The sequence below is a fragment of the Psychrobacter sp. Pi2-51 genome (genome assembly GCF_904846665.1).
Taxonomy (GTDB): Bacteria; Pseudomonadota; Gammaproteobacteria; order Pseudomonadales; family Moraxellaceae; genus Psychrobacter; species Psychrobacter glaciei.
Window position 1 is genome coordinate 1 of sequence record NZ_CAJHBP010000002.1, and the last position, 115,343, is coordinate 115,343.

The window sequence follows — 115,343 nt, forward strand, 5'->3', positions numbered from 1 at the left end:
CTTTATTATCTAATTCTTTAATTGATTTTTTAACAATAAAAACAATGTCTTTATTTTCTAACATTGAGGACTTTACGCGAAACTGCTCACGTATTTGACGTTTTATTAAATTTCGAGCGACCGCAGTAGGTACTTTACGCTTGGTAATCGCCATACCGACTCGCGGCTGCTCATGCGTATTGGTGCGTACAAAAGCCATGAGATGGCTTTGGTGTAGCTTACGCTCAGGAGCGTCAAATACTTCACGGAAAGCCGCAGGCGTTAGCAGGCGTTGCGCTTTGGTGAAGCGGGCAGTCGATGTAGCTGGGACAGTAGTGGACATAGTACAACCTAGTATAAGAGCTGGTGACAATATCAGAAATAACCATAAAATATAGAGACAAAAAAAGCGCCTATTTGGGCGCTTTTGATATACGGCTACGTGTCAGTTGTGATGATTGACTATCGCAATCTATAAACAATAGGAACACAACAAGCACTAGTAGCCATGCTTATCGTTATCTAGTGATTATACAGTAAGACGATGACGTCCTTTAGCGCGGCGACGAGCTAAGACCTGACGGCCTTTTTTAGTTGCCATACGAGCACGGAAACCGTGAGTACGTTTACGCTTGATCACGCTTGGTTGGAATGTACGTTTCATAACTCACCTATCAAAATAATGGACTAAATTCGTAATAACGGAGGATTATACCATTGCATTGTATTTTGGTCAATAAACTAATTTTTTGTTGTCAACGTAATGATTAAATTCTTTCAACTGACTGCAGAATTCCATTAATTTATTAGTTACTGACTGGCTGATCTCAGTTTTAATTTCATAAAGTTATCCACAGAAATCTTCGTGCTCTATAATAATTAATGATTAATATATATAAGTATTGTTGTTATTGGGAGCACGATTATCTGGGGTTAAGTCTTATTTATCCTTTATTATCAAAATACTAGACTATGGGTAAACCTGTGGATAACCTGTGGGTGAAATATGGATAACTTGGGTTATTGACTTATCCACAAAACTATCCACAGTCTTATCCACAAAAAACAGGATGTTATCCACAGGGTATTTGTGTTAGATTAGCCCCCTGCTTGATATATGATTTTGGCGTATTCTCTAATGGTTTCTTTGAGATAGTACTCAGCGACAATATCGGATGCTGGTCGACCAATTATGCCGTTTAGGCACCTTTATTATTTCGGATTATGGGGTTATTGTTTTTCATGATAGATACAGCAACTATTTGGGATAAATGTCTAAACGACCTACGTTATAACGTCAAAGATAATGTATTTACTATGTGGTTAAGACCTTTGTCAGCTCATCAAGAAGCACAAACGCTGATCATTCTTGCGCCTAACGATTATTTTGTGACGTATATCAAAAAAAACCATCTGCAAGATATCCAGCAACTGGTGGCTAAGCACAGTCAAGGTGTTATCGAAGAAGTGATCGTGCGGGTCGACAATGCGGGTCGAGAGTCAGACGAAAATAATCAGTCACAATCAGGTTCGCTATTTGAAGAGGACAAACCCTCCCCTACCCCTGCCGAACACAAATTTGAATCTATACATCAGAATAATGCGCGTGCAGATATCGATGCCAACATGCGTCATGCTGCCTTAGTAGACTCTGCTGATGCCAAATCTTTGAGCTATCTAAACCCTGACTTTACCTTTGAGACTTTTGTTACTGGTAAGTCTAATAATCTGGCGTATAAAGCTTGTTATGAGCTTGGTAAACGCCAGTCAAAAAACCGTCATAATCCTTTATTTATATATGGCCCTTCAGGATTGGGGAAAACGCATTTAATGCATTCGGTAGCACATCGCTATTTAAAAAATAATCAAAGTTTTTATTATTTCACTTCTGAAAAATTTATTAATCAATTGGTTTATTCATTAAGAAATAATAAAATAGAAGATTTTAAAAAGAAAATAAAAAAAGTAGATTTATTGATTGTAGATGATATTCATGTCTTAGCAGGAAAGACTAAAAGTAGTAATGAGTTTTTAACGTTATTTGCAGATTTTACCAGTGGTGACAAGCAACTGATTTTGGCATCAGATCGTCATCCCTCGCAAATGACTGAGTTTGATGAACGTTTTAGATCCCGTTTTTCTTGGGGTTTGACGGTGGCTGTTGATCCGCCTGAGATTGATACACGAGTACAAATATTGCAGAAAAAAGCGGCATCACATGGCATGACATTGCCAAAAGAATGCGCATTATTCATCGCTCAAAATGTGGTTTCAAATGTTCGCCGTTTAGAAGGTGCTCTAAATCAAGTATTTGCCAATGCTAATTTGACAGGCGCACAGATTACTCTCGAAATGGTGCAATATGCGTTGAAAGATATCGTCGCAATGCGTGTCCAAGCCGTGAATATGGATAATATTCGTAAAGTGGTCGCTGAGTACTATGATGTGACTATCAAAGATATGATGGGGCGTAAGCGCACGCGTAGTATTGCTAGACCACGCCAAATAGCCATGGCATTATCACGTGAATTGACCAGCGATAGCTTTCCAGAGATTGGACAGTCTTTTGGAGGCCGGGATCATACGACGGTGATGCATGCTTGTGATAAAGTTAATGAGCTGCGCGCCGCCGATCCTGCGTTCGATAAGGATTACAAGACACTTGCGCTGATGTTACAAGCAGGTTAAAGGCGTATGCAGTCGCTAAATTTAGGGTGTGGCTGCACTATTTTTGGGCTGTGGTTACACTATATTTTAGTCGGCTGATATGGTTTATAATATTGCGAGTGTCAACAGACAGATACCTTATGGATTATCGTCAGTAGACAAGGTATTATTGAGTCATTATTTTACATTTATATAAAAAGAATCATTCAAATAAGAGTAACCAAGCATGCAATTATCGATTAATCGAGAGTCGTTACTAAAAGCTATTAACCTGATCGCCAAAGCCGCTGACAAACGCCACAATATGGTTATCTTGGGTAATATCAAGCTACAGTTGTCTGAGTCAGCGCTTATTTTGACCGCTTCTGATTTAGAGGTAGAGCTGACATCGACGTTGAAATTGCCTGCTGGTGCTTGCGTGGAAGCAGGTACAACCACTTTACCTGCGACCAAGCTGAGAGATATCTGCAAATCTTTACCCGCACAAGCACAAGTCAGTCTTGCCACGCAAGAGAACGAGCGCTGTTTGCTGACCAGTGGTAAGAGCCGTTTTACCTTGGGTACATTGCCTAGCGAAGATTATCCAAGCTTGGGTAATCCTGAAAATATCACGCCGTTGACCATCAGCCGTAGCCGTCTTACTGATTTGATTCATAAAACTCAGTTTGCCATGGCGATTCAAGATGTGCGCTATTATTTAACTGGTATGCTGTTCGATGTTTCACAGCAGCAGCTAACCACCGTTGCGACTGACGGACATAGACTGGCATTGGCACGTAGTGTTATTGATGTGAGTGCAGATCTGAACATGCAAGCCATCCTGCCGCGCAAAGCGGTGATCGAGCTTGAGCGTTTGGCCTCTGAGCTTGGTAAAATGCTAGGTGATCAAGATAACGCAGTAACGTTAAGTTTCGGTCGCGAGTTTTTGCAAGTAAGCCTGCCATTTGGTGAGGTGGATAGTGCAGGGCAGGTGAGTGATAATCTAATGGTTACCTTTACCGCGCGTCTGATCGACGGTAAGTTCCCTGACTATCGCCGTGTCATGCCAAGCAATACCGATAAATTGGCTTTGTTTAATCAAGAGAAGATGACGGATGTGCTACGCCGTGTCGCGATTTTGAGTAACGAAAAATCACGTGGCGTGGTGTTTAATTTCGCCAGCGACGGTATGGTAGAAGTACGCGCTAATAACGCTGAGCAAGATGAAGCAGTTGAGATGATACAAGCTAAGTATCAAGGGGAGCCGATGGAGCTGTCCTTTAATGCCGCCTATTTGCAAGATGTGCTAGGTGTCATCCAAGGTGATTTGCAAATGCATATGAGCCAATCTAACGCCTCAGTGCTAGTAAATCAGCTGAATGATGAATTCCATCAATATGTCATTATGCCAATGCGTATATAGTGTTTTTAGTTTTTTCGGAAGACTGTTGGTTAGACCGTGGCACTTGTCCTGTTAGACGGTGTCGCTATCTTTATAGCGTTGTTTTAAAGACCGTTTTTATATTCAAAACTAACATCTGCAACCTCAAAAAATCTTTAACTAATTAAACTTTTGCCTGCTAAAATGTAGGTGGCGAAAATAGGCGGCTGTCGACATTATGATTGAACGTCTACAAATCTCACACCTACGTAACCTCAGCCAAGTCAATCTACCTGCCACTGCTTGCAACGTCATTATCGGCGCGAATGGTAGTGGCAAAACCTCGCTATTAGAAGCGATATTCTTATTATCAAGAGGTAAAAGCTTTCGTCATCACCAGCCCAAACGCTATATTCAGCATCATCAAGACAACGCGACGGTACATGCTAAGCTCAGTGACAGCAGTACTTTAGCGATTCAAAAGCAAGCCGATGCGACGACGATACTACGTCTTAATCAAACCACGGTCTACAATCAAAGCATCTTAACCGAGCAGCTCCCCACACTATTGATAGATCCCTCTACGATGGACATGTTAGAGCAGGGCAGTGCCAGTCGTCGGCAGCTGTTGGATTGGTTGGTGTTTCACATGAAACAAGGCTTTCATCCGCAGTGGGTGGCTTATCAACGCCTGTTAAGACAGCGCAATAGTTTGCTAAAAAAATCGCGTCATTTGACCCAAGTTCAACTCGCTGAGCTAAAAGCATGGGACAAAGGTCTGAGCAATCATGCAGCGCTTATCCATCACTATCGAGAACGAATATTTAGCGAATGGCAGCCTTATTTTGCTCAAAGCATTGCTCAGTTATTGCCTACTTATGCGGAGCAATTAAGCTTGAGCTATAGCGCCGGTTACGACACCAATGTTGCGCTCGATGTGCAGCTTAATGAGCGTTTAGAGCAGGATTTGCAGCTGGGCTATACCCGCATCGGTAACCACCGTGCTGATATCCATGTCCATTGGCGCTCTAGCGAGCCGCTAGCCATGCATGAAGGGCAGCTAACTAAAAGCACGAAAGTAGAAGGCGATGTGCACACGAAATTACCCGTTTTAAAAGAGCAGGCCGCTAATGTATTGTCGCGTGGTGAAAAGAAACTATTGATCACCGCATTGCGCTTATCACAGTTGCCGCTGCTACTTAATACTGAAAAAGGTACTGATAACTCTAACAATGATTTTAAATCACGAGTGACACCCGTGGTACTGTTAGATGATATCACCGCAGAGCTGGATGATAGGGCGATTGAGATTTTATTGTCAACGCTAGCACAGCTGCCTTGTCAGGTATTTATGACCAGTTTAACCGAGGATATCGTGCCGCTAGTCAATAAATTCTGGTCAGAACCTAATATGTTTCATGTGAAACAAGGTCAAATCTCATCTGCCCAATAGCAATTATTTTTGATATTATTGCCTCCTTATTGCCTCCTTGCTTTGTCGTCAACTCTGCATTTGATCTATAAATTCCACCCTTATTCCAACATAATTTTCACTATCCTAAAATACTTGACGAATAGTGATAAAACTGCCAGTAAACAGTGACTTAGAAGGGAAAAAATGCTAAAATGGGGCTTTATTTTTGTCCTATTCTCAGCAAGTTATCTTATGGCGTGATATAGAGTTTTTTTATTATCTATAAAATTCTAAGTGGCTGATAAACATGCGTTTTATTTATTTTGCTTGGCTTCAATAATGTTCAAAAAAACAGAAGCTAGTATTAAAAAAATGAGCGCTAATTTTATGTCTTTAAAGACCCGCCACAAAGTTGTAGCTAACGCTATTTAGCTACTAATACGCATGAAAGACTTTGACCATAAAACGTTAAGTCTAAGATAACATCGTGAGGCGTCACCGTAATGGTGCGCCCGTGATGGGCTGATGATGGCTAGATTAAGGAATGCACATGAGTGATTCATTACCTACCGATTACGAGCAATTGACAGCCGATACGACAGTTTCAGATGCTACAGTGTCAGATACTGTCGTTGACACGATTGTCCCTGCCGCCGTTCCTGAGAGTTTACCTTCTGATTATAGCTCCAAAGATATCCGTGTCTTACGCGGTTTAGAAGCCGTGCGCGTGCGTCCTGGGATGTATATCGGTGATACCGATGACGGCACTGGCTTGCATCATATGGTCTTTGAGGTAGTGGATAACTCTATCGATGAAGCGTTGGCCGGTCATTGTGATCAGATCGATATCGTCATTCACGAAGATGAATCGGTCAGTGTCATGGATAATGGTCGCGGTGTCCCTGTCGATATCCATCCAGAAGAGGGTGTGTCAGCAGCGCAGGTTATTATGACTGTCCTGCATGCAGGCGGTAAGTTCGATGATAACAGCTATAAAGTCTCAGGCGGTCTGCATGGTGTCGGCGTTTCGGTCGTTAACGCCTTATCTAAAAAGCTGGAAATGAATATCTGGCGTGAAGGCTATCACTATCATCAGACGTATACCGATGGCGTGCCTGATGCTGACATTCAGCAAATGGAAGCGACGGATAAAACCGGTACTCAAATCCGCTTTTACCCTAGTAACGACGTATTTACTGGCACTATCTTCGAATATGATATTTTAGCCAAGCGTTTACGTGAGCTGTCGTTTTTGAACTCAGGTGTACGCATCGTCTTGACTGATGAGCGTATCGATAAGCGTCATGAGTTTGAACATAAAGGCGGATTGTCAGAGTTTGTCAGCTATATCAATGCGGGCAAAGATGGCGTCAACGAAGTCTTCCATTTTGATAGTGAGCAAGACGACGGCATCAGTGTCGAAGTGGCCCTGCAATGGACAGATACTTATAACGAAAAGGTACTGTGCTTTACCAACAACATCCCGCAGCGCGATGGTGGTACGCATTTATCAGGCTTTCGTTCGGCATTGACCCGCTGTCTCAATAGTTATATGGATCGTGAAAACTTATTTAAAAAAGAGAAAGTGACCGCGACGGGCGACGATGCGCGTGAAGGTCTGACCGCAATTGTCTCGGTTAAAGTGCCGGATCCAAAATTCTCTAGTCAAACCAAAGATAAGCTGGTCTCAAGCGAAGTAAAGTCTGCTGTTGAATCGGCGATGCATGATAAATTCAACGACTTTTTGTTAGAGAATCCAACGGCTAGTAAAGCCATTGCAAATAAAATCATCGATGCAGCACGAGCGCGTGACGCAGCTCGTAAAGCGCGTGAAATGACGCGTCGTAAGACTACTTTGGATATCGCAGGTTTGCCTGGTAAGTTGGCCGATTGCCAAGAAAAAGATCCAGCGCTTTCAGAACTTTATATCGTGGAGGGTGACTCTGCAGGTGGTTCAGCGAAGCAAGGTCGTAGCCGTAAGACCCAAGCGATTTTGCCATTAAAAGGTAAAATTCTAAACGTTGAGCGTGCGCGTTTTGACAAAATGCTATCGTCTGCGGAAGTGGGTAACCTAATTACTGCGCTTGGCTGTGGTATCGGCCCTGATGAATATAATCCTGATAAAGTACGCTATCATAAAATCATCATCATGACCGATGCCGACGTTGACGGCTCGCACATTCGTACCTTGCTGTTGACCTTCTTCTTCCGTCAAACGCCAGAGCTGATCGAGCGTGGTTATATTTATATCGCTCAGCCACCACTATATAAAGTGAAAAAAGGTCGTCAAGAGCTGTATCTAAAAGATGATGAAGCGCTTAAAGCGTATCTACTGTCATCTACGATTGATAATACCAAGCTACATATCAGTGAGGATGCACCTGCGATTACTGGGCAAGCGTTAGAAACACTATTGAACGACTATAACCAAACGCAACTGATTAAAGCCCGTTTGCAAATTCGTTTTCCAGCGGTGATTTTGGATGCTTTAACGCATACGCCGAAGCTTAGCACCGACATGACTTACGATAAGTCTGCTATGCAAGGGTGGCAAGAAACTATGCAAACTCAGCTTGAGCACTTCGGTAGTGATCTGAGCCCTGAGATTGAATTGATTAATATTCATGCGCCGCAACCGAAAAATATGGATGCAGCCGCTGCAGATTTATTGGGTATGAAACCTGCCGTAGCAGCTGAAGATGGCGACACTTCTGACGGTGAAGCGTTATCGGCTAAAGCACAATGGTTACCTCGCATCACGGTTTATGTGCATCAATTGGCTCATCATTATCTGCTAGATGCAAGCTTTATCAATTCAGGCGAATATACCAAGTTGTTACGCTTATCGGCGGAATGGAACACTTTGCTTGAGGATAGCGCGTTTATCCGCCGCGAGAATACTACAGGTGCTAGCAAAGACATCCCAGTCCGTGACTTTGATTATCTCTGGCAGCAGATGATGCTTGATGCGCGTCGTGGTCTAGCCATCCAGCGCTACAAAGGGCTAGGGGAGATGAACGCCGATCAGCTGTGGGATACGACGATGGACCCTGAAAACCGTCGTATGCTACGTGTTACTATCGAAGATGCCATCGCGGCGGATCATATGTTTACCTGCCTAATGGGCGATCATGTCGAGCCACGTCGTATCTTTATTGAAGAGAATGCGTTAACAGTCTCTAACTTAGATATTTAAATAGCATAATATTGTGACTCACTAAAAAAACCACCGCTTTGGTAATCAAGGCGGTGGTTTTTTAATGTTAAGGTTGTTTCACGTGAAACTTAATCAAAAATAATATCCTGCTGATATAAAATTTTCTCGCTTGCTGTGCGCTGCGCACTCTAGAGGCTTCGAAAAATTTATTTCAGCAGCATTGTAGTCTTTTTAAATTGAAACGACTATAAACCTTCATTAAACTGTCTCAGTTATAAATTATTAGCATAAGTGAAAAAATAAAATGATTGAAGTCGTGCTACTTGCTGTTGCTCTAGCCATGGATGCATTTGCCGTCGCGATTGGGCTGGGTGCTAAGTCGCAAAAACAGAGCAAGCAATATTTGCTGCGTTTAGCTGTCTATGCGGGCTTATATTTTGGTATTGCGCAGGGTATTATGCCGCTTATTGGCTATTTGTTAGGCGCGGCACTTTTAGGTTGGCTGGCTGCTGCTGCACCTTGGATCGGCGGCATTATACTGATCGGTCTCGGTGGTAAAATGCTGTATGAGGTGTTTACTAGCGATGGGGAAGATGCAGTAGACAGTGCGCTTCATCTAAAAGCCCATGATATTGATACGGCTGGTGACGAAGTGGCAGTCATTCATACTGCAAACAACCATATCAATCATCGCACTATGCTTACGCTCGCTATTGCTACTAGTATTGATGCCATGGCGGCAGGGTTTACGCTTAATTTATTGGCGTTGAATGCTTGGTTGGCTTGTTTAATTATCGCTGTAGTAACGGCTGTATTTGGGCTGTTCGGTGTTTATTTAGGCTGGCGCTCTGGCACATGGTTAGAGGATAAAGCCGAAGCACTGGGTGGTTTAGTGCTTATTTTAATTGGTGTAAAAATCATGTTTTTTGGCTAAATAACTATAGTGAGTGAAAAGTAGTATCGATACATCACGCACTGTTGATATCAATTTTTCTTGCTTGCTGTGCCTACGCAGACAGAGGCTACAAAAAATTGATATCAGCAATACCGACGCGCTTTTAGGATGTTTTGACTATATTTCATTCCAACCTATTTTCTCAATAAAAAGTACCGCTCTGGGTTCCAGAGCGGTACTTTTTTGTTTCACGTGAAACTTTAAGAATTAAAAACGGTAGCTGCTACTCTTCATCAGTGTTAAAACGCCATGCCAATATACGGGTGTTTTTCTGCCCTTGGCTCATCTCAATAATGCGCATCTGTGTGACATCGAGCTGCTTTAGCAATAGCTGTAAAGGCTTAACATTTTCAGATTTTGAGACCAAGCTAGTAAACCAGCCAACATGCTCAGCAAAGTCTTGGCTCTCTTTTATCATTTTGGTTAAAAAGGTAATCTCGCCGCCTTCACTCCATAGCTCTTTATGCTGACCGCCGAAGTTTAGGTTTTGTGCGGCATTGCCAGATTTCGTTGAGCTACGGCTTACTTGCTCGCTTTCGTTCTTACCACGATGTCTTTGCAAATTATGCTGCTTGCGAGTATTGGATTCCATCGCTTCTTCTAATGAAGCGTGGAACGGAGGGTTACAAACGACCACATCGAAGTAATCTTGACGACCGATGATGCCTGCAAAAAACTTTTTGGGGTTGGGTTGTATTTTAACTTTCACCGCGCCTTTTAGCTTCGGATTGGCATCACAAATCAATGCTGCGGTATTGACCGAAATAGGGTCGATATCGCTCGCGGTAAAGCGCCAACCATAGCTTTGACTACCGATAATCGGATAAATGGCGCTGGCACCCGTACCGATATCTAAAGCGTGAATTTCTTTGCCCGTTGGCGGGAGGTTATCGTTATTTGTATGACTGGTTTGCGCAAGTAAGTCGGCAACATAGTGAATGTAATCTGCGCGTCCCGGAATTGGTGGACACAGATAACCTTCAGGAATGTCCCAAAACTTGACGCCATAATAATGGGCCAATAGCGCCTGATTAAGCACTCTTACCGCTTGATGGTCAGAGAAGTTGATCGTTGGCTCGCCATTAGGGTTGGTAATCGTATGCTTGGCAAGCTCTGGCAAGGCACGGGTCAATACCGCAAAGTCATAGCGACCTTGGTGCGGATTGCGCGGATGTAGCTGACCGAGTTTTTTAGCAGTCTCAGGCGATCTGTTTCTGTGATTGTTGGCGGTCGGGCGACGGTTCATAGGCTTACTGGTCATAGTATCGGGCTTTGATGTTTGAATATAATGCACCATTTTAGCAGATTTCACGAGTCACGAAGGTCTTATCGGCTACGTAAGATAAGATTTAATCCTAATACAATCATCGCTGTACCCAAGACGCGGTCTATCCAATGCTCAAAGCATTGAAAGCGGCGATGAATCGCAGGGATAGAAAGTAACATCACCACCGTGCTAAACCATGCCATCTGCAAGACCATCATCCATATGCCATAGATTGCTAACTGCCAAAGCGGGATATCTGGTGACAATACGAGGGTAAATATGGCGACAAAATACACCGGCGCTTTTGGGTTAAATACATTGCAAAAAAAGCCACGACGCAACGTAGCAAAGGTGGATTCGCTATTGCTTGGTAACTTTTGGGTAGAGATATTTTTAGCTTGGGGTATGGTTTGGCTAGTAAGCGCATCCTGTGAAACGTGAGCGCTTGAACTTACTTCTGAGTCTGCTGCAGTTGTTAAGTTGGCTAAATCTGATGGTTTTTTAGGTTTGGCTTGGATGCCTTGCCAACCGAGATAAATCAGATAACCACCACCCAACCATTTGATAGCAGTCAATAGCGGCTGCGAATGTGCAATGACCGTCGCCAGTCCCAACACCGAATATATAATATGTACGGCAAGCCCCATAGTAATACCGAGACTACAGATCAAACCAGTGCGTCGACCTTTTGCCAATGTCTGCTGTGATACCAAGACAAAATCAGGCCCTGGAGAGGCAGCAGCGAGTAGATGGACGCTAGTGATCAGCAAAAAACCGTGCCAAAATTCCATAAAATACTCTGAGTCATGTCTTAGTTTTAATAATAGTTGCACTTATCGCAAATCAGGTCAACTAATATTGATGTCAGCTATTCATCAACGCGAAAACGGTGCTTGCGTTGCAGAGGGCGTATGTCTATATTAAAAGTAAGTCGAATAAATCTTTAGCAATATTGATTTGGCATAGGGTGAACCCTGCAAACTAGCATTCTAAAAAGGATAAGACCATGACTATGGAAAATAATAGCCGCACAGACAATCGCATCACTCAAGAAACAGACGGCCATATCTGCCTGATCGGGCTAAATCGTGCCGATAAACGCAACGCCTTTGACAGTCATATGATTGCACAGTTATCTGAAGCGCTCACTCGCTATGAAGAAGATGACAATTTACGCTGTGCGCTGATATTTGCTCATGGAGATCATTTTACCGCAGGTCTGGATTTGGTAGAGCTGCAAGACAAGCTAAACGACGGTGTGTTTGAGTTTGACGATAACCAAATCGACCCGTGGGGCATTAGCGGAAAATTGCGTACCAAGCCCGTAGTAGTGGCAGTAAAAGGTACGTGCTTTACTGTGGCTATCGAGCTGATGCTAAATAGTGATGTGGTCATCGCTAGTGATAACTGCAACTTTGCCCAAATGGAAGTGCAGCGCGGCATCATGCCATTTGGTGGCGCGACGGTACGCTTTGTCGCAGCAGCAGGCTGGCAAAAAGCCATGCCGTATCTACTCACGGGTAAGGCATTCGATGCGCAGACGGCTGATAGACTGAATTTGGTCAGTGAAGTGGTGGCAAATGGGTCTGAATATGAGCGAGCATTGACGCTGGCACAAGAAATCTGCAAAGCCGCACCGCTAGGTGTGAGAGGTGCATTGTCATCAGCGCAAGATGCCAGTCGAAATGGCGCTGCAACTGCATTGGCGAATATTCATAGCTATCTGCCGCCGCTGTTTCATTCAGAAGATGCAAAAGAAGGCGTGATGGCGATGGTTGAGAGACGTGAGGCTGAGTTTAAGGGGCGTTAAATTCATTGTATTATGCAAACGGACAGACCGTTTGCATAGATAGTCCCATGATTTGCTAAGATAGTTCAGCTATGAAACATAATGATTCCACCTTTAAATTAAAAATATTAATTTAAAGGTGGAATTCTAGTACTACCTTCGGCGTTCCTTGGCCTAGCACTTTTTAAAAGATAACAAAATTTATCATCATCTGAAATAGCGATAAATTTTGATTTCGAATTATCAAGCAGTAATGTATTTTTAATAAGTATTAATTTCCACTGTGGAAAGCTCTCAAGTGGAGAAAAATTGTTAATAATATCTATTAAGTCTTGGCTTTCAAGACTAAGTATGAGTTTTTTAAAATATTCACGATGATCTGAGTGAAGAATATATTCAATTTCTCTGTACTTAGACACGAGTTTTCTCTTTATCATATCTTTTTCAAGGTGATACCAATAAGAATGCCAATAGTCATAGAACTTAAATTCATTATCAACTTCAATAGTAAGTAGTGCTCTTCTGAGGTTGTTGGTTAAACAACTTTCGTTACCTAAGTTTTGAATAAAAGTTTTAGCAACTATTTTAAACTTATTGTCATTAAAAGAGCTGTCTGTAATTAAGTCAAAGTTTGGATTAAAATCTATACAGTAAAAAATAAACTCCAATCTTCCTCTTAATATATCTGTGCTTTCTAATTCTAATATAGTCTTTTCCCTATTAGGATCAGATAATATTAGATAAGCTTTAACTCTTTCCTCTTCAACTTGAGTTCTGGAAAAAGCCGAACTTATTTTGTTACTATTATCAGCTAAATATTCGTAAATATTATTACTACCATTAGATATTTCAGAAATAAGATTTAAGACTCCAGGAAAAGCCTGATGGGTACGAATTATATCGGGCCTTTTGCCGTTTTGATCTACATCTCCAAGAGCAATTATATTTCTTATAACTCTCATCCAGTTATTATAAAAATTACTATTAAAGTCAGATAAGTCATTAAGATTCAAGAAATATTGAATTTGAGCAAATAGTAAGACTTTTTGAGTATAAGATACTTCATTTGTATTTGTAAGCATTTCATGTAGGAAGTTTTTATCGGGACTATGTCTAAAAAAATCCAAATGAAGTTCATTGTCAACAATTATTGGGTATGCCCTATTAAGAATATTCAAATAGCTGACTAATCTTTTAAAAGCATCCTTTGTAAGTAATTCAATAGAAATATTATGAGAATTATCTTGAAGCTGTCTAACTATCTCATTCCTATCGTCTGTGTTAAGATTTTTACTAAAAGTTGAATCAACCATGAAAACAAATGCGAAGAATCTAACGAATGCTTCATCAATAGATGTTCCAACTTTAAAGTTATTCCAAAAGAGATCGGTCCATTGTCCATCAATTTTAATATTAAATGTATCTTTAATGTCTATATCTTTTTCCCATATAGATTCACTCAGTTTCTTTTCTATACTAGCTTTAAAGTTTTCAAAAGTTGTCAAGAGTCTACCACGAGCATTCATCTTAATATATAGGTCGTCAGTTAGGCCCAAGTGCTCTAGTTCTATATAATAAAACTGAATTATTTTTTCCTGAGTTAATTTTCTCCAAAGGTTTTTAATATTAGAAAACATATGATGAATATCGTTAAGAGTAGTAAGCATCGCATCTATCGTTGGATCATTTCTCCAAGAAAGAAAAAACCAAGAAGAATCAGTAATTACACTACCAAGTTCGAATACTTCAGAGTTAGCTTGTTTATTAATATTTATTTGTGAAAGGTTACCTAAATTGTCAACTAATTTTTTACAAAAGTCTCTTGAGGTCATACGGGTTTCATAGGAAAATCTTTTTAGAATTTCTGTTTCTTGATTTGAGACTTCACAAATTATAGAGCCATAACAGTGAAGCAGAAATAAGGTTGTGAGTCTCTGCTGACCGTCTAAAGGCTGGAATTTTTCTTCATCTAGACTTCCATATATGAAATCTAACATGAGTGGCTCTTCATTATTTAGGCTTTTATATAAAGCTTTTAAGAAGCTCTCTCTTACTTTTGACTGAGATTTTCTACCTTGAGCATAATCTCTTTGAATTATAGGTACTTCCACAGGGTATTTTTCTAAAAGTTCGAAAAAAGTAAGTAAATCCCCTTTGTAGTCAGAATCAGAATGCATGTTTAGCTCTCAATATATTTAGATAAGGTATTAGTTAGATCGTTTTCATAATTCTTTCTATCTTCTTGAGTCCAAAAAGATATTTTAGGTGGGTAATTACTAAAGTACTTTAGAAAAACATTTTTAGTACATATTGGAATGAATGCGCCTTCTTTATCTCTATCAATAATAGTTTTTCTTTTCAATGGAAATATAGCGTTTTTATAACTCCTGTTAGTAGCTGAGTCTAAAAGTGCTAAGTTGGAGAGATTATTTATATCATCTTCTGAGTCTATATAATGATTGAAATGGTTGTTTATTTTCTCGAATAAAATAGAAAATCCTGTATCATCCGCATCCTGCCAATCATCGATAAGTGTTACTAAGTCCTCTTGCTTTTCTTCTTTTAATAGATTTTTATCGATAAATATTTTGGCATCCTCTAACCATTGTCTTCTAAACTGTTCCTCAGGCTCTTTGTTTCTAATAGATGTAATATGTTCAATATCCCACTTCTGTTTTTCATACAAGTCAAAAGGAAAATAAGAGTTGTCTTGTTCACTTGATAACATTGTTAATATGTTATAAAGAAGAAAAACTTGCTTAACATAAGAGTTGTCACTGTATTGTAAATCTAAAATATTGATATTTTTCAAGCTATTTTTTATTTTAGTATCTAAGTATTCATCAAATTCTGATTTCTTTTTTGTGGTTGACGCTAAGTATAGTTCATTGATGCTTGTAGATTTAACTGAAACTAAATAACCAATTTTGTGATATAAATTTCTATCTTTATACCATTCGTAAAACCTACTATAGTAATCTTTAATTTCTTCCCAGTTATCTGCTAAAATTTTATTACTTGGTTTTTTAAATTTTTTACTAAAGAACCTGAAAGTGGTAAGTTTATCATTAGGGTCTGGGTTTTCGTTCATTAAATCAAATATAAACTCAATACGATTAGTAAGACCTTTTTCTTTATTTAAAAAATACCAAAATTTATCATCTTGTAATGAGTTTTCAATTCTATCCCATTCATTAGCAATTTCTAATTGACGTAACCTTAGCTTATTATTCTGTTCATTAAAGTTTGAACTATTTAAGAATAAAGCCTTTATTAGCTCTGAATTAGTTAACGGTATTTTCCCAATATTAATGCGTGTAAAAATAGAAATAGGGTCATCTTCCATACTTTCATACCAAATAACTCTTGAATGGAATTTAAACTTCGATAAAAAATTAGATTTATCGAAAAAATGATCTTCTGACTTTCTATCGAACCACGAGTTAATAGTCTTATAAGCTTGAGAGATGTAGTAGAAATCTATATTATCTTCATTAATACCTTCAAGACGCTCTAAGCCCTCTAAAAATTTCCCAGAATCTTGTCTAGTATCGTAGTCTAACTTGAATAGTTTATCTCTCTTTTCTACTACATAATCTCGATTTAAGCAGAATAATATTAGATGAATAGTCGTTAGTCGCTGTTGTCCATCAATCACCTCAAAATGTCCATTCCGATCTTTTTTTACTACTATTGGTTGCAAACAATACCAAGTACTATCATCAGGGTCAGACTCAATTGCACGAGGTTTGAAGTTATCAATATCATTTAATAGTTCTGATATTTCAATTTCAGTCCATCTATAACCTCTTTGATATGATGGAATAATAAACTGATAGTCGCGTAATTCACTTATAGTTTTAAGTTCTAGTGTATTTTTCATAGTTTCCAGTTTACTTAGAGTTAGTTGTTATGTTCACTTTGCAACACAAATGTTTAACATTACTTTTAACAAACTATGAGGTGATATACAAGCTTTTTAGTCAGATAAGTTTAGTTTTAAGTTGAGGATAATTATTTAATTATTATATTCAGATTTTATTACTTTTAGTAAAAGATGTGATTGAAATTTAGTGTGGTTGAGTTGAAGCATTTAGTTTAACTTTCTGCTTTTTCCTCTGTAAGAAAGTTGTCCTGCCTTAATAAAACCACGCCCCTCAACTAAATTTCGATTTATTTATAGAGGTTGCCCTAAAAAGCGTTTTAGCCCTGACAGTAGCGGCTATCCTGCTTGAATAGGCGTGTTGCGAAGGCTAGGTTTTGGGGCAGTCTCGTGACCAAACAGGAATGCCCCAAACCGTGGCCGCGCCACGCCTAGATAAGCAGATAATAGCGAATGGCAGGATTGGCTCCAGCTTCATAATAACTTTGATAACTACAGAATCTAGCGCAGCACTTCAAACCTCTATCATACGAACTAACCATACCACCCAAAAAAACCTCGCAATCGCGAGGTTTTTTGTTGTAGCTAGTATGACTGACTACAACAGCGTCAGTGTTGACCACTCAACTATAATTAGCGAGCTTTTTGGTAGTAATCAACCATCATAGTGCCTAACGTGCCATTGTCATCGATAGTGACGATTCTGACCGTACCTGACTGTGCTGCGGTACTCGACTGTACTTGTCCGGCATTACCTAAGACGACTTGGTTGGTTTTGGCTGCCATTGCTCCGTTACCGATAGCGATGCTATTCATGCCGCCTGCCATAGATTTATTGCCTAGCGCGACCGAGTTTGCACCTTGTGCGGCTGCCGCTTCTCCGACTGCGGTAGAGCGTACGCCACTAGCATTGGCGATATGACCAAACGCTTGCGCGCGTTCAGCGGTGGCTTTTGATTGCCAACCGATAGAGGTAGAGCCTAAACCTGCGGCATTGGCTTCGCCGCCGACAGCGGTTGCTGAGTTCAGACCTGCATTGGCTTTATTACCGACAGCGACGGTGTCATTGGTTCCACCAGCCATAGCGGCTTCACCAACTGCGGTAGAGCGAACACCGCTAGCATTGGCGAGATGACCAAAGGCTTGCGCGCGTTCGGCGGTGGCTTTTGATTGCCAACCGATAGACGTTGAGCCTAGACCTGCGGCATTGGCTTGACCACCGACAGCGGTTGCTGAGTTCAGACCTGCATTGGCCATATTACCGATAGCAACTGTGTCGTTAGTGCCGCTAGACATAGCACTATTGCCTAAAGTAATGGCAGTAGAGTTAGCGTTTGCCATCATTTGAGCGTTTGCAGTAACGGGCTGAGCCTCAGCGCCTGTTGCCATAGCAGTGCATGCAGAGGTGGCAGCAATGGCGAGAGTAAGAGCACTAATTTTCAGCGTTGATTGTAGTAGAAAGTCCATTTTCATGAGTAAATCCTTTTTAAAAGCCCAAAAGGCTGGTTGGTTTGATTAGAGAGTAGGTGCGGTAATAAGTAAAATAGACATACCGCAAGAAACCCCGCAATCGCGAGGTTTTATTGAGTTAAATAGCGATTGGTTGAGTCGATACTTTTGCGCCATTTACCAAGCGAAGGTTACCCCGCCACGTGCTCCGACTTTTCCAGTATCAAGACCAAATCCTGCACCCGCTGAGATCGTCATGCTGTCATTCACGCGTCCAGCAAACGAGGTACTCAGTGCTGAGCCACTATTGTAATAGCCTGTGCCAATGGTCATGGCGTAGCGTTTGCCTGAAGGAATGACTGGTGTCTCGAGCGCTAGCGCCATTGCGATACCGTCTTCCGCTTCATCTAAGCGATCTTCTTGACGGTTGTACTCGTTGCGCAAATCGTTAATTTGTCTCGCATTGCTAACTGAGGCTGTGCCTAAGTTGGCGACTTGAGCATCCGTGTTGGCTAGCTGGTTTGCGGTAGCCAAAGAGTTGACAGAGACGCTAGCGCCTAACGTGCCATTGGCATCGGTAGTGACTATGTTGGTTGCGCCTGACTGTGATCCTGTACTGGCCTGTAATTGACCGGCATTACCTAAGACGATTTGGTTGTCGCTTGCCGCTGTTGCACCATTACCGATAGCGATAGCATTTGCGCCGCTAGCACTAGATTTATTACCTACCGCTACAGAAGAATCACCTTGCGCTGCTGCCGCTTCGCCTACTGCCGTAGAGCGTACCCCTGTTGCTGATGCTAAGTGACCGAAAGCTTGTGCGCGTTCGGCGCTTGCAGTTGATTGCCAACCTACTGCGGTAGACCCTGCTTGAGTGGCTTGAGCTTGCGCACCGACGGCGGTTGAAGAAGTGCCAGAAGCAGTCGTCTGACGAACACCACTTCTATCGCCGCCAATGGCCACGCCATCAAGACCCGAAGCGACTGAGTTGTTACCGATAGCGATGGCGTTGTCTGACTCAGCGCTGGCCGCTTCACCAACCGCAGTTGAACGCAGGCCAGTTGCAGAGGCTAAGTGACCAAATGCTTGCGCGCGTTCGGCCGTGGCTTTTGACTGCCAACCGATAGAGGTGGAGCCCAATCCTGCTGCATTGGCTTGACCACCGACTGCGGTGGCTGAGTTCATGCCTGCGTTTGCCGCGTTACCGATGGCGACAGTATCATTAGCACCAGCTGCGGTAGCTGCTTCACCGACAGCAGTAGAGCGTACACCGCTGGCATTGGCTAAGTGACCGAATGCTTGCGCGCGTTCGGCAGTTGCTTTTGACTGCCAACCGATAGAGGTAGAGCCTAATCCTGCAGCATTGGCTTGACCGCCAACTGCAGTGGCTGAGTTCATACCTGCGTTTGCCGCGTTACCGATGGCGACGGTATCGTTGGTGCCACCTGCCACGGATTTATTACCTAACGCTACCGACGCTTCGCCTTGAGCAGCGGCTGCCTCACCAACTGCTGTAGAGCGTACACCGCTTGCATTGGCTAAATGACCGAATGCTTGCGCACGTTCGGCACTAGCGGTTGATTGCCAACCCACAGCAGTAGTACCCGCTTGAGTGGCTTGCGCCTGCGCACCGACAGCAGTAGAAGAAGTACCCGAAGCAGTTGTCTGGCGTAAACCACTTCTGTCACCGCCGATCGCCACGCCGTCAAGGCCTGAGGCTACTGACTTGTTACCGATAGCGATAGCATTATCTGAACTAGCAGCGGCTGCTTCACCGACTGCCGTAGAGCGTACACCGCTTGCATTGGCTAAATGACCGAATGCTTGAGCGCGCTCGGCACTAGCGGTTGATTGCCAACCCACAGCAGTAGTACCCGCTTGAGTGGCCTGCGCTTGCGCACCGACAGCCGTTGAAGAAGTACCCGAAGCAGTCGTCTGACGTACACCACTTCTGTCACCGCCGATCGCCACGCCGTCATCGCCTGAAGCAACGGCAGTGTTGCCTATCGCAACCGCATTAGTACCTGAAGCCACGGCATCTTCAGCGCCAGCAAAACTTTGGTCGCCTGATGCGGTAGTTTGATGACCGACTGCGGTAGCCATATCCCCAGAAGCTTCTGCCTGCCAACCCAAAGCGGTTGCGCCTGGGGTGTTCGCTAAGCTTTCGCCACCAATGGCAGTTGTCGAGTTGCCTAATGCCTGAGCACCTGCGCGCGAGCCATTTTCAGATACACCACCGCCAAGTGCTACGGCGTCGACACCGTTAGCTTGTGAGTTCGCACCAATAGCGGTAGCATTTTCAAAAGAGGCGAAGGCAGTGTTACCGATCGCCACAGCGTTTTCATCCGACGCAAACGCATTTTGACCCACTGCGGTGGCGTTGTCGGCAAAGGCGCTGGTGTTCGGGCCACAAGCTAGGGCATCTGTCCCCAAGCTGGTTGCGCCTCCTGTGTCTCCACTGCCTAATTGACATTCAGCCGCCATCACAGCGGAAGTACTCAAAGAAGCAGCGGCAATGGCTAGGGTAAGCGCACTAATTTTTAGTGCTGAGCATGGTAGAAAATCCGTTTTCATAATGCTATATCCTTTTTTAAAAGCCCTCGGGGCTAATTGGTTGGTAGAGGTCAATGTCTATCTTAACGCTCGTCATATCAGCGTACTCTGACGTAAACGACTAGGGCGTGTCATCATTTAGATTGTGAGGCTTAAACTGAGGAAAATTGCAGCCAAACAAGAAAGAAATTGCCGTAAATATGAACATATTGACAAGGTTTCTGACGATGTTTGGCAAAATTTAGCCATTTTAAGACCACTAAATGTATCCATGTGTTAATTGATCATACGCCCTAGATACTATTCAGAATTCGCAATATAAATGTAACATTAATATTTGATAAAAATTTAATTATTGTTAGCATTATTTACTCAAAGGTCGTTTAAGCCGATGAATAGATAATTACGTTTGAAAGAGACTAACACTACTAGGGTGTGTCCTAATCATTCAAACAGTAAGGACAACGCTATTATCTAGACTATAATAAGCGACCACCATCTGTTAGGAGAATGTCAGTGCTATATAACTTTGATGAGATAATTGATAGGCGTGATACGGGGTCAGTCAAATGGCACTATACCGATGACACGATTCCACTATGGGTGGCAGATATGGATTTTAAGGCCGCCCAGCCGATATTAGACGCGATTGAGAAAATTGCGCAGCATGGCATATTGGGCTATACCAAACCTACTGCGGCTTTGTATAAATCGATTATTGGCTGGCATGGTAGTCGTTATGATTTGTGGTTGGATGAGCAGCATATTTTGTTCTCACCCGGTGTCGTGCCAAGCTTGGCGCTGATGATGAGCGTATTTACTGAAGTAGGGGATGCGGTACTGGTCAATGATCCCATTTACACCCCTTTTATGACTAAGGTGGAGCAAAACGGTCGCAAGCTAGTGACCTCTGCATTAAAAGAAATTGAGGGTAAATATCAACTTGATTTGGCCGATATCGAAGCCAAAATAGTTGAGCATAAGGTTAAGCTTTATCTCCTTTGTAATCCGCACAATCCTGGCGGGCGCGTGTGGGCGAGAGAGGAGCTAGCAGCACTGCTTGCGGTTTGCAAAAAGCACAATGTAGCGATTGTCAGCGATGAGATTCATCAGGATTTAACCTTACAAGGTTACACATTCACGCCTTTTTTGACGCTAGCAAAAGATTATGAGCACAACGTAGTAAGCCTTACTTCTATGACCAAAACTTTTAATATCGCTGGTATCAAAGGCTCACTGATATTTGCTAAAGATGAGTCATTAATCAAAAAAATCAGCCAACGGCAGCAATTAAATGACGAGTATGAGCTGAATTTATTTGCTTATGCAGCTATGCGTAGTGCTTATGAACAGGGCGATGAGTGGCTTGAGCAGGCGCTTGGTTATATTGAAAAAAATATCGAATTAACGATTCACTTTTTAGAAGAGCATTTACCTAAAATTAAGGTGATGCGCCCAGAAGCGTCGTATTTAATCTGGCTCGATTGCTCGGCATATGGCGAGGATGATCAGACGCTTTATGACACGCTTAGAGACGCTAAAGTTGAGCTAAATTCTGGTATCAAATATGGTAATGAGGGACACCTTAAAATGCGTATTAACGTGGCCTGTCCTCAAGCGGTGTTGGTAGAAGGCTTGAACCGTATTTATACAGCCTTAAATAGTGATGACAAGTAAACAGCAACGCAAGCCATCACTCCTAATCAATATTAAGGTTAGGCTGACGCAGACGTTTTATCTTATTTGGCAGGGTAGCCGGTGATGTCTTGAATACTATGATACAAGGGCTGTAAGCGCTCGTACATCTTTAGATAGACTTCATTATACAAGCGCTTGTAGAGCTGGACATTGGCATCAATGGGTAAGAATTCATCGCCCAAATGGGTCATCGCTTGTGTCGCGGTTAAATGGTCAGGATAAACGCCAAGACCCACCGCACAGTTGATGGCAGCGCCTAAGCCTGAGGCTTCATAAGTATGCGGTCGGTAGGCGGGCATGCCAAAAATATCTGCTGTGAGCTGCATGGCTGAGTCACTTTGGGAGCCGCCGCCAGAGACGCGCAAGTGTTTGATGGGCTTGCCCGTGCGCTTCTCAATGGTATCAAAACCAAGCTTAAGCTCGTAGGCCAACCCTTCTAAGATAGCGCGGTAAACGTGCGCTCGCGTGTGCACGTCACCGAAGCCAATGAGCGCGCCTTTGCCCTCAAGCCCCGGATGACGAACACCGGGCGACCAATATGGCTGCATCATCAGACCCATAGACCCTGCCGGAATGTCTTTGACCGCTTGATCGAGGAGTTTTTCGGTATCGATACCTTGAGTCTGCGCCAGCTGCTCCTCGTAGTGAGCAAACTGCTCTTTAAACCAGCTGACCATCCAAAAGCCACGATAGATCATATACTCATGGTTGTAATAGTTTGGCGCGGCGGCGGTGTAGGCGGGCATGTGCTTGAGGACTTCGACGTAATCGGTAGAGATGGTGTTAATAGTGGCAGTGGTACCAAAGCTTAAGCAGGCCGTATCAGTAGCGAGACCCGCTGCCCCTAGAGCTTCGCAAGCTTTATCGCTGGCGGCAGCAATCATCGGTGTGCCCTCAAGGATACCTGTGGCCTCGGCGGCTTGAAGACTAATTTGACCGAGCTTTTGACCGGGCGAGATAATTTTGGGCATTTGATCGGGGGTACAGCTGAATAAGCGCCATTTGAGATCTGTGGGTTTTAGCCACTTTTGTGCTTTAAAGTTGTAAGGCAGGTAGCCAACCGAATGGCCTGTCGAATCAGCGAGTTCGCCTGTGAGCTGGTAGGTGAGGTAGGCGGAGAGATTGACATAGTGCGCAGTCTTCGCCCAGATTTCAGGCTCGTTTTGCGCGAGCCAATTACAGCGGGCTTTTTGCTGCGCCTCGGAGACTAGCTCGCCCATGCCGATGATTTTGGTCAATGGATTTAGGAAACCAATATCATTGGTCTCAGCGCGGCGCAAATCCATCCAGACGATAGCAGGGCGCAGCGGCTGTTTATCCTTATCCAAACAAATCATCGTATAGCGCTGGGTCGCGAGACTGACACCGGCGATTTGTGCTGGGGTGACATCGCAGCTTTGCCATAACTGCTGACATGCCTCGCTGAGCTTTTGCCAATAGTAGTCGGCATGTTGCTCGGCATAGTTGGGCTGCTTAGAGAAATACGGCTCGATAGGCACACGGGCTTTGGCGATCTCAGTGCCGAATTGATCAAAGATAAGCGCTCTAACGCTTTGGGTGCCGTTATCGATAGCTAAGAAATAAATCGGGTCATCAGGAGTGGTCATAGTTGTCCTTAACTATGTGGTGATAATCGTAAATGTCAAAACGTGCTACTGAAATAAACTTTCCTTGCGTGCTGTGTCTTATCTGCTTTGGCGCTGACAGAGGCTGCGTAACTTTTGTTTTAAAAGCAGGTATTCCAGTAGCACTGACTTCGAATGTTAAGTTAATTGAGAATATTAAGCCGCAGGCAGATGATAATAACGCTGCCATAATTGTTGATAACGCTCTGCTTCTTGCTGCCACCTTTGCTCATCCCATCCCAGCTCCTCTTGGCAGATTTGCTTCAATCTGGCGCTAATCAATGGCGTCATCGCGCCGTGCGGTAGTATCAAACCTAAGCGCGTACGCCGCAATAGTAAGTCATCTAAATGAATCACTTGCTCATAATACGCGGCAAATCGAATCTCCGCCCAAATGGTATTGCTATCGGTGACGTAAGCTAAATCTTCGTCGTGGGCGAGTTCAAGCAAGCTGTCAAGTTGCCTGCCATAGAACCCTTGTAAGCGCTGTTGTAAAGGTTTTGGTAAAGCCGCAAATTTAGGATTGGTTGGGATTTGATTACTAAAAACTTGATCGCTGTCTAGGTTGTTGTTTTGAATAACTGATTCATCAAGGGCGAGCACTTCTTGACACTTTTTAAGGACATCAAGCGCAATGAGGCGAAAGGTCGTGAGCTTACCACCGCTGACGGTCACTAGGTTGTTATCTAGCCACACGCTATGGTCGCGTTTTTCTTTGCTCGGACTGACGCGCTTACCATCGCCGCCTTCTGATATCAGCGGACGCACGCCTGCCCAAGTGCTGATCACATCCTCTTGGTTTAGGTTGACGTCATCAAAGAGATCGTTGGTCGCGGTCAACAGATAATCCACCTCTTCGCTGGTGATGCCGACCTCTTCATCGCCTAATGGCGGATGATCTAAATCGGTGGTGCCAAGGACGGTGCGGTTCTCCCAAGGAAAGACAAACACTGCTCTTTTATCGACAGGGTGCAAAAAGGTATAGGCTTGCGTAAGCGGTAAACGCTCTTGGCTAACCACCAAGTGACTGCCGCGAGACGGACGAATTTGCTTATTAAAGGTTTGCTCGGTTTGTTGGCTGGCTTGCATCCGTAAGTTATCCGCCCAAGCGCCCGTCGCACTGACCACGACTTTGGCATGAACGTTATAAGTCTGAGCGTTGTTAGCAGTTATAGAATCTGAATCAGCGGTATCTTTTAGCGCTGCACCTATTACTAAGCCCTGCTCATTAGTGAGTAACGTCTCAGCTTTTAAATAGTTAATCGCCTGTGCACCGTCATGTATGGCTTCGTCTAGCACGCGCATCACGAGCCGCGAGTCATCGGTCACCGCATCACTAAACTGACTGGCACCCAAAAAATTCGTTTGCTTGATATGAGGATTCAGACGCAAAAAAGCGTCCTTTTTAAAGTAGGTAAAATAGCGCTTGCCTGCTAGCTTATCGTAGACACGAAGCAAAGTATTAAATATCCATGGCGGTGGAAACTTGCCTTTATAATGCGGCATAACGAAATGCATCTCGTTGACCAAGCCGCCAGCCTCACTCAGCATGCGCTCACGTTCACGCACGCTAAGCAAAGTCGTTTTATAGTCGCCCGAGGCAATATAGCGCAGCCCACCATGTACCATTTTACTAGAGCGGCTGGACGTGCCCCAAGCAAAGTCTTTTTGCTCGATGAGTAATACCGCCAAGCCGCGCCGCGCTGCTTCGCGGGCAATCCCAGCACCAGTAATACCGCCGCCAATAATGAGCATATCCCAAATCTGTGATCGAGATAGGGGCGCTAGGGCTTGCTCACGTTGTGTGGTTTGGTTCATAGATGATTCATCTTAGTTATCCATTGATATGACATAGGCAGTTTTAAACAAAAAAGCGTCATGATTACGGTGTGCTACAGCAATAGTTTTTTCTTGCATGCTGTGCGCTTCGCCAGATAGAGGCTGCGTAAAAAATATTGCTATAGCACTTATCGTTCCTCTTTTTAAGCAATCACTTTTCAAGTAAAACGCCCGGATTCATACGTTGTTCAGGATCTAAGCTTTTAATCATATCACTGGTGACTTGTAGGCCAAGCGCGCCTTTTTCAGCGCCAAGATAAGGGGCGTGATCACGACCAACGCCATGCTGATGCGATATCGTGGCTGTACCATTAGCCAAACTAACACTGGCGGCATGTTTGATTTTTTGCCAGCGTTTTAAGGTAGCAGCGTGATCTTTTGCCGCTCTAAAGAAGTAAGTGGTATAAAGACTGGCACCTTGTTTATAAACGTGCGAGATATGAGTAAAGGCCATCACTTCTTCGCCTTCATCTGCTAATGAAGTTTTCACCGCATCCTGCATCTGCGCCATTTGCTCATCGATATTAATCCAGTTGGTCGCGGTCTCAAAGGTATCGACCATGATGCCTTTTTCCCACAACGTACCACGGAGATAAGGAAATTTAAAACGCCCGTGTGCCCAGATATTGCCCATGATATCGGTCAGCTTACCAGTGACACTACCGTGCTGCTTTAGTAGTTTTTTAAACTGGGTAAGTGCCAATTTATTCTGTGCTTTGTCACCTGAGACGCCATAAGTCAGCATGACTTTATCTGAGCTGAGTCCGCGCGCTTTTAGATAAGTGCTAATAGCCAAGAATTGACTAGGTGTAGTGCCCAGATGCAAGTGCGCATCGGTCTCGACCGCATTACTTAGACGTAGCATAGACAGGCGAATATTACTTTGCACCGCTTGTTTTAATACGGCTTTACCTGCTGCCCAATTGGGTAAAAAAGCAACTTTGAATAGCTCTTCTTCTGGTTGTGACTGTACGCGCATTTTGACTGTCGTAAAGATGCCAACACGACCTTCGGTGCCCATCATCATCTCACGCAAATCAGGCCCTGCCGATGACGCTGGTATATCAGCGATATTTAGCACACCTTGTGGGGTAACTAGCGTACCGCCCGCAAACATCTGCTCGATACGCCCGTAGCCCAACGACTGCTGACCACTAGAGCGCGCGGCGATCCAACCGCCAAGGGTTGACAGCTCCCAAGACTGAGGATAATGTCCTAAACGGTAACCGTGCTCGTCCAATTGTGCCTCAACCGCAGGCCCTTGCGTACCCGCACCAAAAGTCGCGATTTGACTCTCGGTATCTAAGTCAATCAGCTGATCCATCTTGCTCATGGCGATAGTTAATACGGCACGCGAGCCTTTTTGTGGATTGATATGACCGACGACTGAAGTACCGCCGCCAAACGGAATGACGATAAGGTCGTGCTCGCTGGCAAGCTTTAATAAGGTTTCGACATCATCAGTCGATTCAGGGAAAGCGACACCATCAGGAAATACTTCAAAGTCGCCACCATGCATAGCGATCCAATCGGGGAAGCTTTGCCCACGCGCGTGTCTGAGCCTGACTTCTTGATCGACCGACACCGTATCAAGATCGGTAAGGGCAGTAGGCAAGCGCGATTTGGGCACAGTTTTGAGCACTTGTTGCAAGCTCACAGATTTTAGCTTGTTGGTTTTGCCGATGTGTGATTTGATCAATTTTGCGCCATGTGGCGAGACTTTTTTATTGATACTGACATTGCCCCAACCATTCCATCGCGTTTGCTCGATGGGGGTATTTAAGGAGGTATTATCTTTTGAGACACTATCTACACTGATGTTATCGATATTTTTATTATCAGAATTTACGGCGATAGGCTCAGACTGGTCAGATTCAGGACTTTTACGGATAAGGGATTTGATTTTGCTCATAGAGAGTTAGCCTTTCGATTTATTATATAGTCAAATCCTATATAAATCGGATGCGAGGTCAGGCGCGCTCAGTCTACTATCCTGTAGACACTTCACTCGTCTTCCTTGTATCCAAATTATCTTGAACCGACTATCACTTTTATTTAGGTTTGCTGTTAATTATTAGAGCCAATTTAGCGACCGCTCAATGTCTGGTAATGAGCGTGAGCTAACGATACTAAATCTATCGTATTAAAGCCAAATTGCTTATCATTCGAGCATATCACAATATAAACAAAAATTTTATAAGTACTCGTCATTTGTATAATAAAAAATTATCGTCTTTCGCGAATAATCATCAATATTCACTAATAATTATCGATAACCATCAATAATCGCGAACAATTACGCATCTAATAGCCAATAGAGAGCGTAAACTTGTTAAAATAGGCCACCAATTTATTTATTGATGGACATCGATTTATGACCACTGCCGCTGCCACTTCTGCAATACCGACTATCAAGCAAGACCGCATTCTTATCCTCGATTTTGGCTCGCAGTACAGCCAGCTTATCGCCCGCCGTGTGCGCGATTCTGGGGTGTTTTGTGAGATGCTACCCTTTGATATCGACACTCAGCGCATTACTGATTTTGGTGCCAAAGGCGTTATCTTGTCAGGCGGCCCTGAGAGCGTACACGCAGAGAATAGCCCACGTATCAACGATGCGGTGTTTGACTTGGGCGTACCAGTACTGGGTATTTGCTACGGTATGCAAGCGATGGCAGATCGTTTTGGCGGGCAGGTTCATGCCAGTGATATCCATGAGTTTGGCGCAGCGACGATCAACATTAATGGCACTTCTACCTTGACCGATGGTATCGAAGATGCGGCTGGCACGCTCAATGTTTGGATGAGTCATGGCGATAAAGTAATTGAAGCACCACAAGGCTTTGACATCGTCGCGAGTACGCCAAGCTGTCCGATTGCGATTATGTCCAATGATGACAAGCAATATTATGGTCTACAGTTTCATCCAGAAGTGACCCATACCTTGCAAGGTCAAGCGTTGCTTGGTCGTTTCGTTCATCAAATCTGCGACTGTGCAGGCGATTGGACGCCAGACAATATCGCTGATATGCGTATCGCCCAGTTAAAAGAGCAAATCGGTGACAAGCAAGTATTGCTAGGTCTATCAGGCGGTGTCGATAGCTCAGTGGTCGCAGCGTTATTGCATAAAGCGATCGGCGATCAGCTTACCTGTGTATTTGTAGACAACGGCTTGCTGCGTCTGAACGAAGGCGACCAAGTCATGCAAATCTTTGCAGAAAACATGGGCGTTAAAGTGATTCGTGTTGATGCAGAAGATTTGTTCTTAAATGCATTGGCAGGCGAGTCTGATCCAGAGAAGAAACGCAAAATCATTGGTAAAACGTTCATCGACGTATTCGCTGAGAGCGCGCGTCAAGTGAGTGAGCAGAGCGATGGTAAAGTCGTTGAGTTCTTGGCGCAGGGTACGATTTATCCTGACGTTATCGAATCAGCTAAATCACATCAAGGCAAAGCACACGTGATTAAGAGCCATCATAACGTTGGCGGTTTGCCAGATGACTTGGCATTTAAGCTGATTGAGCCATTACGTGATTTGTTCAAAGATGAAGTCCGCAAACTCGGTGTTACTTTGGGTCTACCAGCCAAAATGGTCTATCGCCATCCTTTCCCAGGTCCAGGTTTGGGCGTGCGTATCCTTGGTGAAGTGACCAAAGAATATGCGGATATCTTGCGTCAAGCTGATGCGATATTCATGGCAGAGCTAGAAAAATCAGGCTGGTACGACAAGACTGCACAAGCATTTGCGGTATTCCAACCCATTAAATCGGTCGGTGTGGTCGGTGATGGCCGCCGCTATGCGTGGGTAATCGCGCTACGTGCAGTTGAGACTGTAGACTTTATGACGGCTCGCTTTGCGCATCTGCCGTATGATTTGATTGAGACCGTATCGAACCGCATTATGAATGAAATCGCTGAAGTATCACGTGTGACTTACGATGTTTCGAGTAAGCCACCTGCGACGATTGAATGGGAATAACATCAAACTAAAAATCTGATTAGCGTCGTCAAACTCGTTCAGCCTACTTGATGTAGTGCTATTACTTGTTTTCCTCGCTACTCAAATTTTTTGAATTGATATACAGCTTGTCGTAAATGAAAAAACACTCAACTTGGTTGGGTGTTTTTTTGGTTTGAAAATCTACTTTCAAGATTAAATAAGTTCAATATTTTTTCTGTGCATGGAATCCTGTATATATCTAAATATAGTATACATTGCATTAACTGTAGCAGTTGCTTCTGGCACATCTAAAAGTTCATTCACATGGGAAAGACTAGCTTTGTTTCTTAAGGTAGAAAAAGCATCAATTGAATTAGCAAAAGACTGTAAGACTCTAGTAATTTCCTCAGACCTGTTGCCAGAAGCTTGTAACGCAGGATGAAAGCTTCTAAGCTCTTTAAAAGCTTTAGATACTGTCGGATCATCTGGCAGATTGATACTGTTGTCTATACAAAGTTGTACTAAGTAACCATGAAGCGCTGTATGAGCGCGATCAATTGCGCTAGATGAATCTACAGTTCCTGTCAAAGCCTTTGCATCACCTAAAGCTCTCATTACCGTAGTTGATACGGACTGACTAAATTCTGGAGTAGACACATTCCCTGTATTTTGGATTAATTGATCACCAATAATTTCATACTGAGCATTGTTGTTTTTCAAAATCTGATTAATATGTTGTACTTTCGGTACAGCAGCATTTTTACGTTCTAGTTCTTCTAAAGCCTCATATATAGCTGCTATAAAGTTAGGTGCGTCTTTAGCTGCATCATATGCTTGAGTAATCATGTCAGATTCTGCCCAATCTAGAGAAGAGCTGCGTGCATAGTAACTTCCCGACGCTTTACAAAAATATTGTTTTAATACTTCAACTATCTGGTATCGACTTGTAGGCCCTGAAATTCTCCCAAGTAGTACCATAAAATCATTTACAGCATTATCACTTAAAGCTGTTGTTGCGCCCATTGGAAATCTAAGCTCGCTAGCCATTTGAAGTGGCATCAAATACTCCGTGTTTTATAAATTTAAGTTGAATTTTAAACTACGATTAGTAATACTCAAATAAATATCAAATATACTATTTCTTATTTTAAGTATATATAGGACTATCTCAAATGGATAACGAAGAGAATAAACCGTTTAACTATGATCTAGTCGTACCAAAAGGTGGAAAAATAGATGGTCTAATATTTGAGAATGACTATGTCAACATTCCTATGACACTATTTTATAGTATAGAAGTTGAGCTAGACACGTTTGAAATTGATAATGAAGTTATTGATACTTCTTTGATTTTAGATTTCATAAGTTTTGACATCAATGATCTAAAGGAGCTCGAAAATCGAGCTTTTGATTTTCCGATTTATCCTGAGAAAAATTATATCGATGCTTCAGTTTATATATTATGGACACATCATCCTGTATCTGTATCAAAGCTAACTTTTGGAAAGGTAGAGAATGGTTATATATCAGTGACCATTGATTATAATATTGAGTATTTGCATTCGAATGTTCAAGACTCAGTGGTTAGAACATTGAGTACCACCCTTAAATTAGACAAACTATCTATTTACTCTGAAATACTAGAGCCGACTGAAGATAATTTTGCTAGTGCAATAAAGCTAATGTCCAATTTCTATAATATTGAAGGATTAGAGACGCCAAGAATTAACTGTAACGAATTTGACGTTAAAAACATTGTATTCGATATCAAACAATAATCTTTTAAAAAATAAAAAAAGCAGCACCTCAAAAGAGATGCTGCCTTTTATGTATAAAACTAGCTCTTAAAAACCTAACCCTTCACATTCACTACATAACGCCCAACCGTCTTGCTCGCCATAAAGCGATCTAAGTATTCAGGTGTTTGTTCAAGCGTAATCTCTTCGCCATAGCTCTCTAAATTAAGTAGTTTCATATCAGTCGCGACACGCTGCCAAATGGCTTCTTTGTCAGCCAGTGGAATATATACCGAATCGATACCCAATAATGACACCGCACGGGTGATAAAAGGTATCACAGACATCGAAAACTCAGCGCCGCCCGCCAAACCACAACTGGTTACCGCGCCGCCCGCCTTGGTTTGCTTGAGCAAGTTTGCTAAGTAATCGCCGCCTATGGTATCAATGGCATTTGCCCATAGCTCACGGCCGACAGGCTTGTTACCGATTTCATTGATGGTATCGCGATGACGTACTTCGCTTGCGCCCAATGCCTTTAAGTGCTCGCTTTGCTCAGGCTTACCTGAGAATGCAATGACCTCATAGCCGAGCTGCTTCAATATCGCGATACTGATGCTGCCCACGCCACCCGTTGCACCCGTGACAGCGACTGGGCCATCGCTTGGTTTTGCGCCCATTTTTTCTAACTTTTGCACACTTAATGCCGCGGTTAGACCGCCCGTACCGTAAATCATCGCTTCTTTTAATGTCAGCGACGACGGGCAGGGAAGCGCCCAATCGGCAGGGATAGAAATCATTTGCCCCAAGCCACCATCGGTATTCATGCCGAGATCATAGCCAAAGACCACGACTTCTTGCCCCTCTTTAAACGTGCCAGATTTATCACTGACCACGACGCCTGCCGCATCGATACCAGGAGTGTGTGGATACTCTCTAGTGATTCTCTTATTGCCCGATGCTGACATTGCATCTTTGAAATTCAACGATGAGTAATGTACTTCGATGAGTAAGTCGTTTTCTGGCAAGTCACTGACATTGCGCTCTTGAATACTTTTTTTAAATTCACCGTCGCTGGTTTCTTGGACGACTAAGGCTTTAAAGGTTTTATTATTAGACATGATACTATTCCTATTTTATTGCTTTTGTATTGAATGTATTTTCAACGAATCTCTTAAACCAGCAGCTTAAGGCTTAATCAATACTTTGCCTTTTTTGCCTGATTGTACCTTACCAGATACCGCTTCGTTAATATTGTCCAGCGTATAAATGCCGCCTGTTGGTAGCTTTAACTTACCGCTAGCGGCGCGCTCGATAAGCTCTTTTATTAAACGGCTTTTATTATCTGCATCCATCTTTTGCATCAATGCACCGCCCCAAAATCCTTTGAGTGTCGCTTGCTTAAAGATGAGATGAGTCGGATTGAGCGCGAGTGGCTGACCAGACATCGCACCCACTGCTGCTATGATGCCGCCATGACCGAGCAAGCTTAGTAAGTCACCACCAGACTGACCGCCGACAGAGTCGACCGCACCGCTTATTTTTGCATCGCCGATAAGTTGACGGACTTGATCTTTCCAGTCATCATCGCTCACCACGTTGTTTTCGGTGATACCAATCTCGGTCAGCTCGTTTGCTGACTCTTTACTACGCACGACGTTGATGGTATTGATACCGCGCTCAGCTGCCAACATCGCAAGCGATTCACCAACTGCGCCATTGGCGGCGTTTTGAATGACCCATTGACCTTTTTCTAGTTCTAAAAACTCAATGAGCATCAAGGCGCTCATCGGCATGGCAATAAGCTGCGCGGCCATTTCATCATCGATGGCGTCCGGTATAGGGATGACGCTGCTGGCAGGCGCGGTGAAGTACTCGGCCCATGTGCCTTCGACACCGGTGACCACCACACGTTGACCCGCTTGCATACCTTTGACGCTAGTGCCGATAGCATCAATAGTACCCACGGCTTCGCTACCAGCAAGAGCGGGCAGTTTTGGCTTGGTGCCATATTGGCCTTGGATAGTGATGAGGTCGTGGTTATGGATGGAGGATAAAATAGTCTTGATACGGACTTCGTTTTCTTTTGGCTCTGGCATTGGGCTGTCAGTGATCGTTAGTACGTCTGACGGTTTGCCAAATTCGTTGTAGGTTACGCTGCGCATACTTATATCCTTTTTTATTGTTAGATAGCTATCGTTAATTATTAATCTTTAAATGATGGTGATTAATCACTCATCAACCTTAGCAAGTAGGGCTTGATACCCGCAACCTGACTTTGGTAAATGAACGTTGCCCGCTGTTTATCAATATACTACTAGGTAAGTTATAAGCGGTAAGCTATAAAAAACTGCTCATAAAAAATGACAGCGCTCTCACTGTAAAGAACGCTGCCATTATCAATAAAAGTAAGGCTGGCTAAATGACAAGTTAACGACAGTTTAAGGCTTTAGCAGTACTTTACCTTTTTTACCCGACTGCAATTCGCCATCGACCGCTTTGGTGATATCTGCCAAATCAAAAGTAGCTTCAACAGGTAGCTTTAATTTGCCATCGACCGCCCGTTCAATGAGCTCATTTACTAGACGCTGCTTATGCTTCACGCTCATCTCTTGGCTGAGCTTGCTGCCCCAAAAGCCTTTCATTATGGCTTGTTTAAAAATCATATCAGTAGGATTGATGGCCATGGGCTTACCTGACATCAGACCAAAAGAGGCCAAAGTACCATAATGGCCCAGCAAGGATAATAGCTCGCCACTGTTCTCACCGCCGACGGAATCAACCGCTGCACTGATGGCCTCATCACCGACGATATGACGGACTTGATCCTGCCAGTCTTCATCTGAGGTGTTGATATTGTTTTTGATCCCCAACGCTTCCAATTCTTTTATTGCGTCACTGCTGCGCACCACGTTAATGGTTTTGATACCGCGCGCCGCTGCCAGCATCGCAAGCGACTTGCCGACTGCGCCATTAGCAGCGTTATGGATGACCCATTGACCCGGTTGTAATTCTAGGAATTCAATCATCATCAGAGCGCTGAGCGGCATCGCGATAAGTTGCGCAGCCATCTCATCGTTCAGACTGTCGGGTACAGGAAATATCATATCGGCTGACGCTACGAAGTATTCCGCCCACGTCGCTTGTACGCTCGCTGCTGCCACACGCTGTCCGACTTTTAAGCCTTTGACTTCACTGCCAACCGCATCGATGACACCAACTGCTTCAGAGCCACCAATCGCTGGCAGTTCTGGCTTGAAGCCGTATTGACCGCGAATAGTGAGCAGGTCATGGTTGTGAATAGAGGCGAGGGTGGTTTTGACGCGTACCTCATTGGCTTTGGGTTCTGGAGTAGGACTGTCGCCTAAACTGAGGACTTCCGTGGGTTTGCCAAAGTTGCTATAAGTTGCACTACGCATAAGGTATTCCTTTATTTATTTTTGAGTGTAGTCAATCCTATATAAGTCAGATACAGCGTCAGGCTCGCTTAGTCTACTACTTGTAGTACTTTCACTCGCCTTTCTTGTATCCAAATTATGTTGAATCAACGATATTTTTTTGATTATGTATAGGGATTGGTCATGGCTGCTAGGGCATGTCCTCATATTAAAAATGAGGATGCGCCCTAGTCATAAGCCAAGATCTACAGTAACAAGGGATGCTTAAGTACCTCAATATTACTTTGGTTAAGTGATGTTGTTGCTTACTCTTATTTGAATGTTCAACAGACCCTAACCTTGAGGATTATTTTGTATTGCCTCATTTTCAACACTCTTAACTTCAGGCTCAATCACTTTAAACACTCCATCAACCATATCTGTGAGTAGCGGCTCGCCCTTATCATTCACGCGAAACAATCCATACTCTGCCATCTCAAACGCTTCAGCATGACCTTCTTGGAAGAAGAAAGCGTTGGTCGCCAGCTTCAATTTGTTATTGCGCACGCGGTAGTGAAGCGCTATTTCATTCGATGCTACATTGTCCGGCTTAGCATCGACTAAACGGCTGAATGTACCGACGTTATTTTCATCTAAAGTGACGATGACATAGCCTTCACTAGCTTTAATATAGTATTCGTTTTCTGGAAGTCTCTCGTTTAATTGGTCAAACACATCACGCTCTAACGCATAGCTTAAGGTCATATAATCGCCTTGCATAAAGCCGCGCGGATCAATGGGCGCAAGCTCTAATAGCACGGTATCACCAGTAGCCAAATGGGTCTCAAACTTTGCGACATTAATGGTCATTATGGCTAATATTATAATCAAACCCAGTAGCGCAACGCTGATGGTGAATGTACGCTTTTGCCACCATGGTAGCGGCTTGGCTACAGACTTTTGCCCTAGCAATGAATCATTTTTTTTATTCATGACAAGCGCTCCTTCTCGTTAGCCACCAATGCTTCACCACCCCCTTTTCTAATCCCTTTTCTAATCCCTTTGCTAATCCCTTTGCTAATCCCTTTGCTAATCCCTTTGCTAATCCCAAAATAACGTTTAATCAGCAGCCAGCGCATCAGTAATAAGCCGATACCAATGGTGAGCATCGAAGCGGACTTCAATAGCAAGGACGTATCAAGCTGATAATAATACCAAAAGACATAGCTCACCAACGCCACTATGCCAAGCCCTAATAGCACCCGCTGGCTATTGGCAATCGCGATGACGATGATAAGGCTGGTCGCGAGTAATCCTGAGACATAGATTGACATAGCACCTAATATAACGATGGCAAAAGTGATGATGACTCCTGCCGCTGACAGCCGTTTGACTGAATAGCGCTTAAGGATAAGCAAAGCAGCATAAAGGCTGGCAAGCGTCAGTAAACCTTGTGCGAGGTAGTAATTATAGCTAAAGGTGTCGCCATAATTATCAAGGCTGCCAAAGCTAGCAGGGCTACCTCCATATTCAGCCGCGATAAAGTAGACCGAAACGCTGAGCAACACTAAAGCGCTGGCATAGGAGAGCGCTTTGCTAATATCAAAGGCCACCGATCGCCATTTAACAGAAATGCGCTGTAATATTGAATAGCGTTGTAAGTTGGCAACGACAGTCATAAGCGCCAGTAGCCCTAAGCTTAACTCGGGCAGGTGATAGAAGTTGAGTAGATAGATTACACAGCCCAGCGCTACCATAGCGCTTAATAGGCGGTAAATAAAATTGGGCATGACGATTGTCATAAACAGCTGTATAAGTAATAGGATGATTACATTTACGGGCTGTTCAATCTCATTAGTCAATAAGGCAAAGGCGATATAACCTTGACCAGCGATAGTAATCGCAAAGGCTAAGCTGTTCCAGAATGGGCTATGACGTAAATGGGCATTATAAAATAAAGACCAGCCAATAGCGCTCAATATGCCGCCAGTAACCAATACTCCAATGATACTGTCAAAAATCTCAGTCTCAAATAATATTAACGTCAAAAATCCAATGAATAATAAACTGGCAAATATCCCACTAAGACCAAAAAGGATGTTGATAAACCAAGGAGTATGCTCTTCAGATTCAGTTTGGTTTAACAAGCTATCGTTCCTATTTTGCTCGTTAATAAATCCGTGCTGTTGTAATAGCAAAAGGCTACGACGTTGCTCATCGTTCATATCATTAGTCATAATTGCTCCCTTTTAACGGTGGTATGGGGCAAATTGTTCTCGTTTTTAAGACGCGCAACTTTGCGTAGCCAGACGACGGCATAGGAGCTCATACCGATCAGTACCAGCCCTAACAATAAGAAACCGCCAGCGTCAAAATCACTCAGCAGTGCTTTGCCTAAAATAAAGACAACAACCGCAATCACTGAGCCTGACAGGTAAGTCAACATCAGCAAATCAGTCGTACGCTTGCGGAACCGCCAATGCATAAACACACACCAACTTAGCCATAAAGAAATCGCGACTAAGAACAGCAGAATATTTTTATTATCAAAAAAAGTGCTTATCGTTAGATAAGTGATGGTATACGTACTGAGTAGACCGACGACATAGGTACTCCAATGTAGGCTGGATTTGGCGGCAGTATGGAGAGTAGTTGAAGAATTGAATTTGCTATTGATAGCAATATCAGTAGTAACGCTAGAAAGGCTCAAGTCAGAAAGGCTTAAATTAGAAAGCCCTGAATCACGTTTGTCTTCAAAGCAGATCAGCCATAAATAAAAAGCGATAACATTAATAACTGTGATTAAGGTGAATTGCCAAAAGTCTTGGTAATAGTAATCTATGCCAAAAAACAATGACGTATCGATATAAAACAAAGTGACAGTATTAATCAGCCCAAGCCACAGCAGCCAAAGTGCAGGGAAACGGGCGATAATGACCCAAGGTATGATTAATACTGCCCAACCAAAGAATAGCTGCCATGTATCCGCACCAGTCTGATACACCTGCCCAAATAGCGCCAATAAACTACCCGTAATAATACTAGCGATGAGCAATAACAACTGCCGAATAAAGGCAAAGCGCTGACGAAAAGACAGCGCTACATAAAGCGCGATAGTAATGGCCAAAGCGCCTTCGACTAAGGCGAACTTGGCTAATTTACCCATGTATAGCCAGTTATAGGCGATAAAGAAAACCAGCGAAAGTACCAACGCTACTCCACCGACAATCAAAAGCGCTTTATCAAAAAATTGCAGCCAAGTGCGCTTGCTGGGATAAACGTCTAAAAGTAGGGCTGAGGTATCTGCCTTTTCTGTAGGAAGTGTACCTTGGTTGAGCAACTGCTCGATTGTACGCCTTGATTGAGTCATAGCGCCCTCTATATAAAAACGGTGTGGCTTATCTTAGCTGTTTTTATATGGTAGGGGTGGACTTAAGTTTAAAATTTATCTGGCTCGTTTAACTCAATAAAACTCAATTCTACTCAACACATGCTCCTGCACTAGGTAGGCGCAGATATAAGCGCTGGGCCACGCAAAAACAAAGGCCAGTCCCCATGAGTGCAGTAGCTCCATAAAGAAACCATCTATAAAGCCTACCTTGACCAATATCAATGCCGTCGAGATAATGAGCGACATCATCATCGCCATCAAACCCGTAAAAATAAGTCGGTAGTACTTACGGCGCGTGCGTATTCTAATAGTGGGAAAGTTGGCCATAGTATTCGGTTGTCCTACATGGTTATCGCGATGTTCAGCCTATGATGCTGGCATATATTATGTATATAATTTTTAGATGATCAATGATCATAACTGACAAAGCAGTTGGCTATCAGCGTTTATCATACTCTGTGAAATCGAGCAGGTAAAATCGTTATTACTCATCTCAAAGTTCGCCATATCTTAACGACCCTAATGTTTATCTTAAGAAAGCATTTTTTCAAAAATTAGCAGGCTTTAGTATGCTATTTTTGCTAAGATAAAATCGATCACCACAAATAAATAAGGCAGTAAAATGACCGCTCAAAAGCAACGACACTCTCAACAAAAAACCTTAGGGATCATCGGCGGTATGAGTTGGGAGAGTACCGAGAGCTATTATCGTCTGATTAATGAAGGGATAAAGGATAAGCTGGGCGGATTACATTCAGCAGATTTGCTCATACATAGCGTAGACTTTGGCCCCATTAATGAGCTCCAAGAGCAAGATGAATGGGCTGAGCTGGGTGTAATAATGGCCAGTAGTGCTCAGCGTTTACAAGCCGCTGGCGTAGACGGGATAATGATTGCTTCTAATACGATGCACAAATTGATTGATGACGTGCAAGCCGTGACCAGTGTACCCGTGATTCATATCGCTGATGCGACGACTGACGCTATCAAAAAGCAGAAGCTAACTAAAATCGCATTATTAGGTACGCAGTTTACGATGACCCAAGATTTTTATAAACAGCGTTTAATCGACGCAGGTTTGCAAGTGTTTATCCCTGAAAGTGATGAGCGCACAGAGGTACATCGGATTATCAAAAAAGAGCTATGCGTTGGTCAATTTAAAGACAGCTCGCGTCAGTATTATAGCCAAGTGATTAAGGATTTAGCCGCACAAGGGGCAGAGGGCGTGATATTAGGCTGTACTGAGATTGGACTGCTCATTAGCCAAGCCGATAGCCCAATACCAGTGTTTGATACGACGGCCATTCATGCGGCAGCGGCGGTAGCATTCTTGCTGGGTGAAGACTAACGCATTTCATCCATTCGCTGATTTAAAATACTATCAATTGCATAGAACAGTATCGATTGAATAAAGTAGATACCTTAATATCCTCGTTGTTGTAAAAACATTGACTTGCGCGTAATCATAAACCAATTTGCCATAAATGGGCTTATGCTAAGATTAAGTATTCAAGATGATTTGCCAACCATAAACGAGGATGTTTCAATGACATTACTGCGCACGAGTTTAGCTGCTCTACTGACTCTTTCTGTTGTGGGATGTACGACGCCCAATAGTTTTACCGTCGCCACGACCCAAAAGCTCGTACAGTATGAGCGCAATAAATCAGACCTTGAGACCAAAGCTATGACGCTGGCATCTGGCGAGCAGATGACTTATCTAGAGGGCGGCAACTTAGCTGGCGAGCCTTTATTATTGATTCATGGTTTTGGTGGTAATAAAGACAACTTTACCCGTATTGCCGATAAATTAGGAGATTATCATCTGATTGTCCCTGATTTATTAGGTTTTGGTAACTCTAGCAAGCCATCAGAGGGAGACTACCGCGCAGATGCTCAAGCAAAGCGCCTGCACGAATTGCTACAAGCCAAAGGGTTGGCATCCGCTATTCACGTCGGGGGCAACTCGATGGGCGGTGCTATCAGTGTCGCCTATGCAGCGATGTATCCTAATAGTGTCAAAAGCCTATGGTTATTGGACAGTGGCGGATTTTGGTCAGCCGAGACACAACGAGAGTTCAAAGCGTCAGACCTTGATAATAGCCCGTTATTGATTGACAACACTGAAGAGTATTTTGCGATGTATAAGACGGTCATGTACAAGCCGCCTTATGTTCCCAAAAGCGTGCAAGCGGTCTTTGCACAAGAAAGCATCGCCAATCGGGCGCTAAATACTAAGATACTCAAGCAGATCATTGAAGACAATGTAGAGGCACGCGCCAAAGTGGTCGCTCAATACAATATTCCGACGTTAATCGTTTGGGGAGAAGAGGACAAGGTCATAAAACCTGAAACTGCCAAAATAATGAGCGAGCTGATGCCACAAGCACAAGTCATCATGATGTCGGAAGTGGGTCACGTGCCGATGGTAGAAGCGGTGGAAGATACGGCGAAAGATTATAAAGCGTTTCGTGCAGGACTAAAGAAGTAGTAATTTAGAAAAATTATGCTCAAAAAAAGGAACACTAGAATCAATGTCTGGTGTTTCTTTTTTTTGTTTGGGGGTAATAACTTGAATGATTTGACTATATCACAGAGGCTACGAAAAATTCATCCCAGTCGCACTGTATCTGTTTTAAAGTGAATCCACTGGACATAGTGAGGCCTGAGATTTAGCTATTGTAAGCTGGGCTTTTAACCCTAAAAAGTGTTAAAAAATTGCAAAATTAAAATGCTGGATTAGAACCTAACTGACGTCAATCAAACTATAACGTTTTCACCAGTCGCTCTAGCAAATCAATCGTTCTTTCTTGTCTGACCAAGGCTACCCCTTGTCCTGCCCATAAAGACTGATGCTCTGGGTCAAGATTATTGGTCGCATGGCCACGTAAAACTTTGGTCATCGCATTTAATTGCGGGTAAGGCGGCAGCTCATGCGTGCTTTCAAATTGCGCAAAGTCACGCAGATAATCGTTTAATAAACCGCGTGCCTGCTTACCTGAAAACAGCCTCGTCAAGCGTGTCTCAGCACTGCGTTTATCTTGACTGGCATCGAGTAGCGCTTGCTTATAAATATCATTGATACCGCATGTATCGGTGGTCAAAAAAGCCGTACCTATTTGTGCCAGCTCAGCACCGGCTGCTTGAATCGCTTTGATGGCTTGCCCAGTCATGATGCCACCTGCTGCGATTAACGGAATATCGGTACACGCGCGCGTTTGACTAATCAGCGTCAATAATCCCAATGGATCATTTTCACTTTGCGCGAGCCAGCCACCGCGATGTCCACCCGCTTCGACCCCTTGTACACATACCGCATCTGCACCAACCTCTGCCCATGCTTTCGCTTCTAATGGATGATTGGCAGTACCGATGATGCGCGTACCTAGACTCTGCAGGCGCTCAACTTGTTCGGTGCTGATAATGCCAAAGGTAAAACCGGCGACAGGGACAGGATTGTCATAGAGCACTTGTAGCTGCTCTGCAAAGTTTGGCGCTGGGCGCTCAGGTAGCGCCATGTCTATGTCATTTACTTGATAGTACTGGCTCAACCAAGTAGGAATTTCGCTATCCAAGGTATTAGAATCGCGCTCAGATAACACCATTAGATTAATCATAAAAGGGCGATCGGTGAGCGATTTAAGGCTATTAATGTGCTCATGCAAAACATCTGGTGCCGTCGTCCCACTCCCTAACGACCCCAGTCCACCAAAGTTACTCACCGTCGCCGCCAGCTCAGGTGTGGTTGCGCCTGCCATGGGCGCTTGAACGATAGGATAGGTTAAATCAAGGGTGTTAAGTAAGGTCATGACGGGCTTCCTTTTTATTTTATACCAAACCCAAAAATACGATTAGCGGTGTCAAACTCGCTTAGTCTACCAAATGTAGTACTTGCACTCGTTTTCCTTGCTACTCGGATTTTTAGGAATGGTATTATTAGAAAATTTTCATGACTTACTTTAACAAAGCTGAACGGCGTGCGTGTTAGATAATGTGTATTTAGTTGCTGAATATAAGGGGTGGGTTTTGACTACGAAGTTGTAGTTAAAATAGTTGACTATGGTTTTGTAACTAAGTTACTCAAAGTAAACAAGGTTTCCAAAAACTAATTCGATGCTAATCCGAGCTTGTCAAAAAATGCTCGATTTCTTTCTTTTGCTGATAATAGTAACTGATTGTACGAAATTACTTCAATATAGGCTTTATAGTTATCGTTATAACCAAAGTACCCCATGCCATCAGAGGTTTTCTTTAATGTAGCCATATTGCATCTTTCTATCATTGTAGGAGTCAAGTCAGCTAATATATAGCAGTAACCTGGAATGTTATCATTTGGCGCTGGAATACTTAAACCATTTGAAGTTTTAACCTCGCCTTTACGAATTCTATTTAAGTAACCTAAGCATTGTTGTATAGGATCCTTATCTTCAGAATCTTTCATATCATTACGCATAGGCTTTTTTAACTCGATAACAGTTATTGCAGCTAATGGAGGATTGACCTTATCATTGACCAAAAAAGGGCTGTTCCATTCTTTCAGACTAAGAATATCAGGTTCTTTTCTAGATTGGCTATCGCTTATAGTCATTGATCTTATCGTTTTATCCGACGCAAGGTAGTTATGGAAAGCTAGTCTTTCGTCTATCAACCATAGATTCTGCTTATCAAATCTAACTTGCTCTGATGTTCTACCCATAGGCATTATCAGCTCATGGATTACATTCTCATTGTAGTATTTTTCCTGTTCATTGTGACCGATCGCTTTTTCAAGTATATCTAATACTACTTTTCTATGTAAAACATAACTAGCAAGATCAGAAGATTTTAAGTCTGCCACCTTATTTAAGTACGAAGCTAACTTTTCTTCATAGTTCTCTATATTTACAGATTCATTACTAAGATATTTATAACTTTCTTCTAATATCTGTTGTTCAACGTCATACCACATTGAATGTAGTTTTTTCTCTAACTCTTTATCTTGGATATTAGGATCAATAATCAGTTCATTCTCTGGAAAATATTTAATTAATGGTTTGTATCTGGGAGCTTTGCTATTTATAAAGTTCTTAGTATGAGATAATGCTTCAATTTTATTTTTTTCTAAATAAGATGAAAGAAAGTTTTCTGATTTTTCGATACTGTTATTTCTGATGTCACTAAGAGTGACTTCTGTGTTATCTAAAATATCGTTAGTTTTTTCAGCGATATCGAAAGAAGTACGTTCAGGACGAACTCTATCATCTAAATATTTTGAAGTAATATAGCATGTGTAAAAGAACTCCCCACCTGAATCATTCAAAGCCCCGAATAGTCCAGTAATCTTGTTATCTAAGTTTTCTTCTTTAACTAATCTACCAGCAGCACAGTATGCCAACTGATGCTTGTTTACTCTGCTTTCTCTGAACTTAATATGGGTTAGTTGGAAGTCGAAATCATTTATAGTAAAGTTGTCGTGCCGAGCTATTAGAGTAATATGCTTGTCATAAAGCTCATTGAGATCTTGGGTTGTATATCGATCTTTAACGATTATGTCTGGGCATCCTTCTTGTCTGACAAAATACCATACACAATGCTCCAAAAGAGACATAGCTATTTTTTCTAGAGTAACAGGGATACTCTTAAGATACTCATCAAATATATTTTCTAAGTAAACACAAGTATTAACAACTTCATCACATGCATCAACGGGAATGCTTTTTATCGGATCAACTCCTAATTCAGAAAATGTAAAATTTCTCGAGTACTTTTTATCTTCTTCTATAAAAGTACTAGTAATATGAGCTTGTTGGAAAACTTTAAGCCATAAAAGTCTACCTATTCCCCTGCAACCTTTTCCGATTTTGTGCTCAGTATCTAGTAATTGAAAAGATTCAAAGTTGCTCTTATTGAATCCACAACCATTATCAAAAATTTTAAATCCAATGATTGGTGGAAGTGAACCAAAGTCTTCGCTCAAATTAGCTTGTGAACTGCGTACAATTTCTAGGGTGATTTTTCCTTTTTTTATGTCATCGAAACTATCTTCTATAGAGTGGATAGAGTTAACTATAGCTTCAAAAACAGGCATTAAGGCATGGCTTTTAGGAAGTTTTGTATTCCTTAATCGTCCTTTTAGGTTTGTTTGTAAACTCATGGTTATTCACTTAAGAAGTAAGATAATTGATTATAGTTCTTTAATCGTTAAGTGTTCAACCTATTGGAGGCTAAGGACGCTCATTATTATTATACTCATCTAGATAAGCACGCGAAATGGCTCAGAATCAAATCTTAAGACAAAAAAAGAGCCAGTTCTCAAAACCATCGAAAAGACAGTCAAGAGAACTAGCTCAGTGTTAGAACTATTAAAAAAGCTTAATTCAACTGCAATGACCCTTTCGCATTCATCAGCAGCTCAACCACATCATCACCACTGATGACCGTGAAGCGTTTATCAATGGCCGATTCTTCTACGCCACCATGTTTCATACACGCGCTACAGACCAATACTTGACCGCCTTTTTCTATAAAGGCTTCTAACAACTCGCCAGCAGGTTCAAATGGTGCGCCAATATTGACGTTATCTAAAGCGTTCGGCAATGCCAAATGCACCGCATCAACCATCAATATCACTGAGGCAGAATGACCTTTTTTAAGCGCCACGCCTGCCATCGTGAAAGCTAGGGTAATTTTGCTTGGGTTTGATTCACTATTATCAAATAATGTACCGACATAATCTGTTGTGTTAATCATATGGTTCTCCTATTAGCGTTTTGTCATAGTAAATAACTGACTGACTAATAGACTACCATTTATTATACTTTTTTATATAGTGTATTGTTATCAAATAGTATTGCTTAAGTTACTTAGCCTATCGGTGGCCATGGACGATCACTGTCACTTTCAATCCATTCAGCGACATAGCCAGTTGGCGGTAGCTTCCAATCAGACTGATCTAACGCCGCAAGCACACGTGCCGTTTCGATGACTTTACCGCCTTCGGTCACGCCCGTACGTAATAGGGCAGACGAGCAGGGCTTGCCTTTGACCCACATCGACTGCTCGATATACATCCAGCGTTCATCGAAGCCTGCAATGTGCGTTTTCATCGTTACTTTATCAAAGGCGCGAATACGCTTGCGATACTGAATGGTACTGCCTGCAACCACCAAGCCCCAGCGATTTTTTAATAGCTGTTTGCCCAGTCCGGTGCGTACTGCAAAGTCCGTACGCCCCATGTCATAGAGGGTTAGCACGCGCCCATTATTCATCTCAAGGAAGTTATCAATATCTGACAACCGGCAGCGCAACTTAATCTCGCTGGTATCTTTAAACGTTAAGGTATTGCCCCTCTTTACTTGCAGCGCGGCATAGGCGATGGTACTGGCATAGCGAAGAAAAGGATACATAGAGCAGTCTCAAAAGTTAAAAGGTAGGATTTAGCGTGTCAGATTATCATTTATTATTAGAAGGTACGCCAATAGAGTTGAAATAAGCACTAACGGTTTCGGGTATCCAATTAATATCAAATTTTGAGACTTTGGCTTTTTTACCCTTTGCCTGTTCACTCTGTGACTGTTTTTTGTCTGAGCGATAACGCAGATAGCCGATATGACCACCGTGCTTAGTGTCGAGGATGGTGACGCTGTCAGACACATCGTTTGGGGTGGCGGTAAAGCCAATAAAAGGGTCGTCTTTGGCGCTGATTAATAGTAAAGGCTTGGTTACAGTGATCAAATAAGGAAGGGCAGAAGAAGATTGATAATAGTGATTGTTGGAGCGGTAGCCATGACGCGGCGCAGTGAAGATATCATCAAAGTCGCTGATACGATTGACCGCTTTGATCGCATCGATTTCTTCTTTGGTAATGTCGTTTGCCAATGCTTTTTTGATAATGGGGTTGAGTAAGTAAGGCGTGTAGATGCGATGGCTCAAAAAGCTGTGCATACTCAGCGCCGCCGATGACATATCGACGGGAGCAGAGATGACAGCCGAGCCTTTGCAGATGGCTTTATCTCCATACTCGCCCATATATTTTGCCAAGGCGTTACCACCCAATGACACTCCAGCCGCATAAATATTGGCGTATTGCTCGCTGAGATTTTGTAGCGCGTGATGCACTTCATTGGTATCGCCCGCATTATAAAACACTCGACCATTGGCTGGAATACCGCCACAACTGCGAAAGTGCGCCACCACAAAATGCCAGCCTTGCGCATGCATTTGATACGCTAAAGCGCGCGCATAATGGCTGTCGCTACTGCCTTCCATGCCATGGAACAGCACAATTAAAGGTGTCTGTTCACGCTCGCCATTTTCGGTTGCTTTTACAGGATGCGCATCATAAAAGTCATAAGCGATATCGGTCTCACCTAGTGAGTCTTGCATCACCATCCGACGATAAGTAGGTGTTTTTGGCGCAAAAAACTTGGGCAAGATACTTTGTAAATGCGGATTGGTCAGCCAAAAAGGGGGGTTAAAAGGGGCAGGTGAGAAAGGTTTGGTAGATTTGGAAGTTGACATAGGGTGGTCTTATTTAATTATCATTGAAAAGCAATGAGTCATCATAACGCTAGCAATGGTGAAAACCAACGGTTTTCAGTGAACGTCTGGTTACTCAAAATCATCAATAGTTTAAGGGTCATCCAATACCCGTCCATCCATCGCAAGGCGTTCTTTTAAAGTCTCAATATCTGCCTCAGCGAGCGTCACGGTCAGGGTGACTTGCTTACTATATGTGACCTCATCAATACGACCGTTTAGACTCTCGACCACATAGCGGCATTGCGCTTCGGTTGCAAACTCTGCGAGTATCTGTACTTGCGCCATGGCTACATAAGGGCTTAAGGTCATCTGGTCGACCGCCGCTTGCGCAGAACCTGCATAGGCACGGGTCAGACCGCCAGCACCTAACTTGATACCACCAAAATAACGCACCACGATGATGATGACGTTGCCAATAGATTTGTGTTGTAGGACATTTAATATCGGACGTCCTGCGGTGCCACTCGGCTCGCCGTCGTCGTCGAATCCTGCACTGGTGGTGTTATCAGGGTCGCCAATGATGTAGGCCCAGCAGTAGTGACGGGCATCCGCATATTGTACGCGTAGCTGTTCCACGTGAAACATTGCTTGCTCGCGTGAGTGCACCGGATATGCATAAGCGATAAAATCAGACTTTTTGATTTCTAGGCGCGCAGTGACGGCACGTTTTAGCGTTTGATAGCTCATATTTCATCAGGTCTAGGTAGGATATGGTAAACTTGTCTAACTTTCACTGTCGCCATATTGGGTGCAGTGTTCATTTAATTTTTCATTATAGTACCATTTCTCACGCTTAAAGATAACGAGCGAGTCGCGCCTAAGTGCTAATCTAGTAGCCTTGGCGCGGCGGATAGAATTAGCGGTTTCGTTAAGTTCATCCCGTTAGCGGCAGGGTTGGAAGTGGTAACATAACACTGATGGTAGTCAATCGTATGCGTTTAGATAAATTTATTAGTAAGGCCACCGAGCTGTCGCGCAAAGAATCCAAAAAGATTATGCACGCGGGTGAAATCACGGTCAACGATCAAGTAATCAAAGATCCTGGCGTCCATGTCGATATCGTCAATGATGATGTCATGTGGGCAGGCGAGCCGCTGTCGGTCGCGGCGGGCAGTCGCTATATCCTATTGCATAAGCCTGAAGGCTTTGAATGTACCTTAAAAGCGAAAGAATACCCCATCGTCACCGAGCTGATTTCGGTACCAGAATTGGGTAGCTTACGTATCGCGGGGCGTTTGGATGTCGATACCACGGGTGCTTTGCTCATCAGTGATGATGGCGGCTGGTTGCACCGTGTCACCAGTCCCAAGCACGAGCACGCCAAAGTCTATGAGCTGACTTTAGCTGATGCGATGGATAGCGCAGCGCAAGAAAATGCGGTCAAAGAAGTCGCCGAAGGAATTCTACTAGAGGGCGATCACGAAGAGACCAAACCTGCCGTCCTTGAGTTCATGGATGAGACGCATGCCCGTCTGACCCTAGAGCAAGGCAAATATCATCAAGTCAAACGGATGATGGGCTACTTTGGCAATAGAGTGACGGAGCTGCATCGTGCCAGTATCGGCCATATCAGTTTAGACGGTCTCGATAAAGGGGATAGCCGCTTTTTAACCGAAGAAGAAGTCGCCAAATTCTAAATTTTCGCCTTATTGAACCCTAAAATAATTTGTGAAAATAAGATTTAACATGAGCAGCCACTATTAAAGTGCGCTGCTTTTTTGCTGCCTGTTATTTCTTTCAGCTATAGTCGATACTGAATAAAGTAGATACACGATATAACGCACGAAGCTGGTACAAATTTTTCTTGCCTGCTGTGCCTACGCCGACAGAGGCTGCAAAAAATTATCCCAGCCTCGCTGTATCCTTTTTATATTGACCTATCTATATTGACCTATTTATATTTGTATTGCCTGTCTCTTAAAGCTCAGTAGCAATTTTGCAAATTTGGCCTTTTAATCGCTGTCAAAGTTAGCGCATATGCTAAAGTCCCGTTATCTTTTTAATCTATGTTTTTACATAATGAAGTGGATGCTTGTTAGAGAAAGAAACTTGCCGAACACGTCTGTTAAAACACCTCTTTTATAACAAATGGGACTGTCTCCGTGAAACAATTTTTATTAAAGTCTGCTGGTTTGATGAGCGCGATACTATTGGCGACGACAGCTTGTGCCGAGCCGAGCGCCACTGATGCTACCAATAATAAAATCAGCTCAAGCGCGCAAACCACGCCAGCAGCTGGCACGGTAAGCCAGACGGTGGACAAGCGCTTGCGCCAGTTGCTAACACAAGCAGGGATTAAGACGCAGATAACCTCAATTGTGCCTTCTAAGTTGCCCAATATGTATCAAGTCAACCTAGCAGGACAGCTGCCATTGCATATCACTGAGGATGGCCGCTATGTCATCCAAGGCGAGCTACAGAAAAACCCCAGCAAGCGCGTAGTAACCAAAACGCCAGTCCGCAGTAATCGTGACCAAATAGGCAAGCCAGTTAGTGCTGCCGTCAAATCATCGTTACTTGCCAATATGAGTGCGCTGAAGAATATGAGCGCTAAAACGCCTTTCTTTTATACGGCAGTGCCGGGCGTTATCTGGGGAGCAACGCTAGAAGGGGTGCCTTTCTTGCTATCGGACGATGCGCAATACATCACTGACAGTGAGATATCGGTTATTGAAAATGGGCAGTTTATCGGGCTTGATGAAACGTTTGAAAAACGCAAAAATCAATCGGTGTTTGCCGCTTTAGACGAGTCGCAATTGATTACTTACCCAGCCATCAGCGCAGAAAAAGCCATTATCTATGTGGCTACCGATGTCAATTGCCCTTATTGCCGTAAGCTACATCAACAATTTCCTATGCTCAATACCAAAGGCGTCACAGTACAAACCATTGCTTATCCGATATATGAGCAGTCACCTGCGCAAATGCGTGGTATCTGGTGTCAAGCTGATGAGGACAGCCGCCGCAAAGCCCTTAATAAAGCCATGCTGAGTGGAAAAATGACGCCAGCCGCTGCCAGCTGTAATGTTGATTATGTGACGCCCAATCGCGAAAAAGCGGCGGGACTGGCAGTCATAGCCACGCCTGCTATTTACCGTGAGGACGGCGTACTCTACCAAGCGAGCTTTGAGAGTCCTGAATTTTTAGAGTTTCTAGGTATTAAATAACCTTTAGGCATTAAATAACTTATCGTCTGTCCACTATGAAATATAGTCAAAATATCCTAAAAACGCGACGATATTGCTGATATCAATTTTTTGTAGCCTCTGTCTGCGTATGTCTGCGTAGACACAGCAAGCAAGAAAAAGTGATATCAGCAGTGCGTGATGGTTCGATATTACTTTTCACTGACTATAATACTTTTAAAATGACCTTTTTTATAAGTTACCTTCCTTAAAAAACGCATACCAAAGGCGACGACCTTCACGATTGAAATGCCTGACGGTATCAAAAAACTGTTGCCGTGCGCGCTCATTGACCAGCGGTGCAGGCAGCAATGGATCAAAAATCACACTGCGGATACCAGCATCACCGAGCATATAGACTTCACGTAGGGCAGTATCACGCGGTAGTGTATCTTTAGCAGCCGACCAGTCATGCAACCGTTGCGAGATTTTTTTATAGCTTGCTTCCAGCTGCATATCGGACCAGAGTGACAACGCCTTGTCCTGTCGAACGCTATCAAAGGCGCTGGCTTTAAAGATGGCAGCTTCCTCTCCTAAGCCGAGATCTAACAGTCGCGCGCGTACGGTTTCGACGCCGCCCGATAGATTGTTGGGGCGCAGATAAAGACCGGTCTCCAGCTCGCGGAAACCTAACAAAGAAAGCGCGCGAGCACGGGCGCGGAGCATTTTGCGGTCGCTACGTGGTAGGCCGCCCGTGGTAACAGCAATCCATGAGTTGTCCCACTCTGTCACGCGCTGATCAGCCGTCGACCATGCCGCTACATCAGCACCCAGTTTTTGCCCCTCAGCACCCAAGCGATAAATAGCAGCATCGACTGCCTCGACCAGTCCCGCTTGCGTCAGCCGTGCCATGGTCACGCGCACGCTATTTTCGGTCATATCAAATAGCGCACCTGCGCGAACGGCCTCAGCAGCCGTCAAAGTTTCCTCATCCGCTACAGTCAGTAGTCGCAAAAGGAGAAGGCGCGGCGTTGGCCAAGAAGTATTACTATTTTTGACAATATTTGATTTCATATGTAATATTAACATTGTACTATGGAAGGTACAAGCCAAAGCGATCTATCAAATAAGGATGTTGTCGATGATGAATCAATTCAATACACATGAGGTGTGCAATCAGCCGGTTGCGCTAGAAAATTATAATGCATGGCAGACAGACATAGCCTTGATGGAAGCGGTTGCTCGCGAAGGCGGAGCATGGGCGCAGGATCATCTGAGCGCATTTGGCGCTCGTACTGGTGGCGATTTGATTGATAGTGGTTTTGCTGCCAATGAAAATCCTCCTAAACTTTGCAGTTTTGACCGCTATGGTCATCGGATAGATGAGGTCGAGTTTCATCCTGCCTATCATGAGCTGATGGCAGCTGGGATGGAATACGGCATGAGTAGCTTTGCTTGGCGCCATGAAAATCGTGAAGGGGCCCATGTGGCACGGGCGGCGGTGATGTATCTTGGCTCGCAAGCGGATGCGGGCTTTGGTTGCCCGATGTCGATGACTTATGCGGCGATTCCTGCGCTACGCCATGCACCAGCTCTGGCAGAAAAATGGTTGCCCAAGCTGTTATCAGCAGAATATGATCCACGTAGCCTACCGATGGAACAAAAGACGGGCTGTACCATCGGTATGGGCATGACTGAAAAGCAAGGCGGCTCAGACTTACGGCGCAATACTACCAAAGCACTTCGTCAAAAGGATGGAAGTTATAAGATCATCGGTCATAAATGGTTTTTTTCAGCGCCGATGTGTGACGCGCATTTGGTGCTGGCACAGACCGAAGGCGGTCTTAGCTGTTTCTTAGTACCGCGCTTTTTGCCCGACGGTACGCGCAACGCGGTTCGGATACAGCGCTTAAAAGATAAGCTGGGCGATTGGTCTAATGCCTCATCCGAGGTCGAGTTTCATGGTGCGTTCGGTGAATTGATTGGTGTAGAAGGGCGCGGCATCGTCACAATTTTAGAGATGGTAGCGTTAACCCGTTTGGATTGTATGATTGGCTCGTCAGCGCAGATGCGCCAAGCCGTTGTGCAAGCGATTCATCATACCAGCCAGCGCGAGGCTTTTGGCAAACTGCTGGTCGATCAGCCTTTGATGCGCAATGTATTGGCTGATTTGGCTTTGGAGTCCGAAGCTGCCATCGCTCTGACCATGCGCGTTGCTCGCGCGGTTGAAATGAGCGGCAAAGATCCGCATGAGACTGCGTTGGCACGCATTGCGACAGCCATTGGTAAGTACTGGATATGCAAGCGTGCACCCGTATTGATCAATGAAGCGCAGGAATGTCTAGGCGGCATCGGCTATGTAGAAGAGAACATTTTGCCACGCCTTTATCGGCAAGCGCCATTGAATTCTATCTGGGAGGGCAGTGGCAATGTGCAGTGCCTTGACGTACTGCGCGCCTTACGCAAAGAGCCAGAAACGCGCGAAGCCCTATTCGCTGAATTGCAAAATGCTGCTGGCAAGAATGCGCATTATGATGCCGAACTTAAATGCTTGGCGGCACGTTTCGAGGATCTTGAGACGCTTGAGTTTCGAAGTCGCTATGTGATTGAGCGCTTGGCATTGATGCTACAGGCGTCGATTTTTCTGCTAGGAGATCATACAGACATCGCGACAGAATTTTGCCGCTCGCGTATTGCAGGCGAACACGGGCTGACCTTTGGCACCTTGAGCCCCGACGCACCAGTGGCGCAATTAATTGAACGTGCTGCGGGCGCAACCACAGCAGTGCTATAGATTATCCTGAATAGGTAATGTTGCGATTTTTGAAAACTATAAGATAGCTTGTAATATAAACACCAGCGTCACTTTTTTACGGTGTATCTTTTGTATGCTGCGCAAGTAAGGCAATGTGCTCGACGCCAATCCCGCAGCAGCCACCGATAATATCCGCGCCAGATGCTTGCCAAAGTGTGGCCCATTTTAGGTAATGCTCAGGTGTGGTGTCTGTGCGTATTTGGCGCAATTGAGCGTTGGCTTGCTTATGGACTTGCTTGGAAGCAAAGGCATTGGCGTAGACACCAAGTTGTTGCGCGCCTCCTGCTTCGTTGACTATGGCTTTGGCGACCTGCAGTGCTGAATCCATGACCTCAGGTTGACTACAGTTGAATAGTATTGCCGTCACATTCAGAGCCATCATGGCGCGAACGGCCTCTGCTACTGTTTCGCCAGAGCGTAGCGTGGGTGTGGGTTTTTCTAATTTTTCTTCGCTGCTGGCATCAGTAGTATCTAGCTGACTGTCGTCTAGCGTAAAGGCAATCCAAATAGGTTTTGGCGTCGCTTTGTTTTCATTTTCTGTAAATTCGGTAATCAACTGCTGCCATGTTGTCGCTTCTATAATGCTGCTTTGGGTTTCCACCAGCCAAATATCCACATAATCTATCTGCGCGGCTAATAATGGACGGGCTATCACCGGTGCTTGCTTTGGGTCGAATAGATTGGGTCGATAAGAGCCAAACAATGGCGGCAAGCAACCAGCGATTTTTACGGGGGCTATTATAGGGGCAGCACTGGCAGTAGAGGTTACGCTAATAAGCTTTTTGCTTTCTTGTACAGCTTCAAAAGCGAGCTTGGCGGCCGTTTCTATCAGCTGTTCGCCCTCACTAAAGAATTTATCGCCCAAATGGTAAGGGGTCACCGCGTAGCTATTGACCGTGATGACAGTAGCACCAGCTTTTATATAATCTAAATGGATATCACGAACGCTCTCTGGTGCCAAGCTCAATGCCAGCGCCGACCATTCAGGCTGCCGAAAAGGCGCACCGCGCCGCTCAAGCTCACGTCCCATTCCACCATCTAACAACGTGGTTGGAGGACGAGCGTCAGATTGAGCGCGAATGCCCTGAGGTCTTATTTGAGTTGGCATGACAATCTCACTTCTAAGATAGTGCAATAGTAAAGCAGGCGTATTAAGGCAACACGATATCAACGATTTTCCAATGAATCAGACCGTCGTGCTGCATCTCTATCGTGAGCGGGTAGCCTTTTACTTGACCGCTAATAGTGAAGCAATTAATACCGCAATAGCTCAATGTTGGCTTGTCGCTGTCTGATCCTTGTGCCGCCTGCTGCTCGAGTTCCGCTGCTTGTTTTTTCATGATTTGCTGCATTTGGTTTTGAACCACTGCATTGACATCGCCGCGCTGGATGATTAAGTTTTGAATCAGGTTTTTAAGGTCGACTTGATTGCTCGCGATAGCCCATGCAGCGGCCAGCTCTTTGGTCGCGCTATTGGCTTGACCTTGAGTATTGATGACTTTTTCGATGTTTTGCGGGGTGATGGCACCAGCGACTGCTTGCATGATAAAGCCATTGGCTGCGTCAGTTAATGGCGCACCGCCCAGCTCAGCAACCAATGGATATTGAGTCATGGTATTGGCAAATTGATCGGTCAATTGAGTTTCGATACTTGGACGCAGCTTCTCATAATCAATGGCGGCAGCGATAGCGGCACCGTCTTTGGCATCGTAAGCATTTTTGAGCTGATAAGCACTATAATAAGGTGAGCCCGCATAGATGGTCACAGCAATTATGATCAATAAAACCAGCAGTTTTTTCATAAAAATTCTTACCTTATCGCAAACTTAATCGGCATCAATATGGCGCTAAATATTAGCACGACTTAACCTTGGGCAGGTATAAAAAGCTTTGTCCATTTACTACCAAAATCTTTTTTAATCTGACCAAACCTAGCGAGTCGGTAATTTCATGACGTCAAAGCTTGATAAATTACTCAGCTATCTCCATAAATAGCGCAAACTTTTAATAATTGATTTGGCTAAGCAGCATCCCGCCGTATTCGCTTAAAGATTCATACCATTATTGCTTCCATTCGCTCGTGTTCTGCTATGTTTCATGTGAAACCTAACAGAACAATCGAGTGCAGAAACAAGGCGATAATTGATTTGGTTTGGTGAATCGACCAGCAGGCGGCACTGTAAAGACGATAGGAGAGCCCATGAGTAAGCGCGATTTTTATGAAGTATTAGGTGTCAATAAAACCGCTGATAGCAAGGAAGTTAAACGAGCTTACCGCAAGCTGGCGATGAAATATCATCCAGACCGCAATTCTGATGATCCTGATGCCGAAGACAAGTTTAAAGAAGCGTCGATGGCTTATGAAGTGCTTAGCGATGAAAGCAAGCGCTCTGCTTACGATCGCATGGGGCATTCAGCCTTTGAAAATGGCATGGGCGGTGGCGGCGGTGCTGGTGGCGGCAACTTCCAAGACATCTTTGGCGATATCTTTGGTAACTTTGGCGATATCTTTGGTCAATCACGTGGCGGCGGCGGTGGGCGTTCACGTCGTGGCTCGGATTTGCGTTATGTCATAGAGCTAACCCTAGAAGAAGCGGTGCGCGGCTGTAAAAAAGAAATCAGCTTTACCGCGCCTGCACCTTGCGATACTTGCGATGGTAAGGGTGCAAAAAATGCCTCTGATGTCGTGACTTGCCAGATGTGTCATGGTCAAGGTCAAGTTCGTATGCAGCAAGGATTCTTTGCCGTTCAGCAAGCTTGCCCACAGTGTGGCGGCTCTGGAAAACAGATTAGAAACCCTTGTTCTGACTGTCATGGTAATGGCGTCAAAGACAAATCACGCACGTTAGAAGTATCTATCCCAGCAGGCGTTGATGATGGTGATCGCGTCCGTTTATCGGGCGAAGGTGAAGCTGGCGGCGCAGGCGTGCAAAATGGCGATCTATACGTTGAAGTACGCGTCAAACCGCATAATGTCTTTACCCGTCAAGGTGCCGATCTCTATATGGACGTGCCAGTGAGCATTACCGATGCGGCATTGGGTAAAGAAGTTGAGATTCCAACCCTAGATGGCAAAGTCAAAATCAAGGTCGCAGAAGGGACGCAAAGTGGTAAATTATTACGTGTCCGTGGCAGAGGTGTGACGCCAGTACGTACGACCATGAAAGGTGATTTGATCTGCCGTGTGGTCATCGAGACGCCAGTTAATCTGACTCGCGAGCAAAAAGACCTGTTACGTCAATTCCAAGATACGCTCGACGGTGATAGCAAGCATCAGCAGTCACCGCATAAAAAATCATTCTTTAAAAAGATTGGTGACTTATTCGATTAACTGAGTTGTTTTAATCACTCGTTTGGTTGAATGACTAGATACAAAACCCCCAGTGTTTCACATGAAACACTGGGGGTTTTTATTGGAAGTATAAAAAACCATTCAGGCGGTGATATTTGCTAAACTTACGACAAATAGCATTCAGAAATTAATCTATTAATAATAAAATCTTTAGGATAAAAATATGAGTCAACAGATAACAGCGCAAGAAAATACAAATAAACAAGCCATCAGAGTCGGGGTCATCGGTGCTGGCGGTCGTATGGGGCGTATGCTCATCGAAGCCGTACAAGATAACACGCAAACCACGCTTAACGCTGCGATTGAACGCCAAGGATCTAGCCTTGTGGGTGCGGATGCGGGCGAAGTCGCTGCTATCGGACGCTTAGAGGTGCAAATTGTCGACGATTTGCAGACAGTGATAAATGACATCGATGTGCTGATTGATTTTAGCTTGCCTGATGCCACTGAACAAAATATGCAGACTTGCGCGGCCAACGATGTGGCGATGGTTATCGGCACGACTGGCTTCAATGAGCAACAAGAGCAAGTATTGGCAAAGGCAAGTGAACAAATTGCCATCGTCTATGCGGGTAATTATTCAACAGGCGTTAATCTGTCATTAAAGTTGCTCGGCATGGCGGCAAAAGCATTTGGCAATGATGCAGATGTAGAAGTCATTGAAGCGCATCATAAGCATAAAATCGATGCACCATCGGGTACGGCTTACATGATGGCAGAAGCGGTCGCAGAAGCACGTGGACAAAACTTAAAGGACGTTGCTGTCTATGGTCGTGAAGGACAAACAGGCGAGCGCGAAGCAGGCACTATTGGTATTCATGCCATTCGCGGTGGTGAAATCATTGGCGATCATACCGTGATGTTTATTGCTGACGGTGAAGTCGTCGAGATTACCCATCGCGCGCGCGCACGGATGACCTTTGCAGCTGGTGCTGTACGTGCCGCAACTTGGGTTATTCAGCAAAAAGTCGGGCAATATAACATGCAAGATGTTTTGGGTCTAAATGACTAAAGTTTGAATGATTAATGTTTGAGTGATTAATGTTTGAGTGATTATAGCTTCTTGATTGCTGGTTTGATGGGCGCTGAATAATGGTGAGGATAGGCGTATGAATAAGGCTAAATTGACTATAAAAGCTAAGCTCAGTAGCGCTTTGACTTCTCTCAAAAGCGCTAGCTACGTACGTCAAACAGCATTTACCCTGACCTTTAGCGTAATCATAGCTATCTTACCAGCCACCGTACAAGCGGCCACTTACTAAACCTACGTCATTCATACCTATGGTGGCGATGCATTATTGCCATCAGTTCGTCAGCAGCTAAATACCAGTCGCGATGGTGGCACAGTTGCAACCTATCAGGATAAGCTGGTACTCCGCACGACTGCCGCAAACTATCAGGCAATACAGCAGCTATTGAGCCAAATTGACCGCCAACCACAAGCGTTAACGGTCGTTGTGCGTGTGGGCAATAATAGCAGTACCCAAGGTAGCATCCAGCAAGGGCGAGTTATTATCACCAATCGCGGTATTCAAGGCGCAGGCGTGATCAACCAGCGCAACAGCCAGCAGCAAACAAATAATTTATATCAAGTGCAAACGCTGTCAGGCAGTGCCGCGAGTATCAGCACAGGCACGCTCTATGCGCTGACTCAGACTAATACCTACCCAACTTATAATCGCCCGTCGGGACAGATTATTATTCAGCAGCAAGTATTATTGCCAACGACCCAAGGTATTGCCGTTACGCCAAGGCTGCTTGCCAATGGTCAAGTCGAAGTGCAGTTATCACAAGTTGAAGAGAGGCTCGTGCGCTCTCATTCGTCTTATGATCAAAATAGTCATCAAGCCATTCAAGGTCAGCGCTTAGATAGTACCATTATCGTGCCACGTGGACAGTGGGTGACTATCGGTCAGATTTCACAGAATAGCCAAGCCCAACGCTCAACTTATGCAAGTAATCGCGCTATGAATAATACTAACAGTACACCAATCTGGATAATGGTGCAGTAGCATTGCATGGATTAATATTGTTTTTGGCATAAAAAAGCGCGGCACTGCGAATCACAGTACCGCGCTTTTCTTATTTCTGACCATTCACTGAGAATTAGTCAATATAAATCACTTCTAACGGTGGAAAGCCATTGAACTCAACAGACGAATACGAGTTAGTATAAGCGCCAGTGGTCAACCAAAAGATTTTATCACCAATCTCCAGCTCTTCTGGCAACTGATAGCCTGCTTCTTCATACATGATATCGGTTGAATCACAAGTTGGGCCAGCTAACACGACCGTACCTTCGCTGGTTGACGTTTCCATCTTAGGCGTATAAACCGGATACTTGATCGCTTCACCCAAGGTTTCAATTAAGCCTTGGAATAAGCCCACATCGGTGTATACCCAACGCGTCAAGTCGGTGTTTGACTTACGCGAAATGAGCACCACATCGCTGACCAGCACCCCTGAACCACCAACCAATGAACGACCGGGTTCTAGGATGATCTCTGGCATGTCTTCGTCATTATAGTCATCCGTCAAATAACGAGTGATTTCTTCAGCATAGACTTTTACCGGATTGACTTCACTGATATAGTTCGCTGGAAAGCCGCCACCTAGGTTAATCATTTGTAGCTTAATATCTTCTTCGTTTTTCATCCAGTCAAACATATATTTGACCTTGGCTAAGGCATCATCCCAAGCGGCAACGTCTTTTTGTTGGCTACCCACATGAAATGAGATGCCATAAGGCACCAGACCCAAATCACGGGCTTGAATCAACAGCTCAATCGCCATATTCGGATGACAACCAAACTTGCGTGATAATGGCCATTCAGCGGTCTCAGAGCCTTGTACTAAGATACGCACAAATATCTTTGAACCAGGGGCATGCTTAGCAATATTTTTTAAATCGGCTTCTGAGTCAGTCGCATACAAATCAATGCCTTTCTCGAATGCATATTTGACATGTTCTGCTTTTTTGATGGTGTTGCCGTAAGAAATACGCGATGGCTCAACGCCGCAGTCGAGGACACGGCCAAGCTCATAAATGGATGCACAATCAAAGTTTGAACCAAGCTCGGCCAGTAAATTAATGACCTCAACTGCAGGGCTGGCTTTCATCGCATAATGCAACTTGGCGTTCGGGAAAAAACCAACCATTTCATGATATTTGGTTTTAATACGGCTAAGGTCCACCACTAAGAATGGGGTTTCGCGACCTTCGGCAGCTTTGGTGAATTTCTGCCAGCCGGCAGGGTCAAAATATTGGTCAATTTTGATCATGGTCATGGTAGGAAACCTTTAATAAAAACAATATGTGGTGGATAATAAAAAATAGCGTCGCTTTAGAATGGTAGAGCAAAAAAGCCCTAAACGCTCTAAAGACGGGTTGTGTTAAGCATTGGTGGTTTGCGGCTGTTTTTCAGCGGATTGCTCGCCCTGTTTTTCACGTATTTTGAGCACTTTACGAACTTTGTCACGCGCTCGAGTTTGTTTGAGACGTGATAAATAATCGACGAATATGACCCCATTCAGATGATCCATTTCATGCTGAATACAGACGGCAAGTAAGCCTTCTACTTCTTCATCGATTTTTTCACCATTCTCATCTAAGGCTTCAATACGCACTTTGTTTGGGCGCTCAACACTGTCATAGACTTCAGGTACAGACAAACAACCCTCTTCGTACGGTTGCTTTTCTTCCACCAATGGCGTGACTTTCGGGTTAACAAAAACCTTAGGATCATTTTTGTCTTCTGACAAATCGATAACGATGAGCTGAATATGACGATCTACTTGACTGGCAGCCAAACCAATACCTTGGGCATCATACATGGTCTCAATCATATCAGCGATTAAGGTTTTTATTTCAGCAGTGACTTCCTTGACAGGCTTTGCAAGGGTGCGTAAGCGCGGGTCTGGATAGCTTAAGATAGGGAGTAATGCCATACGGCTCACCTCAATAATAAATATAAAATAGTGGAGCTATTATAAGATAAATGGGGACAAAAGTAATGCTTATCAATGCCACCTGTTGATATCGCTGTGTTTATGTCGCTATGGATAAGCGCAATACAGCCAGACAATAAAAAAGGTCTCGCTTATCGCCAGACCTTTTTTTGTCAATCGTATATCACATTGAACGTGATTAGATACGACGCTTGCTCATAATCATCTCATAGATGAATAGTAAGATTATGGCACCGATTACTGAGAATATTAGACCAGTAAAACCACCGTCAGCATTTATGCCGATTAGTCCGGCCAAGAATCCACCTACTAAAGCACCAACAATACCCAATACGATGGTCATTATCCAGCCCATAGGGTCACTACCTGGCTTGATAGCTCGTGCCAATAAACCTGCGACCAAACCTACAATAATCATCCAAATAAAGCTCATATCATTCTCCTAAATTTATTATCAATTATATGTTATTTATTAATTCGTTTATTAATTTCGATAACTACATTGTAGGGACTGTCTAGAACTAAAGGTAAGCGCGAAATGTTACCAGTGTATGAGCTGTGTGAGGAAAACTATCGATTTGCTAAGATACACGTAGGATAAGTAAATGAAAGGTTAAGAAGGTAGCGAAGTCGCAAACGTAGCTCATAGTTTATAACTTATGGCTATTGCAAATGCTGAGACATTCCAAAGTAATCAAAGAATCTGATAATAAAAAAGCGTTGCTCATTCATAATAAGCAACGCTCTTATTCAAAACCAAATCTGCACTAGCTAGGGCGTGTCATCAATTAGCACATTGATACATTTTACATAGCCTTGTTACGTGGCCTTTTTACATAGCTTTTTTACGTGGCTTTGTTATGTAGCGTAGTTAACAAGCGTTGATGAATACCTTCAAAACCACCATTAGACATAATCACAATGGCGTCACCAGCTGTTGCATGCGTGTCGATATGTTCGATAATGGCATCGACACTAGAGAGCACTTGTTGGTTGCTCATAGTGGAGTTTGTAGCAGTGGCCTTATCAATAACGTCTTTTAGACCCCATTCTAGTCCTGTCGGCTCATACCACAGTGTATAGTCGGCGAGGGCAGCAGACTCAGCCAAGCTGTCTTGATGAATGCCCATTTTCATGGTGTTACTACGTGGCTCAATGATGGCCCAAATACGTCTATTCGCCAGTTTCTTTTTGGCACCATCTAAAGTAGTAGTAATGGCAGTGGGATGATGAGCGAAATCGTCAAAGACTAAGATGTCATTTACCTCACCGATCAGCTCCATGCGACGTTTAATACCAGCAAAGGCAGACAATGCAGCGCAAGCCGTTTTGACACACACACCAACATTATAAGCTGCCGCAACAGCCACCAGCGCATTATTCACGTTATGCATACCGCTCATCGACCAATCGACGACTCCCGTGGCGTCTTTATTAGCAGCGTCAGCAACAAAACTTACGCTAAATTGACCACCATCTTCGCTGATAAGCTCAGCCTGCCACTCGCTGTTATTGTCTAAATGCTCATCTTCTACATTGATAGCGTTTGCTGCTGAATCGAGCACGGTGGTTCGCCAAACGGGTGTCCAAACGCCTTTTGCCAACGTATCCTCTAAGCTAGCAGTCGCTGTCGGCATAATGATTTTACCAGTGCTCGGAATCATGCGCACCATATGATGAAATTGGGTCTGAATAGCATTGAGATCCGCAAAAATATCCGCATGGTCAAATTCAAGGTTATTTAAAATAGCCGTACGCGGGCGGTAATGAACGAACTTTGAACGCTTATCAAAAAATGCAGAGTCATATTCATCTGCTTCAATGACAAAATAGCCAGTATTTGCCGAATCGTCATTATCAATTTTGTCAGCGCCCAAATAACTGCTGTGAGAGAAGACCTGCTGTAAACGCTCATCAGTGGTATCGACAAGTGGCACACCGCCGATTAAAAACCCAGTGTCGATACCTGCATAATGTAATATCCAAGCGAGCATGGTCGTCGTCGTGGTTTTGCCGTGAGTACCGGCAACAGCTATCACATGACGCGATTGCAATACCTGCTCAGATAAAAACTGCGGCCCTGAAGTATAGCGTAGACCTGTGTCCAGCATATATTCGATGACATCCATGCCGCGCTTCATGGCATTACCAACGACGACCAAATCTGGCGCTGGTTGCAAATGCGCTACCAGATAGCCTTGCTCAATGGTCACGCCCGCGTTTTCAAGTTGGGTGGACATCGGCGGATAGACATTGGCATCTGAGCCTGTGACCGTATGTCCAAGCTCGCGCGCCAACAAGGCCAACGAGCCCATAAAAGTACCACAAATACCAAGAATATGAATATGCATAGATGTTCCGTGCGAGCTTAAATGAAAAGAATAAAAATACAGTATTATCCCAAAAATTACCGATATCAACCGTGGCTTTTTAGGACACACTTAACCTGAATGTCGCTATTACTGGTTATATTGCTGTAGCAAGAACTAAAAGTAATTGCCAACCAGTAAGGAGGGCAGACAAGGGCTTATTGTAAAGTAAACACTGTTGGATGACCAATAAAAAACGCCCGATAGATAGGCGTCATTCAACGGATGGCTTGGCTTATTTAGCATCATTGGATGCCGCTATATTAGGGTGTGTTTGATCCTTCGACGATGGTATTAAAAGCGCCTATTTATGGCTGTTCAACATACCCTAAATATTTTGTCCCACTGCTTTTTTATTTGCGTGACAGCGTGTAGTCGTTGTCAGGTTTTTTATACTCATCTATCATCACCAAATGGTTGTCTTGGATATGGTAAGTTTCGATATTCTTGCTTTCATAAACAATCGTAATCGTATCATTGTCTTGTCTATAGATACCCGACTCAAGCAGTGGCTGGCGCGGTGGCTCAGCATTGTTATAGAGGCTCTTTTTTAGTACTGAGCCATCAGCAAACAAGTTCAAAGTAATGTCGATATTATCGCAAGACGAGCAAGGAACCATACCACCATAATCGCCCATCAATGTAGCTTGTAGCGCACTATCATTATTTGACTCTGAGATCATTGGTACGCTACGTGCATGCGTGTCATCAGTGGGCTGTGCGGCGCTAATAAGGGATTGTCCAGTATCTGCATTAGCCAGCGCATCAGCATTCGCTTGCCTATTGTCTTGCGAGTCATCTGCGACCCCTTGCAGATCAGAGCGCTCCGCATTATCGACGGGGGCAACTTTAGTGCTCACCCCTTTATTAGTCGTAGACGAAGAACTGTCGCAACCGAGAAGTAGCAAACAAAAGGGCACCGCTAACAGCAGTCGACCAGAGTGTCTTATGGTTTTAGAAGTAGTAGAGAAAATAGACGTAAGATATATCATGGCATACCAAAAACAGTTTTTAATATAGATTCTAGAAACGTTACGAGTATTGTCAGTTAAGATCGATTTGGCGCTATTATCAGGGACAAAAGCGGACAAGCTTACCGAGACTAAATCAGCATTAGGCGCTGATAGTATGCGTTTATCGGTTGGTATCGATCAGTAATAGGGTCAAGCTTATTAGGGCGTGTCTTAAATTCACTCGATAGTCATCTAAATGGGCTAAAAATGGCTAAATCTTGCCAAACATCGTCAAATAGCTGGTTAATATCCCGATATTATCTGCGCTATTTTTCTTGTTTGACGGCAATTTATCTCATTTTTATCACCATTTTTGAAATGAAGACACGCCCTAGATATTTAACTTATTAGACATGGTACTTATTAGGCAATGGCTTGCAGTTAATGATAGGATAGCCAAAGCATATCCTTATGCCAACTGTGCACATAAGCTTTCATACAATATCAAAGCATCACAGATGCCTATGTGGACTTTTTGTTATCAAACGGTATGATAAAGAGGATAAGTGGGATGAAGGGATAGTGAATGCAGTAAACAAGGGCGTTTAGAATTAGTAATGACGATAAAGAAAGAATAAAAAAAATAGCAAACCTCTATATCTAGAGAGTTGCCATTTTATGAAAAGATAGAGGGTTACCGTTTTATTGAACCGTCAACCGCTTCAGTTATCATTAAGCACGACGAACAGATGCGGTAGGGCGGATGATACGCCACAATATCAGTACGTGTACGATTAATAGAATACTAAAAAGAATCAGTGATTGCTCAGGAATACTTAAGCCCATAAGTGTCCAGTCGACAGAGGCGCATTCGCCAGAGCCTGCAAAAACCTCTTTAAACACTTGCAGAATAGGAAGGGTATCCATCCAATAGTTCAGACCTGGACCACACGAAGGGACTTGATCGGCAGGTAGATGCTGTAACCAGACATGACGCGCAGCAACCGCAGTCGCCCAGCCAATACCTGCTAAGCTACCAAGCCATAATATGAGTCTTACCACTTTAGATTTTGGATTAAACAGTGCTGATATTAAGGCAAAACCGCCCATTACTATGAGGCCAACACGTTGAAAAATACAAAGTGGGCAAGGTGATAGACCCAGATGGCGCTGTAAATAGAACAGCGCAAAACTCATTCCTATCACTGCCATTAATACTAAAAATACTTGCAAGTTACGATAAGTGGTTAGCTGTTGCATTGGTCGAGTACTCTTATAATATAATCAATAAAACACTATCAACAATAACAAAGGTTAATTAGCGGTACTGTTGTAAGAAGTCCATAAAGTCTTCTGTTTCAGCCACTTCAATCTCTGCTTGCTGTAGTATTGATTTTTCAGCCAATACTTCATATTTGGCTTGGGTATTGGGGCTAAGGGTTTGCTGCAATAGAGAGTCACGATGTTGCTGCGCTAGGGTAAAGCCCAGCTGCCATAAACTGCCTAGACGTTTGCTATCAGAGTTTACTTGCGCCGATATAGTCGACTCAGAATGTCCCGCTTTGCCTTGCATCAACGCCACCGCCGCACGGTAATCATTGCCACCATAATGCGCATCGAGTAGGGCTGCTAGTGGTTGCATACGACCCAAGTGCATCAGCATCCAGCTCTCTAGTGACTGCTCCGCACCATTGTTAATGATGTGCAAATTGTCACGGCGACCTTCATTGACCACGCGCTCAAGATTGATGGCCAAAGCTTCTTCCTCTTCAGGCATCAATTCAGGCGAATCATTTAGCAAGCAATACAGCGCCATCACTTCTAAAAAACAAGCGCTAGATAGACGGATACCGATATCGCTATACGGATCAAGATCGATGGCGCGGAACTCGACGTAAGCAATCCCGCGACGCTCAAGTGCCTCGGTAGGGGTCTCGCCACTCATCGCAATTTGTTTAGGACGTATCGGGCTATAGTATTCATTTTCTATTTGCAGAATATGATTATTGATTTGAATAGGATTGCCATCAGCGTCATTTAAACCAAGCTTCTTAAAGCTCTCATGTGGCGTTTGAATCGCACGGCGCAGTCCAGCGACATATTCTGGTAGATAGTTATAGCGGATATCGAGGTGTTCTTGCACACTATTGGTATAGCCAAGCTTGCCCATACGTAGGCTAGTAGCGGCAGGCTTATAATAGGTTGAATCGTTCAGCAGCTCCAAATCGTGCTCGCGCCCTGATATAAAGCAAGGACACACACTTGGACTGGCACCTAGCAAATACAGTACCAGACTGGTCAAACGCTTGAAGTTGCGAATAAGCCCTAAATATTTCTCGTTCTTGAAATCTGTCAACGTTTGGGTTGGGGCGGCGGGTGCTTTCGCTTGCCACGCTTCAAACAGACCATCACCAAAAGATAAGTTGTAATGTAGGCCAGCGATGGTCTGCATGCGGCGACCATAACGGATGCCTAGACCACTGCGATATAGGGTTTTCAGCTTACCAGTGTTAGAGCTGCCATAATTCGCCAGCGGGATATCTTCATCTTTGGACGACAGCATACATGGCATAGACAGTGGCCACATCAGCTCACCCTCAGGCATACCTTGATACACCAATACGTGCAGCTGACGCAGCATGTTTAGCGTCTCTTTTGGGGTGGCTTTTGGGTCGGTGATAAGCTCAAGCAAGCTCTCTGAATAATCAGTGGTGATAAACGGATGGGTGAGTTTTGAGCCCAATTTGGCTGGATGCGGGGTCTGTGCCAAAAAACCATCAGGCTTAACGCGTAAGCCCTCTTTTTCGATACCGCGGAGCATACCCGTTAAATGCTGAGTATCAAACCAATTGGGGATTTCAAAGCTAACAAAGCTAGGCACAAAATTACTCATAATAGTCATCTATTGTTATTTGTTATGGCGGCTCAAAACACGACTGGTGTATGACCATCAAAGAGGTGGGTATTTAGGTTGATAATGACGTCAGTTTAGCTCAAAGCGGCCCTGAAAACCACGGACAATTACAAATACAATAAGCTTTAAGCGAAGTGATTTGTCTGGATTTCGGCACTTTTTTTTGGGCAAACTGGTCAATAATATAGCTTGGTTATTACTACTAGGTCTTTATAAAAAAAGCATCTACCCGAGAGATAGATGCTTCGACTGTCATATTCTGGGCTATTTAACATAGTGCTACAGTCTATTCAGATTAAATAGAGAATGACGAACCACAGCCGCAAGTCGTGGTTGCATTTGGATTGGTCACGACAAAACGTGCGCCTTCTAATCCTTCGGTATAGTCAACGGTAGAGCCTTGCAGATACTGATAACTCAGCGAATCGACAACCAAGGTTACATCGTCATTGTCAAAGTTGGCATCATCTTCATTCAACTCATTGGCGAAATTAAAGCCGTAAGAAAAACCTGAGCAGCCACCGCCAGTCACATAGACGCGTAGCATAAGATCGCTATCACCTTCTTCTTCACGTAGGCGACGTACTTTTTGTGCGGCACTATCAGTTAGGCTTAATATCGTTGGATCTACTGGCTGGCTTGAGCTTGGGCTAAATTGGTTGGCTGATTCGTTCATATCTACCTCAGTTGCTAGGATCAAATGCGGTCGTCGTCCTGTTTGGGTTTGCAACTGACATCGTTGCAAATAAAGATACGCGCGGCGTTTGATTCGATTGGGTGCTGTCGTTATGGCAAAGTCGTTGCAATATTATAAGGTTGGTATTTGGGCTACTACTATTCGGGCTACTACTATATTAATAGTCTGCTGGCATTAATCTTTTGGCAGTATATCATAATGGGGGTGACGATTCGTTTGTCAAGAGTGACAGTCGTCAACGCGGGTTTTATGACAGGCTTTTTTAGTATAATAACTGATTGGTTTTGAAATAGTTATTTAATCGTTTGCCTATAGGGCAAGCGTTTGAAATAATAGCCGCCAGTCAGCATGCCAGATGTGTGTTTTTCTTATTGCCTTATATTTTATATTACTGTTGAGATGAAGAAATTATATGATCGAATTTAAAGACGTTGGTGTTCGCCGTGATGGTCGTGAATTGTTTGCAGGTGCAAGCTTCCAGCTCCATCCGGGCCACAAAGTTGGCTTAACGGGCAACAACGGTACTGGTAAATCGACCTTGTTTGCTTTACTGCTGACTCGAATGGGCACTGGCGATACCGAGGTCACACTTGATAGGGGCGAAGTGAGCATCCCTGATAGCTGGCATGTGGCGCATATGGCACAGGAAGTTGGTGCAAGTAGCCAGTCTGCGATTGATTATGTATTGAGCGGTGATGAGCAATGGTATGAGATTAATGCCTCTTTGAATGATTTGAGCAGTGTTAGTGATGAGCAGATTGGGGTGTTGCATCAGCAGTTCGACGAAATTGATGGGTATCGCACACCGACCAAAGCCGCGCAAATCATGGCAGGTCTTGGCTTTAATACGAGCCAGCATGAGCTACCGGTAGAAGGGTTTTCGGGCGGCTGGCGTATGCGTTTGAACCTTGCCAAAACCCTGATGAGCCGTGCTGATCTTATGTTACTCGATGAGCCAACCAACCATTTGGATTTGGATGCGATCCTTTGGCTAGAAACGTGGATCAATGCGTTTACTGGTCTAGTGATCGTCATCTCGCATGACCAAGCATTTTTGGATGCGACGGTTGGTCATATTCTTCATGTGGAACAACAAAAAATCACCCTTTATACGGGTAATTATCAGCAGTTTATTCGTACTCGTCATGAGCGTATGGCGCAGCAGCAGCAAGCATTTGAAAAACAAGAAGCGACTAAGGCACATTTGGATGACTTTATTCGTCGTTTCCGTGCCAAAGCCAGTAAAGCCAAGCAAGCCCAAAGCCGTATCAAGCAACTTGAGCGTATGGCTGAGCTGTCACCAATGATGGCGGACAACCCGTTCTCGTTCCGCTTTTATGAGCCAGCAAATATGAGCTCACCGCTGATTGAGCTGACTAAAGCAGATATTGGCTATAGCGACGTACCACTGCTGCATAATGCCAATGTGCAGGTGACGCCGGATACACGTCTCGGCTTGCTAGGCATGAATGGCGCAGGTAAATCAACACTTATCAAGGCATTGGTCGGCGAGCTTGGCGTATTAACAGGGACGTATCGTGTCTCTGATACCCTTAAACTTGGCTATTTTAACCAGCATCAAATGGATATTCTTGATGCAAAGGCAACCCCAATAGAAATGCTGCGTCGTCTAGCAGGCAAAACGTCTGATGCGATGCTACGTTCGTTTTTGGGTAGCTTTGACTTCCGTGGAGAGCGCATTGATACCCCAAGTGAATTATTCTCTGGTGGTGAGCGTGCGCGTTTGACGCTAGCATTAATTGTTTGGCAACGTCCGAACGTCCTCGTCCTTGATGAGCCAACCAACCATTTAGACTTACAAATGCGCCAAGCGTTGACCATCGCGCTACAGGGCTTTGAAGGGGCAGTGGTACTGGTTTCGCATGATCGCGAATTAATTGCGAACGTCTGTGATGATCTGTTCTTGGTACATGATGGCATTATCGAAGAGTTTGATGGTGACATCAGCGACTATGGCAAGTGGCTGGCAGAAAAGCGTAAACAAGAGAATGCACCAGATAAAAACACTGGCAAGAAAAAAAGTAAAAAAGAGAGCAAGAAGTTTGTTTCACGTGAAACAGATAATAGTCAAATCAGCAATAAAGCGTCTAATGCACCCTCAAAAAACAAAGCCGCTGAGCCTACGCTTAGTAAAGAAGAGCAGCGTAAACTGGCCGCCGAACAACGTAAGTTGACCGCACCAATTCGCCGTGAAATTGAAAATACAGAGAAAGCACTGGCTAAAATTGATGCGCAATTAATTGCTCTAGAAGAAAAATTGGCCAACACGGATCTCTATGAAGACAGCCGAAAGTCTGATTTGTTAGTGTTGCTCAATGAGCAAACCGCGCTACAGCAGCAGCACAGCGACCATGAAGAAAAGCTATTGCTAGCGATGACCACGCTAGAGGAAATGGAAGCAAATGCTCGTTAAGCAATACGGTTAGCACAATTAACGGCTTATTGTATGGTCGCTAATTGATAAAATCAGACATAAAAAAGGGAGAGCGTTAGCTCTCCCTTTTTCATTACATTATTCCTTACGGTATCTACCATCACCATAAGAGAGTATCTTCATACTGGTCGTACAAAGTTGACAGTCTATCTTACCAGCAGCTGCTTTAGATAAATCAAGAATGCGTCCTCGGATGAAAGGTCCTCTATCCGTAATTTTTACTATCACGCTCTGCTTTGTCTTTCTATTGGTCACTTGTACCTTCGTACCGAATGGCAACGTTCTGTGCGCCGCAGTCAAGGAGTTCATGTTGAAGATACTGCCACTGGCTGTGCGCTTACCATGAAACTTATTACCATAATAGCTGGTGTTACCGGCAAAAACGGTGGTAGTCAGCAGTAGTGATAAAGTGATAACTAAAGACTTGATGAAATAAGACATTTAATACCTTTAAACGATTTATAAAATAGACAGATAAGCTTGCCTATATTATTCATACTCCCTATGAGTATAAACATTATATTCATTTTACAATACATAGCTTGTCATATCCTTACCGTTCTGTAAAAGAACGCTAGAGGTCACATATTCACATATCGAAAATTAAGAAAATGGACCGTTAGAGTCCAAAATAAAGCACGAAATCCAAAGAAAAACTATTGTGTTGTAGACGATGTTAGCAGTGATTTAAGCAACGTTTTTATAGTAGTTAGCCCTTATAAAATAGCGGCTGTGGCTGAATCTTTAATCAATTTACTGAAATAATTTAGCGCTGTTGTGTTTTTAATAAAAAATGAGCATAAGTTGATGTAAATAAAAATTGCTAGATTCTTACATTTTTGTAAAGCGTATCAACTGGGATATTATTCTAGGGCGTATCTTCATCTCAAAAGTGGTATGTTGAACAAGTTGCGATGGTTTTAGTCGCTGCCGCCATGATTTTTTTGGCGAGAATTTCAACAGACCCCAATATAATGACGCAGGCGAAAAATTAAATATTCATTCATTATCCCCATATTATGTATTAACTGAATTTATTAGAAATAAATACGATAAGGAAAAACAATATGGCAGAGAAAAATTACTATGACATTTTAGGGGTCAAAAAAGACGCCTCAGACGCCGATATCAAGAAAAAATACCGTAAGCTTGTCCGTCAATTCCATCCTGATGTCAGTGACGATCCAGACGCTGACAATAAGATTGCTGTGATTAATAACGCTTATGAAACCATCCGCGATAAAGACAAGCGCGCTGAATACGATGCGATGCTAAACAATCCGTTTGCTGGTCAAGGTGGCGCTAGTGGTTTTGGTGGTCAATCAGCGGGCGGCGGGCAAGGTGGTTTCCGCTGGGAAGACATCAAAGACCAGTTTGGTGAAGGTGAAGCGTTTGGCGATGGTAGCTTTCGCTTCGATGATATCTTTTCTGCATTTGGTCGCGGTGCACGTGGCTCAACGAATGGGCAGGCAGGTGGTCGCTCTCAAAATGGTGGCTTTGACCAATTTGGTGGCGGTTTTGGGACACAAGATAGCAAGGGTCAAGACCAACATGCAGAGATTACCGTTGATTTGTCTTCGGTGTATAGCGGTGACGACTACAGTATTAAATTAAACGTTCCGGTTCGTCAGCCTAATGGCAGTGTCGATTACGAAAATAAAACCCTCAAGATTAAAATCCCTAAAGGCATCACTGATGGCAAACAAATTCGTTTGACAGGTCAAGGTGCGGCTGGCGGCGGTAATGGTAAAAACGGTGATTTATTTTTAAAAGTGAAAATCCGTCATGCAGACAATATTCGTATCGAAGGTGTTGATGTTTATCAAACCGTCAACATCGCCCCATGGGAAGCCGCGTTGGGTGAAAAAGTTAACCTTACAACACCAGCAGGTATGCTTGGTGTGACGATTCCTAAAAACAGCAAATCCGGTAGCAATTTGCGCTTAAAAAGCAAGGGCATCCCTGCCAAGCAAGCGGGCGATTTGTATTTAACTTTAAACATCGTCAACCCTGATATCAGTACCGAAACCGCTACCCAAGCTTATGAGCAGCTGAAACAAGCTTTTTCTGATACCAATATCAGTCGTTAATGACCGCCAAGAAATACTTAAATCGAAGCAGAGATAAAGACCATACGATAACAATAAAATAAAGAGCAAACGAGGATAATCGCTATGAAACACTCGCCTGAATTTACCGATATTATCATGAGCTTAGATGAGCTAGTATCGGCCTGTGGCCAAGAGCGCCAATGGGTTATCGAATTGATTGAAGAAAATATCATCGAATATGATGTGCCAGAACGCCAGCAGTTTACTGGCTATCAGCTAACGATTGTACGCCGCGCATCGCGTTTGAGTCGTGATTTCGAAGCCAGCGTGCCAGCAATTGGTTTGATACTAGAGCTATTAGGTGAGGTGGAGCAACTCCGCCAATTAAAACATCAGCTAGATATGCAAGCACCAGTGATTGAAGTGGATATTGAACACTCAAAGCAGCCGCATTAGCAGTAAAGATCAGACAACAAAAAAGGGCCTTATCAGACCCTTTTTTATTGCCAGAATGAATAACGGGCTAAAGCTTAACGAGAATACGTTGGATCAGCTGCTGCTGTAAATAGTACGTCAGTCGATGAGTTCAGTGCTGTTTCTGCCGAGTCTTGTATCACTCCGATGATAAAGCCAATTGCCACTACTTGCATGGCGATTTCGTTTGGAATACTAAACAAGCTCGCCGCCAATGGAATCAGTAGTAACGAACCACCAGCGACACCAGACGCACCGCAAGCACTAATCGTTGCCACCAAACTTAGCAGAAGCGCTGAAGCAAACGTTACTTCGATACCTAAGGTATGCGCCGCTGCAAGTGTTAAGACGTTGATCGTAATCGCCGCGCCTGCCATATTAATGGTCGCACCCAGTGGAATCGTCACTGAATACGTATCTTCGTGCAGCCCAAGCTTACGTGCAAGGTTCATGTTGACGGGAATGTTGGCAGCCGAACTACGCGTAAAGAAAGCCGTAATTCCTGACTCACGCAGGCAAGTGAATACTAGTGGATAAGGGTTTTTACCGGTCTTAATAAGCACAATAATAGGGTTGGCGACCAAGGCGATAAATAGCATACAACCGACGAGCACCATCAAAATACGCGCATAACCAGCCAACGCGCCAAAGCCTGTCTCCGCGACGGTATTGGCAACCAAGCCTAAGATACCAAAAGGCGCTAAGGCAATGACCCATTTCACCACTTGTGAGATGGCATCCGCGAAATCACCGACGACAGTACGAGCCGTATCGCTGGCTTGACGTAGCGCAAAGCCAATGATGATTGCCCATGCCAAGATACCAATATAGTTGGCTTCAGCAATGGCGCTGATAGGATTGGCCACCAAATTCATCAGCAGATTGGTCAACACTTCTTTTAAGTTCGCTGGTGGTACTTGCTCGATAGTAGCGTTCACCAACGTCAGCTCGGTCGGGAATAAGAAGCTTGCGCCCACCGCAGTCAGGGCGGCCAAAAAAGTGCCGAACATATACATAATGAGCACGGGCTTAACGAAGACTTCATTGCCGCTACGATGCTGACTAATTGCAGCGATGACTAAAGTAAATACCAGTATCGGCGCAACCGCTTTTAGTGCACCCACAAATAGCGTCCCTAATAAGCCTAGTGCTATACCAGTATCTGGTGCTAGCCAACCAATCAGTACGCCTAATATCAAACCAATAATAATGAGCGGCACCAGCCCTATACGCTGGTACATCGCAATTAGTGAACGCATCTATACATCCTCGATTTAGTCAATACTCCAAATTATTTATAAATGATGACCGCATTAACCTTGCTTAAAATACGCATTGTACGCTCGGTTGCTTGGTCGCCATTTTGAAATAATTCGACTGTAAATAAGACATTTATAATAAAAACGGAAAACCAATCGAAGGATGGTAGCATTTTTTAAGACAAGCGCCTACCTCTAACCCATACCTGCCTAAGCATATAGGAGGGCGTATAGAGCTAAGAAAAAGCATCGTATGAGAAAGATGGAAGTGTTTTTTAGGGTTAAAAAGAGAGGGATGTTAGAGATTAAACTTTAAAATGCGTCAGCTCATAGCCTAGTTGTTGATAAGCCTTATACTTGTTCCGACCTTCTTGAACACTCGTTGGGTCAGGTTTAATCAGTTCAAGAATACGGGTAGGTTGGGCATTGCTGGTTGCTTGCATAAAAGCATTGACGGGCTGTGCTGTTGTATTAATAACGATACCGTCGAAATCTGCTGGCATATAAGCACCCAGCAATACAGGCGCTAATCGTTTGTTAGTAGCAACATCAGGATCATTGCCTTCAGTATTGTTGGCTAAAAGGCGTTGATGCGGTATAAAACTTGTCGCTTCTTGTGCCCATAGCGCCTCATCAAGCGTCGATGATAATTCTGCGTCATCACCCACAAGAATGAGCAGCGATTGGCTGCTTTTATTGAGTGCCGTTTGGGTCAACTGACAAATAAAGCCCAAGAAATCTTGGGCTTTACTGTCGCTTAATACATAAAAGCTAACTTTCATAAACTGGTTTTCATAAAGTAGTTTTCATAAGTTGGTTGTTCATCAACGGATTAGACCATATTAGCGCTGTTTTTTAAGTATTGCATAAATAGCGGTACAGGGCGACCAGTCGCGGCTTTATCTTTGCCTGAGTTCCATGCCGTGCCAGCGATGTCTAAATGCGCCCATGCTTGACCTTCTTCGACGAAGCGCGACAAGAAGCAAGCAGCAGTGACGGCACCTGCACCTTTACCGCCGATGTTTTGCATATCAGCGATAGGCGAGTCGATCTGTGCTTGATATTCGTCATCCAACGGCATATGCCAGATGAGATCGCCAGATAGGTTGCTGGCATTTTCTAAATCAAATAAGACATCTTCATCATTACTAAAGACAGCCGAGCGGACATGACCCAGTGCAACTACGCAAGCGCCGGTCAATGTGGCGACATCGATGATAGTTTTTGGTTGATAACGCTGTACGTAGCATAAAGTATCTGCCAATACTAAGCGACCTTCCGCATCGGTATTTAAGATTTCAACGGATTTGCCATTCATGGCTTTTACAATATCGCCTGGGCGCGTGGCATCACCTGATGGCATGTTTTCTGCACAAGCGAGAGCACCAACGACGTTGATCGGTAGACGCGCTTCACATAAAGCTTTTATCGTACCAAGTACAGACGCTGAACCACCCATATCAAATTTCATCTCATCCATCGCCGCACCGGGCTTGATTGAGATACCACCTGAGTCAAACGTGACGCCTTTACCGACTAATACGATAGGCGCGTCATCATTTGCTGCTTGCACAGTGTCATCGTTCTTTCTAGAGGCTTTTTTGTTAGCAGCCTTGGTGGGTAGTTTATCAGTCAAGGCTTTTAGGCCGCCACTAACTTTGGCACTGCTAGTCGTGGATTTACCAGCGTCGGCGCTAAAGTTTGACTTACCGCGATACTCCATGAGTACCAGCTTACCTTCTTTGGTAGAGCCTTGCGCGACTGCTAAGAAGCAATTCATGCCCAGCGCTGACATCTCATCTTCACCCAGTACCGTGACTGTTAATAGGTCAGGGTAGGTTGCTGCTAGCTCTTGTGCTTGTTCTGCCATGTAAGCTGGGAAGCAGATGTTACCTGGTTCATTGGCTACATCGCGAGTCAAGCTTTGACCAGCGAATACTGACTCTGCGAATTCTAATGCTGGCTGTAGTGATTCGTCAGCTAGTAGATAAATATCAGTTAGCGCAGGCGTGCTTTGCTCAGATTTGTATTTGTCAAAACGATAGGTAGCGGCCAACAGATTGAGGGCAAACTGACCAAATTGGTTTTCTTCAAGCGTGTCGCCTAACGCAACGGTAATAGAGGATACCCGTTTCTGTGTGCTGCTATAAATGGTTTGAGTGATTTTTTGCAAGACTGTATTGTTGAGCTTATCAACGTTGCCAACACCGACCAATAATAGCTGGATAGGGTTTTGCTTAGTGGTTTTTTTATCACCCGCTAGCGCATAATCAACTACCGTTTCGCCAGCTTTACCGTTGAAGTGCGAGACTTCGATCAATTGTTCGATACGGGTGCTATAGTCTGCCAACACCGATTCAGCAAGGATGTTTTTTTTGTCATCGATTAGGACGACTAGGCAGGCCTCGTCTTTATTTTTGGCTTCTTTTTTTAGAATTTTTTGAGTATGAGTTTTTGGCAGGTGCTGAGATAATTTAATATTCATATAGTTATCCTTATTAGAGTTATAAATTTAGAAGTGCAAATCAGTGATGAAGACAATATCAGCATTTTACTACTCTTATGTCGTCTCACTATTTTTTAAATTGCTTATTATTGTAGTGTAGCATATCAGCGAATCGCTGCGCAGTCGGCAAGGGTTAGGTAATGTTTTCGTTTAAATTTGCTGCGCTATCTTGCTAAGGCGTATGGGACGTTCTACGACGGGTCTGCTAGTGGCTGAAAACGAGCTGAAAACAAGCTAAAAGTAGGCGGCCGCCATACTATCGAATGTATGACGATTACGCACAGTAATAATTACATTAATTATTAACCAAGTCGTCAGTCGCAACCAAAGCCGCAAATCTATCTTGCAAGGCCGCCATGGCAGTATCGTGCATCACTTCAGCGCTGATGCCTTCTCTTTTAGCACTAGGAAGTGCGCGAGTGGCACAGGCATCATGGCAAACAAAATTATCAAAGCCTAAATCAAACGCTGCTCTGACGCTAGAGCTGACACACATATGACTCATAAAGCCTGCAAAAATAATCTGTTTTTTTCCGGTCGCTGAGATAAGTGCTTGAAGCTGAGTGTCATGAAAGGCATTAGGATGCTTTTTGGTGATTATTTTTTCGCCATCCATTGGTTTTAGCTCGTCCACAATAGCAACGTTAGCAGACAATGGGTCAAAAACATTGCCATTATCTTCGCCATGATGAGCGATATGAAAGATAGGAACGTCTTGTTTACGGGCTTTATCAAGCAATAGGCGCGCGTTTGCAGTGGCTTTGCTGCCTGCTTGACCTAATGGCATGGCGCCATCGACATATTCGTTTTGATAATCAATAAAGACGACAGCGCAGTTTGACCAATCAAGGGTATCAAATTCGCCACCAGCCAGCTCAAGTAGGGTAGAGGGATTAGACATTTTATTTATGCTCCAATAATTATTGGTAGAGATGAGTATTGACAATCAATCAGTCTAGCAATTAATGCTACTCATATTTGTGACTTGATACGAATGACAAACAAACCTTTCTAAAAGTAAAAACACTGGCTAATTAAATTGACGCAATACCGCAGCCAGTCATGTTTTATCATTTATGCGATTTATTGACTACTGATAACGTCTACCAGTGTTTATTCATGCTGAATCATGCGTCATCAGCAAGGCTTGGGTGATTTTTTAGCACACATTTCACAGTCATTTTTTATCAAAATATGCTAGCATTAGCGGTTACGTTTATCGCTTATCTTTATATCATTTGACTTATAAGTGGCACCTTTACGTTGATATCTATTTAAGTGTTTGTCTGTCTAGGCATTTGAGTAGCATTACGCTGGTAACACCATACTATTGCGCTTGCCTCTGTCAGTCAGCACGCGATACACCGTCCACATATCCACTGTTAAAGAGTACCTATTGTGATATTACGCCGCTACATGACCCAACAAGTTGCCTCAACCACCGCTTTGGTATTGGGGTTTTTGGTGGTTATGATGCTTGGTGGCCGTCTGATACGTTACTTTGGCATTGCCGCAGAAGGCAATCTAGATATCAGCTTATTATTTACCATCATTGGTTATAACTTGCCGTATTTTTTAGAGCTGATTTTGCCCTTGGCTTTTTTTATTGCTTTAATGCTGGTGTTTGGGCGCTTATATGTCGATCAAGAGATGGCGGTTATCAATGCCAGTGGTGTCTCACGCGGCAAGCTGGCTCGGCTGATGACTCCCTTGATACTGGCTTTGTTCGTTGGCGAGGCTGCATTATCAGTCGTCGGCAAGCCGTGGGGCGTACGCTCATCTGAGGCTATTTGGCAGCAGCAAGCCTTTACCAGTGCCTTTGATTTGATTCGCCCCAATGAGTTTATCAGTAGTGGCAATTATCATCTTTATGTTGGTAGCCTTAGCGACGACAAAAAACAGCTACAAGATGTGATACTCATCCAGTCTGAGCCAAAAGCTAAAGGTAGCGACGCCAAAGCGGCTGCCATGGATGTCGATAATACGATTGATCCTGAAACCGCAGAACAATTAGCAATTCCAGATGTACCGCAAGCGCTGATAAGCAAGGGCGATAAAAACATTAGTAAAGACACCATTACTTTGGCCAAAAGAGCTGAGCAAGTACAGACAGGTGACAAGGGCGTGACCCAATTGGATTTATTTCAAGGGCGTCGTTACGAGGTCGGCGCGGGCAGTCTCAAGTATAATCAAGTCGGCTTTGATCGCTATCGCATTACCTTGACGGAATCCTCACAAGATGTGATCACCGAAGACAATATCGAAACCCAAGCAATCGGACCGTTATGGCAAGCAGCCACTGGCAGTGCTCAGTTCGGTGGTGAGAATGCGCTGCGTGCGGCACAGGGTGAGCTTGGCTACCGTTTTGCTTTGCCGTGGTTGATGATTATTGCACCGATGCTCGCTGTACCACTGGCGCAAGTACGTCCGCGCCAAGGTCGTTGGTTACGCCTATTTCCTTCGATTCTATTGTTTGTCAGCTGTGCGCTGGGTATCATTTCACTCAAAAACGCTGTGAGCAAAGGTAGTGTGAGCGTTTGGGCGTATGCTTGGCTGATTCTAGGATTTATGGTATTGGCACTTTATATGAATTGGGGTAGCCGTTTGCAGCACCGATTGCGCTTTCGCAAACCAGAGAATGGGTCTCTAACAGTTGCCGATCATCAAAGCAGTGGCTCACAAGGAGGGCAGTCCTCATGAGTGCTTTATTCTCTAAATCTCCCAATTCTGACTCGCAAAACGTGAATGCTAAGTTTGCCAAAAAACCTGCCAATCTAAAAGTCCTTAGCCGTTACGTCAAACTGAATGCTTTGCTAGCAATCGTCGGAGCGGTTATAGGTCTGTGGGCATTACAACTGGTATTTTCTTATTTGTCTGAGCTGGATTCGTTAGATGATAGCTATACGATGGGTGAGGCGATTAAATATATCTTTTATCGATCGCCTTATTTTTTAGAGCAGTTTATCCCGACGGGTGCATTGCTCGGTGCAGTGGTCGGCTTGGGTTTACTCGCCAATAAAAGCGAGTTGGTCGTCATGCGCGCCGCTGGCGTTAGCGTCTATCGCATCGTTGGCTGGGTATTACAGCCCGCTTTGATTTTTGTACTGCTCGCCTTGCTCATCAATCAGTTTATTCTGCCGCACTCTAATCAATTGGCAAAAGAGATTAACGATGAAGACAGTACCTCGTTGGTCACATCGGTGCGCGGTTATTGGACAGTGCAACCACGTTTTGAGAATACAAAAGCTGGTCGTACCAAGCCGGATGGTAGCGATATTTTGTATATCGATTATGCCGATGTGCAAGGCAATATCGGCGAGGTCAAACGTTGGCATTTAGACAATAATGGCAATCTACAAACGGCTGTTCACGCTGAGGGCGGGCAGTATATCGGTCGCGAACCTCTGGATACGGTCAGTAGCGAGCCGAGCGAGCAGTATCGTTACGAGTGGGCGTTGAATAACATGACCAAGCTGATGATTAATCAAGGCTTTGAGAGTAGCCAAGCGATTTCGCCGTCAGATACCTTAAGCCTACCCTTTGCGCCTGAATCAGTATATTTGCTCACCCGCAAAGCCGAAGATCTGTCATTGACCCAGTTGTACGAGCATCGTCAGTTTATGCGCCAACAAGGTCAACGCTCTTTGAGTCATGAGCTGGCTTTTTGGCAAAAATTGCTATCACCATTATCGATATTGTCGTTGGTGATCGTTGCTTGCTCATTCGTCTTTGGCTCACTGCGGACGCATAGCTTGGGCTTGCGTATCGTGGTGGCATTATTGTTTGGCTTGCTGTTTAGTTATGTGCAAGACTTGGTTGGCTTTGTTTCATTGGCGACTGGATTTTCGCCATTATTGATGGTGCTACTACCGATCATTGCCAGTGCGATATTGGGTGGATATTTGCTTAAGCGACAGATGTAGCGAGATATCATTTGCCATAAAGAAGTCCGCTAAAACATATCGTTTTAGCGGGCTTCTTATTTGTGTCATGTTCAAAAATCTAGTCTTTGGTCGCCATCGTAATGGTATAGGTTTTGCCTTGCTTGACCTTGTCGCTATTGCCAAAGACTTCGGTAAACGAGCGTTTCACAAATTGGCGCAAACCATTGATTGTCACCACATAAAAGCGGCCGCCTTTACGCATACGGGCATATGCATCGAGGAAGTACAAATAATGCTGCTCTTTGCCCACTTTGGCTGGCAAGTTCGACATCACAAGGCTAAAGTCTTTGTCTTTTGCCACATGGTTAAAGCCGTTTGATAAATGTACATCGACATTTTTCAGACCGTTTTTCTCACAATTCAGGCGCGCATATTCTACGGCCATAAAGTCTTTATCAATCAATGTATGCAGACCATTTGGACATTCACGCGCTGCCGTCATACCGAGTACGCCATAGCCACAGCCCAAATCAATCGAATCATCATCTGCTTGAAAATCCACATAATCAAGCAGCATCAAGCTACCATCATCGAGCTTTTGCGGTGAAAAAATACCCCACGTGGTCGAAAAATCAAACGGCTTGCCTAGTACATCTTGGCGAAAGTTAATGTCTTCGCGCCAATGTTGGGCACTTTTCAACAGGTCAGCAGGGGGTCTATGGCTCATAGGATTCTCGAATAATGGATAGGTAAAAGGCGGTGCGTTGCTCAGTTATGCAGCGTGCACATCATATGCGTATTGTAACGAGAAAAGGGCGGGTTTGCAGCTATGGATTGATGAAATTATAGCGAGGTTTGTATAAGAGTAGGGTATAACTTGCGTCTCTTAATCAAGATAATATCTACCATCGGTGCGCGAGGCGCACCCTACAATTGATATGTATGCTAAAAGCCTAGCCTACACATGCTTTTGCTATCGCTACCTTCCGTTGTCTATCTGTCTATTGGAGCTATATTTGGTTTACTATAGAATGAATATAAAAGGTCTCAAGGATAAGTATGAATACTACAAAAAAAGGCGATGATTTTGAGGAGGTGATATATGAACTATTTTTAAAAGAGATTAAAGATAATAAAACTATAATAAATCCCAATGCTCATATCAAAGCATTCAGGAAGAAAAGGTATTACTCAAGATATAGAGAAAAAGATATTGAGTTTGATATTGCCATAGAGGTATATCAAGACGTCGGGCTTCCTAACATGTCCAATTTATTACTAATCGAATGTAAAGACTATAAAGGTGCGGTAGGTGTAGACCAACTAGGAAAATTTCTAGATGATATTCGAGATATTTCAGAAGGCGAGCTGACTTATAAAATACGTCCAATAATGGCGATTAGCTCCAATCTTGCTGAAGGAGCTTTCAATAAAGCAAAAAATAGAGGTGTAGGACTCGTAAAGTTAAACAGTGAAAGAAAACTGACGCATATACTAAATCGTAAATATAGATATCAGGATTTTGATAGTAAATACGATATGGAAAGTATTTTTGTTAAAGGAGAACTCCCGAAATCAAGTAATCTATCTTATATGATGTACGCACAAAACCAATGGTTCTTTGGAATAGAAGACTATATAAAATTCTTGATGGGGCAACCATTTAATAACTCTAATCAAAAGGTAGCTTTCATTCCTAAAGAAGGATTAGAAGATTTAGCCGGAAGCCTATTGATGGAAATTAATTATTCAGACGGTTTAGTCAATTTAGATGAAATACTCCTACTTGATGCCTTGTCTCATATAACAATTCTTAAAGATGCAACAGATCACAACCACCAATTACTTGGGAAAATAGATTTTATTCAACAAGAAATTTATTTGTATAAACAGAGCGATGACAACTTACATAGAGATAGATTTACGTTAGCGCATGAGCTTTCTCATATCCTGTTAGATCATGGTAGATATTTGATGAAAGATGTCTTGTTGACTGAAGACCTGAATGGAGAAGGTGAAAACAAAAGCGAATTTATTAGCAAGTTAGAGTTTCAAGCGAACTATTTGGCATCTTGTATTCTAATGCCTAAAACGTCTTTCTTAGAGCATTTTCTGGAGATTTATACCAGATTAGGTCTAAAACCTAGGGGGAAAGTATTTTTATACAATGATAAGCAGGAATACAACAAAATTATGGTAAACAACGTACTAGTAGGACTCTCTAGATATTTTAACGTGTCAAAAAAAGCAGTTGAGATTAGGCTTAAAGACTTAGGAATATTATTTGATGATTCCAATTTTACAAAATAATGATATCAACCTTACTCTCGCAAACGCTTCTTTAATAAATGATCAAATATAAACGGCCCAAATGGTAAAAATGAGCCGAGCACACCTGCAGGCATTGCCCACAGCGGCATTTTTATTTTGCTAGTTGCAATCAGCAGCACCAAGATATAGGCAATAAACAATGCCCCATGCGCCATACCGACATATTTTACCGCTTCAGGAATACCCAGCATGTATTTTAGTGGCATGGCGATACCAAGCAATAATAAAAAAGAAGTACCTTCTAGATAACCCATGATGGTCAGGTTTTTGAGTGCAGAATTTTGCCCTTTTGTTAGGGTAGGCAGAGTAGATGGCTGAGCTTGCAACACGTTATATTCCTTTTACAATCATCAATAAATCTTTAATTTCGACTTTAACCGCGCGGATGATGCTCAGCATGCAACTTCTGCAATCTCGCCGTTGCCACATGGGTATAAATCTGCGTCGTTGATAAATCACTATGCCCAAGCAATAGCTGCACGCTACGTAAGTCCGCGCCATGATTGAGTAGATGCGTGGCAAAGGCATGACGTAGCGTATGCGGTGATAGCTCTTTGTCGATACTGGCAACTTTGGCGTACTTTTTAAGCAAATACCAAAAGTTCTGCCGCGTCATGTAGCCACCTTGCGCAGTCAAAAATACTGCTTGGCAATTGCCAGATTTCAAATGCGCAATCAAATCACCACGAGCATGCGTCAGATAATCTTCTAGCGCATCACTGGCATATTCACCTAATGGTACCAGTCGCGTTTTATTGCCTTTCCCTGTGATTTGTAGCCAGCCAGCGTTTAGATTCACTTGCTCTAGTGACAGATTAATCAACTCGCTGACACGTAGACCACAGGCGTATAGCACTTCTAGCATGGCTTTATCACGCAGTCCCAGCGCGGTGCTGGTATCGGGTGCAGCGAGTAGATTATCAACATCGCCCTCGCTTAAGTCCTTTGGTAGTGGACGCCCAAGTTTAGGGCTTTTGATACGCTCGCAAGGATTGTCTTCGCGTAGATTACTGGCAATCATCCATAGATAAAACTGACGCAAGCTTGAGAGCATGCGTGCTTGGGTACGTGGGGTTTTGCCATCTTGGGTAAGGGTTGATAAGCAGTGCAGCACGTCATCAGGCTGCCAGCGGGTCAGGGCGATAGGATTGGTCAACTCGCAAGAGCGCAAATCGCGCACATAAGCATTACGCGTACGTGTTGCTAAACCACGCGCCAGCATCGCTTGACGAAACTCAGTGATATAAGTTGGTTCGTCGTCTACTGCCAGCGCCTTGGGTTGGCGCTGTTGCACGGCACGGTCGCGACTCATAAGTGATGGCTCATAAAATAATACTCAATTATTAAATATTAGGCAGGTTCTAAGCACCATAAAGAAGTGATTTCCGCACTACGCGCTGCATATAGAGGATCAGTATCATCTTGGCTGCGACCATGCTTAGGTGTGGTATCGAGACGATATTTTACTTTCAAACCGCTATCTGCAAACCAACCCAATAGCTCATCACGAGTACGTAGCTGTAGATGTTCCGCCAAATCCGACAGAATCAACCAGACTTCTCCTCGCTTAGCTAAATGAGTTTTCGCGCCCTGCAAAAATCCACGCAGCATCGCGCTATTGGCATCATAGACGGCGTACTCTAAAGGCGAGCTTGGCTTAGCAGGTAACCAAGGTGGATTACAGACAATCAGATTGGCGAGTGGCGCATCAGTCGGATACAAATCTGCTTGCTGCAACTGTACGTTAGCCAATTGTAGGCGTGTAAAGTTTTCACTGGCACAAGCCAAAGCACGTGGATTCAAATCCGTTGCTATTACTTGCGGAACACCACGCTGCGCTAAGATAACGGCGAGTAAACCAGTGCCAGTACCGATATCATAAGCAACCTCATGAATTTTTGGCAGTGGTGCATCAAGCAGTAGCGGTACATACTCATGCCGTGTTGGCGCAAAGACACCATAATGCGGGAATATCGATAGACCTAGGCTTTCAATTGGGACGCCTTTTTCGCGCCACTGCGCTGCACCAAGCGCCCCTTGCAAATCACGAAATGATAGCACGCATGATTCGTCTATCGTTTTATCCAACTGGCCAAAAGCTGCTGTGCAGGCCGCACTGACATCAGGGGCGCGGCGTAGCTGGCTGACATAATTGGCATCAAGCTCTAGTAGCAAACGGCTTAATATGCGCGAGCGTTGAGCTTGGATTTGGCGCTGCTGATGAAATAGGTTAGGGATTTCTTTAGAGCTGGCTGAATCAGATTCTGCTGTAGACTTAGCTGCTTTCTTTATTTTGCGCTGCTCGGAGCGCTCATTGGTACGCTCGATGCGCCGAGCGAGGGCTTGTAGTAATTGCTTGGCATTATGAAAGTCACCACGCCACAGCAGTGACGTGCCTTCGCAAGCCAAGCGGTAGGCCTCATCTGCGGTCGTTTTGTCATCGACCAATACAATACGCGCAGGCGGTAGATGATTGCTTTCCGATAACCAGCGGGCATTATGGAAAGTGTCGTTTCCGTCTTTGTTTTCGAGCCACTGCACATATTGTTTTTCGGTTGGTAACACGTTATCTACCTTTAATTTGTGAATGGTACGTTTGGTATAAAGCAAAGATATCTTGATGCTATATAGAGCTAATTGAATGCGTTCAAATATTCTTTTTCTTAACCAAATAACGATAAAGCGTGGCGCTGATTGGCGCATTCTCATCGCCAGCGACCGTTATTTCATCGGGATCGATACTTAGGTCTACATTTTCAGCCAGCGTTTCTTGCTGGACAAGCTCATGCCCCAAATGACGGCAGAAATTAGGAATGTCACGAGTGGTGGCTGGGTCGGTAGCGAGTATTTCAATCACCTCGCCAGCATCAGCGTTACGGATGGTTCGATGCAGCATCATGACTGGCTCAGGGCAGATCAGCCCTTGAGTATCTAAATGATGATTAATCGTCGTTTGCGTGGTAAAAGTGCTCATAGTAGTCATTTAAATCGATAATATAAGGTGAAAGTTTTTTGCGGCATTTATAAGTATGCTTTACGCTTCTTCAGCGATTTCAGTGTCTTTTTCTACTTCTAAAAAATTAAAAAAGCGCTTAAAGCTCACTTTAAATAAAAACGCCACACCTAGCCAGCAGGATAACCCTAACCAAGCGGTATCAGCGAATAATAACCCACCAACCAATATGATGGTCGAGACGCCAATACTCATGGCAATCATTGACGCTTGGTTTAAGCGATAACGATAAATCACCAGCGCATCATAAATAGTAATAGGAATCGTGAGCGCAACCAAGGCATAGGGCAGGTTATAGAAAAGTTGATAAAGCAGCTGATTGTCATGAAAGGCTTTGATACTGGCAATGGTGCCAAAGACCATAAAGGCGAGAATGGCGGCATAAATAAGATAAATCGCTATTTGATTCGCTCGCTGTGCGCCTTTGATACGGGCGATGGCAAGCGGTGCAAAACCATGTTGCGATTTCTTTTGCAGAGATTGGTCTGAGACAGTGGTCATAATAATCAGGCATTTATCCGTGTAGAGTGACGATATGTCAGAAATTGGCGCTGTTTTGACAGCAGGCTTGTCGCTGATTTAATCGGCTTTGATGGCGTCGATGGCGATACTGCTACTCGGGTCAGCAAAGTAAGTCGACATCAGAATACAGGCAGAGATGTCATCGATTGGGTCGCGTTCATGCTTAATCCAACCGTTATCCCACGCGATCTCACGCGCCGCTACTGAGGTCAGGCGCTCATCACAGAGGCTCACGACAACCGGCAGATGCTGTTCCATGACTCGATGCGCTAGGCGACGGGCAAATTTGTGCGCACGCTTCGACAGCATTGAGCTGCTACCATCCATATTAAGCGGCAACCCCACCACCACTTTTGTTACACCCCAGACTTTGATAATACCTAGCAGATTATCCCAGTCCGGTTGACCATTATTCATGGCTAAAATATCAAAGGCACGCGCAGTCTCGGTAATGGTGTTGCCTAGCGCCATCCCCATTTTTTTAACCCCGTAATCGAGCGCCAAAATAAGATGAGGCTTAATAACTGGTTCCACCACAGAAGTGTCAGCAGTTTCGATTTCAGTGCTAGTATCAGACTCTATAATCATTATGCGCGCTTCCTGTTTCTGTTGGGCGTGATTCTTCTGTTGGGCGTGATTCATTTGGCTTAACGGCTTTAATTTGAATGCGGCTTTGATTTAAATACGGTTTTATTTAAACGGATAATTTAACCATCATAACCAATCATTAAGCATGACCAATATCACTACTAAGGTAGTCAAAGTTAACGCCAATCTTATCAGCGGCGATTTGCCAACGTTCTTCAAATGGCGTATCAAACAATAAATTCAGATCAGCAGGACAGACGAGCCAGTCGCCACTAGCAAGCTCTTGATCGAGCTGTTTTTTGCCCCAGCTGGCATGACCCAAGCACAGCTGATAATGACCAACGCCTTGACCGGCGGCGATACGCTTGAGGATATCTTGGCTGGTAGTAATACAGACATTCTCTGATATAGCAAAAGACGATGCCCATTCTGGTTGACCCGTATGCAGCACAAATCCAACCTCTGGATACATCGGGCCGCCTTCTAATGCCACATCTTCCATCACTTGTGCATCCGTCACTTCAATGTCTAAATCTTCTAGCAGTTTGCCCACGCGTGCCTGCTCTAATGGACGATTGACCATCAGACCAAGTGCACCGTGTTTATCATGACGGCAAATATAAATCAGCGCCTGCTCAAACCTTGGGTCTGACAGTTCTGGTGCCGCGATTAAGAAATGATGGGTCAAATTGGCTTTAGACATAGAGACAAATGCAACCTAGTATTAAAGGTAAAATAGCAGAGATGACACACCACTATATGGCGATACTGAGGTGAAAATCAACCAAAGCAAGTATTTAGCGGTTATGACACGCCCTAATGACGACAAGGTTCTTTACTTAACGTCCGTTAATAAACTGCGGGCGTGGTCGCGGGTAACGTCAGTGATGATCACACCACCAGACATACGTGCCAGCTCATCGATTTGCGCGCTATCGGTCAGTATTAATAGCTCGCTTTCGGTTTGCTCGTCATGGTGTTTTTGTACCAAGATATGCTGATGCGCTTGCGCCGCGACTTGTGCTTGGTGGGTAATGGCCAGTAACTGCTGCGTCTGCCCAAGCGCGCGCAGCAGCTCACCGACCACTTGCGCCGTGCCGCCACTGATACCGACATCGACTTCATCAAATACGAGCATGGGCTTGGCAGCATTATTGTCAGCATTGGTTGCTTGTAATACCTGCATCACCAGTGCCATTCGTGACAGCTCGCCGCCTGAAGCGATTTTATGTAGTGGTTGCATTGGCATGCCGACATTGGCGCTAAATAATAGGTCAATATCATAGCAACCTTGCGCATTATATTGGCTAGGTTCGGTCTTTTTGGTAAAGACAAACTCGCAGCGCGCATTGGGCAAAGCTAGCGGTTGTAACTGTTTAACCAGTTGCTTACTGACAGTGGGCGCAGCTTTTGAGCGCTCTTTATTTAACTGCGTTGCTAGTGCAAGGTAATCTTTCCAAGCCTGTTCAATTTGCACTGCCATGGCATCGCTGCTTGGCTCATTTTCTAGCTGCTCTAATTGCGTCTCCCAACCTTTGGCTTCCTCGATTAAGTCGCTCGCTGGCAAGCTATGTTTACGCGACAAACGATGACCTAAGCTGATAAGACTGTCTAGCGTTTGCAAACGCTCAGGGTCGGGCAGTTGTTGTTCAGCATAATCTGACAGTAAGCCTGTTACCTCAGTGATTTGCTGCTGCGCTAAATGCAGCTGCTCGGAAGCTTGCTCAAAGGTTTGACTGACGCTCATTTGGTTATCACAAAGCTTAATCGCCTGCCCGAGCAAGGTCATGACATCTGGCTCATCCGTGTCATTGTCAAGCAGATGCAAGCCATGACTGGCCTCGATCATCAAGGCTTCGATATTAGACAGCTCTTCGTGCTCCGCTTCGACTTCTGCATAATCAACCGCCAATAACGGCGCAATGTCAGCTAATTGACTCTGCAATAATTGCATACGGTCTTGGCGCTGAGCCTCACGGCTCGCAATGTCATCAGCACGGCGTTTAAGCTGCTGATAAGCTTGATAGCTGCTGGTCGTTTGTACAGCAAGTGGGGTGATTTGTGCCATCTCATCAAGCCATTGCACCACAAACTGCGGCTTAAGGAGCGCTTGCTGAGCATGTTGGCTATGAATATTAACCAGTAACGTACCGAGGTTTTTCAGTTCAGCCAAACTGACTGGCGTGCCATTCAACCACGCTTTTGAGCGTCCGGTATTGCTGAGCTGACGACGAATCAATACTTCTGGTTCTTCTAATGGTCGGTCATTTTTGGCAAACCAATCGGCGACAACGCTGTTATTTTCCACATCAAACTGGGCATAAATATCAGCGTGCGCCGCGCCATGTCTGACCATCGCACTGTCTGCACGTTCGCCTGCACATAAAGATAGCGCATCCAGTAATAGCGACTTGCCAGCACCCGTTTCACCAGTGATGACATTAAAGCCTTCAGCCACACTCAACTCATGCTGAGCGATCAACGCAAACTGATGTAAAGTTAATGATACAAGCATCAACGCCTCTCATGACAGACAATTGACCTCGCATGAAATCATGAGAGGCCATATCTAAAATAGGATAAATAAAGGAATGAAGTCGTTCAGTTGATAATGTTAGTGAGACAAATATGGTTGGCAAATAGTATGATGTTAAATGCAATTAAATACAAATTTTAAAGCCATTAAATCCTGTAAGTCAATCTAAAAAGACTGTCGTAAAAATCCATTAAGCTTATGATAAATCAGTGATTACTATCTTAATGATGGTCTTTGTAACGGCAATAATAGGGAGAATAATCCTAATTAGGAGTCACTGTAATAGCAGAGTGTCAGTATAGTAGCGCATCAGCAATAATAGCGCTCAACGCTTCAGTCTTATAGGCGCAAGCCGATAAGCTAAGCATGAATCATCAAGCGTTCTTTAACCTAAAAACCAAATAAAATTTTCATTGCCGCTGTAACAAACTTTATAGATATAATGTGGTAGCATAATCTCACATAATGATAAACTCTTACCACTAGATTTTTAATCATTGTGCGTCATGACGTGTTGTTACCATATCGCAAATGAATAGTACAACCTAGGTAGAGTAAGCAATTAAATTCGTTACTTATTTTTTAGTTTGGCAATAATTATTTGATAAGGAAGCCACTATGACAGCGGCGCAATTTACCAGTGTAACAGTCAACGCCCAAGCCACGATATCGTATGATGGTCGTTGCTCAAGCCATACCATTATGTTTGAGGATGGTCGGCATAAAACATTAGGTGTGATCTTACCTTGCGACAACTTGGTTGAGCATTATCACTTTAGTACTAACACTTCCGAACGTATTGAGATCATCAGCGGCGAGTGTGAAGTCAAAATAAATGGTGATGAAGAATTCAGCTACTATCGTGCGGGACAATCATTCGTCGTTGAAGGCAATAGTGGTTTTAACTTACGCACAGAGGAAATCGTGCAGTATATCTGTCATTTAGAAGGTTGAGACTATCCCAAGTTAAAGGTTTTAAAAGACAATTTATAACGCCTAAGCCCTCAAAAAGAAATAAATCTTGCGATAAGGTTTATTTCTTTTTTTTGGTAACATTATTTTTTAAGCCCTTGATTAGTTGCTACAATTATCGTCATATTTCCCCTTTCTATCGCAGTGTGCGATACCCACTTTATAACCGGTAGTCCTATTATGGCAAAACCCATTTATTTTTATGGCATTCATGCTATTGACGCGTTACTCGAACACCGTCCTCTTGATGGCCTTAGCTTGTTTGTACAGCAAGGTCGCGAGAGTGACAGTCATGTCCGAGCGATTATGGCGCAGGCAGCAGACAATGGCATCAGCATTCAACCGACGCAAAAAGACAAGCTCACGCAATTGTGTGGCAGTCCGCAGCATCAAGGCGTGGTGCTAAATGCGCGTCCGTTAGGTTTCGCTGATGAAGGCTTGCTTGATATTATTATCGGCCGCGAACAGTGCTTGTTATTGGTCTTGGATCAAATCACTGATGCACATAACTTTGGTGCGTGCTTGCGTACTGCTGTCGCGATGGGTGTTGATGCGGTGGTTTGTCCGAAACATCATGCGGCTAGCCTTACGCCTACGGTTGCTAAGGTATCGGTAGGGGCGGCAGAAATGATGCCTATTATTAGCGTCACCAATTTGGCACGTACATTATCGCAAATTAAAAACGCAGGTGTTTTTGTATTCGGTACGGCACTCAATGCAGAGGCGAAGCCGATACATGAGGCAGATTTGACGGGCAAGACGGCGATGATTATGGGGTCAGAAGGAGAGGGCATGCGCCGCCTGACGACAGAGAGCTGTGATGAGCTGGTTTATATTCCGATGTCAGGCAATGAACATGGCAACTTACAAAGTCTAAATGTAAGTGTTGCCACGGGCATGGCGCTGTATGAGGTTAATCGGCAGCGTACTTTAGCTGCTGGGCAAGCGTAAGATAGCTCTGATGTAGCGGCTCTAATTTTAGGTAGAGATCAGACAAATTACCATCATTAAGCACGACATCATCAGCGTGTTGATTACGCTCTTCGCGGCTTAGCTGATTGACCATAATGGCTTTAATTTTTTGTACGCTTTGTTCATCTCGTTGGCTGGCACGGGCCAGCTGAGTATCTACTGCGGCATCCATGACTAAAATACGCTGGCACAAGTTAGCCAGACCCGCCTCCGCCGCTTCAATAAGTAGTGGCGCTGACAACACCACATAAGGTGAGGTACTGGCGGCCAGCTGTAATTTTGCGGTTTCACGTATCGCTGGATGGGTAATCGCCTCTAGCTCAATGAGTGCTTCAGGGTGGGCAAATACATGAGTGCGCACGGCGGCACGATCCATTTCGCCATTGCCATTCAATACCCAATTACCAAACTTCTTCTGGATTTTGCGTAGGGTTGAGCTGCCTTTAGCAACGACCTGATGAGCAATGACATCCGCATCAATAATATCAATGCCTTGTTCAGCGAACCAGTCACTGGCAGCAGACTTACCACTACCGATGCCCCCGGTCAAGCCAATGACTAAGGTCTTGCTTTTCTTCTGCGGGGTCTGAGGCTCATAAGAATAAGGTGAAGATGCTTGTTTTGACATAATAATGACTTATCTGCTCGATATAATGACAGTGATGGTTATAAGTTGAGACAATATTTTGATGCTTATTTTAAGGTTTGATGTTTACGTTAAGAGGAGCGATCAAAACACTTTCTAAGACAATCTAGTAAGTATACATGCCGAGATACCAGTTGACGATATCTGAGCCATATAATAAAGCAACAATACCAGCGATAGCGATGTAAGGGCCAAAGGCAAACGGCTTGCTTTCACCTTGTTTCTTCATCAAGATAATCCCAACGATTGAGCCGAGTAGGGAAGACAGTAAAATAATCAATGGCAACATCATAGGCCCAAGCCAAGCACCCAATACCGCTAGTAGCTTAAAGTCGCCTTGTCCCATACCGTGTTTTTTGGTGATGAGGAAAAATACCTTCACCACTATCCATAGTGATAAAAATCCAAACAATAAACCCCAAATAGACTGAGTTGGCGAGACAAACCAGCTTTGCGAATTGACAGCCAATCCTAAGCCCGCTAAAGGAAAGGTTAGGCGATCTGGTAGTAGTTGGGTATCAAAATCAATACCGGTTAACGCAACCAATGTCCATACTAAAACTAAGGCTGATAACCCAGCGGCACTGACCCCAAACTGATAGATGACCAATATTGACAGCAATGCAGTCACTAGCTCAACCACAGGGTAACGCAGGCCGATAGGAGCTTTACAATTCGAGCAGCGCCCACGTAACACTAGCCAGCTTATTAAGGGTATGTTTTCGTACCACTTTATTTTGTGCGCGCAGTGAGGGCAGCGTGACGCTGGTCGACTCAACGTAATAGGGGTGTCTGCTGCGACGATATCGGTCAATGGTATGGTATGCTCTTGCGGCATGTCTGCTTGCTGAGACATAAATTCACTGCATTCTTGACGCCAGCTATAGACCATCATCAGCGGCATACGGTGAATCACCACATTTAAGAAACTGCCCACACAAAGGCCCAACAGACCAAATACGGCTAACGCTACCGTCATATTACTTTGTAGTAATTCTATAAATTGCATTAAATCGCTGTCCTTTCCGTCATCTTTAACCTACTACTGAGCCCATTTGGAAAATTGGCAAGTACATCGCAACCACTAAGCCACCGACCAATACCCCCAACACAGCCATAATCATAGGCTCCATTAAGCTGGTCAAGCCATCAACCGCATTATCGACTTCGTTTTCATAATAGACCGCTACTTTGTCTAACATTTCTTCTAAACTACCAGACTCTTCACCGATACCGACCATTTGAATGGCCATACTTGGGAATAAATTGGTAGAGCGTATCGAAAATTGTAATTGTTGCCCAGTAGATACATCATTTTTAATTTGCTGCGTGGCATTATAAAAAACGACGTTATTAGTGGCGCCAGCAGTCGAATCTAGCGCATCAATAAGAGGTACACCAGCCGCAAAGGTAGTAGATAGGGTACGAGCGAAACGCGCGATAATGGCTTGATAAGCAATGTTGCCAAATATTGGTATTTTTAAGACTGCACGGTCTAAAAAGTCTCGGAATTTTTTAGAGCGTTTTTTGGCTTCTGAAAAACCAATAATCGCCCCACCAATGAGAATAATCAAAACAAACCACCACGCTTGCATCCACTCTGACATGCCAACGACCATTTGGGTAAAAGCAGGCAGCTCTGCGCCAAAAGATTCGAATAAGTCTGAGAATACAGGGACTACTTTGATTAGCAAAATCATGGTAACGATAACGGCGACAACGATGACCGCGATAGGATATTTCACCGCTTTTTTGATTTTAGCTTTTAGTAGCTCACTTTTTTCTTTATAAGTAGCAACCCGTTCTAGCATGGTCTCAAGCGCACCTGATTGCTCACCAGAATCGACAAGCGAGCAAAAAAGATCGTCAAAATAGCGAGGATGCTTACGCAGGGCAGAGGCAAAAGTCCCGCCAGCTTCGATATCGGCTTTTATTTTTAAAACCAACTCTTTCATACTAGGATTATCAAGGGAGTCCGCGACAATCTCAAAGGACTGGGTCAATGGCACGCCCGCTTTCATCATGGTTGCCAATTGGCGGGCAAAGATGGCAATATCGATAGGTTTGATGGGTTTTTTAAAGGTATAAAGCGGCTTAGGTTTTTTCTTAATACCTTTGACGGTGATGCCTTGTTTGCGCAGAGTAGCTTTTGCCAGCTCTAAGCTACGACTGGTCGTTTCACCTTTTACCTTTTGTCCGCGTCGATTTACCCCGTCATAGACAAAGTCTAACAGCATGTCGGTCTTTGCTTTTGCCATGATACTACCCTCAAAATTTGTCTAATATAAATATTGCAAAGATGTATAACGATGCCAGACTTATTACACAAAGATGGCATACTTTATTTTAACGTAAAAAACCAGTATAACTCTGTTTTATTTTTAAGTACATCTGAGTGGATATTATTGCTCATTTATAAAAGCCAATCTATTGAATCTAAAAGCTATCGATACTGAAATTTCTACCACCGTTATTTCTACTTTTAGCATTTATAGTCAGGTCAATATAAAAAAGAGACAGCGTGACTGGTATAAATTTTTCGTAGCCTCTGTCTGCGTAGGCACAGCAAGCAAGAAAAGTTTGTGCCAGTCACGCATCATAATGTCGTGTACCCATTTTATTTAGTATCGACTATACGATTATTCAGAGGTGACACGCATCATCTCTTGAATACTTGTCACGCCTTGCAATACTTTCAAAATACCAGAACGGCGCAAGTCTCGAAAACCATTTTTGAGGGCGGCATCTTTGATATCTATCGCGTTGCCGTCTTCCATGATAATCCGGGAAATATCAGGGCTGACTTTCATCACCTCATAGATACCTACGCGGCCTTTATAGCCTTCGCGACATTCGTTACAGCCTACCGGTTCATAGATCACATTGCCTGGGTTGTCTAAATCGGTGTCATTAAAGCCAAGCTCAAGCAAGCTTTGCCGTGGGACGTTAATGGGTTTTTTACAGTTTTTACATAAGCGCCTTGCTAGGCGCTGGGCGATGACCAAGTTTACTGACGTGGCAATGTTAAAGGAAGCCACACCCATATTGCGTAGGCGGGTCAACGTCTCTGGTGCTGAGTTAGTATGGAGAGTCGAAAGTACCATGTGTCCCGTTTGCGCGGCTTTAATTGCAATCTCTGCCGTTTCAAGGTCACGAATCTCACCCACCATGACGATATCAGGATCTTGACGTAAGAAGGACTTCAGAGCATTGGCAAAGGTCAGACCAACCTTAGCGTTCACGTTGACCTGATTAATGCCTTCGAGGTTAATCTCGACTGGATCTTCGGCAGTGGAGATATTCGTTGCACCTGTGTTTAAAATATTGATACCGGTATAGAGTGAGACAGTCTTACCGGAACCCGTCGGTCCGGTAATCAGCAGCATACCTTGCGGTTTATGCAAAGCTTCCAAAAACATCTCTTGTTGGTCAGGCTCATAACCAAGGGCTTCGATGCCGAGCATAGCGGATGACGGGTCCAAAATACGCAACACAAGCTTTTCACCAAACAGGGTCGGTAATGAGTTGACCCGGAAATCGATGGCTTTATTTTTAGATATTTTAAGCTTGATGCGCCCATCTTGCGGTATGCGGCGCTCTGAGATGTCCATCTGTGACATTACTTTTAGCCGCGCTGCGATTTTGCTGGCAAGTTGCACGGGTGGGTTGGCCATTTTTTGCATGACACCGTCGACACGAAAGCGGACACGAAAGGTTTTTTCATACGGCTCAAAATGTAAATCTGAGGCACCCATACGGATGGCATCGACCAGCATTTTATTGACAAATTTTACGACAGGGGCTTCATCAACACTGTCGCTAAGCTCAGTTTCGCCCTCTTCTTCACTATCATCAAAATCTATATGTAAGTCACTGCTAGAAAAGCTATCAAAACTTTGCATGGTATCGGCATAAAGATTTTCAATGCGTTTTTTTAGCTTATCTTCTTCGACGACGACGGTTTCGATAGAGAGGCGAGAGTTAAAGGCAATCGCATCAATGGCATCTATACGGGTTGGGTCGCTTAAGGCGACAAATAAGCGCTGCCCACGTTTAAAGAGAGGCAATGCATTAAACTTACGCACGATTTTTTCATCGACCAAGTCTTTTGGAATGACATCCAAACTGATCGCGTCAAGATCAAAGAGTGGATCACCAAAAGCTTGAGACAGCATTTGTGCTAGCTGATAAGCATTGGCCAATTTATTGTCTACCAAATAAGGCACGAGTCCGATCTGCTGCTGCTGTGATTCCGTCTGCGCAGTTTTCATATGCGCTTCGCTCACGACACCTTCGCTAATCAGCTGCTGGGCTAAACCACCGTATTTATTGGCTGTAATAGACATAATAACCTCTCTTTGATATCGAATGTTTTGCTAAAACGCGCTTGCTAGGCATTGATGGTTTCCATGAGTAGCCTTTTATCATTAATTATCTCAAACGCTTGTTATAACCGTTTGAGATAATTAATTTCAAGCGGTTGCCATTTTTTAGTATTAATAACACCGTGTGGAATTGATATTGTTTTAACGGTTATATTTTTTAAAAGCTATATATAGAACATGGCACTATATAAATATGGAACTATATATAGGGTATGTCGCTATTTAAAGTATTTCACCCTTAACTTAGACCATAAGGCATTAATCTACAGAGCGCCATAACTGAGTAAAATACAATGAAAACAGGATGGCCATAAAAGCCATTCTGCTGCAGGTCGCACTATACTATAGCACTTGTGAAATATTTGTTATACTGGCGCGCATATAAGCCAAATTGGCAGGAATACATGAGACAAGGTAGATGAGTATGCAAGCTTGGGTAATTGGCAATTGGAAGCAAAATCCAGCAACGAACCACGACGTCAATGCGCTACTAGACAACTTATTAACTGCAGTTAATACTGAAGAGCAAGTGGTCAAAAATAGCTGCAGGTTAATGGTGGCTCCCAGTTGTATTCACTTAGCTGCTGTCAGCGCCCGCTTAAAAGATACCTCAGTGCTGTGTGCCGCGCAAGATATTAGTGCGCATAGCGTGAACACTGGTGCGTATACGGGGGATTGTTCCGCGCAGCAAGTTGCTGATGCTGGCGCAACTTGGACGATACTTGGTCACTCTGAGCGCCGTCAATACCATCAAGAAACTCATGAGTGCTTGCTGCAAAAGCTGACTCATGCGTTGATGCAAAATTTGGGCGTAGTATTTTGTATTGGTGAGACCCAAGCACAATATGACGATAAGCAAACACTGGCGGTCATTGATACTCAATTATCGGTTGTAAAGGATTTACTCGCGCAACAGCCCGAGCTTGCTGCTTCATTATCTGAGCGCTTAATCATTGCCTACGAGCCAGTATGGGCGATTGGGACGGGCAAAGTGCCAACAGTAGCAGAGGTTAGCACCACGCATCAACATATTAAGCAAACCGTCACAGGCTTTGCTGAGTCGTTAGAAGCAATGACTGTATTATATGGTGGTAGCGTCAATGTTGATAATGCCGATAGTTTTGCGGCAGATCCCATGATAGATGGCGCATTGGTTGGCGGTGCTTCATTAAAAGCAGACAGTTTTTTGATGATTGCCGGTGCTTTTAGTCGCGCGCTTGCCTAGAGTATGATGATAAAACAGCTATTTAATCGCTAACTTGTCGAAAAAATGTCTTTATCAGTTGGTAAAAGTAGGTTTAACAGTGCCCTTGCAATCGTGTACAATGCGCCTTATTTATATAATCGATTTGGCAGCATTACAAGTTAGTTGCTATCACTATTAACTTTAAGATTTATTTTCCGTTATCTGTCGTCATTACGCGGCAAAAGAGGCCACCATGTTTACGTTTATATTAGCCCTGCATATTATCGTGGCGATTGCCATGATCGGCTTGATCTTGATACAGCATGGTAAAGGGGCAGATGCTGGGGCTTCTTTTGGTGCTGGCTCGTCAGGTACGGTATTTGGTGCCGCAGGAACTGCTAACTTTTTAACACGTGCGACTGCAGTATTGACAGTCATATTTTTTATCACCAGTATGACCCTTGCTGTTCATGCACGTAAGCAGGCAGAAGATCAGTTTCGTTTAGATGTTCCTGTTTCAGCTCCGCAAACGCCGCGCCCATTAACGCAAAATCCTGAGTAAGTGTCTTTTAAGTAGGCAGTGCTTGCTATTTTGGCACGTTAGATTTACAATGCCTTTCTGTTTTCGCAAGACCTTATCTATTGATGCCTACCTTAAGCATCATTTACGGTAGATTAAACGTTAGAGAACAGAGTAGCAAAATGCGATTGTGGTGGAATGGTAGACACGCCATCTTGAGGGGGTGGTGGCGAAAGCTGTGGGGGTTCAAGTCCCCCCAATCGCACCAAGTTTTATAGACGTAGCATATAGCGTCAGGTTGGATTTTTTAGCAGAGAATACTTAATTTAGAATTTATTTAAAAAAAGTATTGACACTTCTACAAAACCTCCCTATAATATGCGTTCTAGATTGATGCGGGGTGGAGCAGTCTGGTAGCTCGTCGGGCTCATAACCCGAAGGTCGTTGGTTCAAATCCAGCCCCCGCTACCACTTTTTATACTGATGTTTTGTACACTAAATTTGTCAGTGCCGATTAGCCCACCATTATGTTTGTGGGTTTTTTTGTATCTGTGAGTCAGGGTTGTCGCGGTATCTGCCCTACTTATGCTAAGCTCTATGCCCATAGAGTACGATACTTACTATTCATCTACTTACCGCCACTTGCGTGACTATTCGCAAGCGACGCTGCCTTTTACTTCATACTCTTTTATTGATCATTTTGCTTTATATATAATAAGCACATTCATCAGCTGAGCTTGATGTTCCTAGGTAATGTCCTTATATATAGTAGATGTCAACCGAATATAATACTGAGCTAGTGCTATTATATAATAGATAAAACACCTAACGATTGCTGTGAGCCGCGCAAATAAAAAAGTAATAAATAATGTGGTTCATTAAGTACGACAGATAAGTAAATAGGAAAATATAAATAAATTATGAAGCTTTCGACTAAAGTTGCAGAACTAACTACTATTATTGCCCCTGCGGTAGCTGCATGTGATGTGGCGCTGTGGGGCGTAGAGTTTACCCCACAAGGCAATCGCTCGTTATTGCGTATTTACATTGAAGCTTTACCTGAAGAAAAAGCACAGGATAAGCAGGTAAGTATCGAAAACTGTGCGGCGGTTAACCATCAGGTAAGCGGCATCCTAGAGGTGCATGATCCTATTGCTGGTGAGTTCATTTTAGAAGTCTCCTCACCTGGTTTTGATCGGGCGTTCTTTTCAGATGACCAAATGTATGATTACGTCGGTCAGACTGTGAGCTTGCGCTTGATACAAGCCATTGGTGAAGGCGATAAAAAACGCCGCAAAGCAACAGGTACTTTAGACAGTATCGATGCAACGTCTTTAAAATTGACGTCTACCGATGGTGAACAGTTTGAGATTGCTTTGAGTAACATTGATAAAGCCAACTTGATTTATGAAGATGTCTAATTTCAATATTCAATGGTAACGCAATTCAGTATTAATCAATATTTTGACCCCTAAATAGGGCGTGACTGACGATGACAACACAACGTCAATATGCCAATTATAAAATTTAAGTCAATTATAAAATGATAGGACAGGTATAGCATGAGTCGTGAAATCTTAACGGTAGTAGAAACTGTCAGTAATGAAAAGGGCTTAAATCCTGAAGATATCTTTGAAGCTATAGAAGACGCTTTGGTGGTATCAACCAAGAAAAAAGTCTATACCGAACAGCCAGAAGTAGAGGTGCGGGTATCCATTGATCGTGCAACTGGCGATTATGATACGTACCGTTATTGGACAGTGGTTGCCGATGAAGACCATGAAATGCCAGCCTGTCAGCTTGCTATTACTGACCTTGATCAAGAAGAATGGTCAATTGGTGATATTAAAGAAGAACAGATTGAATCCATTGAGTTTGGTCGTATTGCTGCCACGCAAGCCAAGCAAGTTATTATTCAAAAAATACGTGAAGCTGAGCGTGCGCTAGTAGCAGACGCTTTTGAGCCACGTGTTGGTGAAATGATGTATGGCGAAGTAAAAAAGCAAACACGCGATGGCTATATCATTGATTTGGGTGATAACGCCGAAGGCTACTTATCACGTGATCAGATGCTACCACGTGAGCAATTACGTGCAAAATCTCGTATCAACGCCATTTTATATCATGTAAACCGTGAAAATCGTGGTGCCCAGTTATTATTGTCGCGCACTCATCCTGAAATGCTCTCGGCATTGATGCAAAAAGAAGTGCCTGAGATTGCAGAACAAATCATTGAAATCCGTAACGTTGCTCGTCTGCCAGGTACTCGTGCTAAAATAGCCGTCAAAACCAACGATCATCGCATTGATCCGGTTGGCGCTTGTATCGGTATGCGTGGTACGCGTATTCAAGCGGTTCAGCAAGAGTTGGATGGTGAGCGTATTGATGTGGTGGTTTGGTCAGATGATCCGGCTCAATTCATTATTAGCTCTTTAGAGCCAGCAGATGTTAGTAGTATTATCCTAGATGAAGACATGCAGACCGCTGATATTATCTTTAGCACCAACGATCAGTTAGCGCGTGCGATTGGCTCACAAGGTCAAAACGTCCGTTTAGCCTCTGAATTAACGGGCTATAAGCTTAATATGATGCTCGAAGAAGAGTATCAGCAGCGTCAACAAAACGAATCGAAAGCGTTCATTGAATTGTTTTATGAGCGTCTAGAAGTCGATAAAGATTTAGCTCAAGCGCTTGTCGATATTGGCTTTACCAGTATCGAAGAAGTGGCTTATGTGCCAGTTGAGACTTTCTATGACATCGAAGGTTTAGACGACGAAGCGATTGACATGATTCAAGAACGTGCTAAAGAAGTCGTCATCGCTGATGAGCTAGTCAAACAACAAAACATGAAAGAGCCAAGTCAAGAGTTACAAGATCTTGAAGGAATGACCGTCAGTTGGGCTTATAAAATGGCTCAAAAAGACATCATTACTGTTGATGACTTGGCAGAACAAGCCGTCTTCGATTTAGAAGATATCGAAGGATTAGATACTGAAACCGCAGGAAAACTCATCATGAAAGCTCGGGAATCTTGGTTCAATGAATAAGCGGTAACTGCATATCGCTGTCTTTTAGTGATATGCTATCGATAATAAAGTGCTGGTATAAAGTCGCATAATACATGCAACCTAACCACCAGCCTTAACCCAATCATTTGTAGCCAACAACTGAATTGAACATATAGCAAATAATAGACAGTAGGTGATAATAAATGGCAGATAAGACCGTCAAAGAACTGGCAGATATGGTAGGCAAAACCGCAAGTGCTGTAAAACAGCAACTGGTAGATGCTGGACTGCCTGCTCGCGCAGAGGATGACCTAGTCACCGAGCTTGAGCAAGAGAAGTTGGTGACGTATTTAAAGCAAAGTCATGGTCAGCAAGATAAGCGTCGTATTAGTCTCAAGTCTAAAACAACGAGCACCGCGCGTGTGACCGGCTCTTCAGGTAAATCTAAGAGTGTCAATGTGGAAGTGCGTAAAAAGAAAGTATTCGAAAAGCCTGATCCAGAAAAAATGGCTGAAGAGTTGGCTGCGCGTGAGCAAGCGATGATTGAGTCGCAAGAACGTGCTGCTAAGGACGCTGAAGAGCGTGCTGCTACTAAGAAAAAATCTGAAGAGCGTCAAGCAGCAACCTTAGCTGCGATGCGTGCCAGCTTAGGCTCTAGCAAAAAATCAGACGATAAGAATGACGACATTTCTACTTCAGTTGTTGTGAAAAAGGGCGGCAAGACTACTATTGAAGTCAAGCCTAAAGAACAGCCGAAGAAAAAAGTTGCTGCTACGAAACCTAAAGTTGAAACAGCAGCTGAGCGTAAAGCTCGTGAAGTACGTGAAAAAGAAGAAAACCGTCTACGCGAAATTGAGACAGAAACACGCCGTGTTCAAGCTGAAGAAGCGCAAAAGCGCACACTTGAGCAAATGCGTAAAATGGCTGGTAAATATACGGATCAGCCTGCTGCTGAAGTTCGCAAAGATGAGCCATTGGCTGAAGGTCTAGTCGGTGACGCATTAGAAGAATCATTTGAAAAAGAACGTCGTGAAATCAAGCGCGGTGCAAGTAGCACTGGTGCTCGTGGTCGTCGTCGTAAAAATCAAGATGAGCGTGAGATCAAAAACCGTAAAAATGGTTTACGTTCAACGCAAGCGTCACAGCATAAGTTTGAAAAACCTGTTGAAAAAATTGTCTATGATGTCGAGATCAGTGAGCAAATCACTGTCGCAGATCTTGCCCAGCGTATGGCAGTTAAAGCCCGTGAAGTCACTAAATTACTCATGAAAATGGGTGAGATGGCTCGTGAGTCAGATACGATTGATCAAGCGACAGCTAGTTTGATTGTTGAAGAAATGGGTCATAACCCAGTACCAGTTAGTGATACTAAGGTTGAAGACGATCTACAATCTGCAGTCAATGAACGCAGCAGTAACGTGCAAACACGTCCACCAGTCGTAACTATTATGGGTCATGTCGACCATGGTAAGACTTCATTGTTAGATAAAATTCGTGAAACGAAAGTAGCGAATGGCGAAGCAGGTGGTATCACTCAGCATATCGGTGCTTATCATGTAAAAACCGGTCGCGGTGTGATTACTTTCTTAGATACCCCAGGTCACGCAGCCTTTAGTGCTATGCGTTCACGTGGTGCGCAAGCGACTGATATCGTTGTACTGGTTGTCGCAGCTGATGATGGCATGATGCCGCAAACGGAAGAAGCTATCGACCATGCACGTGCTGCTGGTACGCCGCTTATCGTTGCCATCAACAAAATGGATAAGCCGGGCGCTGATCCTGATCGTGTACTCAATGAGTTGACTGCCAAAGAAGTCGTCTCAGAAGAGTGGGGTGGTGATACACCAATGGCGCGTATCTCAGCCAAAACGGGTGAAGGTATTGACGAGCTATTAGAATATATCAGCATCCAAGCAGAACTAATGGAATTAGAAGCGCCGTTAGATGGTGCTGCGCAAGGTGTGGTGATTGAGTCAAGACTTGAAAAAGGTCGTGGTCCTGTCGTTAGTGTTCTAGTCAAAAAAGGCACACTAAAACAAGGCGACTTGGTTCTAGCGGGCGAGCATTACGGTAAAGTCCGTGCGATGACTGATGAACATGGTCAGCGTATTCAGTCAGCGGGTCCTTCCATCCCTGTAGAGATTTTAGGATTACCTGAAACACCTGCAGCTGGTAGTGAATTCTTAGTCGTTACAGATGAGAAAAAAGCCCGTGAAGTGGCTGATTTCAGAACCAATCGCGAGCGTGAACGTCAACTTGAGCGTCAGAACGCCATGCGCTTAGAGAGCATGTTCGATCAGATGGAACAAGGCAATGTGTCATTCTTGAACATTGTTCTTAAAACTGATGTCCGTGGTTCGCTCGAAGCATTACTATCGGCACTGAATGAGCTGTCAACTGACGAAGTAAAAGTTCGCGTCATCAGTTCAGGTGTTGGCCCTATCTCTGAGTCTGATGTAACGCTTGCAGAATCTAGCGAAGCGGTATTGTTAGGCTTCAACGTTCGTGCAGACGCGACCGCACGTCGTAAAGCAGATGCAGCCAACATGGATATTCGCTATTACAGTGTTATCTATGGCTTGATTGATGATGTAAAAGCAGCCATGAGTGGAATGCTTGCGCCTGAACATCGTGAGAAAATCTTGGGTGTTGCTGACGTTCGAGAAGTATTCCGTTCTAGTAAGTTCGGTGCAGCTGCCGGTTGTATGGTGGTTGAAGGTACAATCTATCGCAATAAGCCTATCCGTGTACTGCGTGATGACCAAGTTATCTTTACTGGTCAGCTGCAATCATTACGTCGTTATAAAGAAGACGTTAATGAAGTACGTACTGGAATGGAGTGTGGCCTAGCCGTTCGTGGTTATGATGTCGAAGCTGGTGATAAGATCGAAGTCTTTGAAATTCAAGAGTTCGAACGTACTATCTAAAGTCACCGCTCGATAGTAAGGTCTCTAATCATGCAAGACGCTTAATCAGCTGAGCATATTAGTATCTCCTTCATATCTAGCTGTACTTAGGCCTAGCAGGTACATCCTGCTAGGCCTTTTTTAACAAATATCAGCCCTTAAATGTATTAATAAGCAAACGGGCTAATCCATAAAAATAGGCCATATCAAATTAAGGTAACAATATGAACCAACGTTTACAGCGCTTATCCGATCAAATTCAGCGTGAGCTTGCTGTTCTTATTCGTGACGCAGTCAATGACCCGCGTCTGACTGGTTTTGTCACTATCTCTAGTGTCAAGGTCAGCCCAGACTTAGGGTATGCGGACGTTTATGTCACCATCATGGAGCCAGAGCTTAATGACGCGATGACCAAAACCAACCACGAAGAAAGCATCAAAGTTCTGAATAAAGCGGCAGGTTTTTTGCGTACCGAATTGAGCCATAGTCTCAAAACGCGTACGACTCCACGTCTGCGCTTTCATTATGATGAAGTAACGGCTCGTGGCAACTATATGATGGACTTGATCAGTCAAGCGGTCATCAAAACTGAGCAGAATGAAGATGAAGTCGATAGCAAAGAAAATGATGATTAATGACAATGACTAGTCAACAAACAACGGATAAACAAAAAGTCTCCGGCGTTATCTTAGTTGATAAGCCGCAAGGTATGACGTCACAGCAAGTGGTCTCAAAAGTGAAGTATTTGTTTAAGTCTCCTGCACATGACAGCAAAAAAGCTGGTCATACAGGTACGCTTGATCCCATGGCCACTGGTCTATTGCCTATTTGTATGGGTGAGGCCACGAAGTTTAGTCATTATCAACTTGATGCCGACAAATCTTACCAAGCGACGATATTGCTTGGTAGCCAGACAGATACTGGTGATGCTGATGGTCAAATCGTTGGACAGGTGTCTATTCCAACTTTTGATCAATCAATATTGGACAAGGTTGCTCAACAGTTTTTAGGGGCTCAGCAGCAAATACCACCGATGTATTCTGCTTTAAAAAAGGACGGTAAAAAGCTTTATGAATATGCCCGTGCTGGTATCGAAGTAGAACGAGCGCCAAGAGATATCGTGATTAAGGCCATTGATTTAAAAGCTATTGATAACGAGCAGATTCAATTGACGGTGACTTGTACAAAAGGTACTTATGTGCGCGTATTGGCAGAGGATATTGCCAAGATAATGGGCACATTAGGGCATTTAATCGCATTGCGCCGTACGCAGGTCGGAAAGTTTAGCATAGTGGAATCGATTTCTTTATCAGCGTTAGAGGCGCTATCGTTAGATGAGAGACAGGCACAGCTCCTTGCTATTGATGCATGTGTCAATATCGAGGCTGAGCTTACATTGACTGCTGAACAGTATACCCGTGTCCATATGGGGCAGCGGTTGAATGTTTTTGAGCAGCTTACTGATAATTTGCGCGACTATATTTCAACCCGTATTAGCCACCAGTCTTCTGTTTCAGAAAGCAATGACACCCCACTAGATAGCGATATCGTCAGTAGTGACGATGAACAACCATTGCTCCACGAGATAGCGGTAGATATACGCTTGCTAGATGAGCAAGGGGAGTTTATTGGATTGGGCGCTGTTAGTCTCAATGGCCGACTACAACCTAAGAAATTAATCCAGCGGTAGGGTTATATTTGCTAAGCTTTTCGTGTTTCGTATGTTTCGTATGTTTCGTATGCTTCATGTGGCTATGAGCCAATTAATCCTCTTTAAACTTACTAACAGTTTACACTAATCACATATCCTCACATTTTATTGCAGGTTTCACCTATGGTGAAGCCTGTTTTTTTTGTACATTAGATAAGTCAGCTAGGGAAGGCTAGAAGAGATAACCAATGTAATAAAAATAAAAAGTACACTAATAAGAAAAATTTAAAATAATAAAAAATGCTTAGGGAATAGTTTTAACAAGGAAAGTTTTACTGCTGAAGTCTCAACACTAAATAAAAACAAAGAAGTACTATAAAAACAAGAAGTACTCATAATAAAAAAAACAGATAAATCAATAATAAAATTTATATATAGAATCACAATATAAAGACAAGGAATACCATGAAAACGATCGCTTTCTTACTACACAATAATTTTGAACAAGCAGAGTATGAAGATGTTAATAATCAGCTGAAAGAAAAAGGCTATAACACACTGCTTATTACCACTAACGAAGACAAAAAAGTTCAAGCGATGAATCAAGATGTCAACAAAGGTGACACTTTCACCGCTGACATCTTTGCAAGTGAGGCTAAGGTTGATGACTATGACGCGCTAGTAGTGCCAGGTGGTACTGTAAATGCGGATACCATTCGAGGCAATAAAGAAGCTCACAGTATAATCAATGCAATTAATGAAGCAAGTAAACCGTTGGCGGTTATCTGCCATGCACCTTGGGTACTTATTAACACGGGTATCGCAAAAGGTAAGACCTTAACGGCGTACCACTCATTGCAAACAGATTTGGAAAATGCGGGAGCAAACTTCGTTGATAAAACCGTACAAATTGACGGTAACTTAATTACTTCGCGTAATCCAGATGATATCGAAAATTTCGTTGATGCTATCGATAAAGCCTTGTCTTAACTGGCCTTGTAAGATATTAACAATGAACATACAGCATTAATCTACCAATAACTATAACCAACCATGATCGAGGAACATATTATGTCAAACTCTAATCCAAACGATACCAAGCTTGAGCAACAACGTTCTGAATCAGCAACTGCAGCTCTTAAAAGCCAAACCGAAAATAACCATACTGAAGAGTCAGAAGCAGCGGCAGATCGCGTTGCGGACAATTTAGAAAATGCTAAAGAAGACAAGTAGAGTATTTAAAGTGTCACTCATAGCTGGGTGACGCTATTACATTTTTTTAGCTTGGTATCAATAATTATAAAACTAAATAGTTCAGAAAATAATAACTTAGGAGCTAATATGAGTAATTCACCGAATAATATGGACGAGCAAGAAAAAGAGATTGAAAAGCTTGCAGAAGACATAGACCCTAGCGAACATGCCACTCCAGATAGTTTAGCGGAAGTCACTACGGCAGCACCTCTTGCTGATGATGAGCTAGGTGGTAATGCTACTGAGAGCGATGTGAAAAAGTAATATGCTAGAATTTTGTAATGGCTATGCTTGTAGTGGCTGTGAATGTACCTTAGATTGTTATATTGGCAATTCGTCTTGCCATGAAACTATTATGAAAAACTGCTGCTAGTTCAGCAGTTTTTTGGTATAATAACCGTCACATTTGAATTAAGATTTTAGATAAAGCAGGTTGCTGAGCTCACTGTTCAAAGCAGATGATTGAGTTGGGCAATATTCCGCTAATATCTGGCTTATTTTTAAGTGGTTTTTTATAACACATTGAGCTTGTCGTACACTAGGTCAACTCTAGTAATGCAGGGTTGTCCTGAATGGCGTACAAGTTACTTTATTTACTATTCTATAGCTTTTAAGATGGCTTAAATTTGAGTGCATCTTGGATGCTTTTAGCATTGCCGGAGATATTTATGCTAACTAATACTGATCGCGAACAAATCATTTCTCAATACCAGCGCGGCGAAAACGACACTGGTTCTCCAGAAGTTCAAGTAGCTTTGCTAAGTGCACGTATTAACGATTTGCAGAACCATTTTAAAGCGCATAAAGCTGATAATCATAGCCGTCGTGGTCTTATCCGTATGGTTAACACGCGTCGTAAATTGCTTGATTACCTAAAAGGTAAAGATCTTGGTCGCTATACCACTCTTATTAGCCAGTTGGGTCTACGTCGTTAATTTAACGACAATAGTACGAGCGATCGCTAAAATAACAAATGCCATCCTGTGGCGCTATTTTGAATTTTTTGCTAAATCGCTTGGAACTTGCTTGTTGCTATCGATAAAATAGATTTTTCTAAAACGGTGTGGAATAGTTTCACACCGTTTTTTTATGCTTGTTAATATAGATGATTAATCTCAAATATTTTCACGCTATAGTTTTAGAATTTTTTGTAAAACTAAGGGTTGACTCAATGCTGATTTGAGTCATATCTAGGGAAGACTATAAACAACAGCCCTGTTTTGCAATTAATTGGTCAATGGCTAGAAATCACTGTAAAATAATGCTTGGTCAATTTTATGCCATTGCTACTATCTGTAGTAGCACCTTAGCAAAGATAGAAAAACATCGTATATGTATGGTTGCTGCTTGGCATAAGCTTTGACTATATTGATGAAAAAACGAATTTGAACGACTAAAAATATGTAATAGTACGATGTCTACTGTAGACAAATGCATAAGATAGGCAGGTGACACTATCAGTCTCATCGATAGGACTTGCAGATAAGAGACTTGTTCCTCAGGAGCTAGAGACAAAGAATTTTAATGACAAATATCAACGCGCTTATGACGTTGATATTATTTTCGTCAGTCAACATTAGGAAAATTATATGACAAATCCGACAATGTTCAATACTGTTAAACGTGAATTCCAATATGGCAGCCAGCAGGTTGTTATCGAGACAGGGCGTATCGCCCGTCAAGCCAACTCTATTTTAGTTCACATGGGTGGTGTTACTGTCCTAGTGGCTGCCGTTGTTAAGTCTGATGCGAAAGAAGGCCAAAACTTCTTTCCATTGACCGTCAACTATCAAGAAAAAATGTACGCAGCGGGTAAAATCCCAGGTGCTTATGGCAAACGTGAAGGCCGTGCGAGCGAGTTCGAAACGCTAACGTCACGCTTGATTGACCGCCCGATTCGTCCGCTATTCCCTGAAGGTTATGTGAATGAAATTCAGATTACTGCGACGGTTGTATCGTCAGATAAGACTCAATCAGCAGATATCGCTGCATTAATTGGTGCTTCAGCGGCACTGGCTATCTCTGACGCGCCATTCAATGGTCCAGTCGCAGCTGCCCGTGTTGGCTTCATCAATGGCGAGTACGTACTGAACCCAACAATCGAGCAGCTCAAAGAGAGCGATCTTGATTTGGTTGTGGCTGGTACTAAGTCTGCCGTATTGATGGTTGAATCAGAAGCAGCAGAGCTTTCAGAAGATCAGATGCTAGGTGCAGTACTTTACGGTCATCAACAGCAGCAAATCGTTATTGATAACATTGCATCAATGGCTGAAGAAATCGGTACTGCTAAGCAGCAGTATAGCGCCCCTGAGCGTGATCAAGCGCTTACCAGCAGCATGAAAGAGCAGTTTGGCGAGCAAGTTGCTGACGCTTATACGATTACTGATAAACAAGCGCGCTACACTAAGCTTGACGAAATTAAGCAATCAATTATTGATACGCTTGCTAGTGATGCTGAGTCAGAAGACTATGCTGATACGGTATCTGAGCTTAAAGAAATCTATAACGACCTTAAATATCGTACGGTTCGTGACAATATCTTGTCAGGTAAGCCGCGTATTGATGGTCGTGACCCTGAAACCGTTCGTGCGCTTGATGTGCAAGTTGGTGTTCTACCATATACGCATGGTTCAGCATTGTTCACACGTGGTGAGACGCAAGCATTGGTTACAACTACTCTTGGCAACAGCCGTGACGTCAACATGATTGACTCACTAGGTGGCACTATCCGTGACCATTTCATGCTGCATTATAACTTCCCGCATTTCTCAGTCGGTGAAACGGGTCGTGAAGGTATTCCAAAACGTCGTGAAATCGGTCATGGCCGCTTAGCACGTCGCGGTGTACAAGCAATGCTTCCAGATAGCGAACGCTTCCCGTATGTCATCCGTGTGGTATCAGAGATTACTGAATCAAACGGTTCATCTTCTATGGCATCTGTTTGTGGTGCAAGTTTGGCATTGATGGATGCAGGCGTACCAATTAAAGCCCCAGTTGCTGGTATCGCGATGGGTCTGGTTAAAGAAGGCGAGCGTTTCGCTGTACTATCAGACATCTTAGGTGATGAAGATCATCTTGGCGATATGGACTTTAAAGTTGCTGGTTCTAAAGACGGTATTACTGCGCTTCAGATGGACATTAAAATCGAAGGGATTACCCCTGACATTATGGAGCAAGCGCTTAAGCAAGCCCATGCCGGTCGTATCCATATCCTAGATGCGATGAATAAAGTATTGCCTGAGAGCCGTACTGAAATCAACGCGCATGCACCTAACTATGCCGTTATCGAAATCAATCCGGATAAAATCCGTGACGTCATCGGTAAAGGCGGCGCGATGATTCGTCAGCTAACGGAAGAAACTGGCGCAGTTATCGATATCGATGATGGTGGCACGATTCGTATCTTTGGTGAAAACAAAGCAGCGACCAAAGCCGCTATCGGCAAAATCGAAGCATTGACTGCTGAAGTTGAAGTGGGCAAAACTTACGAAGGTACAGTCGCTCGTATCGTTGACTTTGGTGCGTTCGTTAACGTCTTGCCAAACACTGATGGTTTAGTGCATATCTCACAAATCGCAGAAGAGCGCGTTGAGAATGTATCAGATTATTTAAAAGAAGGTCAAACCGTTAAGGTACTCGTACAAGACGTGGATAACCGTGGTCGCATTAAGTTGACTATGAAAGGCGTTGAGCAGGGTTCAACCTCAACTGCTGAATAAGTACTTTCGCTTGATATAAAAAACCGCTTTGGGCTGTTAGTTAATAACACTCAAGGCGGTTTTTTTGTGGTTTAAAGAGTTTTATTCGTTTAAATCGCTATAGTACTTGCAACCCGGTTGATAACCTTCATCACAAGACTGCTTATAGAGATTTTTTGCTTTACTCTTATTCTGGGTTACACCGTCGCCTCCCTCATACATAAAACCAAGACTAACTTTTGCGCCAGCATCACCTTGATCAGCCGCTTTCTGATATAGTTCAAAAGCTTTCAGGTGGTCTTGAGGCGTACCCATACCATAATTATATATATCAGCAAGACTAACTTTTGCGCCAGAATCACCCTGATCAGCTGCTTTTTTATACCACTCTATAGCCTTTGCATCATTTTTAAATGCACCTCTATCATCTTGATACATATATGCAAGACTAGATTGTGCAGGGGCATAGCCTTGATTAGCTGCTTTTTGATACCATTTAAATGCTTTCATATGATCCTTTGTTAAGCCCCAACCCCATTTGTACATTCCACCAAGACTGTTTTGAGCCTCATAATTTCCCTGATTGGCTGATTTTATGTACCATTCAATCGCTTTCCTATAGTCTTGTTCGATACCCGTGCCGTTGGCGTATATTTTACCAAGATCAAATTGAGCTTCAGCATTGCCTTGATTAGCCAATTTTTGGGTTTGATTGAAGTCTAATGCAATAGCTGATACAGACAACATCGCTGCTACTAAAAACACAGTTATCTTATTTATGGGCGCATTTTTCAATTTCGTATCCTAGTTATATTAAGTTCCACTATAGCTACTTTATAAATTGCTTTATTGATTAGGGAAAACATAAATAGTATAGCTCTTTGAACAAGATATTAACGTTCTCACCATATATACCTATCTCCTGTACTGAACCGCTAAGACGTTTAATCGGACAAAAAAAATCCAACGCCAAACGCTCATAGTAGACGTTCAACATTGGATTGATAAAACTCTAGAATAATTGTCTAATTAACCAGAGTAACTATTCTTGATCTAACTTGTCGATCATACCCTGATATTTTTCTTTTTTAGCAGCGATCTTTTTGCGTCTTTCTTCAGCCGTCGTGACCAAATTTTTGGCGACGTCTAAGCTCTTATCAAAGGCCGCTAATTCAAGATCTACCGCATCCAATAGTTTGCCAAGCATCATAGCCGTCGCTTTTTCAGAGACATCCTGAGTCATACCACTAGCATCAGATTTAAAGTCGTCTTTCAGCTTTGACGCCCACTGATAAATGCCTGCCATGGTAATGCTAGATTTATCCTCTTGATCAGCATTATCTTTTTTACTGGTCTTGTCTTTTTGATTAGACTTGCTGTCTTTGGTGTTTTTGTCAGACTGATCGTCTTTATCGTCACTATTAGATTTGTCGTCTTGATTAGATTTTTGATTTTTATCAGAATCTTTATTCTTGCTTGATTTATCTGACGTATCATTTTTAGCAGTACTATCGTCTTTAGCTTCCTCGTAGTCATGCTCAGCGTTGTACGCTTCAAAGTCGCCGTCCTCAAATACCACGGTATCCTCTCTGACCACTTCTACGCCAGTCACTGCTTTATTGTTGGTAGATTTTTTTGAATTTTCAGCAGCATCGTTTTTTGCATTGTTGTTTGACATAGCTTGTTATCCTTATTTAAATTTGAATGTAATAAGTTTTTATAGTATTTGCCTATAAAATGGATACTAAGCTAAGCGCATTTTTTTATCAATATATGGATATAAATATACCGTTTAATGCCTACAGGAAGATACATGCCATGGTTTAAAGCATTAAACGGTAACAATTGAGCTGCATGTGATAACGAAGAAAATATTAAATTTTCTTAATCATTATTAATAGGGTTGTCAGCAATAAACTGAGCCACTAGCTCAGCCAGTTTTTCGCCTTGGTCTTCTTGTAAGAAATGACCACCGTTAATAATAGTGTTATGGTTTTGACCTTTAGTTCCAGGGATAAGTTTTTGCATGATTCGATCACCACCACCAGTGACAGGGTCAGAATCGCTAAACAGGGTAATGAAAGGTTTATTAAACTTGCCAAGCTCGCCCCAGGCGGCACGGTTTTTCGTTGAAGCAGGATCGTCCGGTGTGGTCGGTACTAGTATGGGGAACTGTCTTGCGCCTTCTTTGTACGATTCATCAGGGAAGGGCGCATTGTAAGCATCGATTACTGCCTGTGATAGTTCGGTCGTAGTGCCACTATTAATAATGCTACCGACATGAAACTTCGGAGTATCTTGTGAGAATTGCTGCCACTTGCGGAAGCTTTCTCCTGGATCGTGATCTCCCGTGGGGAGCATGGTATTGCCAGCTGCTACTCGAGCAAATCTGTCTGAATTTTCTGCCACGAGACGTAGACCAATTAGGCCACCCCAATCTTGACAAAATAATGTGATATTTGTTAAATCTAACTGATCAAGTACGGATTGCATCCAGTCGACATGGCGCTGGTAGGTATAATCCGTACGGGCGGCAGGTTTATCTGAGCGCCCAAAACCAGGAAGATCTGGTGCAATGACGCGATGTCCAGCCGCTGTCAGTATCGGTATTACTTTACGATATAGATAACACCATGAAGGCTCGCCATGTAGTAGTAAAATCGGATCGGCATCCTTGGGACCTTCATCGAGATAATGTACACGCAGCTCACCGCCTTCGCCATCATCGACCATCATATAATGCGGCGAAAAATCGTAATCGGCTAGGTTTTCAAAGCATGAATCGGGGGTTCTAAGTATTTTCATAGGGTATCCTTATCCTGATAATAAATAACCGTGCTTTCTCAAACAGTAAACACTCATTTAGCATAGCATTCAAGCCATTATCGGTGTCATGTTTTTTGAATGTTAAAGATTGTGCTATGCACCAACAAACGTTCTATTTGTTCTTAAATATCGATACTTTTGGGTACGTGCACATCAATACGCAGCTTAGGAAGGTCTTGTAGTTGCTGAATTAGTAAAGGCAAGATATCGAGATACCAGTTTAATGGCAGGGAGGTTGCGACGTTCGATTCAGGAGGCGAACTGCCTACAGTACTGTGTAAATGACTATCGATAAGCGGGCGGGCAAATAGGGCAATTCTGCGGATGCCTTGATGGCGAATAAGAGGAATAAGCTGGTGGTGCAAGTCTGTTAAAGCGTCAGTGAGCCAGCGCGACCGCGTCGGATGATAAGGGTGATCTGAGATAACAAGATTGGCAATATAACTGGGTTGATTACCATTACTGCTGACGCCAAGGCCAGACTGTTCTCGTGTGCGTTTGTGGAGTAAACAGCTACCAGCGTTTAGACTACCGTCACGGCACGCGCGACGATAGTGATGGTAGTTATCAGCGAATAGCGTCTTGGTTCGTGCGAGGATAGGGTCGAGCAGGATGCCAGCAGTATTAACTGGTAAGATAAGTAACTGGGCACTGCTATTTAAAATAGGGGCATGCGTCAATTGTAGATTCGCCATCGTCAGCCCCTTCAAAAAATAGTATGTTTATTCTACTTTGGCTTGTACTGTGCTTTCTGATTCTAATTGTGCGATTTGTTGTTCGAGCAAGGCAATTTGATCTTCCTTCATATCCGTCAATTTTTTATTCATCGCTAATTGTTCAGATGCCAGCTTTTCTTGGGCAGCCCAGCGTTTACGCTCATCTTCTAAGCGATCAATTTCTTCTTTGGCCAGACTATCCGTCTTTGGTAAAGGAGCGCTTAAGATGGTAGCAGGTTTTGGTACTTGACTATTTGAGTTGTCAGCTGTGTCAGCGGCGGTAGCATTCTGATCAAGGACAGTCGCTTCACTCGTTATAGCGTCATCACTATTGACTTCACTGAGGACATTTTCTGCTGGCATAGCAGCAGACTGTGCAGCCTCGTTTTGCTCAGCGATTGATGGTGAGCTGCTGCCAGTTTTTCTAGTCTCAGGTACAGATTGCGCCCAAACTAAATAGCCGATAACAATGAATAGCAGTGCCAATATAATCGCTATCCAGATTCTACGGCGCGATTTAGCGGCTTTCGCTTTTTCACGTTTGCTCAACAAAGGATGCTTTTTTTTATTTTTCATACTACGGTCAATTTATGTCAAAGATATAAGTAGCCATACTATAGCAAACTCAAAATAAAAAGCCTATCTATTGCTAGATAGGCTTAAAGTACTGTTAAATAATAAAGCACTTAAAAAACTTTTAAGTATCAGTATCAGTATCAGTATCAGTATTATTTGTTTGCTTAAGTTTTGAATTTTACCGTGCCACTGGTGCCTGTCGCCATCGCATCACGAGCGAGTTGGTCTTCCGCATGATTTTTGGCACTGATGGCATCAGGGTCGGGGCGATGTTCTGCATGGCTACATTTAGTACATTCAATATACTCATCAGGCACAGGCGTCGTAATATTTACCTGTACCACCGCGTCCATCGCCTGACATTTGGGACAGCGGACGCCCGCCAAAAATCGGCGCTTTGGGCGTGACGATTGATAACGCATCTAAATAACCTCGCGATTGCTTTTGGCATTGGCGGCATCAATGTTTTTAATATTGCTAAAGCCACTGTGACGCAATAAGGCATCAATACTGGCACTACGACCACGGAAGTTCTCAAAGTTAGTCTTGGCGGGGAAGCTCCCACCAACCGATAAAACAGTCTCACGGAAAGCTTTACCGGTCACTGGATTAAAAATACCTTCTTCTTCGAACTTACTAAAAGCATCTGCAGACAATAGCTCTGCCCATTTATACGAGTAATAACCTGCCGCATAGCCACCTGCAAAGATATGACTAAAACCATTGGCAAAGCGGTTATAGTCAGGTGTCTGCATGATGGCAATATCGTTACGAACCGTATTTAAGGTTGCCAAGATACCATCATAATCAAGTGCTGGCGTGTGTGCATGAATCAATAAGTCGAACAGTGAGAACTCGATTTGACGCAGGGTTTGCATGCCGCTTTGGAAGTTTTTTACCGCCAGTAAGGCTGCAAGTTTGTCTTTAGGCAAGGGCTCGCCAGTCTCGACATGGCTACTGATAAGGGCAATACCTTCAGCATCCCACGCCCAGTTTTCCATAAATTGACTGGGCAGCTCGACTGCATCCCACTCAACACCATTAACACCTGCGACATCACCGACTGTCACTTGCGTTAAAAGATGATGTAGCCCATGACCAAACTCATGGAACAAGGTCAGTACTTCGTCATGGGTTAATAAGCTTGGTTTGCCATCGAGGGCAGGCGTGAAGTTACCGACCATAAAACAAACCGGTAGCTGCTGATGGTCTTGCTCGTCATAAGTATAACGCGACTGAAAACCACTCATCCAAGCACCGCCGCGCTTACCACTACGGGCAAACAAGTCAAAATAAAAGCCGCCAAGCAAGTTATCGTCAGCATCAAACAACTGATAGAAGCTTACCTCGTTGTGCCAGCGCGATACAGATGTGCTCTCACTATCTGTCTTACCACTAGCTGTCTCATCACTACTTTGCTCTTGTACTTTGATGCCGTATAGGCGCTCGACAATGGCAAACAAGCCATTAATGACTTTTGGTAACGGGAAGTATGGGCGTATCTCTTCTTGCGATAAATTAAATTCGCTTTGTTTTACTTTTTCAGCGATATAAGCACTGTCCCAAGGCTGCAAATCATCAATGCCATAATCTTGCGCATATTTTTGCAGTTGCG

At 43.6% G+C, this 115,343-nt stretch carries 99 protein-coding genes and 2 tRNA genes (1 of these 101 running past the window's edge); 40 read left to right on the forward strand and 61 right to left on the reverse strand.

The genetic code is table 11. The features are described 5' to 3' along the window. Together rnpA and rpmH are read right to left on the reverse strand one after the other, a co-directional pair. Positions 1 to 322: ribonuclease P protein component (rnpA, locus tag JMY08_RS01175; RefSeq protein WP_201588982.1), on the reverse strand; the 322-nt coding region annotated here is incomplete at its 3' end. Positions 323 to 508: 186 nt separating this feature from the next. Then, on the reverse strand, positions 509 to 643 hold the full coding sequence (rpmH, locus tag JMY08_RS01180) for a 50S ribosomal protein L34 (RefSeq protein WP_007394757.1): 135 nt from the start codon (positions 641 to 643) through the stop codon (positions 509 to 511). Positions 644 to 1,221: 578 nt separating this feature from the next. Between rpmH and dnaA the strand changes: the two genes are divergently transcribed. The 5 genes from dnaA to JMY08_RS01205 all read left to right on the forward strand — a co-directional run bounded on the left by dnaA (position 1,222) and on the right by JMY08_RS01205 (position 9,511). Beyond that, positions 1,222 to 2,667, forward strand: a complete 1,446-nt coding sequence (dnaA, locus tag JMY08_RS01185) for a chromosomal replication initiator protein DnaA (RefSeq protein WP_026037099.1) — start codon at positions 1,222 to 1,224, stop codon at positions 2,665 to 2,667. A gap of 205 nt (positions 2,668 to 2,872) precedes the next feature. After that, positions 2,873 to 4,048 (forward strand): DNA polymerase III subunit beta, encoded by a 1,176-nt coding sequence (gene dnaN / locus JMY08_RS01190; protein ID WP_010197155.1) that lies wholly within the window; start codon positions 2,873 to 2,875, stop codon positions 4,046 to 4,048. Between the two features lie 196 nt (positions 4,049 to 4,244). Further along, the gene (gene recF, locus JMY08_RS01195) at positions 4,245 to 5,459 is read left to right on the forward strand and encodes a DNA replication/repair protein RecF (RefSeq protein ID WP_189583870.1); all 1,215 of its coding nucleotides are present in this window, start codon (positions 4,245 to 4,247) and stop codon (positions 5,457 to 5,459) included. Between the two features lie 511 nt (positions 5,460 to 5,970). Beyond that, entirely contained in the window at positions 5,971 to 8,616 is a 2,646-nt protein-coding gene (gene gyrB / locus JMY08_RS01200; protein WP_227669968.1) for a DNA topoisomerase (ATP-hydrolyzing) subunit B, read from the forward strand. Between the two features lie 265 nt (positions 8,617 to 8,881). Next, positions 8,882 to 9,511 (forward strand): manganese efflux pump MntP family protein, encoded by a 630-nt coding sequence (locus JMY08_RS01205; RefSeq protein ID WP_201588985.1) that lies wholly within the window; start codon positions 8,882 to 8,884, stop codon positions 9,509 to 9,511. A gap of 244 nt (positions 9,512 to 9,755) precedes the next feature. Here the strand turns inward: JMY08_RS01205 and rlmF are convergent, their stop codons facing one another. Then, positions 9,756 to 10,793 carry a 23S rRNA (adenine(1618)-N(6))-methyltransferase RlmF gene (rlmF, locus tag JMY08_RS01210; RefSeq protein ID WP_201588989.1) on the reverse strand — a complete coding sequence of 346 codons (1,038 nt, stop codon included), beginning with the start codon at positions 10,791 to 10,793 and terminating at the stop codon, positions 9,756 to 9,758. A 65-nt stretch (positions 10,794 to 10,858) separates the two neighbouring features. Then, complete coding sequence (locus JMY08_RS01215; protein WP_201589009.1) at positions 10,859 to 11,590, reverse strand: LysE family translocator; 732 nt, start codon at positions 11,588 to 11,590, stop codon at positions 10,859 to 10,861. A 215-nt stretch (positions 11,591 to 11,805) separates the two neighbouring features. Here JMY08_RS01215 and JMY08_RS01220 point away from each other — a divergent pair, with 215 nt between their 5' ends. Beyond that, the gene (locus JMY08_RS01220; protein ID WP_201589013.1) at positions 11,806 to 12,609 is read left to right on the forward strand and encodes a crotonase/enoyl-CoA hydratase family protein; all 804 of its coding nucleotides are present in this window, start codon (positions 11,806 to 11,808) and stop codon (positions 12,607 to 12,609) included. A 107-nt stretch (positions 12,610 to 12,716) separates the two neighbouring features. Here JMY08_RS01220 and JMY08_RS01225 read toward each other — a convergent pair whose 3' ends face one another. The 4 genes from JMY08_RS01225 to JMY08_RS01240 all read right to left on the reverse strand — a co-directional run bounded on the left by JMY08_RS01225 (position 12,717) and on the right by JMY08_RS01240 (position 20,494). Continuing rightward, positions 12,717 to 14,765, reverse strand: a complete 2,049-nt coding sequence (locus JMY08_RS01225; protein ID WP_201589016.1) for a DUF262 domain-containing protein — start codon at positions 14,763 to 14,765, stop codon at positions 12,717 to 12,719. A gap of 2 nt (positions 14,766 to 14,767) precedes the next feature. Beyond that, positions 14,768 to 16,471, reverse strand: a complete 1,704-nt coding sequence (locus JMY08_RS01230; RefSeq protein ID WP_201589019.1) for a DUF262 domain-containing protein — start codon at positions 16,469 to 16,471, stop codon at positions 14,768 to 14,770. Between the two features lie 633 nt (positions 16,472 to 17,104). Then, on the reverse strand, positions 17,105 to 17,944 hold the full coding sequence (locus JMY08_RS01235; protein ID WP_201589023.1) for a hypothetical protein: 840 nt from the start codon (positions 17,942 to 17,944) through the stop codon (positions 17,105 to 17,107). A gap of 153 nt (positions 17,945 to 18,097) precedes the next feature. Continuing rightward, the gene (locus tag JMY08_RS01240) at positions 18,098 to 20,494 is read right to left on the reverse strand and encodes a hypothetical protein (RefSeq protein ID WP_201589026.1); all 2,397 of its coding nucleotides are present in this window, start codon (positions 20,492 to 20,494) and stop codon (positions 18,098 to 18,100) included. Positions 20,495 to 20,983: 489 nt separating this feature from the next. Between JMY08_RS01240 and JMY08_RS01245 the strand changes: the two genes are divergently transcribed. After that, positions 20,984 to 22,150 (forward strand): MalY/PatB family protein, encoded by a 1,167-nt coding sequence (locus JMY08_RS01245; RefSeq protein WP_201589029.1) that lies wholly within the window; start codon positions 20,984 to 20,986, stop codon positions 22,148 to 22,150. A gap of 62 nt (positions 22,151 to 22,212) precedes the next feature. On the opposite strand, the gene JMY08_RS01250 is transcribed toward JMY08_RS01245, so the two are convergent. The 3 genes from JMY08_RS01250 to JMY08_RS01260 all read right to left on the reverse strand — a co-directional run bounded on the left by JMY08_RS01250 (position 22,213) and on the right by JMY08_RS01260 (position 27,547). After that, on the reverse strand, positions 22,213 to 23,778 hold the full coding sequence (locus JMY08_RS01250; protein ID WP_201589032.1) for an FGGY-family carbohydrate kinase: 1,566 nt from the start codon (positions 23,776 to 23,778) through the stop codon (positions 22,213 to 22,215). A gap of 174 nt (positions 23,779 to 23,952) precedes the next feature. Beyond that, positions 23,953 to 25,614, reverse strand: coding sequence for a glycerol-3-phosphate dehydrogenase/oxidase (locus tag JMY08_RS01255; protein WP_201589035.1), 1,662 nt, complete (start codon positions 25,612 to 25,614; stop codon positions 23,953 to 23,955). 172 nt (positions 25,615 to 25,786) lie between these two features. Beyond that, positions 25,787 to 27,547, reverse strand: coding sequence for an FAD-binding oxidoreductase (locus JMY08_RS01260; protein ID WP_201589038.1), 1,761 nt, complete (start codon positions 27,545 to 27,547; stop codon positions 25,787 to 25,789). Between the two features lie 462 nt (positions 27,548 to 28,009). On the opposite strand from JMY08_RS01260, the gene guaA reads away from it, so the two are divergent. Next, on the forward strand, positions 28,010 to 29,614 hold the full coding sequence (gene guaA, locus JMY08_RS01265) for a glutamine-hydrolyzing GMP synthase (protein WP_201589055.1): 1,605 nt from the start codon (positions 28,010 to 28,012) through the stop codon (positions 29,612 to 29,614). 174 nt (positions 29,615 to 29,788) lie between these two features. On the opposite strand, the gene JMY08_RS01270 is transcribed toward guaA, so the two are convergent. Continuing rightward, positions 29,789 to 30,634 (reverse strand): abortive infection family protein, encoded by an 846-nt coding sequence (locus tag JMY08_RS01270; RefSeq protein ID WP_201589058.1) that lies wholly within the window; start codon positions 30,632 to 30,634, stop codon positions 29,789 to 29,791. 113 nt (positions 30,635 to 30,747) lie between these two features. Here JMY08_RS01270 and JMY08_RS01275 point away from each other — a divergent pair, with 113 nt between their 5' ends. Next, the gene (locus JMY08_RS01275) at positions 30,748 to 31,353 is read left to right on the forward strand and encodes a hypothetical protein (protein ID WP_201589061.1); all 606 of its coding nucleotides are present in this window, start codon (positions 30,748 to 30,750) and stop codon (positions 31,351 to 31,353) included. Between the two features lie 74 nt (positions 31,354 to 31,427). Here the strand turns inward: JMY08_RS01275 and JMY08_RS01280 are convergent, their stop codons facing one another. The 7 genes from JMY08_RS01280 to JMY08_RS01310 all read right to left on the reverse strand — a co-directional run bounded on the left by JMY08_RS01280 (position 31,428) and on the right by JMY08_RS01310 (position 38,406). Further along, the gene (locus tag JMY08_RS01280; protein ID WP_201589063.1) at positions 31,428 to 32,432 is read right to left on the reverse strand and encodes an oxidoreductase; all 1,005 of its coding nucleotides are present in this window, start codon (positions 32,430 to 32,432) and stop codon (positions 31,428 to 31,430) included. A gap of 66 nt (positions 32,433 to 32,498) precedes the next feature. Continuing rightward, positions 32,499 to 33,476: a zinc-binding dehydrogenase gene (locus JMY08_RS01285; RefSeq protein WP_189583816.1), complete on the reverse strand. Its 978-nt coding sequence runs from the start codon at positions 33,474 to 33,476 to the stop codon at positions 32,499 to 32,501. A 276-nt stretch (positions 33,477 to 33,752) separates the two neighbouring features. Next, entirely contained in the window at positions 33,753 to 34,730 is a 978-nt protein-coding gene (locus JMY08_RS01290) for a zinc-binding dehydrogenase (RefSeq protein WP_189583813.1), read from the reverse strand. A 312-nt stretch (positions 34,731 to 35,042) separates the two neighbouring features. Beyond that, positions 35,043 to 35,681, reverse strand: a complete 639-nt coding sequence (locus tag JMY08_RS01295; RefSeq protein WP_189583810.1) for a GDYXXLXY domain-containing protein — start codon at positions 35,679 to 35,681, stop codon at positions 35,043 to 35,045. Then, complete coding sequence (locus tag JMY08_RS01300; RefSeq protein ID WP_201589066.1) at positions 35,678 to 36,925, reverse strand: DUF4401 domain-containing protein; 1,248 nt, start codon at positions 36,923 to 36,925, stop codon at positions 35,678 to 35,680. The genes JMY08_RS01295 and JMY08_RS01300 overlap by 4 nt, the downstream gene beginning before the upstream one ends. Continuing rightward, positions 36,922 to 38,058, reverse strand: a complete 1,137-nt coding sequence (locus tag JMY08_RS01305; RefSeq protein ID WP_201589069.1) for a DUF2157 domain-containing protein — start codon at positions 38,056 to 38,058, stop codon at positions 36,922 to 36,924. Before JMY08_RS01305 ends, JMY08_RS01300 begins: the two co-directional genes overlap by 4 nt. A gap of 93 nt (positions 38,059 to 38,151) precedes the next feature. Next, positions 38,152 to 38,406: a DUF2798 domain-containing protein gene (locus JMY08_RS01310; protein ID WP_201589072.1), complete on the reverse strand. Its 255-nt coding sequence runs from the start codon at positions 38,404 to 38,406 to the stop codon at positions 38,152 to 38,154. A gap of 295 nt (positions 38,407 to 38,701) precedes the next feature. Between JMY08_RS01310 and JMY08_RS01315 the strand changes: the two genes are divergently transcribed. Then, the gene (locus tag JMY08_RS01315) at positions 38,702 to 39,427 is read left to right on the forward strand and encodes an aspartate/glutamate racemase family protein (RefSeq protein ID WP_201589075.1); all 726 of its coding nucleotides are present in this window, start codon (positions 38,702 to 38,704) and stop codon (positions 39,425 to 39,427) included. 198 nt (positions 39,428 to 39,625) lie between these two features. Continuing rightward, entirely contained in the window at positions 39,626 to 40,570 is a 945-nt protein-coding gene (locus JMY08_RS01320) for an alpha/beta fold hydrolase (RefSeq protein ID WP_201589079.1), read from the forward strand. A gap of 274 nt (positions 40,571 to 40,844) precedes the next feature. Here the strand turns inward: JMY08_RS01320 and JMY08_RS01325 are convergent, their stop codons facing one another. The 6 genes from JMY08_RS01325 to JMY08_RS01350 form a co-directional block, all read right to left on the reverse strand. After that, a complete protein-coding gene (locus JMY08_RS01325) occupies positions 40,845 to 41,888 on the reverse strand; it encodes an NAD(P)H-dependent flavin oxidoreductase (protein ID WP_201589082.1) in 1,044 nt (347 codons plus the stop codon). A gap of 296 nt (positions 41,889 to 42,184) precedes the next feature. Further along, complete coding sequence (locus tag JMY08_RS01330; RefSeq protein ID WP_201589085.1) at positions 42,185 to 44,212, reverse strand: ATP-binding protein; 2,028 nt, start codon at positions 44,210 to 44,212, stop codon at positions 42,185 to 42,187. A 218-nt stretch (positions 44,213 to 44,430) separates the two neighbouring features. Beyond that, positions 44,431 to 44,808: a DsrE family protein gene (locus tag JMY08_RS01335; protein ID WP_010197632.1), complete on the reverse strand. Its 378-nt coding sequence runs from the start codon at positions 44,806 to 44,808 to the stop codon at positions 44,431 to 44,433. A 113-nt stretch (positions 44,809 to 44,921) separates the two neighbouring features. Continuing rightward, entirely contained in the window at positions 44,922 to 45,464 is a 543-nt protein-coding gene (locus tag JMY08_RS01340; RefSeq protein ID WP_201589088.1) for an acyl-CoA thioesterase, read from the reverse strand. A gap of 46 nt (positions 45,465 to 45,510) precedes the next feature. Next, positions 45,511 to 46,578 carry a YheT family hydrolase gene (locus JMY08_RS01345; RefSeq protein ID WP_201589091.1) on the reverse strand — a complete coding sequence of 356 codons (1,068 nt, stop codon included), beginning with the start codon at positions 46,576 to 46,578 and terminating at the stop codon, positions 45,511 to 45,513. Positions 46,579 to 46,689: 111 nt separating this feature from the next. Further along, positions 46,690 to 47,286, reverse strand: a complete 597-nt coding sequence (locus JMY08_RS01350; RefSeq protein ID WP_201589094.1) for a YigZ family protein — start codon at positions 47,284 to 47,286, stop codon at positions 46,690 to 46,692. Between the two features lie 245 nt (positions 47,287 to 47,531). On the opposite strand from JMY08_RS01350, the gene JMY08_RS01355 reads away from it, so the two are divergent. After that, entirely contained in the window at positions 47,532 to 48,236 is a 705-nt protein-coding gene (locus JMY08_RS01355) for a pseudouridine synthase (RefSeq protein ID WP_201589097.1), read from the forward strand. 465 nt (positions 48,237 to 48,701) lie between these two features. Further along, positions 48,702 to 49,766: a disulfide isomerase DsbC N-terminal domain-containing protein gene (locus JMY08_RS01360; protein ID WP_201589100.1), complete on the forward strand. Its 1,065-nt coding sequence runs from the start codon at positions 48,702 to 48,704 to the stop codon at positions 49,764 to 49,766. A 210-nt stretch (positions 49,767 to 49,976) separates the two neighbouring features. On the opposite strand, the gene JMY08_RS01365 is transcribed toward JMY08_RS01360, so the two are convergent. Continuing rightward, positions 49,977 to 50,798: a PaaX family transcriptional regulator gene (locus JMY08_RS01365; protein ID WP_201589103.1), complete on the reverse strand. Its 822-nt coding sequence runs from the start codon at positions 50,796 to 50,798 to the stop codon at positions 49,977 to 49,979. A 67-nt stretch (positions 50,799 to 50,865) separates the two neighbouring features. Here JMY08_RS01365 and JMY08_RS01370 point away from each other — a divergent pair, with 67 nt between their 5' ends. Then, on the forward strand, positions 50,866 to 52,518 hold the full coding sequence (locus JMY08_RS01370; protein ID WP_201589106.1) for an isovaleryl-CoA dehydrogenase: 1,653 nt from the start codon (positions 50,866 to 50,868) through the stop codon (positions 52,516 to 52,518). A gap of 76 nt (positions 52,519 to 52,594) precedes the next feature. On the opposite strand, the gene JMY08_RS01375 is transcribed toward JMY08_RS01370, so the two are convergent. Together JMY08_RS01375 and JMY08_RS01380 are read right to left on the reverse strand one after the other, a co-directional pair. Continuing rightward, the gene (locus tag JMY08_RS01375; protein WP_201589121.1) at positions 52,595 to 53,647 is read right to left on the reverse strand and encodes a homocysteine S-methyltransferase family protein; all 1,053 of its coding nucleotides are present in this window, start codon (positions 53,645 to 53,647) and stop codon (positions 52,595 to 52,597) included. 43 nt (positions 53,648 to 53,690) lie between these two features. After that, positions 53,691 to 54,341: a DUF2939 domain-containing protein gene (locus tag JMY08_RS01380; protein ID WP_201589125.1), complete on the reverse strand. Its 651-nt coding sequence runs from the start codon at positions 54,339 to 54,341 to the stop codon at positions 53,691 to 53,693. 398 nt (positions 54,342 to 54,739) lie between these two features. Here JMY08_RS01380 and dnaJ point away from each other — a divergent pair, with 398 nt between their 5' ends. The 4 genes from dnaJ to JMY08_RS01395 all read left to right on the forward strand — a co-directional run bounded on the left by dnaJ (position 54,740) and on the right by JMY08_RS01395 (position 57,903). Further along, positions 54,740 to 55,870, forward strand: coding sequence for a molecular chaperone DnaJ (dnaJ, locus tag JMY08_RS01385; protein WP_201589129.1), 1,131 nt, complete (start codon positions 54,740 to 54,742; stop codon positions 55,868 to 55,870). Positions 55,871 to 56,054: 184 nt separating this feature from the next. Next, positions 56,055 to 56,903, forward strand: coding sequence for a 4-hydroxy-tetrahydrodipicolinate reductase (gene dapB, locus JMY08_RS01390; RefSeq protein WP_201589132.1), 849 nt, complete (start codon positions 56,055 to 56,057; stop codon positions 56,901 to 56,903). A 97-nt stretch (positions 56,904 to 57,000) separates the two neighbouring features. Further along, positions 57,001 to 57,153 carry a hypothetical protein gene (locus JMY08_RS13945; RefSeq protein WP_227679559.1) on the forward strand — a complete coding sequence of 51 codons (153 nt, stop codon included), beginning with the start codon at positions 57,001 to 57,003 and terminating at the stop codon, positions 57,151 to 57,153. A 36-nt stretch (positions 57,154 to 57,189) separates the two neighbouring features. Then, positions 57,190 to 57,903, forward strand: a complete 714-nt coding sequence (locus JMY08_RS01395; RefSeq protein ID WP_227679560.1) for a hypothetical protein — start codon at positions 57,190 to 57,192, stop codon at positions 57,901 to 57,903. Between the two features lie 94 nt (positions 57,904 to 57,997). On the opposite strand, the gene JMY08_RS01400 is transcribed toward JMY08_RS01395, so the two are convergent. The 8 genes from JMY08_RS01400 to erpA all read right to left on the reverse strand — a co-directional run bounded on the left by JMY08_RS01400 (position 57,998) and on the right by erpA (position 66,772). After that, positions 57,998 to 59,173: a type III PLP-dependent enzyme gene (locus tag JMY08_RS01400; RefSeq protein ID WP_201589651.1), complete on the reverse strand. Its 1,176-nt coding sequence runs from the start codon at positions 59,171 to 59,173 to the stop codon at positions 57,998 to 58,000. Between the two features lie 111 nt (positions 59,174 to 59,284). Then, the gene (gene def / locus JMY08_RS01405) at positions 59,285 to 59,839 is read right to left on the reverse strand and encodes a peptide deformylase (RefSeq protein WP_201589135.1); all 555 of its coding nucleotides are present in this window, start codon (positions 59,837 to 59,839) and stop codon (positions 59,285 to 59,287) included. Positions 59,840 to 60,038: 199 nt separating this feature from the next. Further along, on the reverse strand, positions 60,039 to 60,293 hold the full coding sequence (locus tag JMY08_RS01410; RefSeq protein ID WP_010197661.1) for a GlsB/YeaQ/YmgE family stress response membrane protein: 255 nt from the start codon (positions 60,291 to 60,293) through the stop codon (positions 60,039 to 60,041). Positions 60,294 to 60,705: 412 nt separating this feature from the next. Continuing rightward, positions 60,706 to 62,211, reverse strand: coding sequence for a UDP-N-acetylmuramate:L-alanyl-gamma-D-glutamyl-meso-diaminopimelate ligase (gene mpl, locus JMY08_RS01415; protein ID WP_201589138.1), 1,506 nt, complete (start codon positions 62,209 to 62,211; stop codon positions 60,706 to 60,708). Positions 62,212 to 62,582: 371 nt separating this feature from the next. Continuing rightward, entirely contained in the window at positions 62,583 to 63,089 is a 507-nt protein-coding gene (locus tag JMY08_RS01420) for a copper resistance protein NlpE N-terminal domain-containing protein (protein ID WP_227679561.1), read from the reverse strand. Positions 63,090 to 63,914: 825 nt separating this feature from the next. After that, the gene (locus tag JMY08_RS01425; protein WP_201589159.1) at positions 63,915 to 64,442 is read right to left on the reverse strand and encodes a disulfide bond formation protein B; all 528 of its coding nucleotides are present in this window, start codon (positions 64,440 to 64,442) and stop codon (positions 63,915 to 63,917) included. A 58-nt stretch (positions 64,443 to 64,500) separates the two neighbouring features. Then, positions 64,501 to 66,075 (reverse strand): glutamate--cysteine ligase, encoded by a 1,575-nt coding sequence (gene gshA / locus JMY08_RS01430; RefSeq protein ID WP_201589162.1) that lies wholly within the window; start codon positions 66,073 to 66,075, stop codon positions 64,501 to 64,503. Between the two features lie 316 nt (positions 66,076 to 66,391). After that, complete coding sequence (erpA, locus tag JMY08_RS01435) at positions 66,392 to 66,772, reverse strand: iron-sulfur cluster insertion protein ErpA (RefSeq protein ID WP_227669969.1); 381 nt, start codon at positions 66,770 to 66,772, stop codon at positions 66,392 to 66,394. Between the two features lie 433 nt (positions 66,773 to 67,205). On the opposite strand from erpA, the gene JMY08_RS01440 reads away from it, so the two are divergent. Beyond that, complete coding sequence (locus JMY08_RS01440) at positions 67,206 to 69,227, forward strand: ABC-F family ATP-binding cassette domain-containing protein (protein WP_189583734.1); 2,022 nt, start codon at positions 67,206 to 67,208, stop codon at positions 69,225 to 69,227. Between the two features lie 99 nt (positions 69,228 to 69,326). Here the strand turns inward: JMY08_RS01440 and JMY08_RS01445 are convergent, their stop codons facing one another. Then, positions 69,327 to 69,689 carry a septal ring lytic transglycosylase RlpA family protein gene (locus JMY08_RS01445; RefSeq protein WP_189583719.1) on the reverse strand — a complete coding sequence of 121 codons (363 nt, stop codon included), beginning with the start codon at positions 69,687 to 69,689 and terminating at the stop codon, positions 69,327 to 69,329. 626 nt (positions 69,690 to 70,315) lie between these two features. On the opposite strand from JMY08_RS01445, the gene JMY08_RS01450 reads away from it, so the two are divergent. Together JMY08_RS01450 and JMY08_RS01455 are read left to right on the forward strand one after the other, a co-directional pair. Next, on the forward strand, positions 70,316 to 71,338 hold the full coding sequence (locus JMY08_RS01450) for a DnaJ C-terminal domain-containing protein (RefSeq protein ID WP_201589176.1): 1,023 nt from the start codon (positions 70,316 to 70,318) through the stop codon (positions 71,336 to 71,338). A gap of 84 nt (positions 71,339 to 71,422) precedes the next feature. After that, positions 71,423 to 71,755 carry a chaperone modulator CbpM gene (locus tag JMY08_RS01455; RefSeq protein WP_201589179.1) on the forward strand — a complete coding sequence of 111 codons (333 nt, stop codon included), beginning with the start codon at positions 71,423 to 71,425 and terminating at the stop codon, positions 71,753 to 71,755. 74 nt (positions 71,756 to 71,829) lie between these two features. On the opposite strand, the gene sstT is transcribed toward JMY08_RS01455, so the two are convergent. The 4 genes from sstT to JMY08_RS01475 all read right to left on the reverse strand — a co-directional run bounded on the left by sstT (position 71,830) and on the right by JMY08_RS01475 (position 76,439). Continuing rightward, positions 71,830 to 73,032, reverse strand: coding sequence for a serine/threonine transporter SstT (sstT, locus tag JMY08_RS01460; protein WP_010197705.1), 1,203 nt, complete (start codon positions 73,030 to 73,032; stop codon positions 71,830 to 71,832). 305 nt (positions 73,033 to 73,337) lie between these two features. Next, positions 73,338 to 73,814 (reverse strand): DNA polymerase III subunit chi, encoded by a 477-nt coding sequence (locus JMY08_RS01465; protein ID WP_201589182.1) that lies wholly within the window; start codon positions 73,812 to 73,814, stop codon positions 73,338 to 73,340. Positions 73,815 to 73,864: 50 nt separating this feature from the next. Then, positions 73,865 to 75,517 (reverse strand): leucyl aminopeptidase, encoded by a 1,653-nt coding sequence (locus JMY08_RS01470; RefSeq protein WP_201589185.1) that lies wholly within the window; start codon positions 75,515 to 75,517, stop codon positions 73,865 to 73,867. A gap of 316 nt (positions 75,518 to 75,833) precedes the next feature. Beyond that, the gene (locus JMY08_RS01475; RefSeq protein ID WP_201589188.1) at positions 75,834 to 76,439 is read right to left on the reverse strand and encodes a cysteine hydrolase family protein; all 606 of its coding nucleotides are present in this window, start codon (positions 76,437 to 76,439) and stop codon (positions 75,834 to 75,836) included. 515 nt (positions 76,440 to 76,954) lie between these two features. On the opposite strand from JMY08_RS01475, the gene JMY08_RS01480 reads away from it, so the two are divergent. Continuing rightward, on the forward strand, positions 76,955 to 78,238 hold the full coding sequence (locus tag JMY08_RS01480) for an LPS export ABC transporter permease LptF (RefSeq protein WP_201589191.1): 1,284 nt from the start codon (positions 76,955 to 76,957) through the stop codon (positions 78,236 to 78,238). Continuing rightward, the gene (lptG, locus tag JMY08_RS01485; RefSeq protein ID WP_201589194.1) at positions 78,235 to 79,461 is read left to right on the forward strand and encodes an LPS export ABC transporter permease LptG; all 1,227 of its coding nucleotides are present in this window, start codon (positions 78,235 to 78,237) and stop codon (positions 79,459 to 79,461) included. The genes JMY08_RS01480 and lptG overlap by 4 nt, the downstream gene beginning before the upstream one ends. A 79-nt stretch (positions 79,462 to 79,540) precedes the next feature. Here the strand turns inward: lptG and JMY08_RS01490 are convergent, their stop codons facing one another. After that, positions 79,541 to 80,149: a class I SAM-dependent methyltransferase gene (locus JMY08_RS01490; RefSeq protein ID WP_201589196.1), complete on the reverse strand. Its 609-nt coding sequence runs from the start codon at positions 80,147 to 80,149 to the stop codon at positions 79,541 to 79,543. A 332-nt stretch (positions 80,150 to 80,481) separates the two neighbouring features. Between JMY08_RS01490 and JMY08_RS01495 the strand changes: the two genes are divergently transcribed. Next, complete coding sequence (locus tag JMY08_RS01495) at positions 80,482 to 81,732, forward strand: ImmA/IrrE family metallo-endopeptidase (RefSeq protein ID WP_201589211.1); 1,251 nt, start codon at positions 80,482 to 80,484, stop codon at positions 81,730 to 81,732. 11 nt (positions 81,733 to 81,743) lie between these two features. On the opposite strand, the gene JMY08_RS01500 is transcribed toward JMY08_RS01495, so the two are convergent. The 8 genes from JMY08_RS01500 to recN all read right to left on the reverse strand — a co-directional run bounded on the left by JMY08_RS01500 (position 81,744) and on the right by recN (position 88,391). Then, positions 81,744 to 82,082 carry a DUF3817 domain-containing protein gene (locus JMY08_RS01500; protein WP_201589214.1) on the reverse strand — a complete coding sequence of 113 codons (339 nt, stop codon included), beginning with the start codon at positions 82,080 to 82,082 and terminating at the stop codon, positions 81,744 to 81,746. Between the two features lie 44 nt (positions 82,083 to 82,126). Then, positions 82,127 to 83,065, reverse strand: a complete 939-nt coding sequence (gene xerD, locus JMY08_RS01505; protein ID WP_010197715.1) for a site-specific tyrosine recombinase XerD — start codon at positions 83,063 to 83,065, stop codon at positions 82,127 to 82,129. Between the two features lie 38 nt (positions 83,066 to 83,103). Next, a complete protein-coding gene (locus JMY08_RS01510) occupies positions 83,104 to 84,318 on the reverse strand; it encodes a methyltransferase (protein WP_201589217.1) in 1,215 nt (404 codons plus the stop codon). Positions 84,319 to 84,400: 82 nt separating this feature from the next. Next, positions 84,401 to 84,727: a sulfurtransferase TusA gene (tusA, locus tag JMY08_RS01515; protein WP_201589220.1), complete on the reverse strand. Its 327-nt coding sequence runs from the start codon at positions 84,725 to 84,727 to the stop codon at positions 84,401 to 84,403. 60 nt (positions 84,728 to 84,787) lie between these two features. Next, positions 84,788 to 85,267, reverse strand: coding sequence for a hypothetical protein (locus JMY08_RS01520; protein ID WP_201589223.1), 480 nt, complete (start codon positions 85,265 to 85,267; stop codon positions 84,788 to 84,790). A gap of 78 nt (positions 85,268 to 85,345) precedes the next feature. Then, the gene (gene ruvX / locus JMY08_RS01525; RefSeq protein ID WP_201589663.1) at positions 85,346 to 85,876 is read right to left on the reverse strand and encodes a Holliday junction resolvase RuvX; all 531 of its coding nucleotides are present in this window, start codon (positions 85,874 to 85,876) and stop codon (positions 85,346 to 85,348) included. Between the two features lie 139 nt (positions 85,877 to 86,015). Then, a complete protein-coding gene (locus JMY08_RS01530) occupies positions 86,016 to 86,579 on the reverse strand; it encodes a YqgE/AlgH family protein (RefSeq protein ID WP_010197721.1) in 564 nt (187 codons plus the stop codon). A gap of 132 nt (positions 86,580 to 86,711) precedes the next feature. Next, a complete protein-coding gene (gene recN, locus JMY08_RS01535) occupies positions 86,712 to 88,391 on the reverse strand; it encodes a DNA repair protein RecN (protein WP_201589226.1) in 1,680 nt (559 codons plus the stop codon). Between the two features lie 639 nt (positions 88,392 to 89,030). Here recN and JMY08_RS01540 point away from each other — a divergent pair. Both JMY08_RS01540 and rlmB read left to right on the forward strand, forming a co-directional pair. After that, the gene (locus tag JMY08_RS01540) at positions 89,031 to 89,366 is read left to right on the forward strand and encodes a pyrimidine/purine nucleoside phosphorylase (protein WP_010197725.1); all 336 of its coding nucleotides are present in this window, start codon (positions 89,031 to 89,033) and stop codon (positions 89,364 to 89,366) included. Between the two features lie 198 nt (positions 89,367 to 89,564). Next, a complete protein-coding gene (gene rlmB / locus JMY08_RS01545; protein WP_010197727.1) occupies positions 89,565 to 90,335 on the forward strand; it encodes a 23S rRNA (guanosine(2251)-2'-O)-methyltransferase RlmB in 771 nt (256 codons plus the stop codon). Here the strand turns inward: rlmB and coaE are convergent. The 4 genes from coaE to pilB all read right to left on the reverse strand — a co-directional run bounded on the left by coaE (position 90,298) and on the right by pilB (position 95,348). Then, a complete protein-coding gene (coaE, locus tag JMY08_RS01550) occupies positions 90,298 to 90,984 on the reverse strand; it encodes a dephospho-CoA kinase (RefSeq protein WP_201589229.1) in 687 nt (228 codons plus the stop codon). The two genes, rlmB and coaE, sit on opposite strands and share 38 nt — an antisense overlap. A gap of 124 nt (positions 90,985 to 91,108) precedes the next feature. Further along, complete coding sequence (locus JMY08_RS01555) at positions 91,109 to 92,011, reverse strand: prepilin peptidase (protein ID WP_201589232.1); 903 nt, start codon at positions 92,009 to 92,011, stop codon at positions 91,109 to 91,111. Between the two features lie 25 nt (positions 92,012 to 92,036). Beyond that, positions 92,037 to 93,260 (reverse strand): type II secretion system F family protein, encoded by a 1,224-nt coding sequence (locus tag JMY08_RS01560; protein WP_201589235.1) that lies wholly within the window; start codon positions 93,258 to 93,260, stop codon positions 92,037 to 92,039. Between the two features lie 381 nt (positions 93,261 to 93,641). Further along, positions 93,642 to 95,348 carry a type IV-A pilus assembly ATPase PilB gene (gene pilB, locus JMY08_RS01565; RefSeq protein ID WP_201589238.1) on the reverse strand — a complete coding sequence of 569 codons (1,707 nt, stop codon included), beginning with the start codon at positions 95,346 to 95,348 and terminating at the stop codon, positions 93,642 to 93,644. A gap of 463 nt (positions 95,349 to 95,811) precedes the next feature. Here pilB and tpiA point away from each other — a divergent pair, with 463 nt between their 5' ends. The 14 genes from tpiA to pnp all read left to right on the forward strand — a co-directional run bounded on the left by tpiA (position 95,812) and on the right by pnp (position 109,631). Continuing rightward, positions 95,812 to 96,612: a triose-phosphate isomerase gene (gene tpiA, locus JMY08_RS01570; RefSeq protein WP_201589241.1), complete on the forward strand. Its 801-nt coding sequence runs from the start codon at positions 95,812 to 95,814 to the stop codon at positions 96,610 to 96,612. A 214-nt stretch (positions 96,613 to 96,826) separates the two neighbouring features. Continuing rightward, positions 96,827 to 97,135: a preprotein translocase subunit SecG gene (secG, locus tag JMY08_RS01575; RefSeq protein ID WP_010197739.1), complete on the forward strand. Its 309-nt coding sequence runs from the start codon at positions 96,827 to 96,829 to the stop codon at positions 97,133 to 97,135. 142 nt (positions 97,136 to 97,277) lie between these two features. Then, positions 97,278 to 97,361, forward strand: a tRNA-Leu gene (locus JMY08_RS01580). A 126-nt stretch (positions 97,362 to 97,487) separates the two neighbouring features. After that, positions 97,488 to 97,564: transfer RNA gene (locus JMY08_RS01585), tRNA-Met, on the forward strand. Between the two features lie 449 nt (positions 97,565 to 98,013). Further along, entirely contained in the window at positions 98,014 to 98,514 is a 501-nt protein-coding gene (rimP, locus tag JMY08_RS01590) for a ribosome maturation factor RimP (protein WP_010197742.1), read from the forward strand. Positions 98,515 to 98,655: 141 nt separating this feature from the next. Beyond that, positions 98,656 to 100,140, forward strand: a complete 1,485-nt coding sequence (gene nusA / locus JMY08_RS01595) for a transcription termination factor NusA (protein WP_010197744.1) — start codon at positions 98,656 to 98,658, stop codon at positions 100,138 to 100,140. A 164-nt stretch (positions 100,141 to 100,304) separates the two neighbouring features. Beyond that, positions 100,305 to 103,028, forward strand: coding sequence for a translation initiation factor IF-2 (gene infB, locus JMY08_RS01600; RefSeq protein WP_010197746.1), 2,724 nt, complete (start codon positions 100,305 to 100,307; stop codon positions 103,026 to 103,028). A gap of 203 nt (positions 103,029 to 103,231) precedes the next feature. Continuing rightward, the gene (locus JMY08_RS01605; RefSeq protein WP_010197749.1) at positions 103,232 to 103,642 is read left to right on the forward strand and encodes a ribosome-binding factor A; all 411 of its coding nucleotides are present in this window, start codon (positions 103,232 to 103,234) and stop codon (positions 103,640 to 103,642) included. Beyond that, positions 103,642 to 104,697, forward strand: a complete 1,056-nt coding sequence (gene truB / locus JMY08_RS01610) for a tRNA pseudouridine(55) synthase TruB (RefSeq protein ID WP_201589244.1) — start codon at positions 103,642 to 103,644, stop codon at positions 104,695 to 104,697. The genes JMY08_RS01605 and truB overlap by 1 nt, the downstream gene beginning before the upstream one ends. 426 nt (positions 104,698 to 105,123) lie before the next feature. Beyond that, positions 105,124 to 105,648, forward strand: a complete 525-nt coding sequence (locus JMY08_RS01615; protein WP_189583628.1) for a type 1 glutamine amidotransferase domain-containing protein — start codon at positions 105,124 to 105,126, stop codon at positions 105,646 to 105,648. Positions 105,649 to 105,729: 81 nt separating this feature from the next. Continuing rightward, positions 105,730 to 105,891: a hypothetical protein gene (locus JMY08_RS01620; RefSeq protein ID WP_201589247.1), complete on the forward strand. Its 162-nt coding sequence runs from the start codon at positions 105,730 to 105,732 to the stop codon at positions 105,889 to 105,891. Positions 105,892 to 105,999: 108 nt separating this feature from the next. After that, positions 106,000 to 106,176 (forward strand): hypothetical protein, encoded by a 177-nt coding sequence (locus tag JMY08_RS01625; RefSeq protein WP_201589250.1) that lies wholly within the window; start codon positions 106,000 to 106,002, stop codon positions 106,174 to 106,176. A 404-nt stretch (positions 106,177 to 106,580) separates the two neighbouring features. Continuing rightward, positions 106,581 to 106,847 carry a 30S ribosomal protein S15 gene (rpsO, locus tag JMY08_RS01630; protein WP_010197757.1) on the forward strand — a complete coding sequence of 89 codons (267 nt, stop codon included), beginning with the start codon at positions 106,581 to 106,583 and terminating at the stop codon, positions 106,845 to 106,847. Positions 106,848 to 107,516: 669 nt separating this feature from the next. Next, complete coding sequence (gene pnp / locus JMY08_RS01635) at positions 107,517 to 109,631, forward strand: polyribonucleotide nucleotidyltransferase (protein ID WP_201589665.1); 2,115 nt, start codon at positions 107,517 to 107,519, stop codon at positions 109,629 to 109,631. 81 nt (positions 109,632 to 109,712) lie between these two features. Here pnp and JMY08_RS01640 read toward each other — a convergent pair whose 3' ends face one another. The 7 genes from JMY08_RS01640 to JMY08_RS01670 all read right to left on the reverse strand — a co-directional run. After that, a complete protein-coding gene (locus JMY08_RS01640; protein ID WP_201589253.1) occupies positions 109,713 to 110,405 on the reverse strand; it encodes a tetratricopeptide repeat protein in 693 nt (230 codons plus the stop codon). Between the two features lie 247 nt (positions 110,406 to 110,652). Then, positions 110,653 to 111,288 (reverse strand): hypothetical protein, encoded by a 636-nt coding sequence (locus tag JMY08_RS01645; RefSeq protein ID WP_201589257.1) that lies wholly within the window; start codon positions 111,286 to 111,288, stop codon positions 110,653 to 110,655. Between the two features lie 206 nt (positions 111,289 to 111,494). Beyond that, a complete protein-coding gene (locus JMY08_RS01650; protein ID WP_201589260.1) occupies positions 111,495 to 112,415 on the reverse strand; it encodes a haloalkane dehalogenase in 921 nt (306 codons plus the stop codon). 143 nt (positions 112,416 to 112,558) lie between these two features. Beyond that, entirely contained in the window at positions 112,559 to 113,131 is a 573-nt protein-coding gene (locus JMY08_RS01655; RefSeq protein WP_201589274.1) for a hypothetical protein, read from the reverse strand. A 27-nt stretch (positions 113,132 to 113,158) separates the two neighbouring features. Continuing rightward, positions 113,159 to 113,728 (reverse strand): hypothetical protein, encoded by a 570-nt coding sequence (locus JMY08_RS01660; RefSeq protein ID WP_201589277.1) that lies wholly within the window; start codon positions 113,726 to 113,728, stop codon positions 113,159 to 113,161. A 164-nt stretch (positions 113,729 to 113,892) separates the two neighbouring features. Beyond that, complete coding sequence (locus JMY08_RS01665; RefSeq protein WP_010200725.1) at positions 113,893 to 114,150, reverse strand: YheV family putative metal-binding protein; 258 nt, start codon at positions 114,148 to 114,150, stop codon at positions 113,893 to 113,895. After that, positions 114,151 to 115,343, reverse strand: the 3' portion of a protein-coding gene (locus JMY08_RS01670; RefSeq protein ID WP_201589280.1) for a M3 family metallopeptidase. 1,030 nt of this gene lie beyond the right edge of the window; the window shows 1,193 of its 2,223 coding nt (coding positions 1,031-2,223); its start codon lies off the right edge, out of view; its stop codon occupies positions 114,151 to 114,153. It abuts the gene before it with no gap.

Excerpts from the sequence above, each read along its gene's own strand:
- rpmH (WP_007394757.1), bottom strand. The coding sequence starts at position 643 with ATGAAACGTACATTCCAACCAAGCGTGATCAAGCGTAAACGTACTCAC.
- dnaA (WP_026037099.1), top strand. The coding sequence starts at position 1,222 with ATGATAGATACAGCAACTATTTGGGATAAATGTCTAAACGACCTACGT.
- dnaN (WP_010197155.1), top strand. The coding sequence starts at position 2,873 with ATGCAATTATCGATTAATCGAGAGTCGTTACTAAAAGCTATTAACCTG.
- recF (WP_189583870.1), top strand. The coding sequence starts at position 4,245 with ATGATTGAACGTCTACAAATCTCACACCTACGTAACCTCAGCCAAGTC.
- gyrB (WP_227669968.1), top strand. The coding sequence starts at position 5,971 with ATGAGTGATTCATTACCTACCGATTACGAGCAATTGACAGCCGATACG.
- JMY08_RS01205 (WP_201588985.1), top strand. The coding sequence starts at position 8,882 with ATGATTGAAGTCGTGCTACTTGCTGTTGCTCTAGCCATGGATGCATTT.
- rlmF (WP_201588989.1), bottom strand. The coding sequence starts at position 10,793 with ATGACCAGTAAGCCTATGAACCGTCGCCCGACCGCCAACAATCACAGA.
- JMY08_RS01215 (WP_201589009.1), bottom strand. The coding sequence starts at position 11,590 with ATGGAATTTTGGCACGGTTTTTTGCTGATCACTAGCGTCCATCTACTC.
- JMY08_RS01220 (WP_201589013.1), top strand. The coding sequence starts at position 11,806 with ATGACTATGGAAAATAATAGCCGCACAGACAATCGCATCACTCAAGAA.
- JMY08_RS01225 (WP_201589016.1), bottom strand. The coding sequence starts at position 14,765 with ATGCATTCTGATTCTGACTACAAAGGGGATTTACTTACTTTTTTCGAA.
- JMY08_RS01230 (WP_201589019.1), bottom strand. The coding sequence starts at position 16,471 with ATGAAAAATACACTAGAACTTAAAACTATAAGTGAATTACGCGACTAT.
- JMY08_RS01235 (WP_201589023.1), bottom strand. The coding sequence starts at position 17,944 with ATGAAAATGGACTTTCTACTACAATCAACGCTGAAAATTAGTGCTCTT.
- JMY08_RS01240 (WP_201589026.1), bottom strand. The coding sequence starts at position 20,494 with ATGAAAACGGATTTTCTACCATGCTCAGCACTAAAAATTAGTGCGCTT.
- JMY08_RS01245 (WP_201589029.1), top strand. The coding sequence starts at position 20,984 with ATGTCAGTGCTATATAACTTTGATGAGATAATTGATAGGCGTGATACG.
- JMY08_RS01250 (WP_201589032.1), bottom strand. The coding sequence starts at position 23,778 with ATGACCACTCCTGATGACCCGATTTATTTCTTAGCTATCGATAACGGC.
- JMY08_RS01255 (WP_201589035.1), bottom strand. The coding sequence starts at position 25,614 with ATGAACCAAACCACACAACGTGAGCAAGCCCTAGCGCCCCTATCTCGA.
- JMY08_RS01260 (WP_201589038.1), bottom strand. The coding sequence starts at position 27,547 with ATGAGCAAAATCAAATCCCTTATCCGTAAAAGTCCTGAATCTGACCAG.
- guaA (WP_201589055.1), top strand. The coding sequence starts at position 28,010 with ATGACCACTGCCGCTGCCACTTCTGCAATACCGACTATCAAGCAAGAC.
- JMY08_RS01270 (WP_201589058.1), bottom strand. The coding sequence starts at position 30,634 with ATGCCACTTCAAATGGCTAGCGAGCTTAGATTTCCAATGGGCGCAACA.
- JMY08_RS01275 (WP_201589061.1), top strand. The coding sequence starts at position 30,748 with ATGGATAACGAAGAGAATAAACCGTTTAACTATGATCTAGTCGTACCA.
- JMY08_RS01280 (WP_201589063.1), bottom strand. The coding sequence starts at position 32,432 with ATGTCTAATAATAAAACCTTTAAAGCCTTAGTCGTCCAAGAAACCAGC.
- JMY08_RS01285 (WP_189583816.1), bottom strand. The coding sequence starts at position 33,476 with ATGCGCAGCGTAACCTACAACGAATTTGGCAAACCGTCAGACGTACTA.
- JMY08_RS01290 (WP_189583813.1), bottom strand. The coding sequence starts at position 34,730 with ATGCGTAGTGCAACTTATAGCAACTTTGGCAAACCCACGGAAGTCCTC.
- JMY08_RS01295 (WP_189583810.1), bottom strand. The coding sequence starts at position 35,681 with ATGAATAAAAAAAATGATTCATTGCTAGGGCAAAAGTCTGTAGCCAAG.
- JMY08_RS01300 (WP_201589066.1), bottom strand. The coding sequence starts at position 36,925 with ATGACTAATGATATGAACGATGAGCAACGTCGTAGCCTTTTGCTATTA.
- JMY08_RS01305 (WP_201589069.1), bottom strand. The coding sequence starts at position 38,058 with ATGACTCAATCAAGGCGTACAATCGAGCAGTTGCTCAACCAAGGTACA.
- JMY08_RS01310 (WP_201589072.1), bottom strand. The coding sequence starts at position 38,406 with ATGGCCAACTTTCCCACTATTAGAATACGCACGCGCCGTAAGTACTAC.
- JMY08_RS01315 (WP_201589075.1), top strand. The coding sequence starts at position 38,702 with ATGACCGCTCAAAAGCAACGACACTCTCAACAAAAAACCTTAGGGATC.
- JMY08_RS01320 (WP_201589079.1), top strand. The coding sequence starts at position 39,626 with ATGACATTACTGCGCACGAGTTTAGCTGCTCTACTGACTCTTTCTGTT.
- JMY08_RS01325 (WP_201589082.1), bottom strand. The coding sequence starts at position 41,888 with ATGACCTTACTTAACACCCTTGATTTAACCTATCCTATCGTTCAAGCG.
- JMY08_RS01330 (WP_201589085.1), bottom strand. The coding sequence starts at position 44,212 with ATGAGTTTACAAACAAACCTAAAAGGACGATTAAGGAATACAAAACTT.
- JMY08_RS01335 (WP_010197632.1), bottom strand. The coding sequence starts at position 44,808 with ATGATTAACACAACAGATTATGTCGGTACATTATTTGATAATAGTGAA.
- JMY08_RS01340 (WP_201589088.1), bottom strand. The coding sequence starts at position 45,464 with ATGTATCCTTTTCTTCGCTATGCCAGTACCATCGCCTATGCCGCGCTG.
- JMY08_RS01345 (WP_201589091.1), bottom strand. The coding sequence starts at position 46,578 with ATGTCAACTTCCAAATCTACCAAACCTTTCTCACCTGCCCCTTTTAAC.
- JMY08_RS01350 (WP_201589094.1), bottom strand. The coding sequence starts at position 47,286 with ATGAGCTATCAAACGCTAAAACGTGCCGTCACTGCGCGCCTAGAAATC.
- JMY08_RS01355 (WP_201589097.1), top strand. The coding sequence starts at position 47,532 with ATGCGTTTAGATAAATTTATTAGTAAGGCCACCGAGCTGTCGCGCAAA.
- JMY08_RS01365 (WP_201589103.1), bottom strand. The coding sequence starts at position 50,798 with ATGAAATCAAATATTGTCAAAAATAGTAATACTTCTTGGCCAACGCCG.
- JMY08_RS01370 (WP_201589106.1), top strand. The coding sequence starts at position 50,866 with ATGATGAATCAATTCAATACACATGAGGTGTGCAATCAGCCGGTTGCG.
- JMY08_RS01375 (WP_201589121.1), bottom strand. The coding sequence starts at position 53,647 with ATGCCAACTCAAATAAGACCTCAGGGCATTCGCGCTCAATCTGACGCT.
- JMY08_RS01380 (WP_201589125.1), bottom strand. The coding sequence starts at position 54,341 with ATGAAAAAACTGCTGGTTTTATTGATCATAATTGCTGTGACCATCTAT.
- dnaJ (WP_201589129.1), top strand. The coding sequence starts at position 54,740 with ATGAGTAAGCGCGATTTTTATGAAGTATTAGGTGTCAATAAAACCGCT.
- dapB (WP_201589132.1), top strand. The coding sequence starts at position 56,055 with ATGAGTCAACAGATAACAGCGCAAGAAAATACAAATAAACAAGCCATC.
- JMY08_RS13945 (WP_227679559.1), top strand. The coding sequence starts at position 57,001 with ATGAATAAGGCTAAATTGACTATAAAAGCTAAGCTCAGTAGCGCTTTG.
- JMY08_RS01400 (WP_201589651.1), bottom strand. The coding sequence starts at position 59,173 with ATGATCAAAATTGACCAATATTTTGACCCTGCCGGCTGGCAGAAATTC.
- def (WP_201589135.1), bottom strand. The coding sequence starts at position 59,839 with ATGGCATTACTCCCTATCTTAAGCTATCCAGACCCGCGCTTACGCACC.
- JMY08_RS01410 (WP_010197661.1), bottom strand. The coding sequence starts at position 60,293 with ATGAGCTTTATTTGGATGATTATTGTAGGTTTGGTCGCAGGTTTATTG.
- mpl (WP_201589138.1), bottom strand. The coding sequence starts at position 62,211 with ATGCATATTCATATTCTTGGTATTTGTGGTACTTTTATGGGCTCGTTG.
- JMY08_RS01425 (WP_201589159.1), bottom strand. The coding sequence starts at position 64,442 with ATGCAACAGCTAACCACTTATCGTAACTTGCAAGTATTTTTAGTATTA.
- gshA (WP_201589162.1), bottom strand. The coding sequence starts at position 66,075 with ATGAGTAATTTTGTGCCTAGCTTTGTTAGCTTTGAAATCCCCAATTGG.
- erpA (WP_227669969.1), bottom strand. The coding sequence starts at position 66,772 with ATGAACGAATCAGCCAACCAATTTAGCCCAAGCTCAAGCCAGCCAGTA.
- JMY08_RS01440 (WP_189583734.1), top strand. The coding sequence starts at position 67,206 with ATGATCGAATTTAAAGACGTTGGTGTTCGCCGTGATGGTCGTGAATTG.
- JMY08_RS01445 (WP_189583719.1), bottom strand. The coding sequence starts at position 69,689 with ATGTCTTATTTCATCAAGTCTTTAGTTATCACTTTATCACTACTGCTG.
- JMY08_RS01450 (WP_201589176.1), top strand. The coding sequence starts at position 70,316 with ATGGCAGAGAAAAATTACTATGACATTTTAGGGGTCAAAAAAGACGCC.
- JMY08_RS01455 (WP_201589179.1), top strand. The coding sequence starts at position 71,423 with ATGAAACACTCGCCTGAATTTACCGATATTATCATGAGCTTAGATGAG.
- sstT (WP_010197705.1), bottom strand. The coding sequence starts at position 73,032 with ATGCGTTCACTAATTGCGATGTACCAGCGTATAGGGCTGGTGCCGCTC.
- JMY08_RS01465 (WP_201589182.1), bottom strand. The coding sequence starts at position 73,814 with ATGAAAGTTAGCTTTTATGTATTAAGCGACAGTAAAGCCCAAGATTTC.
- JMY08_RS01470 (WP_201589185.1), bottom strand. The coding sequence starts at position 75,517 with ATGAATATTAAATTATCTCAGCACCTGCCAAAAACTCATACTCAAAAA.
- JMY08_RS01475 (WP_201589188.1), bottom strand. The coding sequence starts at position 76,439 with ATGTCTAATCCCTCTACCCTACTTGAGCTGGCTGGTGGCGAATTTGAT.
- JMY08_RS01480 (WP_201589191.1), top strand. The coding sequence starts at position 76,955 with ATGACCCAACAAGTTGCCTCAACCACCGCTTTGGTATTGGGGTTTTTG.
- lptG (WP_201589194.1), top strand. The coding sequence starts at position 78,235 with ATGAGTGCTTTATTCTCTAAATCTCCCAATTCTGACTCGCAAAACGTG.
- JMY08_RS01490 (WP_201589196.1), bottom strand. The coding sequence starts at position 80,149 with ATGAGCCATAGACCCCCTGCTGACCTGTTGAAAAGTGCCCAACATTGG.
- JMY08_RS01495 (WP_201589211.1), top strand. The coding sequence starts at position 80,482 with ATGAATACTACAAAAAAAGGCGATGATTTTGAGGAGGTGATATATGAA.
- xerD (WP_010197715.1), bottom strand. The coding sequence starts at position 83,065 with ATGAGTCGCGACCGTGCCGTGCAACAGCGCCAACCCAAGGCGCTGGCA.
- tusA (WP_201589220.1), bottom strand. The coding sequence starts at position 84,727 with ATGAGCACTTTTACCACGCAAACGACGATTAATCATCATTTAGATACT.
- JMY08_RS01520 (WP_201589223.1), bottom strand. The coding sequence starts at position 85,267 with ATGACCACTGTCTCAGACCAATCTCTGCAAAAGAAATCGCAACATGGT.
- ruvX (WP_201589663.1), bottom strand. The coding sequence starts at position 85,876 with ATGATTATAGAGTCTGATACTAGCACTGAAATCGAAACTGCTGACACT.
- JMY08_RS01530 (WP_010197721.1), bottom strand. The coding sequence starts at position 86,579 with ATGTCTAAAGCCAATTTGACCCATCATTTCTTAATCGCGGCACCAGAA.
- recN (WP_201589226.1), bottom strand. The coding sequence starts at position 88,391 with ATGCTTGTATCATTAACTTTACATCAGTTTGCGTTGATCGCTCAGCAT.
- JMY08_RS01540 (WP_010197725.1), top strand. The coding sequence starts at position 89,031 with ATGACAGCGGCGCAATTTACCAGTGTAACAGTCAACGCCCAAGCCACG.
- rlmB (WP_010197727.1), top strand. The coding sequence starts at position 89,565 with ATGGCAAAACCCATTTATTTTTATGGCATTCATGCTATTGACGCGTTA.
- coaE (WP_201589229.1), bottom strand. The coding sequence starts at position 90,984 with ATGTCAAAACAAGCATCTTCACCTTATTCTTATGAGCCTCAGACCCCG.
- JMY08_RS01555 (WP_201589232.1), bottom strand. The coding sequence starts at position 92,011 with ATGCAATTTATAGAATTACTACAAAGTAATATGACGGTAGCGTTAGCC.
- JMY08_RS01560 (WP_201589235.1), bottom strand. The coding sequence starts at position 93,260 with ATGGCAAAAGCAAAGACCGACATGCTGTTAGACTTTGTCTATGACGGG.
- pilB (WP_201589238.1), bottom strand. The coding sequence starts at position 95,348 with ATGTCTATTACAGCCAATAAATACGGTGGTTTAGCCCAGCAGCTGATT.
- tpiA (WP_201589241.1), top strand. The coding sequence starts at position 95,812 with ATGCAAGCTTGGGTAATTGGCAATTGGAAGCAAAATCCAGCAACGAAC.
- secG (WP_010197739.1), top strand. The coding sequence starts at position 96,827 with ATGTTTACGTTTATATTAGCCCTGCATATTATCGTGGCGATTGCCATG.
- rimP (WP_010197742.1), top strand. The coding sequence starts at position 98,014 with ATGAAGCTTTCGACTAAAGTTGCAGAACTAACTACTATTATTGCCCCT.
- nusA (WP_010197744.1), top strand. The coding sequence starts at position 98,656 with ATGAGTCGTGAAATCTTAACGGTAGTAGAAACTGTCAGTAATGAAAAG.
- infB (WP_010197746.1), top strand. The coding sequence starts at position 100,305 with ATGGCAGATAAGACCGTCAAAGAACTGGCAGATATGGTAGGCAAAACC.
- JMY08_RS01605 (WP_010197749.1), top strand. The coding sequence starts at position 103,232 with ATGAACCAACGTTTACAGCGCTTATCCGATCAAATTCAGCGTGAGCTT.
- truB (WP_201589244.1), top strand. The coding sequence starts at position 103,642 with ATGACAATGACTAGTCAACAAACAACGGATAAACAAAAAGTCTCCGGC.
- JMY08_RS01615 (WP_189583628.1), top strand. The coding sequence starts at position 105,124 with ATGAAAACGATCGCTTTCTTACTACACAATAATTTTGAACAAGCAGAG.
- JMY08_RS01620 (WP_201589247.1), top strand. The coding sequence starts at position 105,730 with ATGTCAAACTCTAATCCAAACGATACCAAGCTTGAGCAACAACGTTCT.
- JMY08_RS01625 (WP_201589250.1), top strand. The coding sequence starts at position 106,000 with ATGAGTAATTCACCGAATAATATGGACGAGCAAGAAAAAGAGATTGAA.
- rpsO (WP_010197757.1), top strand. The coding sequence starts at position 106,581 with ATGCTAACTAATACTGATCGCGAACAAATCATTTCTCAATACCAGCGC.
- pnp (WP_201589665.1), top strand. The coding sequence starts at position 107,517 with ATGTTCAATACTGTTAAACGTGAATTCCAATATGGCAGCCAGCAGGTT.
- JMY08_RS01645 (WP_201589257.1), bottom strand. The coding sequence starts at position 111,288 with ATGTCAAACAACAATGCAAAAAACGATGCTGCTGAAAATTCAAAAAAA.
- JMY08_RS01650 (WP_201589260.1), bottom strand. The coding sequence starts at position 112,415 with ATGAAAATACTTAGAACCCCCGATTCATGCTTTGAAAACCTAGCCGAT.
- JMY08_RS01655 (WP_201589274.1), bottom strand. The coding sequence starts at position 113,131 with ATGGCGAATCTACAATTGACGCATGCCCCTATTTTAAATAGCAGTGCC.
- JMY08_RS01660 (WP_201589277.1), bottom strand. The coding sequence starts at position 113,728 with ATGAAAAATAAAAAAAAGCATCCTTTGTTGAGCAAACGTGAAAAAGCG.
- JMY08_RS01665 (WP_010200725.1), bottom strand. The coding sequence starts at position 114,150 with ATGCGTTATCAATCGTCACGCCCAAAGCGCCGATTTTTGGCGGGCGTC.